Here is a 115,343-nt window from a genome sequence, read left to right as displayed (position 1 = left end):
TTACTGAAGGTCGTGTTTAACAAGACATATTCATCCAGCAGGGAAATGTTCAGCTTGTCCGGCCCCCAAGTCGTATTCGAGCCATCCCAGGTACCCACGACGAAAAGCTCCACCTCTAGCGTGAGCACCTCGTGCTCCGGCAGATCCTTCACATGCAGGGAGGTCACCGCCTCATCCGTGATACCGCCCAGGAAAGTACGCGCACCATTGGGCGACTTCATCACCTTCCCCTTGGTAACCCACTCTGAGCCTGGCGTATCCCCTTCCTTCCAATCCACCTGATAGACCTGAGGTTTCACTTCCTCCGCCAAGACAGAGCCCGCAAAGCTAAAAGCTACCAACAAACATCCGAAATAGTTCTTACACATCAAGGAGAGGATGTAGCAGACACCACCTAACAGGACAAACGAAAATACGAGCAATTCCCTGCGGATAGTACCATGCTGGTCTTAGCGCGTGACACGCTCACTCCTTCTCGCTCTTCTTGTAAGTCTTCACCCAGTCAACAAACAGCTCGAAAGGTCCAGCTTTCTTGTCCGCCAGTAGCAAGCCCATGCGCTCGATCTTGGCAGGGTCAAACTTCTCCTGATCCAGGCGCATTCCACGGAAGCTCCCCCGGAACTTTTCAAAAGACACACGAACTTCCGTCCACTCTCCCTTGACCGTAGCAAACTCAGCACTGAAGGAGACCGCAGCACTCCCGCGAAAACGGGCATCCGTATTAAAGCGGAGCTGATAGGTCCTTTCATCCCCCTTCACACGTAGCACCACCCCATCAGCCGCACTTAGATCGAGCGGTATGTTCCCCGTCCTCAGCGAGGAGAATCCTCCGTTATTCTCCAGTGACAAGGTACCGCTGAAACGCAGCACCCCATCCTTGGACACCTCCATCTTCCCCTGAGAAAGACCACCCATCACACCATCATCCACCACACGCCAGCCCTGCGCGTCGACTTCCTTTTCGCTAAACTCTGCAATGTTCTCAGCCATACTCGTCACAGTCCCAAGCACCAGCGCAGCCAGCACTCCGGTGGTTTTTCTCCATACCTTTTCCATCCACTAACAACGCATCGATTCCCCTTCAGTCAAAAGGAATCGTCATCGTGCTAGAAAGGATGGTATTCCCCCTGGCTACCAGCACCACTGCTGGTGGTTAACTAAAATGCTTCCTGAGCATGGCGAGAGACTCGGGGATGGCTTTGAGCGGATCTTCCTTGCCTTCAAATTCGAGGGAAACGTAACCCCGGAAATCGGCCTGATGCATGATGGAAGCGATGCGGGCGTAGTCGAGATCTAGCGTGTACCAGCGGCCGCCTCCATAGTAGGTCTTGGCCTGGAGCAGGACCGTTTGAGGGGCGAGCATGCTCAGACGATCATAAGGGTCTTCCAGGAAATTGCCCGTGTCCAAGGTGACTTGGAGCCAAGGGGATTTCACGGCGTCCACCACGCGCTTTACCCCTTCCGGGGTGCAGCCGAGGCCCCAGTGGTTCTCCAGCCCCATGACGACACCTAGCTTCCCCGCCTCCTCAGCGAGTTTGCCGTAGGCATCGATGACCCATTGATAGGCTTCTTCCTCGGTGTGACCGGGAAGAGGTTTTTCTACCCCCCTGTTTTTCATCAGCTCATCAAAAGATTTGGAAGTCCCCCAGGTGCCGGAATTTACCCGCATGGTAGGGATGCCCAGCGCGTGAGCCTGACGCAGGCAGTCCAGCGTGTGCTGATAATTCTTTTCGCGCTTCTCCGCGTCTGGCGAGAGAAAGCCCTGATGCGTGGAGTAGCCCATCAGGTCCAACCCAAGCACAAAGGCCTGGCGTTTGATCTTTTGCAGAGTCGCGTTGTCGGTCTTCTCTAACTGGCGTTGCAAGATCTCCACCCCGTCAAACCCCATACGCGCAGCGTGCTCTAAGCACACATCCATCGGACGCAGATCTTCTCTCTGAAATCCCCAGAAAGAATAGGAAGACACCCCGATCCGGTTGCGGATCTTTGCCTGAGTCTTCGTTGTTTCTCCAGATTCCTCGGCTGTTTCCCCGAGAAGCGTTGTAGGTATGGCTGACACCCCGCCAGCAAGCAGCGCGGAGCTTTTCAAAAACGTTCTACGTGAAGTATGCATCCTTAACTAGCTACTCAATAATGGGGAAAGGGAGAAGCGTGAAATTGGGTAAGCAGGTGCATCTTTTTTGAGTGAAGTGAATGAAATAAACTCTATCTCGCGAACTCAGTTCCCCAGAAAACAAAAAAACCTGCCTGAGCACTCTCAAGCAGGGCTTTGATTTTAGATGGTTAGTGAACCTTACTGGCAAGCTTCAGACTCGCCGCCTTCATTAGCTTCCCTTAGGTCACCCACTCCGCCCCCGGATTATCCACTTCCTGCCGATCCTCCTGATAGACCTCCAGCTTTATTTCTTCTCCGCGAACGCGAAAAGATCATCTGTGCCATTATCCACTGTATCTACTACTGGTTGAATATTCCCGACACATTCATTGTATATCAACTCACACTTACTTTGATTTTTAAACAAGCTACCCAAGAATGCATTTTTATAATCTCTAGAAATAATCAACTCTAACTTATTTATCTGCTCATCGACTAAATTAGGTATCTCACCCAACATATCATCTAACCCAGTATGACAATTAGCAACTCTACTACGGCCTAACGCATTAAAAACTAGAGTCTGTATCATCCTATTCCCGTGGGCTATAATACCACAATGTTCACCTTTACGTTGAAATTCTTTATACACCAGCACCTCGCTAATTGTCCTTAATACGATAACTGCATTCACGACCATTAGAGCTGTAGTTGTCGGATTAAAAATACTTTTATATGGAGCTTTGTTCAAATCAGCCCAAAATCTACCGATCTCACGTTTAACCTGAACTGCTAAACCCACATCTTGATGTAAACACGCGAGAGCAATACAAGCTTCTATCAAATCAAAGGACTTATCGTTGGCTTTAAATAGAATAGAGCGCTTAACATTGTACGTGTAGCCCTCAACCTTTAACTCAGTCACTAAACGTATTTGCTCTTTATCGTGCACTACAAAATCACGACCCTCAATCCTGTTTTGAGTATTATTCGCTCTTGTTACTGAATTACCGAAATCCTCCTCCGAATGTTCCAATGATATAATTCTTACTGGTACAGAGACCGAGTCTAGTGAACTAAGTCCAAATTCTTCCGCATACTTACCTATCGTCGAAACTGTCTGCGCCCCATTCACAATGCTTGCTGCATTTACTTCAAAAAGACCAATATCTCTCTTAGTCCCGCCAGCTCCAGACTTTTTAACAGTATCCGCAGTAATTGTAATACCGTTATTAAAGTAATAAAAATATTCAGGAGATTTCTTCAGAGTTTGTGCAATCTCCTCATTCACCACAGTTGAGCCAAGTAAGCTTCTTATATTCCTTGCAAACAACCTAGGACCATAATCTTTAAAAAAGTTAGCAAGTTCACCACCGCTAATTAACCCATAGTATGCCATATGAGGTGCTTCATTTTTACCCCAATTGGTAAGAGTCATTTGTAGTTTAATTGGCAAATCGTGCACATCTTTGGCCAAGGCGTTATATACTTCACCTAAATTTAAAACCACAGAATGAAAGAGAGGCTCAGGGTCATTAAGCATCTCCAGTGTTTCATTTATACAACCTACGGAATGCACACCTAATGACGGGGCACCTGTATATATCGTAACCAATTCGTACTCAACCCCAAAGCTATCTAAAGCTTTATTAATCGAATCCCACTTTTCATCAAATTTATCACTAAAGTTACTTTTCTCCAAATTGACCAAGTCACGTACACCCTTCATGAACTTACCAACGTCACCACTACTCGGCTCACTCTTTCCGTCTTGTACCCACTTGGCTTGGCACACTACCAACTTTTTAGTATCTTCTGAGTAGTATACAGCGTCAATACCATTGTCGTCTGCACCATCAGTCACTGATAGAGCAGCAGCTTTATTTGAACATCCTGTTGCCAACTTGATACCAAATGCAGCCAAGCATTTGGACAGAATTTGTGACTCTTTATCCTTGGCGCTATCTTTCAAAAATGGCGCAATTTCTTCCTGCAGCTTTTTTGAAATTTGTCTAATGTGAATTTTGCTCATATTATTGCCTCCAATAAATAAAGCCCACAACCTCATAGGTATGTGGGCTTAAACTAAGCTATTATTGCTTCTTACTGGCAAGCTTCGCACTCGCCGCCGTTGAGCATGGCGTCCAGGGAGCAGGCCATTTTTTCTGCGGCGGTGAATTGCTTCTGGCTGCCTACGGCACCGCGGGTTTCCTTCTTCATGCTAACAGTTGATTTCTCGATGTTAGATGCGCCGAGGGTACGGAGGTAGTAGGTGGTCTTGAGGCCAGTGTGCCAGGCGCGGCGGTACATGTGGGAGAGCACCTTGAGGTCTGGCTCTGCGAGGAAGAGGTTGACCGACTGTGACTGGTCGATCCACTTCTGCCTGCGGGCAGCAGCATCAATGACGGCCTCAAATGGCACGCCGAAGACGGTGCGGTGCTTCTCCTTGATCGCGTCCGGGATCTCGGCGATCTGGTCTAGCTCGCCGTCGAAGTACTTGAGCTGATCAAGCATTTCGCGGGTCCAGAGACCGCTCTTCTTGAGGTCATTCACCAGCTCGCGGTTGAGGACGATGAAGTCACCGGAGAGGTTGCTCTTCACGAAGAGGTTCTTGTAGTTCGGCTCGATACATGGGGTGGTGCCCATGATGTTAGAGATGGTAGCGGTCGGCGCGATGGCGAGTACGTTTGAGTTGCGCATGCCGTGCTTGGCGATTTTCTCACGGACGTAGGTCCAGTCCATCTTGCCACCACGTGGTACATCGATCTTCACGCCACGCTCGTCTTCCAGCAGGTCGATGGTGTCCTGTGGCAGGAGACCGCGATCCCACTTGGAGCCTTTGTAAGTGCTGTAGGTGCCACGCTCTGCGGCAATGTCACTGGAGGCGCTGTAGGCGTAGTAAGCGATGGCTTCCATGAACTCGTCATTGAACTCGATGGCTGCGTCTGAGCTGAAGGCGAGGTTCTTCTTGTAGAGTGCATTTTGCAGCCCCATGACACCCATACCGATCGGGCGGTGACGGCTGTTCGCAGTCTTGGCGGCATCGGTCGGGTAGAAGTTGATGTCGATCACGTTGTCCAGCGCGCGGATGGCCACGGTGATGGTCTCCTTGAGCATGTCGTGGTCGAGGGAACCGTCCTCACGGACGTGGTTGTCGAGCACCACGGAGCCGAGGTTACACACAGCGGTTTCTTCGTCGGAAGTATTGAGTGTGATCTCTGTGCAGAGGTTGGAGCTGTGGATGACGCCAGTGTGGTCCTGCGGGGAGCGCAGGTTACATGGGTCCTTGAAGGTGATCCATGGGTGGCCGGTCTCGAAGATCATCTTGAGCATCTTCTTCCACATGTCGATGGCTGGCATCTTGCGGCTCCAGATCTTGCCTTCCTCAGCGAGTGCCTCGTACTCGAGGTAGCGCTGCTCGAAGGCCTTGCCGTAGAGATCGTGCAGGTCTGGAGTTTCGTTTGAGCGGAAGAGTGACCAGTCCTGACGGGCTTCCATGCGCTTCATGAAGAGGTCCGGAATCCAGTTCGCGGTGTTCATGTCATGGCAGCGGCGGCGCTCGTCACCAGTATTCTTACGCAGCTCGAGGAAGTCCTCCATGTCGTTGTGCCAGGTCTCAAGGTAGGCGCAGCCGGAACCGCGGCGCTTGCCGCCCTGGTTCACAGCGACCAGCTGGTCATTGTGCAGCTTGAGGAATGGGATGACCCCCTGGGACTCACCGTTGGTGCCCTGGATGTATCCACCAGTACCGCGTACCGCTGTCCAGGAACCACCGAGACCACCCGCCCACTTGGAAAGGTAGGCGTTGTCCGCGATACCGCGCTGCATGATGCTCTCGATAGAGTCGTCCACCTTGTAGAGGTAGCAGGAGGAGAGCTGGCTGTGCAGGGTACCGGAGTTGAAGAGAGTCGGGGTGGATGAGCAGAAGCGGCGGCTCTTGTAGAGGTTGTAGAGGCGCACGCACCATTCTTCCTTCTTCTCGCCGTCTTCCTTGAAGAGACCCATGGCGACACGCATCCAGAAGAACTGTGGTACTTCCAGGCGGCGTGCTTTCTTGCCAGTCTTGTCCACCACGAGGTAGCGGTCATAGAGAGTCTGGATGCCGAGGAAATCGAAGTCCAGGTCAGCGGTCGGGTCGAGCGCGTCTGCTAGCTTCTTGAGGTCGTAGCGACCGTCGATGATGTCCGGGCTGAGGCGCTTGATCTTCACACCGTGCTTGAGGTACTTGGTGAAGGCGCGTGCGTGTGCCTTCTTCAGACCTTCAATACCATCGGTCAGGATGGACCAGTCGAGCACTTCCTCATAGATGTAGGAAAGAAGGATGCGGCCTGCGAACTTGGCGAAATCCGCGTCCTGCTCGATGAGGGACTTGGCGTTGAGAATGATGGTCTTTTGCAGGCCGGCCTCGGTGATTTCAGAACCGATGGAGCGGCGTAGCTCGCGCTCGATCTCTGTCTCGGTGAGGCAGAGGTCCAGGCCGATAGCGGCGAACTGGATACGCTTCTTCAGTTCGGAACCATCCCAGAAATCAGTATCGCCAGATTCCTTGGAGACAACGACCATGGACTCCTGCTGCGGATCCTCTGTAGGAGCTTCTTCCTCCAGCTTACGGTTGGCAGCGCGCTGAGCGCGGTAAAGGATATAGTGCTCAGCTGTCTTGAAGTGGCCAGCACGCATGAGCTCTTCCTGCACCATGTCCTGAACGTCCTCAATGTGGACGAAAGCTTTCTCTTCCTGACGCACGCGCTCAGTCACGGCGTGGGCCACCTTGGCAGCCGGAGCGGCATCGCGCTTCATGCTGAGGAAGGCCTGGCGGACGGCGTTTTCGATCTTGGTCTCGCTCCAAGGCACTACCTTGCCGCTGCGGCGGATGAGACGGACAGTGAACGGCTCGGAAGACACATTGCTCATTTCGATAGAGCCGTGGTCCGCGAGGGAGCGATTGAAGACGAGAGATTTGGCGACGTCGTGTGCGTCGTTCTCGATGAGTGCCTTTTCAATGAGCAGGTAAAGGTCTGTCTGAGTGAGGGTCAGCTTGCCCGCCTCACCGACCTGATCCATGAGGGACTCAGCGACGTTGTGCGCCACGCTGGAAACAAAGTGGCGGTTATCCTCGTTGAAGATGCTTTCCTCCTCTGCCTGGCGTGCCAGCAAGAGATCGGTCAGAGCACTACCGATGGTATCTGCCACATCAGCGAGGGAGAGTTCGTTCTCCTGCTCGCCGTTGGATACGAAAATCTGAGGAACTTTGAGGGAGCTAGTTCCGAGTTGATCGCGCCAGGCGAAATCAGGTTTCTCGGAGCGTGGACGGGTGACGACGTTTTTCAGAGCGACGTCTTCTTCGAGTGACAGGTTACGGTACATGTTAGTGGGCTACGAATTTGGGGTTTTTGGTTGTTACGGTGAGTGGCTAGGAAAAAGGAGAAAGGATAAAGTGCTCTACTGCTTGGCTTGGAGGGATTTGATCAGCCCCTGGAGCATGGCGGATATTTCTCGCGTCTCTTGAATGAGAGGCTTGTTATCGGGTAGTGCCGGTTGCCCTGTGGCTTTCTTTGCTTTCTGATAGATGTAGAGTTGGGTTCTGAGTTCAGCGCATGAAGACTTTGAGATGCGGAGGAAGCGGATGTATTCCTGAGTGCTGGCTCGTTCAGATCCTTCTGCGATATTGGAAGCTATGGAAACTGCCGCACGCTGCATTTGATCTTTCAGGCCAAAGTCTTTTGAGGTGTGGAGTGCTGTGTAGATATCGACCGCCAGTTGGCAACCTCGCTTCCATACTTCCAGCTCCTCAAAGTTTCTTAGGCCCATCGCTTCATACTTTATCCTTTTTCCTTCATACTTAATTAAAGATCGTCGTCGTCGACTTCAGCGAGGGAAGATGCCTTCTGGTACTCGGTGACACGACCTTCGAAGAAGTTCTGCTCCTTCTTGATGTCCATCATCTCGGCCAGCCATGGGAATGGGTTGGCTGTGGCTTCGCCATTGAGTGGAGGCAGACCACAAGAAGTGAGACGGCGGTCGGCGATGTAGTCGATGTACTGCTCGAACTCCTCAGCATTGAGACCGACGGAGGATACTGGCAGGCAGTCACGGATGAATTTCTTCTCAAGACGGATACCTTCAGCCATGGTTTCACGAAGGTCTGTCTTGAACTCCTCAGTCCAGATGTCTGGGTTCTCATCGATGAGGTCCATGAGGAGGTTACGGAACACCTCGATGTGGTTGGACTCATCACGCAGGGTGTAGCGGAACATCTGACCGATACCCGGGAACTTGTTCTGGCGGTAGAGGGAGAGGATCATGCCGAAGAGACCGTAGAACTGGGTACCTTCCATCACCTGACCGAAGAGGAAGATGTTCTTGGCGAGGTCCTGCTTGTTCTTGAGAACAGTCAGGTCGATGTCACGGCGCATGGAGCGGCTGTTGTTCACCACGAAGGCATTCTTCTCGGAAATGGTCGGGATGTCCTCGAACATAGCCTCACACTCGTGTGGGTTCAGGCCGAGGGAAGAAATCATGTACACCAGGCTGTCTGCGTGGATGTTTTCCTCGTGAGCGTGGCGGCCGAGTACGAGCTTCAGCTCTGGAGCAGTCACGACTTCACGTACCACGTGCTGGATGTTGTCACCTACGATGCCTTCTGCTGCGGAGAAGTAACCAATACCCATCTTGATGATCCAACGCTCAACGTCGGAGATCTCATCGGAGCGCCACTGCTCTACATCCTTCTGCATGGTGATGTCCTCTGGCTCCCAGTGGTTTGCCTTCATGGTCTTGTAGAGCTCATAGGCCCACTGGTATTTGATCGGGAGGATATTGAAGAACATGCTGTCCTTACCATTGATCACACGCTTGTCTGCGAGTGCGGCTTCGGCTTTGTCTGCATCGAGTACAAACTGACGGTCTCCGAGGGTGATGGTGGTAGTAGCCATTGGTGGTAAATGCTTAAGTTTCTGTGGGTGAAAAAAGAGTGATTCGGGGAGGTTTCTGGGGCTGCTCGCTCAATCGCGGCACGGTAGCGACTATGCAGGGAGGACGAGTTTCGGTCAACGTCATTTTCTCTTATATAGTATCCACAAATTATTCACAATACAACATATGGTGTATGTTTAAATTGTACAGATTTCCAAGCTGTCCCACTAATCAGCGTAAATCGCCCAAAAATGAAGCATTCATGGGCATTTAGTTCGTATGTCCAAAACGACACTTATCGGCAGTCTTGGGCCTTAAAAAAAATCTCAGCTTTGTTAGAGCAAATCCACCTCCTTAAAATTTTAAAAAATTCCATCCTCTGCTCAAAATTCGCCTCGCTACCCACCTTCCGCAACCCATAGATTGGGCTTAAAAATTTTATACCCTTTTGAGACCAAATCACGAAAATGAAGGACCCGGAATCTGCCAAGGGCAAAGTCCGGGTCCTTTAAGACTACTTAATAAAATACGCGCATTTAGCGATAGCTGACACCGAGCTTCTTCTGCAGGGTATCGAGCAGCTTCTGGTGCGCCTCATCGACCTCCTTGGCCTTGAGCGTGCGGTCAGGCGAGCGATAGAGAAAGCTGTAGGCGATGGATTTCTTGTCCGCGGCGAGCTTCTCCCCTGTCGGGTCGGTGAAGACGTCGAAGCAGTGGTAGTCCACCAGCAGCATTTCGTTGTGCTTCTTGATGGCCTGCTCGATGGCGGCGTTCTCGAGAGTCGCTGGAGCCTCCATTGCGGCATCACGGCTGGAGCCTGGGAAGTGAGGAAGGTCTTCCACCTTATCCAGACCGCTGGCAAGCTGCTGAAGCTTGGCGAGCTCAAGCTCGGCCACATAGATCGGCTTGGTGGAATCGAGCTCACGGCAGCGTGCCGGGCTGAGCTGGGCGAATGCACCGATCGGCTTGTCGTCTGCCAGAACATTGGCGCAAAGGATGTAGCCTTCACGATCCTGCTTCTTAAGCTGGATCTTAGCCTGAGGGAGAAGCGCTGAAATCACCGCCTTGAGATCGTAGAGATCGGTCACATCCGGCTGCTTCTTGCTCCAGTGGATCGGAGCCTTGTCACCGGAAATCAGGATGGCTACGGAATCGCTCTCCAGGTCCTTGGCCTTGCCGCCACCTGCATTGCGGAACTGGCGACCCATTTCGAAGAAGCGCAGAGCCTTTTTACCCTGACGGATATTACGGGCAGCCACAGCCACGAGACCCGGCACCAGGCTCGGACGCATGACGGCGTGGTCTTCGGAAAGCGGAAGCGCCACCTTGATCAGATCACCATCCATGAGAGGACGTAATGGAAGTGCGTCCTTCATCTGGGCGACGGTGTTGTCGTTGGAAGACTCAGCGATCAGCTTGATGGTCTGTGCCTCGTAGAAACCGAGCGCAGCCAGCTGCTGCTTCACCTTCATCTGGAAATCGTAGGCTTTGTCCACGTCGCTCTCCTCCACATAGGAACCGAGGAAACGGGACTCCACTTTATCGAGGCCGTGCACACGGGCAATCTCTTCCACCAAGTCGATGTGACGCACGAGATCGAGACGGAAGGAAGGGATCTCCCATTCGTCGTTCGCACCTTCGGTGAGGCCGAGCTTGGTGAGGATGGACTTGGCTTCATCGAGCGTGATGCTGCCACCCATGAGCTGCTCAAGCTTGGCGATGTCAAGCTTCACTGGGGCGGTAAGAACTGGAGCCTCGCCAGCAATGAGAGTGTCTCCTTCGATCGTACCACCAGCGACTTCCACGATCAGCTTGGCGGCGAGTGCGGAAGCGGCGAGCACACTCTGTGGATCAGAGCCACGCTCGAAACGGTAGGAAGAATCAGAGCTGAGTGCGGTGCGGCGTGAGCTGCGGCGGATGAAGGAAGGCGTGAAGTAAGCAGACTCCAGAACGATGTCGGTGGTCGCCTCGTTCACGCCAGAGTCTTCACCTCCCATGATACCGCCCAGAGCAAGGGCATTGCCTGCGTCATCGGAAATAAGGAGGTCGTCTTCGGTAAGCTTGAGCTTGCCGCCGTCGAGAGCGTTGAACTCTTCACCGTCCTTGGCGAGACGGATGTCGAGATTGCCGGAAATCTTGGCCGCGTCGAAAGCGTGCAGCGGGTGACCAAGCTCGTGCAGGACGTAGTTGGTGATGTCCACCACGTTGTTGATCGGCTTCAGGCCGATGGCTTCCAGCTTGGTCTTCAGCCACTCCGGGCTGTCGCCGACTTTTACGCCGGAGATCTTCACTCCGGTGTAGTAAGGGCAGCGGTCCGCTGCGGAAATCTTGATGAAATCACCAGCGGCAGCCGTACCGGCGCTTGGGATTTCGAAGGGCTTGCGCTCTTTACCAGTCAGAGCGGAGAGCTCGCGGGCCATGCCTGTGTGGCTGAGAAGGTCCGGACGGTTCGGGGTGACCTCCACTTCAATGATCGTGTCACTGGAGAAGATCTCTACGAGCGGCTTACCAATCTCGTAGTCCTCTGGAAGGATCATCAGGCCGTCTTCCATGTCGATCAGACCGATCTCACCAGCAGCGCAGAGCATACCGAGGGACTCCACGCCGCGCAGCTTGCCTTCTTTGATCACAAAGCCACCACCAAGGTCGGCACCAGGAAGCGCGCATGGCACCTTGTCCCCTACCTTGTAGTTCTTGGCACCACAAACGATCTGGCGCAGCTCGCCTTCACCCGCATCCACCTTGCAAACCTTGAGTTTGTCGGCGTCCGGATGCTGAACAGCCTCCTTCACCTGGGCGACGACGATCTTGTCGGATGGTACTCCTGAAGCGGAAATCCCCTCCACCTCCACACCAGCAAAGGTAAGCAGGTCATCGAGCTGCTGGATGCTGTAGTCGCTGAGGTCGAGATGATCGTTGAGCCAGTTGAATGAAACGTTCATGGTAAATAGCTTGGTATATCTGAAAACTTGAGCTCCGAAACACAGCCGCGTCCCGGATTTTGCCTCAAGTTCCCTGTAACAGAACCCCCAAAATGTCAATCCTTCAGCGGTACACATTCACCGCTCGCAAAGCGAGCTACCCACCCCGGCACCGGCCAATGCATCCGGTGCTATGCCGCACTCACGGGCTGGATATGCTCGATCTCGCTTTTCTTTTCCTCGCCTACCGTGCGCAGGTCGTAATTATTCTGAAGGTTAAGCCAGAATTGCGCGGTAGTACCAAAGTAGCGTGCAAAACGCAGTGCCGTATCTACAGTGACAGCCACCTCGCCTTTCACCAGACGCGTGATGCGGCTGTGAGGCACTCCGACAGCTTTCGCCAGCTTGTACTGGCTAATCTCCATCGGCTCCAAGAACTCAAGTTGCAAGACTTCGCCGGGCTTTGGTTCAGATAATTTTGTGCTCATTGCTTTGTTCGGTTCGTTATTTTGAGGTAACCAAGGCTAGTGGTAGTCGCAGATTTCAACCTCCATGGCTTAGCTTCCTTGCACTTGATGCCACCGATCACCGACACACTATGTGCTCACCTCGCAAATAGACCAACAACTATTTGCGCTTATCGCAAACACCAACCAACACACCAATTTGAAGCAATCAGGAAAATCGAGTTAGACACCGAAACTGCGGCTCTCTAGTCTAATCACCATGCCATATATTGACACTGACAGACGTCCGGCCATTGATGCCGGGGATGCACCGCAGAACGCCGGGGAATTGAACTACGCTATTTCCAAACTCGTGGATGCCTACCTCATTCAGAAAGGCGGCCTGCGCTACACACACATCAATGAGGTCGTGGGCGTCCTGGAATGCGCCAAGCTGGAAGTGTACCGCCGTCTGGCTGCTCCCTATGAAGACTCAAAGATCGCGGAGTCCGGTGATGTGTATGAGGTGCTGAAGTAGGATCACAGCATCGCATCAATCCTGTCCTGTTCTTGTTTAATCAGTTTAGAATACCTCCTAACTGTAATAAACGAAGCGGAGCGTTTTGCAGCGGTATAGCCTTTCTTCAGAGCATTCAGGTGTAGACCACCTACTTGCTTGGTCCACTTGTGTGCAATCTTAAAGGATTGAGCTGCCCTCTCCTCATTATCCACTCCGACTGAGAATTCAAACAGCACCTCAATGGTCATTCTGCCAAGGCCAATACCCTGCCACTCATCAAACAGACCAAGCTCTTCATCAACTTTTAACACGTACTCATAGGCTGAATCATAATCGCCTGAGCTAAGACAGGTGGAGATGAGGTTCCCATAAACGCTGGTTCTATCCCAATGGCTTTCACTGCCGTCTAACTTCTTTAACTGATAACCTGCAACCTTCTCATACTCCCCCAAAGCTTTATATGCATGCATTAGGAAGTTGTTTTTAGCAGCCGATTCAGGCTCAGCTTTTTCCCACTGTTCTAGATATTTACGAGCTAGAGGGAGGTTACCAAAGTACAAATACCTTTCGTAGAGCGTGATAGCCTCTTCCTCATTTTCCGATCGAGGATACTGGCTCTTCATACGGTCCCACCACTCATCAAGCCCATCGGCATACTCTTCATATTTATAGTCATCTATCGCTTCCAATAGATCAGGAAACTCTTTTGCCACATAATCATTGGTTTTCTCCCTTAGCGTATGGAAAGCAAACTCGATATCAAATCCGCAATGAGTATCAAAATTTGCGATCTTAGCTTTTATAAACCGCCCAACATCAGCAGGATCACCAAACTCAAGTGCCATTGTAGCCACTAACCACAAAGCTTCGCCGATCCCCTGAAAGCTATCCTTGCGACGCGCTAAAATCTCTTCATCAAACAAGAATCTTATAAACTCAGAATCCTCTACTCGCCTATCGTACTGAAGCTGCAATAGAACCTTATATCTATTCTTTTCATTGCCATCATGCCTAGCTCTATCATCAGACTTAGCTTCAACATATGCCAATTCACCCCACAGGCCACGATTATTACGATACTCAGTTAGATCTCTAAACATCTTGAAGCGGTATTAATACACATTTCAAAAGACTATCCAGATCGAAAAATCCGCAGTCGAAACCTAACTCGTCCTCAACCTCTCCTTCACCAAGGCGTAGTTCTTGAGCACGCCTTCTAGCAGCTCTGGGTGTGGGCAGCCGTTATGGATGAACTTTTCCAGGTCAGCGGAGGTGATGATCCCTTCGTTGATCATGCCGGCGACGAAGAGGATGTCTTTCTCACGGCCGGCCTCGGTCTTGTTGTAGGCAAGGTCGAGCGGGTGCAGGCAGTGGCCTTCGATCTCTCCAATGGCGTACTTCACACAGCGCTCCAGCCAGCCCTCCGGCTGACTCAGCATGGTCCAGTCGCCCACGCGCTCCACATAGAAGTCGTGCTCGACTTCGAACTGGGAGTACTGCCCCACCTTTTCATCGCCCGGCTTGAAGGTTTCTGTCTTCAGGCGGCGGATGGGAAACATGTCGATATCCGCGGAGAGGCGGAGGTATCCGGGGGCATCAGGATGAGAAGCGAGGATCGAGGCGGAGCCGACCACCACGAAGCGCTTGCGGTCATAAGCCTTGGAAGCGGCTTGCAGGGCGATCTTCAGGTCGCTTTCGAATAGTTCACGAGCGTTTTGCATCGGCGCCGTCATAGTCAGCGGGAAAAACAAAGGGAGAACAAGCGCGTAACTGATCTGTCACAGGATCTTGATCCCGGAAAATCGCGATAATCCTCTCCAGCCCCCAGGTCTGCAGGATCAATTCCCATTCCCGGGTCACGGCATTGCAGCGATCCGGGCCAGCAAGACGCTGCTTGACCACGCTCATCGCCTCTTTGATGCAATTGGGATGCTGCTCAATATAGTCCGCAATCCTTCCATGCACACGGCTTTGGCGCGCCTGCATGCGTCTCAACCCGGCTTTCTTCTTCGCCAGAATTTCTTGGAGGGAACCTTTCTCGGTCATTACAGAAAAATCTTACAACTTCTCCGTCACATGTAAAGTCAGGCCTTCGGGGCGCGCAAATCGTCACCCCGGCTGGCAAAATCAGGCAAACTGCTGGAGGAAGCGCGCATCATTCTCGATCAGCAGACGGATGTCCTTGATGCCGTACTGGATCATCGCAAGGCGATCAATCCCCATACCGAAGGCAAAGCCTGTCACGTTCTCAGGATCAAAGGCATCATCCTTGCGCTGCTCACTCACGGAGGAGAACACAGCCGGATCCACCATGCCGCAGCCAGCGACCTCGATCCATTTTGGCTCCTGCCCCTTCACGTGAAGCTTCACGTCGATCTCGAAGCTAGGCTCGGTGAATGGGAAGAAGTGAGGGCGGAAGCGCACCTCGGTGTCCGTGCCGAACATGGCGCGGAGGAAATATTCCAGCGTTCCTTTCAGATCGCCCAGCTTCACATCTTTGTCCACGTAGAGACCTTCGAGCTGGTTGAAGACGGAAAGGTGGGTGGCATCGATCTCATCGCGGCGGTAGGCGGAGCCCGGGGCGATGATGCGGACTGGCGCGCTAGCCTTCTCCATGGTGCGGATCTGCACGCTAGAGGTGTGGGTGCGCAGCAGCTTGCCGCTATCGAAATAGAAAGTATCCTTCTCGTTACGTGCCGGGTGATCGTCCGGAGTATTCAGCGCATCAAAGCAGTGGTACTCGGTCTCGATCTCAGGACCGTCTGCGAGCGCGAAGCCCATGCGGCGGAGAATGGAAACGGCGCGGTCTTTCACCAGCGTCAGCGGGTGCAAGCCACCCTGAAGAAGCTCACGGCCGGGAAGAGTCAGGTCAATACCCTCGACAGACTTCTTGTCAGCCTCAGACTCAAGAGCGGCTTTTTTCTCGTCGATCGCCTGGGTGATCGCGGTGCGCGCCACATTGAGCGCCTGGCCCATGATAGGCTTCTGGTCATTTGGCAGGTCTTTCATACCTGCGGACGCCAGGGTGAGGCTTCCCTTTTTCCCAAGGAAAGCCACGCGGGCATCATCAAGAGATCTCTCATCTGTAGCCGCTGCTACCGCAGCCAGCGCATCAGCCTGAATGGTTTCAATCTGCTCTTTCATGGACGCCTTGTGCCTTGCCACAAATCCCCGCCAAAGTCCACTGATTTAAACCCTCTACTCCCATGCATTCACCTCACACGCGGCCTCCCCCCGACTTTGACTCATGATTTAGAGCCAGCGCATCCATGCAAAATATTTTGCACAACCTCGAAAGAATCCCACCCCCCTGAGGGTAAAGAAGGAACACAACAAGCACGACATCTTATGCTTAAAGCGATTTCGACATATTCCTTGGCCGGTGTTCTCTGCACCCTACCACTGAACGCAGAAAGTATGCAAACCAGCCCCGAACGCATCCAGGACACACTCAGAGAAGACTCCATGAGCCTTCCTGCCCCCATTCAGCGCTGGGACAACGCGCTACCACTCGGTAACGGCCTGACCGGCGGTCTACTCTGGGGCGAAGGACGCGAGCTCCGCCTCTCACTCGATCGAGGCGATCTATGGGACGAGCGCGGCAACGCAGCCAGCAAAGACCCCAAGCGCAACCTGCAGACCTTGCTGGAATCGATCGAGAACAAAGACGGTAAGACTTTTAGCCGTCTGTTCGACCAGACCTACAACGGCAGCCCCTGGACCAAGATCCCTGGAGCACGCCTTGTCATGACCCTCCCCGAGGGAAACGCAGCGGAGAATTTCCATCTGGAATTCGAGAAGGCGCTGGCGACTGTAGATCTGGGCAAAAAACAACAGGCGCAGGCCTTCTTCTCTGCCACGAAGCCAGTCATCCTGCTGAAACTGCCACTGGGCACGGAGTTCAACCTCATCCGCCCGCAGTCCATCGACAAGCTCGGCTACCCAGCACCAAACACCAAGACCAGTACCAACGAAGCCTTCTTCACGCAGCAGACTGCCGAAGGACTGGAATACACCTTCTATGTACGCTGGCTGGAACAAGAGGATCATTTGCTGACCGCCATCGCAATCACGACCAACCAGGAGTCCAGCCATAGCCTTGCGCTGGCCAGAAAATACGCGATGGCCGGCCTCACCACAGGCTGGGACGAATTGCTCGATGAGCACAGGCAGTGGTGGGACAAGTTCTACAACCAATCAGAGGTCTCCATCCCTAAGCCACGCCTGCAAAACCACTACAATCTGGTCAAATACTACTACGGCTCCGCCAGTCGCGCCGATGCCCCACCAATGCCCCTACAAGGCGTATGGACAGCTGACGAAGGTAGCCTGCCACCTTGGAAGGGCGACTACCACAACGACCTCAATACGCAAATGAACTACGTGGCTTGGCAAGCTGCCGGCCTGGAGGAGTCAGGCATGTCCTACATCAATTACTACGTGGACCGCATGGAGCAGTTCCGCAAGTACGGCAAAGAGTTCTTCGGTCTGGATACCGCCATGGTCCCCGGTGTGATGACACTCAAGGGTCAGGCCATGGGCGGCTGGCCACAATACGCCATGTCCATGACTGCCGGACTCTGGAACGGCCACGCCCTCTACCAGCACTGGAAGATAAGCCAGGATAGAGCCTTTCTAGAAAAAACCGCCTACCCATGGCTGGCCGAGATCATGAGCTCCGTTATCGCGCTGACCGATGAAAAAGACGGCAAGCTCTACCTGAAACTCTCCACCAGCCCGGAGTGGAACAACGGTAGCTTCAATGCCTACCTCAAGGGCAATTCCAATTTCGACCAAGCTCTACTGAGCTGGGGACTTGGCGCCCTACAGGAAATGGCCGAGGAATTGGACAAGAAGCAAGACGCCCAGAAATGGGCTGGCTACCTGGCCAAGATGCCCTCACTCCAGGTCGACTCAGAGACACAGACTCTCGAGGTCGCCAAGGGCATTCCTTTCGACCACAGCCACCGCCATTTCTCCCACACACTGGCCATCCACCCGCTGGGCATCCTCAACATCGAGCAAGGGCCTGAGCAAAAAGCACTGGTGCGCAACTCAGTCCGCCAGCTTATCGATAACGGAAGCTCCGCCTGGACCGGGTATTCATTCACCTGGGCTGCCTCTCTGGCAGCCAGGGCTGGATTCCCCGAGGATGCAGCACGCCTGCTCACCGACTTCGAAAGAGCCTTCGTGACCCGCAATGGATTCCACGTCAATGGGGACCAGACTAAAAGCGGTCTCTCCGGATTCACCTACCGCCCCTTTACCCTGGAAGGGAACTTCCTCTTTATGGACGCCGTTCAGGAAATGTACCTGCAGAGCTGGGGCGAAACACTCCGCATCTTCCCAAGTGTTCCTGCCGACTGGAAGGACTGCTCTTTCCGCGACTTGCGCGCGGAGGGAGGACTCAAAGTCTCAGCCACCCGCAAGGACGGCATGACCCAGAGTGTGACAATCAGCTCCAAACACGGCGGCCAAGTCAACTTACGAAACCCGTTTGGCAAAGAGCCCTATCAGAGCTCACGCCCGATAAAAACAAAGGACGGCCTGCTCGTGGCGACACTCAAAGCCGGAGAAAGCATCACCCTCACCAGCAAACTTTAACCATCCCCCGAAATCAAAAAGCCGCCCAGAGAAATCTGGGCGGCTTTTTTCTAATGATCTCTGGCCGACTAGTTAGCCTTAGCCCCCCTTTTGAGAACAATGCGCTTAGGAATGATGATCTGCTGACTTCCAAAGTCGACAAAGGCACCTCCGCTAGCAAGCACCTTGCCCCCCAAGATACCACCAAGATTCTTACCCTTTGGCGCCTTGAGTGTCCCATCCATGGTGTGGGTGTGGAAATAAATCTTTGGAAACCTCGCCTTACCACCGAGTACGGCATCCTTTGCCATCACCACCTTGGCATTGTTCACGCGCTTATCTCCAGCGCCGCCAAAGGAGGAATTCTCTTTGATAACTTCCAAGCCAAGCTTTTCCGCAACACCCGGTTCGATAGTTCCAGTCCCTGCACCAGTATCGATCAGAAATGAATAAGACTCACCATCAATGATCAGATCCACGAAGGGCATGCCATGCATACCTCTCTCGAAAGGAATCTTTACAGCCTTATCGTCCTCGAACCGATCAGCAAAGGCACCTTCTGAAAGCCCCTCATCAGGCACAAGCAGAGCTGTTTTGGCGGTATCCACCACCACATTCCATTGGTTCAGCAAGCGAGCACCAATCAGCCCGTCTGGAATCACTTTCTCTCCATCCAACTCCAGCGCCGCATGGTGTAGGGCAATCACATAAGTCTGCACCCCCTTAGCCACTCTCGGTGCATCACCTATGGAGAAACGACCAACGCGAGTCTTCTGCATGGCAACCGATCCACCCGCTGCACCCGCTTTACCTCCGTCATTCAGCTGCTTGCCGAGCTTTTTCGCAGTACCTTGCGCAAGCACTAGCTCCATGCCTGCTCCAGAATCCACTAGAAAACGAAAATCACGATTCCCTACCTTCACGGGAGCCAAATAGTGGCCAGATCTATCCGTACGGATCAGTGGCACGCTGTGGTATTTCCCAGCCTTCGCTTCTTCCTTCTGCTGGGCTTCCACGGGAAGGGCTGCCAGCATGGCGAGTGCCGCATATGTCAAAGTCTTCGATATCATTGTCTCAGTTTAGATTATTGTTCCCGCCTTCAATAATCCCGCCTCCTGGGCACCACAAATCACAATCCCCCGCGATCACCGGCCCCATTTCCACCCCACATGCAGCAGGGCACAAAAAGAAACAGCCGCCGGGAGAACCCAGGCGGCTGTGTAAAAAGTTTATTGGAGTGCTGTGTGTTACTTAGCAGCTTTCTTCGCGAGTGCCTCTTTGGACTGCTCAACGATCACGTTGAAGGAAGCGATGTCGTTCACAGCAAGGTCAGCGAGGATCTTGCGGTCTACTTCGATTCCAGCAGCCTTGAGACCTTCCATGAAGCGGCTGTAGGTAAGGTCCTGTGCACGGGAAGCAGCGGAAATACGCTGAATCCAGAGTCGGCGGAATTGACCCTTGCGCTTCTTACGGTCGCGGTACTCATATTGACGTGCCTTGATGACAGCGTCCTTGGCGTAACGATATAGCTTTGAACGGAAACCGCGGAAACCCTTCGCGCGTAAAAGGATACGCTTGCGACGAGAACGGCTTGCCGGACTATTTGTTGCTCTTGGCATGTTTTCTTATTCTCTTGATCAAACTGTTTTCTGATAGCTCCCGCAGTCTCGCTTGATCGTATTCCAGCTTGGCTGGACAGGCTACGTGGAGTTCCACCCGATTCGCGGGTGGGGCGCGTCAGTTGACGCACCTCAATGATTCACCGGATTAGGCGAAAGGAAGGTTTTCCTTAACGCGTGGTACATCCGCCTCGGAAACGAGGGTAGCTTTCCCGAGGGAACGCTTGCGCTTGCTGCTCTTCTTCTGAAGAATGTGGCGCTTACCTTGTTTACGGCGAAGGATCTTACCTGTACCGGTGACCTTGAAGCGCTTAGCTACTGACTTACGTGTCTTGGCTTTTCCTGCTTTTCTGGCCATGGGACGCGCAAACTAGTCTTAACACGGCAATATACAAGCCAAATTTTTGAGAATTTCCTGACATTTTGCCCATTTCGCTCCCATCAAACCACCTCGGCAGGCCGCAAGCGCGGTGATTATCTGCCAGTAAAACCTCACTAGCCATCTATCTCCAACTGTGCCCAATAAGAACACAGCGAGAGATTAGTTTGCATTTGTTTGCTAATATATCCCTGATAAAAGCGATCTATTAGCACGTACACCTGAGTACTCCGTGATCATGAAATTAATTAGTACCTTACTCACCGCCCTCCTGACCTGCTCCACCTTTGCCGCAGAGAAGCCTAATATCGTCCTCTTCTTCATCGACGATCTCGGCTGGGCTGACATCGGCGCCAATGGCTCCAAGTTCTACGAGACTCCCAACATCGACAAGCTCGCCAAGGAGGGGGTAAACTTCACCAACGGCTACTCCGCCCACCCGGTATGCTCCCCCACCCGTGCCGCCCTGATGTCAGGCAAGGCACCTCAACGCGTCGGCATCACCCAATGGATTCCTCAACCTTCAGACATTCACCTCCCGCTCAAGGAGGTCACCATGGCCGAGGCACTCAAGGAAGGCGGCTACACCACTGGCTACATCGGTAAATGGCACCTGGGGGAAAAAGAAAACCAGCTCCCGGATCACCAGGGTTTTGACTGGATGCGCTGCGTCAACCGCGCTGGCCAGCCAGCCTCTTACTTCTTTCCATACAACAACAAGAGAAATGGAGCCTTCTGGGATGTGCCGGACCTTGAAGACGGCAAGAAAGGAGACTACCTCACAGACGCCCTCACCAATCACGCTCTTGGGTTCATCTCTGAAAACAAAGGCAAGGAGAAGCCCTTCTTCCTGACTTTCGCACACTATGCTGTCCATACCCCACTGCAAGCCCCCAAGGATCTCGTGGACAAGTATAAGGCCAAGTCCAAAGATGTCTATGGCAAGACCAAGACTCCTTTTACGGAAGACCGCTACGGCACCTGGTCACGCGGCAGACAGGACAACGCTGCTTATGCTGGCATGATGGAAAGTCTTGACGAAAATGTGGGACGTGTCGTGGAACTCCTGGAGAAAGAGAAGCTACTGGAGAACACTCTCATCATCTTCACTTCAGACAACGGTGGCCACTGCCATCTCCGTGGCAAGCATGGCGCCACATCCAACCTTCCACTGCGCTCCGGCAAGGGTTGGAACTACGAGGGCGGCATCCGTGTACCGACTATCTTCTACTGGAAAGGCAAGCTCCAAGCCCATGTCGTGGACACGCCCGCCATCACCATGGACATCTACCCGACTTTGCTGGATATCGCCGGATTGGAACTCAAGCCCGAGCAACACCTCGACGGTCAGTCCCTGCTTAGCGTTCTGGAAGGCAAAGAACCAAGCGCACCCCTGCAAGACCGCTTCATCGGATGGAGCTACCCGCACAATCATGGATCCGGCCACAAGCCTTCCAATGCCATCCGCAAGGGCAAGTGGAAGCTCATTCGCTTCGATGCAGGAGAGAAATACGAACTCTATGATCTCAGTGATGACCTTGGAGAGCACCAGAACCTCGCCAAGGAGAAACCTGAAGTCGTCGCAGAACTCGATCAGCTCCTCACCAAATGGCTCAAGGAGACCAATAAGAAGTAACGATCGAGCCTGAATCCTTTTGAAACATGAAGCCCCCTGTCGCTTAGTAGTGACAGGGGGCTTCTCTGTTATGGCAATGGAAATTCTTAGAACCGGTATCTCATCCCCAGCTTCGCGAAGAAGCCAGTTTCCGCATCATCATCAAAAACTTCATGCTCATCATTATCTAGCAGCTCCACGGCATTCAGCATGGTAGCACCAGTCTCCATCACAAGCCAGAGATCCTCCTTCATCTGATAGTCCACCCGGACTCCTGTTCTCATGGAATTTACCTCGAAGGATTCGGATCCCGTATCCCCCTCAATATTCCAACTCCGGCTGTGCGCCGAGGCAAACAAACCCAGTCTCCAATCCTCTTGAGGCCGATAGCTCACATCAATCCTGGGCCCCAGCAAAGTGACATCCATTTTCTCAGTCGGTTGCCAGCTTACCCCGAAAGCAGGGAGAAGCAGTTCATCATTCAAATTATCTGTATAATACAAACCAAAGAGCCACTTCAGATTGGGCCGCTGACGGTAAAACGAACCAACAAAGGCAGTCATCCGAAAATCATCATTGGTCACTGATTCGAAGTCACTCGCCAGCGATGGACTCAAGCGGATCACAGGAGACCACTTTGACCCATTCACCTTGTGCCAGATGAAATTCAGGTCTAGCCCCGTGCGATAAAGATCCTGATCTTCTAGCAAAGGCTGATCCATCACATCAAAGTTGATGTACTCGAAAAAGGCATCCACACCCCAAGAAAACCGCTCTCCCCCACCTCCTGCCACAGGAGTCTGGAGTCGTGCTGCATGCATCTGGTAGCTCCCACTCTCATCATCAAAATCCACCTCCGAAAAATAGTCATAGTAGAAACTCAACATCCTCGGGCCGTCCTTAGATACGATAGGCTTCATGGCGTCAGCCTCCGGACTAGGGATCTCCATGAGTTCACCTGCCTGAATCGCTGCTAGAGGGAGAGCCATTATAGAAACTGCTAGAAAGCTCTTTGTGAGGAAATGAAAACACATAGGGCATACTATGTCCTCATTTCTCCAGAATGCAAATCAGGAAGTTAGACGACTCAGCCACCAAACTACGGCACAAAAAACCTCCGAGTGGAAAACCACCCGGAGGGAACACTGGTAACACAATGTACACAAAAAATGTTAGCGTCGACGGCGAAGCACGAAAGCGAAAGCACCCAGGCCGACCAGCGCCGTTGAGGTCGGCTCAGGAATAGCCGTCTGACCAAAGCTCAGGTTATCGATAGCAATATCCACGCGACTCCCAGTGTCTGAGCTATCATCATTCAAGCGGACTAGATCCAAGCGATACTCCTCACCCAGTGCTCCAGTGTAATCAATCGTTACAGAGGGAGCATTCTCCTGAGGCTGACTGGTGTCCGTCGTCCACTCGGCTGTCGTGGTCGTAAATACAGTATTATTGTCAAAGGTTCTTACCAGATCTACACGGTACTGATAAGTATCGTTGTTCGTGTCTCCGACAAAATCGAAACCGTTGAGCACCACACCAAACCCGGCTTCCGGAGTAAAGGTGATAGAAAAGATACTATTCGTGGATGAACCGTCCATCTGGAGCGCTCCCCCAGCGGCATAGTCCGATCCTCCCCAGCCATGAAATTGCCAGGAGTTCGCATTGGTGCCTCCGCTGGCATCCCAGGTCAAACCAATATTGGGAGTACCTCCGTCTGTTACTTCAAAGCGCCCAGGATCAGATGCCGATACATTATCTCCGAAGGTATCTGGGATATTTGTATTCGTTCCGCTCCCCGCGTTTCCAAGGATGATCGTAGTCGCCATCAAATTTCCGGTGGAAACCAACCCGAGGATTGCGGCGGCATATAGTGTGTGTGTTTTCATGAATGTGTATCTTAGAGTTCTTCAATGCGCCATAAGCTTTCCGACAGGAATTGCACCTGCCAGAAACACTCAATGATCAGTGATCATCCAATCATCATCACCACTTGCCGCCTAGTGGCGAGCCATGGCAAAACATCCAGTCCACTATCAATTTAGAACCCACGACCAGCCCCGCACCGGGAGCATCCCAAGAACGATGGGTTTCGCATCGCTCCCCTAGATAACACTACGGCGCCACTGTTGAAGTAGCGGTCAATACTTCCGCGTAGTTGAAATTCAGGCCGTAAGCCATACTCTTGACTGACTAAGAACGAGACTAGGCTCTTCTGAGCTAGATCACCCCATGCTCTTGCTTAGGAAACCTCACCCCCCAAGAAAAACACCTCTGGGAAGCCATTTCACAAAATTGTCGCAGATGCACTCCACTCAGGACAAACACCTTACCTCGGTACTTATTACTCAGGATGAACCAAAGCAAAGAATCTAGCAGCCAATGTAACAGGCTCGCCAGACAGAGCCCCTGAACCCATTGCACCCCACTAGAAACGATATCGCAAACCCACGGAAGCAAAGACTCCCGCATCCGCATCTTCGCTGAAGAGTTCCCTATCATGACGGTCATAGACATCGACACTATTATTAATGGTCATCCCGGCCTCACCGATGATCCAGCAGTCTTCCACCACTTGGTAATCCAGCCTAACTCCCACGATGTAGGCACTGACCTGAAATGAATTATCTCCTTCAGTATTCCAATTACGACTACGAGCCGCAAAAAAGGCCCCTATTTTCCAGTCGTCATTGGGTAGATAGCTAAAATCGATCCTCGGCCCGAGAGCCGTAATGTCATAGCAGTCGGCAGGCTGCCAACTGAACCCCACTACCGGCAACATAAAGAAGCTGTTCCACTTATCACTGTAGTAGTTGTTCGTGTAAAAGATCCCAAACAACCACTTCAGGTTAGATCTCTGCTGATAGAATGCTCCCGCTGTGGCAGTCATCCTGAAGTCATCCGTGGACACACTCTCAAAGTCACTCGATAGCGACGGAGACAGCCTGAGCACTGGCGACCACTTTGAGCCCTTCACATTCAGCCAGATAAAATTCAAATCCATCCCTATCCGATAAAGGTCCAAATCTTCCAATGCGGGCTGATCCTTCACATTAAAGTCAGTGTACTCCAGGAATACATCTACTCCCCATCCAAACCCATCATCATACGCTCCCGCTATGGGGGACTGGAGCCGGAAAGCATTCAAATTATAAGATCCCGACTCATCCTCAAAATCCATCTCTCCTACATAGTCGTAGTAGAAGCTAGCCATTTCAGGGCCATCCACAGCCAACAAAGGTATGGAGGCATCAGGCTCAGCATTCACCTCATTCGTCACTTCTGTTAGCTCGCCAGCATGTACCACAGCACAGGCCGAACTAACTGATATGGCAAAGACAAACTTCTCAAGCAATTTAGAACACATACTTCACCATAAGATGATTACATCACTGACTGCAATCAAATACTCAGGGCATAAGCTCATCCAGCCCCCCGTAAATGACTCTGAACACACTTTAAATGTTTTCCCCTGACCAGAGCTAGCACCCCTCGCGATAGGCACTTGGAGTCAACCCGGCATGCCGCTTGAAGAAACGATCAAACTCCTCCGGAGACTTGAACCCAAGACTGTAGGCCACCGTCTTGATCGGTGCATGGTTGGCTCGAAGCACTCGACAGGACTCTTCGAAGCGAGAACGGTCAATAAACTGCTTCGGTGAACAATGCAGCACAGCCTGGAAGCGTTTCAACAAAGTCGTCGCAGACACATTTAGTTCATGGCAGACATCTTTCACTGATGCCGGCCTTTCCGGATCAGCCAGCCTGATGAAATGGCACGCCCTGGCGACCAGCTCGTCCGAGGTATGGATGACTCGAGTCGAGTCACGCTTAATCACATCGTGAACAGGGACATTGACTACCTCCTCGTTCATACGCCCAGCCTCCATTCGCTGGTGCAGAACACGCGCAGCATGCCAGCCTATCTCCTTGGCGGGAATAGCGACACTACTCATCGCTGGCATCGTAATCCAGCTTAGCACAGGATCATTGCCAACCCCCAGAACTGTGAGTTCATTAGGTACTTGGATCCCTAGCTCCAGCGCCATCTTGATCAACCCAGCCGCGGCAATATCATCCCGGGCAAGCAAGGCTGTGGGCCTCGCAAGCTGCTGGAGTTGCTGCCTCATCTCTTCACGAATGATCGACCATTTCCTATCTGCCGGGTAGACGGAAGCAATACATTCAAGCACCTGCACATCACGGTGGTATTTCTTGGCTACCTCCATGAAACCTTTCAAACGCTCATGGCAATACGCCCGCTCCGGATCAATCCAGCACGCAAGATTGGGAGCACCAGTGGAGATCAGATGCTCTGCGGCCAACCTGCCTATCTGCACGTTATCAGCATGCACCTTTGACACCCAGGGGTGCTCAGAGACTCGGCTGGTCGATACCACCGGACAATTCTTCGCCTTCAGGACCTCAATCTCCTCATCCGTATAGCGGAAAAAGATCGCCCCATCCCCATGCCAGGAATCGTCTAGCAAGTGCGGCATCAGCTCGCCATCGGAATCCACCTCGGTCTGGATCTGCCAACGCAAGTTATTCTCGGTAACGTAGGAGGCTATCCCTTGGTACATCTCCCGCCCATAGCCCAGCCAACTGGGAATGCGGACGGCGATTGTCAGGAATTGAGTGTCTGTAGGCTTAGTTTCAGTCATGAGCAGAGAAGTGGACAACATGTGTTTTATGCCATCCACCTAGCCTCAACCATACTACACTATTAGCCAAAAAGAAAGTTAACTAGCATAATCCGCTCACCAGATTACTTATCTACCTTCAACTGATAAAAGTAAGAGTCTTCTGAAGAAGGCGTGAGCAACTTCGCGCTGGCCTTGTGCCAACCGGGCTGAAGGTATCTCGGGCCACCATGTGGGTGAATGACTGAAGCTCCAGACTGCCAGCCACCAAGTGACGCCGATGCCTCCAATTGATAAGCTATGCCAGATACCTGGTAATCCACTCCGATTATGCCAGTGCCGCCACTTCTCTGTGGCCAACTCACGATCCATTCACCATCAACCTGCTCCAGTTGTAACACTGTGGCCGCATCCACAACCAGTGGATTGCGCCCCAATGCAAACTCTAGCGCATTATTCATTCCATCGAGATCTGGATCCGCATCATTTCCGCTGACCTGAGGATCCACGAGTTGAGCCTCGCTGAACTGATCTTCTTGCCAGACAAAGTATTCGCTGCGGCCAGCCACTTCCGCTTTCACATCGATTTCACTGAGAGCACGCCTCCAGATCTTCACCTCATCAATGTAGAGCTCCTGATTAAAGCCATAGTCCAGCTCACCATCTCTACCGATAACCAGTGGAAATCCAGTATCTACGCTGCCATCATTGGCGATATTGACCGAGCCGATCAATTCACCATCCTGATAGAAGGACGCGCTTCCATCCCGATCATGGCTGACAAGGATGTGGTGCCACTTGCCGTCCTGTACCAGCCCACCATTGTCAAAATCCCTTCGTGATGCAGCGTCTCCTTTTAAATTCCACTGCCAGGCCGGGCCATTAGCCTGACCAGCCACTATCCAGCCTTGGTTGGCACCAGAATCCCAATCCTTGTTCGAGACAAACGAAGGATCTCCAGACCACTGGCCGCTGCTCTTCATCCAGAAGGAAACCGTAAAATCCATAGTCGACCCAAAGAGCAAACCTCCCGTCTGAGGAACTGTAAAATACCGACCACTATCTAACACAGCCGCTTTACCACTCACACCATCCACATAGGAGGGTGCACCCACTGCTGTAGCGTGATGCCCCTTGCCTGATGCATCCTCAGTCACCTCGTCAAAGGTCAGGTACATCTCAAGATCAGATACATTATCCCCCGTTCCCAATGTAAGCTGTTCGCTCTGATCAGGCTCACTGCTCCCTGAGAAACGAAGGCTATAAGAGTACTGCACACCTCCACTCGCTGGCACAACTGGACTATCCGTGTAACTCCTCACCTCAAGCCCCAAAGTCGCGATACTCACACCATCCCTAAGCAGCTCAAAGCCGGTTAGACCACTCAATCCTCCTTCTGGGAGATCCCAATGAAGCAACGCATAGTCTCCAGCTACCTCCGCATCAAAACGCGGAGCGGGCAAACCAAACGCATCCTCTTCCCATCCCCAAGATGGATCAAGAGTGATACCAAGATGCTTCATTGCCGTAGCTGGAGCCGCTGGCTGCCCTGGCGACTCTGTCGAAACCACGCCATTCTCCGTAGCCCCACCACTCACCAGCATAAAGATCGTACGCTCACCACTCGTCTGCCCTCCGTGCCCCGTGCCTGTACCACCATGATCAGTACTGACAATCACCAGCCAGTCCTCCTGCGCATACTGAGGTCTGTTTTGCAGTGCCGTCAGCACCGTACCGATATAACCATCCACACCTTCAATGGCAGAGAGATACTCTGGCACGCTCGTGCTGTAGCCGTAGCCATGGCCCGCGTAGTCCACTTCATCAAAATGCAAGAACATCACATCAGGATCACTCGAGCCTAACTGAGCCGCCGCCACATTGGCGACCCCGGTATCGGTCGACTGATTACTACGAAAATCCGCAAACTCTACTCCACCATCCTTCGAACCTTCCACGATGACCGTATCGATCGGGCTCCAGTGAATGATGCTGCTCACATGAGCCGTAGGCACCTTCTCCTTGATCCTTCTAAAGAAGTGCGGATAGTTCTGGAAATCATGCCCTGTGAACGAGTTGTTCGTCACCTTATGCTTGTCCGTCCAGACACCTGTTAGCAAACTCGACCACCCGGGACCACTGTAAGTCGACTGTTGACTGGATGTCCCGAGAACTCCCCCCGAAAAGGCATTGTAGGTAATCACCCCCTCCGCTGCTAAGGCATCCATATTTGGCGTATTCGCCGCCTGCAAAGCATCTGGCCTGACTCCATCGATACCAATGTACAATACCCGCCGACCACCGAAGTCATTGGTCGTACCTGGGCCGGATGCCATCAAAGCCGCGGGAAGCGCGAGTGATGCCGTCAAAGTGAGAGAGTGAAGAGCTAGAGTGAGTTTCATAATGTTGCCATGTCTGGTTCGTCACTTATACCCACACAAGTCATTGACACCATGGATAGCTGCTGGCGATATCGCATGCTTGCTGGCATTTTTACGTCACCAAGTTCCACTCTCTTAAAGAAAAAAGGGCCCCCGAAGGGACCCTTTTGCCAGTTAGTTTTAGTGAGTGAAACTTGAATTAGTGCTTACCCTGCACACCATCCACCATACGGAAGATATCGAGGGTGTTGTCATCACGCAGCTCAGCAGGAAGTGCCGCCTGCGGGAAGCTCTGGTAGGAAACAGCACGGGCAAAACGGAAGATCGCCATGGAACCTACGGATGTAGAGCGGCCATCGGACGTCGATGGGAATGGACCACCATGCACCATGGAGTGGCATACTTCTACGCCAGTCGGGAATCCATTGAAGATGAGACGACCAGCTTTCTGCTCAAGAATCTGGATCATTTCACCAGCACCTTCGAAGTCTTCTGCTGATCCGTGCACGGAAGCAGTCAACTGACCTTCGATCGATCTGCAAAGCTCAAGCAGCTCAGCCTCACTATGGTAAGTAACAAGCAAGGTAGCAGGACCGAAGACCTCATTGGTGAGCGCCTCGTTCTTGAGGAACTCAGCCGCAGTGGTACGGAATACTGCAGGACCGCCCTGGCCTGTAGCTTCGCTTGGAACCAGTGCCAGCTGGTCAACTGCAGATTGCCCCTGCAATGCAGCAATGCCGTCGCGGTATGCCTGGCAGATACCCTCGTTGAGCATGGTGCCAGTAGCGCCCGCTGCTGTAAGTTCGGCAAGCTTGTGAGCAAAGGCATCGGACTCAACCGCTGGAATGAAGAACAAACCTGGGTTGGTACAGAACTGACCAACACCCATGGTCAGTGAACCGTAAGCAGCCTCAGCCAGAGCTTCGCTGGATTCCCCAAGCGCGCTGTTGAGAACGACAACCGGATTGATCGCGCTCATTTCAGCATACACTGGGATTGGCTCTTCACGCTGCGCAGCGATATCCATCAGCGCGCGCCCACCAGCCAGAGAACCAGTGAAGCCAACCGCCTTGATCTGTGGCGCCTTTACCAGAGCCTGACCCACGGTACGGCCACCGCCGAAGACCATGGAGAACACCCCCTCAGGCATGCCTGTCTCCTGAGCCGCCTTGACGACAGCTTCAGCCACGATCTCAGAGAGTCCCGGATGAGAAGAGTGAGCCTTTACCACCACCGGGCAACCTGCAGCCAGCGCTGAAGCGGTGTCACCACCTGCCACAGAGAATGCCAATGGGAAGTTAGAAGCTGCGAAAACAGCGACTGGTCCGAGCGGGCGAAGCATCGAGCGAAGGTCTACCTTAGGAAGCGGCTGACGGTCTGGCTGTGCGTTTTCGATACGGGCATCAACCCAGGAACCTTCTTCCACGAGGGCAGCAAACATTCTCAGCTGCCCCATGGTACGGCCACTTTCACCACGCATACGTGCTTCAGGAAGGCCTGTCTCCTGTGGACCACGCTCCGCGATGGTATCGACTACAGCCTCGATATTGTCTGCGATGGCGCGCAGGAATGCCGCTTTCTCAGCACCGCTCTTTTCGCGGTAAACTTGGAATGCACTCGCTGCTAGCTCAAGCGCCTGCTGCACTTCAGCATCTGTCGCCCCGATGGTGTTAGGTGTCAGCGCCTCGCCTGTTGCAGGGTTGATGGCGGAACCGCAAGTCTCGCTACCTGCACCTCTTGAAAATCCGATGAATGATTGACCAGTTAATGACATGTCTCTTTTTGTTAGTTTCTAGGTTCTAGAAGTGAATGGTTACTATTGAATACTATCGTTAAAAATTCCGTGTGCAAAAGGATCTTCTGGATCCAGGATGACCGTGCACTCGCCATTGATCCAGGCACGTCCGGTGACGGTTGGTATCACAGCATTCCCTTCACCGGTCGCTTTGACCTTGCCGGTGAATACCGTGTTCAGCACGCTTGCCTGTCTCCAGGTCTCGCCTTCCTTGAGCTTGCCCTTGCCGTAAAGCGTCGCCAGTTTGGCAGAAGTTCCCGTACCACAGGGTGAGCGGTCATACTCGCCTCCCGGGCACATCACGAAGTTGCGGCTATCAGCCTCATCATTGACCGGCGGGCCGAAAACCTCCACGTGGTCGATCTCCATACCATTCTCGCCTGTGATTCCCTGCAGAGCCAGTGTTTCCCCCACACGCAACGTAAAATCGGTCAACTGGTCGATATTCTCGTACTTAACCTCAGGCCCCTGACCATCAATCAGGAAGAACCAATTGCCACCCCAGGCGATGTCGCCAGTCACCGTACCGTAGACAGGAACCTCGATCTCCACGTTCTCCTGCATCAGATAGCTGGGCACATTGTCCACAGACACACTGCCGTCCTCATTCAGATGGATCGTCACTACCCCCACCACCGTGTCAATACGGTGAGAGCCAGACTCAATTACACCGAGATGCTTGAGCGTCTTGGCCAGACCGATCGTGCCGTGAATGCACATGTTCAGGTAGCCGGCATTGTTGAAGAAAATCACTCCAGCCACACAATCCTCAGCATGAGGTTCCACAAGAACCGCACCCACCATCGCCTCGAAGCCCCTTGGCTCCAGCAATACGGATGTCCTCACCCAGTCATGCTCATTGCGCATCACATCACGACGAGCCGCCAGATCCCCTTTCCCGAGATCTGGACACCCCTCAACAACGACGCGAGTCGGTTCACCACCGGTGTGGGAATCAACGATTTTGAGCGTCTGGTATCCTGTTTTATTCATGCCCTATAAAGATAGCAGAACGATTCTTGTAGAAATACTCAGGGAATCCCGTAAAATCCGCATAGCTTCGCTATGACTCCGAGAGAATTCTTTGCCCAACTCGACCACCCTCTGACAGGGGTGACTCTGTTCGACCACGTACCGGACATCGTCTACTTCATCAAAGACACAGAAGGCCGCTACATCGCAGTGAACAAGACACTTCTTAAGCGTCTCGGACTCGAGAACAAAGAAGACATCATCGGCAAGAAAGCGGTCGATGTCTTCCCGGATCCGCTCGGTGAAGGCTTCTCCACACAGGACCAAAATATCATCCACACGGGTGCCGGCATCCATGGCCGGCTGGAACTCCACCTCTACCCGAATGGCAAGCACGGCTGGTGCCTCACCTACAAGGAACCGATTTTTAACTCGGATCGCAAAATCATTGGAGTATCAGGTATTTCCCGGGACATCCACTCCCCCTCAGAGCAGCGTGATGACCTCGCCACCCTGCAGAAAGTCATCGTCTACATCCGTAACAACGTGGACCAACCACTACGCCTGCCGGAGCTCGCTGAAATGGTGGACCTCTCCGTATACCAGCTCGACCAGCGCATCCGCAATCTCTACCAGATATCCGCTGGTCAGTTCATCACCCAGACCCGGATTGAAAAGGCCTGCAACCTCTTGCGCTGCACCGGTAAATCCATCGCAGACATCGCACTCGACTGCGGCTACTCGGACCAGTCCGCCTTCTCCCGCCAGTTCAAGCAAACCACCTCCATGACCCCCAAAGCCTTCCGCAACGAAGTGGGCTAGGCTGCCCTTAAATCTCCACCTTAGCGATCGACTGGCCCGGTATCATTTCTAAATCAAAGAAGCGCGAACCTATTGGGGATAGCCCCTTATCTATCCACCTCTCAAAATGCCTGACTGCCTTATTGTTAGGGTAGCGGAACATTACTGGCTGAGGGCGCAGCCACTCCATATGCTCATCGTAGCTAAAAAGCACTACTGAGAGCTGCCTTGGAATAGCTATTTGGTATTGAAAGCAGTAGCTATAGAGAGAGAGTAAATGCCTTGTCGACCACAACACTACGGATGTGGCTTGTGTACGATTAAGTTCCCTCTTCCAATACTCGAACCAAGACCCCGAATCCATCACCAGACATGCTGGACACAGATCCTCGTAAGTACCCTGCACAGGTGGGCCAGGCAGCTCTTCCTTCAAAGCCTGTACTGCCACTTTTGCAAAGTCCCCTTTAATATCTAGTGTCGGCACCAATATCCTTCTGTGCCCCAAACCTACCAACCGACGTAGTACCAACTTCAACTGCTCGTGCGCATGATACGCAGAAAGTGATATGGACTTCTCATCCGGTGAACTTCCTCCACAGCAGTACGTCGGTAACAATTCGGCTGCAGCACGACTCCAGGTGACCGGTGGAACATGAAGTAGTATAGCATTAACCGAATGCTTTTTTACCAAGGCTGCCAATCGCTTCTCCGGAGTCTGGCCAGCTAGATAGTCCACCTGCTCCCAAACCACTTCACCATAGCGGGATCTCCACAGCCCATCCATCCGTTGTAAAATGAGTAGATCCTCGCGATCAGCAACAAATAGCCCTCTATGTATCAATAGCAGACGCTTTTTACCTTCCTTCTTTTCTCTCTCCCCTGATCCAGCACCCCATAGAATCCTTCTTGCCCGACGAGGCTCAGCCGCCTCCACCACACCACTCGCCTCCAATATCGCAATAGCAGCATCCACCGTATCCCGGTGCACATGGTAATGACCAGCCAGCACACGTGTGCCAGGTAATCTACCAATCCACATCCTATCCTTAATCGACTTTTCAAGCTGATCTGCCAACTGACGCGCCAAGGTAATCCGTTGAAGAGGGGTATCCACACCACCAGACTAAGATCTTATTTTAAGTAGGTCGAGAGAAATCTGGAACGGTAGACATACCAGAAAAAAGTGATGTCAGAAATTTGAAAACCATACTCCTGAAGCGATACGACTTGTTGAAGCGTGCCACCCATTATTTGCACGCCATAAACACAACCACCTGCAAGGAATAAAAACATGAAATTCGTACTTACTCTCACAGCTCTTGCTGCGAGCACGCTCGCCAGCCAAGCTGCAGTGCTACTCGAATACAACCCGACCAACACGAGCACTTGGGACACCCCAGTGGTGGATGCGGTCATTGTCAGCCACTCCATTGATCCGGACGGCGGTTTCGCTGACGGCGGCAACAACAACACTTGGACTTGGGGCTTCAGCGGTCTCAATCCTGCTACTAACACCTACCAGCCACAGATCGATTTCGCCTCCGACGGCACCTCAACATTCGACATCACCACCATCACTCTTGGGTCCTACCAATTCGCCAACGGCGCTGCGGGCAATGGCTTCCTGGAGATCGAACTTTTTGTGGACGGCGTCAGCCAAGGCACCCAATCCAGCACCCCGGGTAGCGGAAACAACACCTACACTTGGAACAGCATCACAGACCTGACATCCAGCTCCAAGTCCATCCAGTTTGCCTACACCGAAGGTAACGCTGAAATGCAGTGGTTGCTCGTATCCGAGGGCAATGGAGGCATCGTCATCGAAGGTGATGTAATAGCCGTACCAGAGCCCAGCTCCACAGCCCTTATCGGCCTGGCAGGACTCGGCCTACTCATGCGTCGCCGTCGCTAAACTCCGATACAGCGTTTATACAGGAAATACACCTCAACAAAGTCCGTGCTCTATTCTGGGCATGGGCTTTTTTCTTTCTCCATACCCTCTCAATAAATCTCCCCACCGCGCTCGCGGTAGTCCCAAAGCACCTCAGTCGCCTCCTCGCGCAGTACATCCCGGATCACCTCGATCCCGCGTTCCGCAAAATCTTCCACCCACTCCAACGGCTTCGCTCCTTCATCAAAGCCGACTGAGCGCACATCCTCATCTCGGGCACCGCAGATCACTTGCTTCACCCCGGACCACGGGATCGCTCCCATGCACATCGCACAGGGTTCAGCACTGCTGACCAGCACCATTCTGGGCAAACCTGCTGCCCCCAAATCATGGGAATCTACTGCCTTCTGGGCCAGCGAGAGAGCCACCACCTCCGCATGTGCTGAGGAGCACCTGCTCTCCACCACCACATTCACCCCAGCTGAAACCAGCTCGCCGGATTCCAGCGAGAACACCGCAGCCGCAAAGGGACCGCCGGTCTCCTGCGCCACATTCTTGCGTGCCAACTCGAGCACAAAGCGCATCTTCTCCTTCTGAGTCAGGAACACAGTCGACCCAGATTGGACTTGCTCCACCAGCCACTCTGGCAAGGTTACCGTGAAATTAATTTCAGCCACCGGACCTTTCCCTTCTATTTTTAGTAAAATGTTTTGCTGAGAAGCCTCCACTCACTTTGAACCGGATCATCATGATTACGGTAAAGACCCAGCTTACCCTTCGCAAGCACCCCATCTTCTCCCTCAATCAATGAACCCATCAAATGATAGGTCTCCACTCCCTCATCTGACTCAGTCGTGTAATAGATGATCAACTTCTCTCCCACCAAACGCCCTTTGAAACTCATCCCCTTGATGCCCCCTTGCCCGGTCTGGAAGCGAATCTCTCCTTTTTCTATACTCAAGCGACCAGGCACAATGAATATCTCAGTCGGCTCAACCCCTGGAACAGTCATCTCCAACATATACTCACCAGGCTTCAGCTCAGCGCCAAACAGGCCTGACAAACTCACAAAGAAAAACAACAGCACATATCTCATACGCTGAGAATGCGTACTCCTCTCCAACAGGTCAAGAAGACTAGCGTGTACCTTCTCCTCACACTGCACACTGAAAACTTCCCACTTCATACTCCCCGGTATCCTGTGGATGACGGGGCTAAAACTTCAAGGGGAGACCCGCTCTCGCGAATCTCCCCCCATAATCGAACAAACAACATTGTAAATAGCTATGGCCTCTTAGGCGGCCTGACCTTCTGGAGCGGTCAGATGCGGAAAGCCTGCCTTCTTGGCACCTTCCTCGATGGCTGATGCCAGAACGCTCGCTCCGCGGAGCCCTTCGGCGTTCAATACTGCCTTGTAAGCTTCCTTGTACTCTTCGATGGCGACCTCACCGCGCTTGTTGCGCTTGGTGTCGGTCAACAAGAGTACGACATCTACCAGCAGTTCTGGATCGTCGCTGACGATCTCTACGAGATTGCGAAGTAGCATGCGGGTGCCGATTTTCTCGGCGCGTGTCAGATGAACGAGGAGGCTCAGTTCATCTCCTGCACTGGCTCTCATGCGCTGTGTCAGGCGCTCGTTTCTGTATGTCTTTTTCATAATTAAAGTGGGATTGGAAAAGTTTTCTTGTTTGGTGTTGATGGGGATTCGCTAACGCGAGTTCATTTGAACATTTTAGCATGTCTTATACATATATTCCTATAACTATAGAGATATAACTACACGCACACCCCTGCTAGCATCTAGTCGATGCCTCGATGGTTTGTTTTTGTCATATACTCGAATCGAGGGATCCGCTCAATCGAGGTGGCTGAGTTCTGGCAAGATGCCTGGCTAGGATGGTCTAAATATTCGTTCTATTCTGAATACGTTTCCGTTGAGTCGACCTTATCAAAACTAAAAAAGCTCGCTTCCGTTTTCGGAATGCGAGCTGCGATAAGTTTCATATGGTCTTTATTTACTTACGTATGCAGCTCGCGGCTTCCTTTCTGTTTGGAGTTGAAACCATGGCCCATCCAAAAATACTTGGAATAGGAGCGCTTGGAAATAATGGAGGAACCACCAAACATCATAGCGCCGAAGGACTCAACGGAGGAGCCTTTGGAGCGTTTGATAATCATATTTGGTGTGAATGCTTTCATTGCTGAATTTCTATCCTGATCAACGAATACGCCGATTGTCTACCGATAGCAAGCACAAAGTTATCATTTCTAGTGTCAGATATGACACAAGCCGGAGAGGCCGTGGAAAAACCCAGTTATTATAAACTCTCCACTCCCGCCACCTCCCTATAAATACAGCCATTTCCCCCTCTCGTCAGCATCCTGAAGCTAGCGATTATTCCGATTCCCCAATCCCTCTAAGGTCCTGAGAATCCACGCCCTTTCCCATAAACGCCAGCATTATCAGTCAAGAAACGCACCACGTTCTATACCGATCCATTACTGGGCTTGTGCATGAAACCCACCCTCCTTGCCAAAAAAACCAGCTCCCGCCTCCGAATCCGTCAAGACCCGCTTTGCTATGATGCTTGGCATGAGTAACATTTTCTCAGGAACTATTCCCGCACTGATGACCCCTTGCGACGCCGAGGGCAATCCCGACTTCGACGCACTGGTAAACACCGCCAAGAGCCTTATCGACGCAGGCATGGACTCCGTAGTTTACTGCGGCTCCATGGGCGACTGGCCACTCCTTACTGAAGAACAGCGCATGACTGGTGTGAAGGCACTCGTCGATGCTGGTATCAAGGTAATCGTAGGTACAGGTGCCCAAAACACCCGCTACGCCGCAGCCCACGCAGCTCACGCCCGTGAAGTCGGCGCACACGGTCTCATGGTCATTCCTCGCGTACTTTCTCGCGGTGCCACACCGATTGCCCAGTACAACCACTTCGTAGCCATCCTGGAGGCAGGCGGACCGGATCTTCCAGCCGTCATCTACAACAGCCCTTACTACGGTTTCGAAACCAAGGCTGACCTCTTCTTCAAACTCAACGAGAAGTACCCACAACTTATCGGCTTCAAGGAATTCGGTGGCGCAGCCCCAATGAGCTACGCTGCTGAGAACATCACCACAGGCCGCGACGACCTCACCCTCATGGTGGGTGTCGATACCGGCGCTTACCACGGCTTCGTCAACTGCGGCGCCGGTGGCGCCATCACCGGTGTCGGCTGTGCCCTTCCTAAGGAAGTTCTTAAAATGGTCGAGCTCTGCAAGCGCGCCGCTGCTGGCGATGCTACCGCACGCCGCTACGCTCTCGAGCTCAGCGAAGCCATGAACGTTCTCTCCACCTTCGATGAGAAGCCAGACCTCGTGCTCTACTACAAGCACCTCATGGTTCTCGAAGGTCACGAAGAGTACAAATACCACATCAACCCGACTGATAAACTCAGCCCGGCCCAGGAAGCCTACCTCAACCAGCAGCACGCTCTCTTCCGCAACTGGTGGAGCTCCTGGGAAGGCAAAGACGCTTAACCTCCCCCCTCTCCGCTAACAGCTGTACACTCACACTCTACAAGCTGGATCAGCCTCCGTCTCACACGGGGGCTGATTTTTTTACACGGATAGCCTAGGTCACTCAACCCTACGCCTTATTGCATCGGCAACGAATGGATCTATCAGAGATTCAAGCTCAATTCCTGAGATAAGCTCTCTACTTTCAGTAAATAGATAGCACTGACAAACTCTCCCAATTCAAAGCCCGCTCGCCACTGACCCGCACCATCAATTTAATACTACTCACGCAACAGCCCACCTAACGCACCTCAATGAGCTTCTCGCCATTTTCAATTAGCAACACAATGTTTGGCAACAGCGGCCCGAACCACTCTAACAAAGCCCTTCGACTTGCATTACCCACTCTGAGCCAGACAACAACTGGAGCTTTGAGAGGCGCTTGACTGAGGCGATGCGGGAAATCCTCATCTTTGGTCAAGACAATAGCTCCGCATGCCACCGCGTAATCCCAGATGGGCGAATCGTCCGCATCCAGCATACCAACATCCGAGACGTGCTCGGCCTGATGTCCAAGACTTGCCAAATATCGCGCCAAGGCAGAAGGCAGCTGGGCATCGACAAGGAAGCGCATACCTATTGAGCAAGAAGAACAGGGTGATCAGCTTCGGCGGCAGCATAAACCAAGCAAGCATCGATATCCTCACTCTCAAGATACGGGTAATCTTCGAGTATTTCGGACCGCGATACATTAGCTGCCAGCAAGTCCAGGACATCCTTGACCCGGATCCTCATCCCCCGGATGCATGGCCTGCCACCGCACTGCTTCGGGTTAAAGGTAATTCTCTCGTTCATGCATAAAGCCTAATACAATCCAATGTCCCGGTAAAGCTACTTTCTTCCCAAGCAAACCAGCTTATCCTTCTTTCCCAATCGCCCATGACACCCTGATTTTGCTATCAATATCGGGTAAAACTTGCATCTCCCCCCCACCTGCCCCACAAGTCCTGCAAGCAAAGCCATGTTCGAACTCATCCAGACAGACAAGGAAACCAAGGCGCGCCGCGGCAGGCTCACGACTGCGCACGGTGTGATTGAGACGCCTATCTTCATGCCCGTCGGCACCCAGGGCACCGTCAAGACCCTGCATCCGGATGACTTGCTCGACCTCGGCTCCCAGATTATCCTGGGCAATACCTACCACCTGAACCTTCGCCCGGGACTCGATGTCATCCGCGCGGCCAAGGGTCTGCACCAGTTCTCCACCTGGGACAAACCGATCCTGACGGACTCCGGCGGCTTCCAGGTTTGGTCGCTGGCCAAGCTCAGAAAGATTTCCGAGGAAGGCGTGCAGTTCGCCAACCACCTCGACGGCTCCAAGATGATGCTCTCCCCGGAGACCAGCATGGAGATCCAGGCCACTCTAGGCTCAGACATCGCCATGCTCTTCGACGAGTGCCCACCTTATCCATGCGAGGAAAAATACGCCGCAGACTCGCTGGCTCTCACCACACGCTGGGCCAAGCGCTGCAAGGAATGGCACGAGGAAAATGCTTCCAAGATCGTCCCCTGGATGACCGAGCCTTCCCTTTTGGGCGAGAGCCCCATGCCACAGCCTCGCCAGCTCGCCTTCGGCATCGTCCAGGGCTCCAGCTACGCTGAACTACGTGAACAATCCGCCAAGGAACTCATCGAGATCGGATTCGACGGCTATGCGGTCGGCGGCATCTCCGTCGGTGAGCCGGAGCACGAGATGATCCGCGCGATCGACAACGCTGTACCGCACCTCCCGGCAGACAAGCCCCGTTACGCCATGGGCCTCGGCACCCCGCCGCAGATGCTGGAAATGATTGCCCGCGGCGTCGACATGTTCGACTGCGTGATGCCGACTCGCGTGGCCCGCCACGGTCTCGCCTTCACGGAGGACGGCCCAATCCACATCAAGAACAAGGAGTTCGAGTTCGACCAGCGTCCCCTTACCGAGTACACCCACCCCAGCGTGGCCCGCTTCTCACGCAGCTACATCCGCCACCTCTGGCGTGCCAAGGAAATGCTGGCTTTAAGATTGCTTTCTTTCCACAATCTGCATTTCTACCTCAGGCTCATGCAGCAAAGCCGGGAGGCGATCGAGGCCGGCACCTTCGCCGAATTCAAGGATGCATTCATCACCCGCTACAATTCTCACAAAGAACAATAAACTATGATCAACACATTCAACATTCTCGCTCAAGGCGACGGCAACCCATACGGTAGCCTCATCATGATGGCCCTTCTCTTCGTGGTCATGTGGGTCGTCCTCATCCGTCCACAGCAGAAGCGCCAGAAAGAGCTCCGCGCCAAGCAGGACTCCCTCAAGAAAGGTGACGACGTCATCACCATCGGCGGCCTCCACGGCACCGTCAATGCAGTCAGCGAGAAGACAGTCTCCATCCGCGTAGCAGACAACCAGTTCCTCAAGTTCGACAAGTCCGCCATCGCTACCATCCTCGGTAAAGACTCCGGCAAGGTGCTCAAAGAGGAGAAGAAGTAATCCCTTCTTCAGACACGTATTTCACAGGCCGCCTAACACTGGGTGGCCTTTTTTCTATCCCTGCCCCATCGCCCCTCGCCCCAAAAATCACCTCCCATGGCATTTAGATCTTAGCTTTTTCTTATTTTCATTTATACAAGCGAAGTCCGATGGCGAAAACTATCTATCTACTCTCTGGCGAAGTAAGCGGCGACACTCATGGCGCCGAGCTCATTCACGCCCTCGTCGAGAAGCTTCCCGAGCTCCAGTGCCTCGGATACGGCGGCCCGCAGATGCGCGAGGCCAGCGGAGGAAAAATCCAGGACTGGGTGGAGGACGCCGCCGTCATGGGCATCTGGGAGGTGCTCAAGCGCTACGGCTGGTTTAAGAAGAAATTCCAGATCATCCTGGCAGACATCATCGCCAGCAAGCCGGACGCCCTCATCCTGATCGACTACCCGGGTTTCAATCTGCGCATGGCCAAGGCTGTGCACGAGGCCCTGCCATCCACCAAGATCATTTATTACATCTCTCCGCAGGTCTGGGCCTGGAACAAAGGCCGCATTCCCAAGATGGCTCACATTCTCGATCAGATGCTCTGCATCTTCCCCTTCGAGAAAGAGATTTTTGAGCCCGCCGGTCTCCCCACCGAATTCGTCGGACACCCGATCGTCGACGAGCTGGAGGAAAAGAAAATCGAGACCGAGCGCGACCCGGAACTCATCGGCCTCTTCCCCGGCAGCCGCGAGCGCGAAGTCGCCCGCCTTTTCCCCGTCATGGTGGAAGCCGCCCGCCGCATGCACACGGAGCACCCCGAGTGGCGCTTCCAGGCCCCGGCAGCCTCTCCCAAGCTGGCACATCAGATGCAGGAGATCCTGGAGAAGGCCAAGCTGAAGGAAGACTACATTACTATCTCCACTGGTGACAGCCATGCCCTCATGCAGCAGGCAGCCTGTGGCGTCATCGCCAGCGGCACCGCCACTCTCGAGGCCGCTTGGTTCGGCCTGCCCTACTGCCTGATCTACCGCATTGCCTGGCCCACCTACTTCATCGGCAAGATGCTGGTGAAGGTGGACTACATCGGCCTCGTGAATATCCTCGCGGGCAAGGGCGTGGTGGAAGAATTCATCCAGGGAGATGCAGATCCGTGTCATATCCAGCAAGCACTTGAAAAATTCATGACCGATGCCAAGTTCGCCGCCGAAATACAGGCAGAACTCGCAGCCACCGCCGCCAAGCTCGGCGAGCCTGGCTGCCACCAGCGCGCCGCGAACGCCATCGTCAAGACTATCAATGGATAACCACTCACCAGATCACACCGAGGAGCAAATCAACCAACGTAGTGCCCGCAAATACTGGTGGCTGCTCATGCTCCTCCCTATCGGGCTTGCCGTCGGCACCATCACCAGCCTTGTCCAGCACCTGCGCAAAGACCAGATCGAGCAGGAACAAGCTGCCTTCAAAGTCGCCGTAGAACTCAATGTGCAGGACATCGGCACTGCCATGGATGGCGCCCTCGTCATCGGCGAGCGCAACATGGAGAGTGAACTCGGCCGCAAGAATATCCGCTCCACACGCCGATTTATCGAAGGCGTCGTCAGCCCCGGCGGCACCGGCCTCCAGTTCCAGAAAGTCAAAAGCACGAACATCGACGAAAAGACCGTCTACCAGTCCTACGTCGACATCACCAAATACCAGAAGGACAAACTCGAAAACAAAGTCCTCCCCCTGAAGCAAGAGCGCCAGGTCATCGCTGTTCTCATCGAGCTGGAAGGCGAGAAAACGCGCGGCAATGCCGCTAAGCTCGCCATCATCCCCTCCGTCATCCGCTCCCTTGCCGAATTCAAACCGGAAACCACCCTCCGTTTCATCCTAGCCCCGGCTCGCAAGGATCTTTCAGGCCACCTCGCAGACACCAGACAGCAGCTGCTCGGTGAGAAAGAAACACTCCTCGCCCTGATCGTGCTCAAAGAAAAGCCAGACGCCACCGCCGCAGAGGCAAACGACTGGACCACCCTCTCCGGCGACCCTCAGCTGCTAGAAACTCTCAAAAGCAATACCCAGTTCACCCAATCTCCAGGGTCCCCGCTCAGCGCAGAACTCACCCACCCAGCCCTCCTCAATGAGAAGGCCCAGGAGATCACCGAGCCTCAGGTCAACGTCGCCCTCACAGCAGCCTCCCAGCTCCGGGACATGCTGATGAATGCCTCTAGGTAGCACTGCTATCGCTCAGGCTTGGCTTTGGGTTGAAGCATTTCCGCGGCAAGCCTCTTTTTAACCCCATCGAGTCTAGGGTCCGTCGCCAGATTGTTCCATTCATTCAGGTCTTTGCTATGATCGTAGAGTTCTTCCTCACCACTATCGTAGCGGATGTAACGGTACTGTTCGTCCTGCACAGCGATATTGTTGCCCTGCCAGCTGGTAAGCACGGGATGCTCCCATTTCAGATCGGGATCCTGGATCAAAGGCAGCAGACTGTTCCCCTCGTTCTTGGCATTGGCAGGTAGTCCGCAGAGATCTAGCAGAGTCGGGTAAAGGTCGATCAACCCCACTGGCGCCTTGCTACTTTGGCCGGGCTTTACTCCAGGACCAGCAATCACCATCGGCACATGAGAAGAACGCTCCCACAAGGAGTGCTTTTGAAAGGTATTCTTCTCCCCCATGTGGTAACCATGGTCTGAGATGAGCACGATGATCGTATTTTCCTTGTACGGACTGTCCTCCAGAGCTTTTAGCACCTCACCAATGTAGTGGTCCGTAAAGCTGGCACAGGCCAGATAGGACTGGAGTAGATCTCCCCACTGCCCCCTCAGCTTCAACTCCTCCGTGGTGGGCATACGGGGATCGATATTCAACTTTTTGGAAATCTCGGGCACGTCATTCAGGTCATCTTTCCTATAAGGAGGCTTTGTCAGCGTGTTCACATCCGGATAGAGGTCATACCACTTCTGCGGCACATACCAGGGCACGTGAGGACGCAAAAAACCGACCATCAGCATGAAGGGCTTCTCGTGCTTCTCCTGTAGGCGCTCGATAGCCCACTGGGCTGCTTCATAGTCAGGCATCTGCACGTCCTTCTCAGGTGCTGCAGCCCAGTCAGTTGAAGTCCCCTTCACGTTCCAATGCTTGCCCAGCCGTCCCAGTCCTGCCGAAAAATCACCCCTTCCGCCAGAGAGGTCGACACTCCCCTTGGGCACGTGCTTATGACAAATTTTACCCACAGCCATCGTCTTGTAGCCATGCTTGGAAAAATACGAATGCAGCAGGCTCGTGCCCATCTGCCCCGCCTTCTTCTGCAGCGCCTCATCTGTCATGTGGGTAGTGTAGCCCAATGTGAGCGGGTGCATTCCCGTCATGAAGCTGGCACGTGAAGGGCCACACAGAGGATACTGGCAGTGCGCATTCTGAAACGCCATCCCTCTGGCTGCGAGCGTATCAAGGTTCGGAGTCTTGGCATCCGGATAGCGCCCCATGTAGGTTGGAAAATCGTTCAAGTCATCCGCTATGATAAAGAGAACATTCGGCTTCTCCGCCGCCAAAAGATGAAGCGACAGAACCAAAGTCGTGATCAGAGTGAGAGCTTTCATAGATACTAATGCGTCATCTTTATATGGATCGAGAAGCCCTATAGATTACGCCAATACGCACTACATTTCCCCCATAAAAAATCTGAGTGAGGATTACGAACTCCTTGAGATCGACCCAACTACCACGCAGTCTTCCAGTCACCAGCCGGGAACCAACGTTTCTCGTCAGCAAGCTTGCCGAGCTCTGTTTTCCAAAATCGGCGCACCAAAGCCTGATAGTACTTATCAGCAGCCTCGGGATCTCCATCTTTGAGTAGACAACCAGCTTTCCACATGAGCACGGCGGCATTGTCATCATTCTTGGGCAAGAGCTTCGCGCCCTGATAGAGGTATTCCGCCGCATCGTATCTGGCCACATGATGGGGGCTGATGCGCCTGAAATGCTTTCTGAACCTGCTCTTTTCCTCAGGAGTCATCTTCAGCACCTCATGGTACATAGGCGCATCATCCTTATAGCGAGGATCTACCGGCAAACCTGCCGCGATCACCCTGGACTCCGGCCTGCAGCCGTTCTCCAGCCGGAATAGCCAGTAAGAGTAATCCAGGTGCAGAACCGCCAATTTCTCAAATTGCTGAGCTCTCTCCTCGCGGCTCTGAGTTTTATCATGAGCCTGTTGATACACCTTTGCGTAAATGTCCAAGCGCTGATGACTCGACTCGGGTAAATACTTTTTAGCCTCTTTAAAGCGGTACTCTCTCGCGAGGCGTCTCCCTAACAATCTACGCACCCAGCTGGTCTCCCTCCCCGCTTCTGGGTAATGCTGGCTCACCACGGACATCAGCTCATTCGCTGTGAGCAGAGACTCCGCCACATAAGCAGCATCGGCGGTATCTCCGCCCCGGTCGAAGTTAAGCAACGCCTCCTTGAATTGCTTACGGGCGAGAAGGATACAGGCATACTCAGAGTATGCGGCAAAAACTCTGGACCCCTCTTCGCTGATCCCCCTGTAGCTGGGAACATACCATCTCTCAGCACCGCCTTTTCCCTTGGGATCAACAAGCACTACCAGCTTCTGGTAAAACTTCTGAGCCTCAGCATAGTTACCCGCCCTAACAGCCAGCTTAGCCCTTACGAAGAGACTGTCATCCGTATCGGTCTTGACCAGCTTCAGCCAAGCCTTGGCCTGATCAAACCACATGTTCCGGTAGCAACAAGCGGCCATCACCGCGGCCTCAGCCGAGAAGTCCCCGCCTTCCTCTTTGAGAAGTTTTCCCCATTTCTCCATCGTCACCCGGGTCGCTTCATCCACCTTGGCCTCCCGCCCCTGATCGTTGTAATGGTAACGACCACAGTTAATCTCCAGATAGCGGCACAGGACCATGCGTAGCTCTGCGGATTCCAGCATCTCCTTGAGCACTTTTTCTTCATTATGGGCCAATCCTGCATCCAAAACTGTCCGCAGGCTATTTGCCGCCTCAAAGGAGGAAATTTTCTTCTCCTTACCTTGAGCGATATAATACTTCAGAGCAGGAACACACTCACCACTACGGTAACCAAAATAGATGCGCCAAGCCTCCCGGTCCTGGGTCACCCCGAGACTATCGGCGAAACCTGCATCCACTAGCTTCTCCACCTCATCATACCACTGAACCGAGTTCTCCTTGTCACAACGTGCTAACATCCATGCCGCCCAGACCGAACGGTATTTCCGCTTCTCCGCCGGCAGCTTCAGGAGTTCCTGCCATAGCTTGGTGGCTTTCTCTATATCCTTACGCCGATACGCAATCGCTCCCTCGACGTAGAGAGAAAACTCTTCAGGAATCGCCTTCAACACGGCTGGATCATCCCAACTACTCAACAACTCTTCTCTCTTCAGTCCATCCCAGAAAAACTGTCCTTGAGAAGCGATCATTGACTCCCGGATTTTTTTATAACGAAGAAGGAATTTAGGATCCAGGTCAGGAGCCGCCAGCTCGATCTCCTTGCAGTCGGCCTCAAGTGTCTTCTTCCTTCTCTCATCTAACAGAGACACCCTATCTGGAAATACATCTCCCCGATCGGGTTTCGGGAACATCCTATCCAAGCCAGAATCTGCGGGGGACAAGATTTCGTTTGAAGAAGAAATCGCCCTTCGAGTCCAATTCCCGCCGCAGGCCAGGATCACACTCAGGACACCAAGCCCGAACCACCAAATACCAAGACTACACTTCATAATTAGCGCTACGCTATAGCATCCTAGCTTATATCATTATTTAATCAGAGAGAACTACTTTAAGTCCCTCCGCCCCCTCCAGCCTCACCCACCCTAGCTTGAGGCGACTCTCGGGCAGCATGGGTCGAGGATCCTGAGCCAACCAGCGAAGCTCCGCACAACCGTCATGCGATTGAGTAAAAGCATAGCCATGTGCTCCCTCTCCTCCCATGATCCGACCACCATCTATGAAGACTTTAATTTTCTTGGGCCAATCTTCACGCATGAGCGAGCGATTCACCAAACTCACCTCATAAAGCCCATCACTCTCTTTTTCCGCAATGACCGATAGATCCCTTATCGGAGTTCCACCCTTCCTTACTGCGTCCAGAGTTCCCCAAGTCCAGTTCATCCGGTCACTCGTGACTGGCATGCGATACCAGATGATGCCGCGCATCAACTCAGGCCTCGACTCGGTCCATTCACTCACCAGAGCGGCCATTTCCTCAGGATCGGCACTAGCCAGGTGATATTCAGCTCCTGCACGCAAGCCTCCTCCCTCAGACACTACTTGGAGGATCTGGCCCTCATTGGAGAGCCGCACCGCATGTCGATATGTGGGCAAGGCGATGAGAAAAGGTTTCCCGTATTCCCCACACCTCTCCGCGGCCACTTTGGCCTTCTCAGGATCACACAAAGTTCCGGCACTACCATAACCTATCAGGCCATGCACCTGCATCACATAGCCATCGACGGACGTCACCAGAGCTTGAAACGCATCCTGGTCCAACCAATCCGGCAAGCAGGTCACCTCGTATTGCCTCTTTGGAAACATCTGCTTCAAAATACGTATCAGCTGCACATAATCATCAAGCTTTGAGGATGGGCAATCATAGTCGATCTGGATCACCTTTAAGTTATCCGGCAGACTCTCCACCACCTGAATCACCTGAGCGATTGCTTCCTTGTTCCACCGGGTAGCTGCTGCCCCTGAGCCCACCCGGATTGCCAGCCCTGTACCTTCATGCTCTCCAGCATAGCTGATCGGATCCTTGAAATACTGTACCGTCCACCCACTAGACTTGCCGTAATCCATCTCTACCCCGAGCACAACGATCCGCTCAAACTCCCCACCGTGAGTCTTTACGGCCTCGTACACATCCTTCCCCCACACGCGTTGCCATACATAGACCTCCTCTACCATGGGACCATGCGCACGCTCGCGCTGCGGCTTGAACCAAACCATCACGGCCGCCAGCAGAAACAAGCCCAGACCTGACCACCACCACTTCATCTCAGCTCCTTGAGTACCGCATCCGGGAAGTCTGCAAAGCATCCATCAGCTCCGCACGCCTGTGCGTGCTTCAGATGCTTCTGCTCCTTCACCGTGTAGGTGTAGACTAGCATATCCTGAGCATGGACCTTGTCGCAGAATGCCTCGCTGAGAATTTTCAAAGAGGGGTTTACTGAGACTGCGCGCAATTTCTTTGCCTGTAGGATGGCGGCGTCCAGCAGGTAAGCTTTACTAACGAGCACTGAGATATCCAGCACCTCATCCAGCTTACGCACCGTCTCTAGCCAATCCCACTCGAAGCTGGAAATGACCACATGGACTGGCCCCCAGCGCTCCAGCACCTCAACCACGGCCTCCGCAGAGCCCTTGCCCTTGAGTTCGATATTGAGCTGACACTTGCCAGCACACATCTCCAAGACCTCTTCCAAGTAAGGAATCTTCTCCCCTAGCCCTGCATCCAGCTTACGCAGCTCTTCCAGCTTAAACTTTTCTAACACACCTCTACCGTCAGTAGTCCTATCCACCTTGCCATCATGGATCACAATCAGCCTACCATCTAACACATGAACATCGATCTCCACCATCGGACATCCCATATCGATCGCCCGATGCACCCCCCTGAGTGTATTCTCAGGCTCCACACCAGCACAGCCACGGTGACCAATCACCGTAAATGGAAATTGCCCTCTAACGGTCATGTTAGTAGTATACGTGTTAAGCCTCCCGTTCACACATCATTTCGTAAAAAAACCACCCATGCCCCAAGACCCCAGATCCACTCTCATCTCACAGGCTATTTCCCCAGAATCATGGGACGTCATTGTCATCGGAGGTGGGGCGACCGGCCTATCCACGGCATGGGATGCCGCCTCCCGCGGTTACCGCACTGCGCTGATCGAGAGCCATGATTTCTCCTCCGCAACCTCCAGCCGCTCCACCAAACTGGTCCACGGCGGTGTGCGCTACCTTCAGCAAGGAGAGCTCTCACTGGTGCGAGAAGCTCTGCAGGAGCGAAGCCTCTTGCTGAGAAATGCTTCGGAGTTCTGCCGTCCCATGCGCTTCGCCATGCCCTGCCACGCTCCGCTCGCACGCTACTACTACCGTATTGGCATGTGGCTTTACGATGCCCTGGCCGGAGACCAAGGGATCGAGCCCTCCGAACTTCTCTCGCCTAAGGCCTTGATGGAGCACCTGCCCGCCTATCACCGTCCCGGCCTACAAGGTGGCATCGCCTACACCGACGGGCAATTCGATGACGCTGAGCTCGCCATTGCCTTCGCCCAGTGCATCAACCACACAGGCAACCTCGCGATCAACTATGTCAAAGCGGACAAGCTGATCATCAAAGGCGGCCAGGCCAGGGGCGTTATTGCCCGCGATATGGAATCTCTGGAGGCCTGGGAAATGAAAGCCAAGGTGGTCATCAACGCCACCGGCATCTTCGCCGACCAACTACGTAAGGAAAACAAGACCTGGATCCACTGGCGCATGCGCACCAGCCGCGGATCCCACATCGTCTGCCCAGGAAATGCCCTGGGTTCGGATAAGGCTCTCATCATTCCGAAGACCCAAGACGGCCGTGTGCTCTTTGCCATTCCCTGGAAAGACCACACCCTCATCGGCACCACGGACGTCCCCACAGAGGAGCCTGTGCAAGATCCTCATCCCTCCCAGCAAGAGATCGATTTCATTGTCGAGGAAGCCCAGCGCGCCTTTGAGTTTGATCCCTCCACCATCACCAGCAGCTGGGCAGGCCTACGCCCACTCGTCAGCCGGGCCGAGGTCAAGAAAACCAGCAAGCTCTCACGCAAGCACATCATCGATGTCGCCCCCAATGGACTGATCTCCATTCTCGGCGGGAAATGGACCACTTGCCGACGCATGGCTCAGGACACCATCGATGAAGCCATTCGCCTTCACCAATTATCCCCCAAAGCCTGCCGCACCCACCACCTCATCCTGACCGAGCACGGTGCGACCCCGCCTCTCAGCGCCCTGGATGAGATGCCTGATGAAAGCCAAATGACCAGTCTGGTGCAAACCGCAATCCAGCACAGCTACGCACGTACTCCAGAGGACATTTTAGCCCGCCGCTTACGCCTTTCCTTCCTGGATCAGAAAAAAGCTGAGTCTTGGATCCCTCTGGTTCAGACACTCATACGCAGGTCGTAATTTCATCGCCGATTGCGATTGCTCTGGACGCATTTCCACCTATATTGGCGGTAGCTGCTGTGCGCGTTCGCAAGGGAACGTGCCCAGACCGATGATTATGTTACGGGGGTTACCCCTGGAGGTGAAATGTCATGCCTTCCTAGGAAGACAAAGTAGCTGAGAGGACGCCCCCACCTGTTGAGCTTTCGGATTAGTGGCTCACAGTTCCCAGAACGGCACAGCGGCTTTTATTCCTCATCGTCTACGATTCCTCTCACTGAGGAATTACGACTCAAGCCTACCTTCCCAAGGGCAAATCCCGCTATCGGCTTCTCTTACGGAACTGCCCCACCGTCTCACCAGTCTCCCGCTTAAACACACGGTAAAACTGGGTGACATCCGGATAGCCTAGTTCCTCACTGATGTAGGTGGCCGTCTCATCACCCTGTCTGAGCATCCGCTTCGCCATCGCCATTTTCTGCGCCTTTATTTCTGCAGCCACACCATGTCCGAGAACCCTCTTGAACCTTCTCTGAAGGGCTGCACGTGACATCCCCACGGCTCCCACCAGCTCTTCCACGGTGAGTGGTTTACGCAGGTTTGAGCTGATGTATTCCTGTGCTCCGGCCACGAACCTGTCATCTTTCATCCTACTAGTGGTACTCGCCCTACAGACGATGCCTTTGATAGGCACTAAATTTTGTTCAACAGGCACTTCCTCTCCACAGATCATCCGGCCCAGAGCTTGAGCGGCTTGGTACCCGCGTCCCTCGATATCGATATCTACGGAAGATAGCGAGATCTCAGCCAAGGCGGAATCAATCTCATGATTATAAAAGCCCAGGATAGCTACATCCTCCGGCACTCTCCATCCCTCATCCAGACAAATATCCAGCACTCGGCCTGCATACTGGTCAACGGAGCAGAACACTCCCACAGGCTTGGGAGCAGACTTCATAAAGTTCAGCAAACTCTGATGAGGCTCCTTCTTACAATGCCTCATATGGAGACATTCCACTGGTAAATTGCCCTCCTCTGCTGACTCAAGAAATCCCCGCATACGTAGCTCGTCCGCTATGGTCTCACCCCACTGCACGCACCGAAGACTACTCACTCCCAGCATAGCCAAATGCTCTGCTGCCTGTCTTCCGCCATCTTCCAAGTCCGGGAGAAATCGGGGAACCTCTACTTCTGGACGGTTGTAACTCAAATCAACATGGGGAACACCCAAGGAGAGCACATAATCGGTCATCCCTGTCGTATCGTCATCAGGCTCCATCAGGCTGATGAGTCCATCTGGCTTCATCCCCCTGACGAGGCTCCAAGCATGAGGCTGCAACAACTGCACCCTCCAGCCGCGGGATCTCCCATAGTGCAGGATCCCTCGATGCATGCGTTCATCATACACGTATGTCGCATAATATATAGTCAGACGCTTCGCCATATAGAGTCATATTACCATATAAAAGAGATATACACACATAGACAATTTCTGATCCTAATGCAATGCTGATGATGCACTTGTAACACACATATCACATGAACATGAAAACGCATTTACCCTCAATTGCCTGCGCTATCCTACTCACTGGTGGCGCAAACGCCGCCGTAACCTATGCCTATGACATCGATGATGTCGGTGCCGCCGGCACCCTCTTGTCGACCGACGGCTGGGCCGGCACAGACATCAACAACTGGATCACCAACAACTTTAACGGCAATCTCTACGCCAGAAACGCGAATGACGGTGATAACACCATTACCCGCATGAATGACGGAGGATTCTCCTATTCCATTCCCGCCAGCTCGACCTCAGTCATTCTAGAGATCGATGTACGTTCGGGAGCCAACTTCTGGACGGCAGGTATCTCCAATGGCACCTCCACCGTTCTTGCGATCGGCTCAGACTTCAACCAGAACAATAAGTTTTTCATCCAGGATGGAGGCACCAGGCGATACGAAGCCGGTACAGGCGCCACAGCAGATTCTTACAACACCCTGCGTCTGGAATTCGACTTGGTGAATGGCACGGCTGACCTCATCCTCAACCCAGAGAGCGACAATACTCTCCTCATCGATGACGTCGCCCTCTCCACCACTGGGGGTGATCTTGCGGGAGCTGACAGCCTCTATATCCGTACAGCCAGCCGCTACGCTGGCCCTGGTGAAATCAGAATCACCGCGGTTCCTGAGCCTACATCCTCCGCTTTGGCCGCACTTGGCCTCTTTGGCTTCTGCCTTAGAAGACGCCGGGCATAACTTTTAAACAGCTATTCTGTGAGTGTACGAACCCGCTGGTCTCAGGACTGGCGGGTTTTTGTTTTGCCAAGAACCTCCCAAATGCTAGATTTACTGCTTTTCATATATCCACTTTCCAAGTAGAGCTTCATTTCCATAAAGGGACAACAAGTCAGTAAACATGGCCAAATCAGTAGAGAAACCGACAAAAGGCTCAGAAGAGCAAGAGCCAAACAAGGTCCCCAAGAAACGCCGGTTTCTGGCTGGCTTGATCTACTCTGTAGCGGTGTTGATTTTTATGGCAACCATAGCCTCTTATGTCTTTCGTTACGAACTAGGCCTCAACCAACTAGTCAGCAGCGAAGCGATTCCTAAGCCTGACCCTGAGCGCTATGTCATGCTCACAGAAGATCTGGAAATTCGGAGAAAATCACTCTCCCGACGATATCGCGACGCTGGTACAGAAGAGGCTCGTCAAGCTGTTCTCCAGGAATCCTCTCAGTTACTCCAAGCCGTTCTGCCAGACATGATGCGTTGCTGGCTGGGTACTCCGTGGGATTTCCACGGCACGTGCGACGGCCCCGGCAAGGGCAAGATCGCCTGTGGCTATTTTGTCTCCACCACCCTCAAGGATGCCGGCTTCAAGGTTGATCGCTATAAACTCGCCCAGCAACCCTCACAAAATATCATTCGTACCTTTGTGGACAAATCACGTATCCAAATTCGCGCAGGCATGGGCTACTACGACTTCCTCACGATGATGAAAGAGCTCCCCAAGGGGATCTACCTGGTTGGCTTGGACAAACACGTGGGCTTCATCGTCCACGAGGGCAAAGACAAGTCGATCCGCTTCATCCACTCCTCAGGGCGCACACCCTATCGCGTAGTAGATGAGACCGAACCGGAAGCTATTTCACTCAAATACTCCAACTACCGTGTGATCGGTAATCTCACAGCAGAGGATGACACCATCAAAAAGTGGCTACTCAATCAATCATTTCCAGTCACCCAGTAACCGTAATTATAGATCGTTAGACTGCTATTTTGAGTTTGGAGAGCTTCTTGTTCGCACGCTTCCTCGCATGCTCAGCTTCTTTGAAGTAGCCGTAGGCATTGAGGTACTCCACGTAGTTATCCACTACCGCGGCGTACTCTTCGGGCTCCTGCCTGAGATGATGCTCATAGATGTGAATGGCCGTATCAAAGCACTCAAGTGACTGCTTGATCTGGGACATTCTAGCCAGTGCGAGCGCTAAATTGGCATAGGACTGGGCGGTTTCCGTATGGTCCTTACCGAAGAGCTCTAACCGAATTTCGAGTGCCATGCGGTGCATCTCATACGCCTGCTCATCGTAACCCGTCTTCAGGTACAAGGCTCCAAGGTTATTAAAGATGGTCGCCGTCTTTTCATGCTTGTCCCCTACTTCATTGTGGCAGATTTCAAGCGCCTTCAAAAAGAGGGTTTCGGCCTTATCATAGTCTCCAAGGCTGCGGTAGATATAGCCTAAGTTATTAGTAATATCAGCAATTTCTAACAAGTTTGGAAATTCCTGCCGCTCATGCAGAGCCACCGCTCTCTCATAGAAGCGGATCGCCTCCTCATCATTCTCAGCAAGGTCATAGATGACCCCCACGCTAGCATTGAGCCGGGCCATCATTTCAGAAGAACTTTCCAAAGCACTGAGTTCCTCCATCGCTTCCAAGTAAACTAACCGTGCATCCTCCAGATGCCCCATTTGCCGCAATAGGTCGCCCTTGATTTCAAGGCTTGATATCAACGACAACACACTGCTCTCATCATGACCATTCAGAGAGCGTCTCGCTTTTTCCACGGCTGCATCCGCTGCCCGGTAGGCCTCTTCCCACTGTCCGTCGTCCACGAGTGTCTGTACTCTTTCGGTGAGTATATCCAGTAGATTTAAAGTTCCTGAGTCCATACTCTAGCATCCCAGATAAGTCACTCATTGTCAATACAGAGCAAACACACAAACCACTCGTAATAAATGAGTCACAGAACTTAACCTTTTAGCGAGAGAGCAAGTCTACACACTGCTGACGGCTAGCCGGGAGTTTCTGGAAAGCCATTTGCAGAGCCACTTCCGGCCTACCTTTCCCGCTCCACACACCGAGTAGCTTGGCCAATTCACGCTCGAAATGCAGTAATGCGCGCATCTCAGCTTCCTGTTGATCCAGATAGTTGAGCCCGCGCTCCAGTAGATCATAAATCCCGTCTTCTCCATGTCCCGGCTCCATCACATGCTCCACAAGAGCTGTAAAATAGGCTGCACAAACGACATTCGCATAGTACTTTCGAAGACCCTCCCGGTAAGTGACCGCACTCACCTCACCGAGCGTGCCCAACTCGCTACGCTGGCTGTTGGTCCACTGAAGTTCCGCGCTATGAAACAGGTCCAGCTTCCCAGTAAAGGCACTCTTGGGTCTGCGGGCTCCTTTCGCGACCGCCTTGACCAAACCATAGCCCTCTACGCACCAAGTCACGATCAGACTGGTCTCCGTGAGCTTGGTTAATCTCAGAATGATTCCTCGTGCCTGCTCCATTTGTGCTGATCAGACACCTAATTCCGTCACGCGCCAACTTCAAACTTGAAAGTCGCCAGAGCTGCTCCAACATCCGCGCATCATGGCAAGTATCAACGACAATTTCCTGAAACTCAAAGCAGGTTACCTCTTCCCAGAAATCGGCCGTCGTGTGGCCGCTTACGCAGAGGCCAACCCGGACAAGGCATCCCAACTCATCCGCTGCGGCATCGGTGACGTTACTGAACCACTGCCACTCGCAGTCCGCGAAGCCATGCACAAGGCTGTGGACGAGCTAGGATGCCGTGACACCTTCCGCGGTTACGGTCCAGAGCAAGGCTACGACTTCCTGCGCAAGGCCGTGGCTGACAATGCTTACGCTGGTCTAGACATTTCCGCTGACGACATCTTCGTCTCCGACGGCTCCAAGTGTGACACAGGCAACATCCTCGATATCTTCGGCAAGGGCAACACCATCGCCATCACTGATCCAGTTTACCCGGTCTACGTAGACACCAATGTCATGATCGGCAACACTGGTGAAGCTGACGAATCTGGCCGCTACGAAGGCCTCGTCTACCTCGAGTGCAATGCTGAAAACAACTTCGTTCCAGCGATCCCTGAAGAGAAAGTAGACATCGTCTACCTCTGCTACCCGAACAACCCGACAGGTGCTTCAGCCACTCGCGAGCAGCTTCAGGCCTGGGTAGACTACGCACTGAAAAACGACACCATCATCCTCTACGATGCCGCCTACGAGGCATTCATTCAGGATCCTGACGTTCCTAAGTCTATCTACGAAATTGAAGGCGCCAAAAACTGTGCTCTTGAATTCCGCTCATTTTCCAAGAACGGTGGCTTCACAGGCGTACGCTGCGGCTACATCGTGATTCCTGAGACAGTGACTGGTACTTCCTCTACAGGTGAAAAAGTAGCCATCAAGAAGCTCTGGTCCCGCCGCACTTCCACCAAGTTCAACGGCGCTTCTTATCCAGTTCAGCGTGGTGCTGAAGCCGTCTACTCTGAAGAAGGCAAGAAGCAGGTACAGGAACTCATCACCCACTACATGGGCAACGCCAAACTTCTCCGCGAAGCTTGCACCGAAATCGGCCTCAAGGTCTTCGGTGGTGAGAACGCTCCATACGTCTGGGTAGCTTGCCCAGAGGGTGTAACATCCTGGGACATGTTCGACAAGATGCTCGAGGAAGCCAACGTGGTCATCACTCCAGGCTCCGGCTTCGGTGCTGCCGGCGAAGGCTACTTCCGTATCTCTGCGTTCAACTCACGCGCAAACGTTGAAGAGGTCTGCCGCAGACTCAAAACTCACCTTGCCTAATCTGGCATCAGCCAATTCCATTTCAAAAGGCGGAGCCGATCGCTCCGTCTTTTTTTGTGCCCATCTCTAAGAGAATGATTTTCTCATTCGTTATCAGGGTATGTCGTTACATGCCCAATTAACTCCCGGGGCGGTACAGGAACTGCAGTCTAGCCGCAGGAATTCCTCCATAGCCGCCATTCTCATTGCCCTCCTGAGCTGTGTTCTTCTCTCTCTCGTCTTGGGTTTCATCCTGCTCAAAAGCTCGTCCAAGGACGTGTCTGCGCTCATCGCCTTTGGGAATCCAAATGATGAAACCATTATCAAGGACCCTCCGGTAATCAGGAATGAGGTCGTCAGAAAACCTTCTCCTCCCAGCAGCACTGCCAACAGGTTCCTAAACAGCCTGAACTCCAGTAACTTTTCCGTACCTTCTCCAAAGATCAACAGTCCGGAACTAAGCCTGGATATGGGCATCAGCCTGGATGACGATTTCGGCAGAGGCTATGACAATGGCCCAGGTACACAACCAGGATCGGGACCTCGCCTATATGGGTCACCCACACCAAGCTACGGCAGCTTGACCGGCCACCTCTATGATTTCAAACAAACCCGCACAGGTCGCGAAGTGAGAGATTACGACACTGCGAACCGATCCCACTTCACTGAGCGAGTGAATGATATTCATCGGGCACGCTTCCGGGAATCCTCTTTCCGTAAATACTACCAAGCTCCTCAGGCCCTGCACGTACACTATATCGCCATCCCATTCTCCAATGCTGCTGACGCACCAAAATTCTTTCAGGCTGAGGATAAAATGAAGCCTAGCGGCTGGGTGGTCCACTACTCGGGAAAGGTCAAGGTACCTGAGAGTGGCGAGTATCGTCTGGTCGGTTCTGGAGACGACTACATGAGCGTCTCCATTGATAGAAAGATGCGTCTCGTCGCCGCTTGGCCAGACATTGCCCCAAGCGTGGAGGTCAGAGGGGCTAATGCCTCTGAACAACCCAACCACAGAGGCCCTTTTAATATCCCTCTCACTTACGGGGAATGGTTTAACCTGCGAGAGGGCGATGTGATCGATGTGGACATCGCTATCGGTGAACGCCCAGGTGGCAAAGTCGGCTTCGTTCTCATGCTTGAGAAAAAAGGAGAAGAGTACCAGCAAGCCCCTGATGGTAGGAAGATACTACCACCCTTTGTCTTTGGACAACTACAGCCCTCCGATCTCGATTATCTTGAGAATTTCCCAGGATGGCGCTGGGACACTCATAAAATTCTGCCCTTCCATGCCGCAGACTAAACTGACAAACAAACTGTACAGAAGAATGACAGAAGCACGGATGGTCAGAATAGAGGGTCAAACCTTATCCATAGGGCATCGGCCCTAAGGAAGTACTCCACTTTGCCGTTTTGCTAATAAGAATCACCTTACTCTTAACACATCATGTCATTACACGCTCAATTAAGTCCGGAAGCTGCTCAAAAGTTGCGCGAAAGTCAGCGTAACTCCACCATCATGTCCATCATGATTGCCCTGCTAGCCTGTGTCCTTTTGGGACTCATTATGGCCTTTATTTTGCTGAGTCCTGAGTTCAAAACGACTCCTGAGATTATTACCTTCAATGCAGGCTCAGAAACCAATGAAGCTATAGAAAGACCTGAGATCAGTAACGCTGTTGAGCGTAAACCATCTGCACCCAGCTCCTCTAGTAGCCGCGTCATTGCCGCTGCCAACATGAGCAGCGTATCTATTCCCAACCCACAGTTTGAAGCCACCACGCCCAGTCTTGATTTTGGTGACGGAGACGACTTCGGCACAGGTTGGGGCAATGGAAGTGGTAGCGGTGCTGGTGGAGCCGTCGGAGGCTTTGGCTCACCTAACAAGGTCGGCGGAACTCTCACAGGCTACCTCTATGACTTCAAACAAACAAGCAGAGGCACTCCTGTAAGAGGATATGATACAGGCAACCGTTCTCACTTCACGGATCCTGTAGAATCTATCCAGCGAGCACGCTTCAGCGAGTCCTCATTCAGAAAGTATTTCAAAGCTCCACAAGCTTTGTACGTACGCTACATCGCCATCCCATTCTCTAACGCAAACGATGGCCCCAAGTTCTTTAACGCCGAAAAACAAGTCAAGCCAAGTGGCTGGCTGGTACACTACTCAGGCTCCATCAAAGTCCCTGAAGACGGAGAATATCGCTTGGTCGGCTGCGGTGATGATTACCTTGGGGTATCCATTGATCGCAAGATGCGCCTCGTAGCACCATGGACTGACCTCCGTGAAATCCTTGATGTCCCTGGCGCCAATGCACGCAAGCAACCTAACCACAAGAGCCCATTTGGAATCCCACTTGTGTATGGTGAATGGTTCTCACTGAGACAAGGCCAGACCATTGATGTGGATGTAGCCATTGGTGAGCGTCCTGGTGGTAAGGTCGGCTTCGTTCTGATGATCGAGCAGAAAGGTGAGGATTACAAAAAGGCTGCCGACGGACGCCCAATTCTTCCTCCTTTCGTCTTTGGCCAGCTCACTCCAGGAGACCTCGACTATCTCGAAAACTTCAAAGGCTGGAAGTTCGATACCCACAAGATCCCCATGTTCCAGACCGTGGACTAGACATCTTCAGAAACGATCTCTCTCATAGAAACAAAAAGCCCCGGATCTCTCCGGGGCTTTTTCATGATCACATCCAAAGACTAGCGCTTTCGCCTAGCTAGAAATCCAAGGAATGAAACTGCAAACAGTCCCGAAGTCGAAGGTTCAGGCACAGGGACTGCATTCAAGACAATCTCTCCCTGAGTCAGAGCCGTGTCGTAAACTTTCACTTCATCCATTCGGCCAAACATATTCTCTGCCCCTGTCGACTTGCCACCCAGCTTTACTTCAAAGCCGGTCGCCTCCTCGATATAATTGACGGTGGCCGTCGTATTACCGATCTCATTGCCGTTTAAATAGAAAGTTATATCGTCATTATTGACCGTTACAGCCACGTGATACCACGTACCTGCGGTAAGGGATGCGGACTGGTTGAAATCCTGCGCGCCCAATGTCGTAAACCGAAGACCACTGCCATTGGTACCGAAGCGCCAACCATCACTGCCCCCACCCTGCACACTAGAAAAAATAGATTGCACCCCCGTGATGTTATCGAGGTTAATCCAAGCCATTACCGTCATGGTCCCGTCAATCCGGTTACCTCCGGTTCCTGGCTCCAAGAGGGCATCAATGGCAGCTTGTCCAGCCCCACCAATATTGTAGTTTCCGAAATTGCTGCCATCGGTTCCGAAATCAATCGAAGTACCCATCGCAGCTGCCTGGCCGGCGGAGACATTGATTGCCCCATAGGTGCCAGCCCCAACAGTCGGCTGGCTATAGATACGGCCAGTACCAGCATTAGCCGGAGTGCCGTCATAGCCATTACCGGAAGAGTCGAAGGCGCCTCCGGATGACTCATTGAGTTCATAGCGGGCGATGAGAGCAGCCTGTGAACAGGTCAGGGAGGCGGTAAGTGTACAAAATACTAGAGTGGAGGTTAGATAATTCATGAGAGGTATAATACGAATCAACTCGTAGACTACGGCTCTCTAACTTTGACGTCAAGATGCATTCAAGGCAGATTTAGCTATCCTCTTTCATGTGCACGGCATAACGAATAGCCAATAGACGAATCACAGCAGTGATCAGCGCAGAGAGCACCACACTCACCTCCGGCTGCACTCCTAGGTTATCTAACCACAACATCAAACCTGCTCCTAACAGGGCCGCAGTGGCGTAAATTTCTTTCCTAAAAATCAGCGGGACCTCATTGCGGATAATGTCTCGAATAACACCACCAAAGGTCGCCGTCACCATACCCATCATCATACAGCCCCACCAGGCCAGGCCTGCATCACCAGCAGCACGAGCCCCAACACAGGCAAACAACCCCAAGCCCAAGGCATCCACCACACTGACCTCGCGCTGATAGCGTTCCCAAAGACGCTCATAGAGGATCGCCGCAAGCACTGCCACGATTGATACTACAATGTAGTCTGGTGCCCGGAAGATAGGCGGAGGCGTATCTCCCAGCATCATTGATCTTAAGGTTCCTCCACCTGTACCAGTGATCAAGGCCAGCAAAAACATCCCTAGGTAATCCATCTTCACCTGCCGCGCTGCCAAAGCCCCCGACACGCAGAAAAAGAAGGTCCCGATAATGTCCCACCAATAAAACATCTGCCTCCTTCATAACTCCCCCCCTTTACTCTTCAACCTTATTCCCTCAAAAGCAGCACACCGCTTTCAACAAGAACAAGGGAAAGACTCCTGAGACAGCACACAGAATGACCAAATCAAATTCAGCAAAGATGAATAAACTGTTCTTTTCTAAGACTTGAAAGACAGACATTCACAAAGCAAAGTCACCTTCGTGAACTCAGACCAGGCATTCATGCAAAAGTGGCTCAAACGCCTCCGCAAAGACCTTTCCCAGAGCGGGCGCCTTACAGAGCTCACCATGCACTTGGCCGACAATGATCCCGAGAGAGCTGAACTATGGCGCACCAAAGTCCGTGCCATCTTGGATGAGGAAGAAAAAGCCGGCACAGAATTCGTCCTCGCCGTCGACCGCTGGATTACTCTCAAGCCTAAGGCCACCAAAGGCCCCGCTAGTAACGATCAACTCGATTTACTCTAGAGTCCTCACCTCTGGCCCCAGAATCTCTTCCACTTCGGCTTGCGCGTAGTTGATCTCCAATGCTGGAGCGCAGATGCGAACACCAAGCTTCCATTTGTCAGGCCCGACTTTGAGCATGGCAAAGAGTAGATGCACATCTCCCTTCTTCAAATCCCAGGGCGAGGTATCCTCAGCATGTTGCCACCCCGCCTCCTGAAACCGAAGCAGAAGCTCCACACGATCATCCTGCTTGAGGGCATGATAGAACAACTCTCTGATTCTCTCTCCATTCTCTGAAATGAGTGAAGAGAGGCGAATACTGGGCACCAGACTCTTCAGAAGGCGTCCATAACTCCGCGTGTAGAAACAGCGAGCCCAATGCCTCAAACGCGGCTGTAACCACTCGGCCACACGCAACTTAAGTTCAGCACGTGGCGATTTAAACTTCGTATACAAAGCACGCCGCGGCATCATGCCAACCTCCACTTGCTGATAGCCAGACAACCCAGCGGCTCCAAAATAAATCACACTCCCATCACTTACCCCCATCGGCTCCCCTGTGTATACCCGTCCACGCCAATGAGCGCTGACCCCACCTCGAAATCGCTCTGGATGATCACGCTTAAGGATGGCCTCAGCTTTACCATATCCCCACTGCTGTTTCAGATAGCGGTAGAAAGTCGTTCTCCTACGGTGCCACACAAAAGCAGCCCCCTCGAAACCTATCTTGTAGCCACCCTCCTCCAGTCGCCAACAGAAGTCCACATCATCACCTGCCACCAAGTAGGCCGCACGAAACCCCCCAAGAGCCTCAAACACCGCCTTGCGCACCGTCAGATTACACCCTGGAATATGCTCGGCCAATTCATCGCTGAGCATCACATGGCTTGGCGCTCCAGGGGCACTGGCCACCACGGCCTCATCCTCAAAAGCTGGCTCTGGCGGGATATTGGGTCCCCCGAGTGCATCCCAACCATGCTCCGCGTAACCACGTGCCAGCCAATGTAGCCAACCACGGTCAACCTCGCAGTCATCATCAGTATAGGCTAGGATTTCCCCTGTGGCCGCAGCGGCCCCGGCATTACGAGCCACACTCAGGCCTCCGTGATTCGCTTGCACCAATTTCACGAAATCAAAGCTCCGCACGACCTCCAAAGTCCCGTCCGTGGAACCATCGTCCACCACAATCACTTCATAGTCTGGATAATCCACCTGCCTGAGAGACTCTAACGCCGCACCGATACGTTCCTCACCATTATAAACACAAATGATGACCGAAATTCTCGGCTTCTCGAAATCAGTTCCTTCCGGCTTGCCAGCTACTTCTAAAGCGGGCTTTTCACTCCCGTCCCTGCGAACGAGGCCAAAATCCCACTCCCTTTCCTCCCGTTCACCAATCCTCCAACGGTCACTCCAGGCAAACACCGTACACCCGGCCATACCGGCATCCACCGCCTCTAGGTAAAACCACTTCAACGCTTCTCGCTGTTTCTCCTCTGCATTTCTCCGGGTATCGAGCCCGAACTCGGTCAAGAGCACTGGTCGGTCACCGGCCAGATGATGCAATCTCGGCAAGTAGCCTGCCAGCTTATCCCTCTCCTCCAGGTATATATTAAATGCGGTAAAATCCGCGTTACCCGGCTCCAGATACTCGGAACTTGGGTAGTTTGCATACCCAACCAACAACCAAGGTGCAATCCTCCGGGCTTCCTCGATCAAATCCTCCAAGGCCGTCTTGACCTGAGCTGGCCCCATCCACCGTGCCAGATCCGAGGGCACCTCATTTGCCACAAAAAACGCAACCACCGCCTCATGCTCCCCCCACTCTTGCAGAGCCATACGGATATTCAACCGCCCTTCCTCCAGCCACGTACGGTTCGGTCCACCAAGAAACAAGCGGTACCATTCCCAGCTCACCCCTGCCATGACCATCAAGCCATTCTCCTGAGCCGCATCCAGCAGCTGCCGATTGGGAGCCTCATAGAGGCGGATCGTATTGAAGCCGGCATCCGCCACACGCCTCAGTTCGGCGAAGTGGTCAGGCTGCGGATCAGGAAAGGGACCATAGGTCACCGCATTCACGAACAGGCGCTCTCCGCCCCTGCGGAAAAACTTCCCGTCCACTTCCAGCCGTGTCCCTCTCTGCGTCATCATTAGGACTCTACGTCAACTAACAGGCAATTTTGAATTTTAAATTTACAATTTACGGCATAAACCTCCCTCATGCTTCGCACGGATGACTTCGACTACCACCTCCCCGAAGAGCTGATCGCCAGCCAACCGCTGGAAAACCGAATCGGCTCGCGCATGCTCGTACTGCACCGGGACACCCAGACCATCGAGCACCGCCAGTTCTCCGACCTTCATGAATACTTCACCCCTGAAGACCTCCTTGTGCTCAACAACACCAAGGTCATCCCTGCCCGCGTCTTCTCCAATGACGGCAAGATCGAACTCGTTGTCGTTGACCGCCAGTCCGCTACCCAGTGGACCTGCATGGTTCGCCCTGGTAAAAAGATGAAACCAGGCCGCACTGTGGAAGTCGGTGAGTCCACCGGTACCGTTCTCGAAACCCTGCCAGACGGCAACCGCATCATCGAGTGGGACAAACCGGTCGATCTGGATACCTATGGCAAGCTTGCCCTCCCTCATTACATGGGCCGCGATGCCGAACCTGAGGACCGTGACCGCTACCAGACCACTTTCGCTAAGGAAGAAGGCGCCATTGCCGCCCCCACAGCTGGACTCCACTTCACCCCTGACTACTTAGAGAAGTTTCCGCACACTTTCCTCACCCTTCACGTCGGCATCGGAACCTTCAGACCCGTTATGGCTGAATTCATTACCGACCACAAGATGCACGCTGAGCGCTACTACCTTTCCAAAGAATCGGCCAAAACCATCAACAAGGCAAAAAGTGTCACCGCCGTGGGTACTACGGTCACCCGCGTCCTGGAATCCCTTGGCAGAAAGCAGAACTTACTCACTGAGGCAGAAGGAGAAACAGACATCTTCATCAACCCTGGCTTTGAATTCAAACAAGTCGACAGACTGCTCACGAACTTCCACCTGCCCAAGTCCACGCTGATCATGTTAGTCTCTGCTTTTGCCGGGCGTGATTTTACACTCCGCGCCTATAAGGAAGCTGTCGAAAACCGTTACAGATTCTTTAGTTATGGAGACTGCATGCTGATCCTGTAAACAATTCTGCGTTCCCAAAAATCTTATTGACGCGAGCAGGCCAGACACCTTAACTCCTCGCGTTATCAGCCCTCGTTTGGGTTTATACCTACTTCATCCCATGAAACCTTTAAAACTCATTAAATCATTCTGTAAGCTGTGTGCCGCTTCTGCAGTAATTGCTTCCTCCCTGACGATTACAAACTGTGGCGGTGGCGTTGGTGGCAGTGGTAGCGAAATCACTATTCGTCCTAAATCTCTATCCGGCCTCAGACTCGAACTCGACGACAGAGCCGCATCTCTAGAGTTCTACCGTTCAGCCTTATCTGAATCTGCGGTGAATAATGGCGATTTCGAAGAAGGTGCACTTATTTACAGCCAAACTGAGCCTATTGTCACCAGACAGATGCTCAGTGGTACATTCTTCAGCGTGAACTACCCTGAATCTACAGCGGAGATCACCTACAGATACACCGCGATCAACAGGAACACAGGACTCCTTCAGGTTATCTGTTCTGATGCCGGCTATATCCACCCATCAGATTCATCCCCACAGGTCCGTATTCGTTATTACTCACAAACAACAGCGTACAAGAGTACCACAAACTACTTCGTTACCTTCTCTTCTGATGGGAACTTCCTCACGAACATTCAAATGCGGGTAGCACCTAACGAGCTCCTTGATAACCAAGAGTTTAGCACCTATCAATACAGCCCCCTCTTTGGATGGCAGCCTGCACCAGGATTAATCACCACAATTCAAGGTGCCACCTACTTCATGGACGGCAACATCGTTAAATTTGACGGTTCACCAGTTGAGACCAACTATGACATCCTAGATGTTGACAGACAAAACAGCCAGATTGCTCTCGACTCCTTGGATGAAAGAACCATCTTCTTTACTCCTGACAACCCAGCTATTGAGCCATTCAGTGTCACTTGTGCAAACGATCCGTTCGAGATCGACCCATCATTCACCGAAACAGGTATTGCCACCATCTTTGACGATGACAACGTCACAGAAATCGGAGCTGGCACATACACCTATGAGAAAATCCCAGGTACTGATGATGGTGAATTCATCATCCGTGACAGTCTTATTTACAACAATAAATATCGCCTCAACTTCCGCACCAAAGAATCAGGCGATATTGATGAACTGATTCAACGCGCAACTGGTTTCTACGAAATCAAAGGTGGAGACATGGCTGGTGAAACCGGCTTCTTCACAGTCCGCGACACCAGAAACGTCCGATAACCAGTCAGATTGACTTCACCGAATTATTAGATGGTGAGTTCTCTCTCCAAAAGTCTCAGATGCACGACAGCCCTGTCGTGCATCTTTCTTTTTTCTCTCCCAGCTTGTGTTGATTCTCGCCTGAGTGAGCGTTTGAATGCTCACCAATTGGACCAACAAGCTGCTCACGCTGACCTAAAGAGCAAAGTATTCTCACAAGACTATACTTCGCTCCGATGGAACGAAGCCGTCAAGATGGCGCAGGAGCGTAATCTGAATTATAAAAGCCAGCAGTTTTCATACTACCAGACTACACAGAGACGCAGTAAACTCTGGAAAGGCCTCGTACCTAGAGTATTCACTTACGTGAATATCAGCAGCTCGATAGATGAAATCGCAGATATCACCAGCGATGACCTATCCCTAAACATTGCGTCTAGCCTGAACATTCCCAATCCTGTTCAGTTTTACTCACAGCTATACTCGATCGCTCTGCTTGAGATCCAGTCGAAACATCAACTGGAAATACAGCGCCGCCAGCTCGTGATTCAACTTTATTCCCTTTTCATCCAGCATCAAGAACTTGAGAGGCGCACTCAAGAACTTATTGAACTGGGAAAGTCCTTGGAATCTCTGAGTCCAAACAAGCTCATCACAGCTATTGAGACACTTGAAGCAGGCAAAACACAAGTCATTAACGCCAGAGAAAGACTACGCGTCTCAACCAACTCGATGCTGAACACTCCAGGCAAAAACTGGAAACTCACTGGCGCGATCCCAAAAATCTCCTACGAAAAGAAAATCGATAAACTCTCCTTCAAGAACGGCTATGGCCTTATCGGCCTCAAACTCCAAGCCATTCAAATAGAAGGCATACTCATCAGCAAGCTGGATGCTCAGATATCTCGCCTTCCTTCCATCTCAGTCGGCATGACCTCCCCGCAACTCTACAGCAATAACAGCGAGCAGAACTTCCAATTCAATGCCGCTGATTACGAGCTATTCACAGGACTTTCTAAATCCATTGATCTCACCGATATCTTCAGCACAGAAAATATCAGGAACGCTAACTTCCGGGCAAAAACCAGCCGTGACCAGCTACTCCTGAGTATGGAATCTGAAATCTCTCGACTGGAATCCACCAAAGCTCTCTACAAAAGACTCATCCAGAGACGGGAGACAATAAGAAAGCAGGTGAATACTGGCCTATCAGCAGACACCGTCGCCCTACCAGCCTTGGTAAGTCAACAAATCAGAACTTATCAAAGCGCCCAGAAAGAACTTGAGAGCCTTGAAAAACAAATCACACAACTCGACATCCAACTTTGGGTCTGGGATGACACTAAATGGTAAACACACTATGCTAAGATCACTCTTAACTAGTTTAGCTCTGATTTCCACTTTCGGCACACAACCAATGCTGCGGGCCGAGGATGTGACCTCCAAATCAATTCAAGAGTATCCTACATCCAGAAAGATATGGCTATCCCTAGAAGACGGGCTTATCCAACCAGCTAACCTGAAACAGTATCGCTCCCTCTCGGAAGGATATATCACATTCCTCAAACCCAATGGAGCTGAACTGCAAGAAGGTGAGACCTGGGCAATCATTGACAAAGATCAACTAGATCTCGAATCTCGTGCCCTAGAACTGGAAAAAAAGAAAGTCAGCAAAGCTCTCGATGATCTGCAAGAGGAACAACAAGCCTTCATCGACAAACAGCTCCTTAATCTTGAGGCCTTAAAGTTACAACGCATCGAGTTGAAAGCGTCACTGGAGAATTCTTCTCTGCCAGATAAACTCAAAGACAAAATTCGTGAAGCCTTGACCAAGCTAGACGAGCAGGAAGCTCGCCTGCAAAAGTCAATCAAGCCAGAAAACCTAGAAAGCGAGCTTCAACTAAAATCCGAAGAACTCACCTTGTCCTTGGATAGAAAAATCAGAGCTCACGAAAAACTGGAGAAACGCTCCCACCTCAAGGCCGACTTCCAAGGCACCCTCACCATCTCACTGGATGAGACCCAAGACCCCAATTTCGTCAACAAACCTCAGTGGGTAGAGATTAACAAACTCTACGCGTCCATCACAAACGACTCCCACTACGAAATCGAAGTCACCAATCGGAATCCGGCTTTTAACTCACATGATCGCAGCAAGCTGATCGCGATGGTGGACGATGGCGTGAGCAGGCAACTCATCAGAGCTAAATACAAAGAGCTACGTACCAAGGACACTGGTGGAGCCATTCGAGATTTTCATATCTTCACCATTCCTGAGAAGCATTCCGAATTTGCGGCAAAAAACTCCGGTGAAACACGAACCATTTTTCTCTACCTTACCCTGGAAGAAGATTGCTACGTGATCAAAAAGAACCAAATCGCGCTCACAGCCCCAAAAGTCCTCCAGACTGAGGGCTGGCCAGGCCTGATTAAGCACTTATACCCTGGCTACAAACTACTCCATATTGGCCCAAAAACTCTTGCTGTAATCAAGGACGATGGAAATAAGCATTAATAACCTTACATACCGTTATCCAGGCAGCCAGACTCCCGTCTTTGAGAATTTTGATTTTGAAGCCAAGCCTGGCATCACACTTCTGTGCGGCTTTTCAGGTTGTGGCAAAAGCACCTTGCTACGTCTCATCGCGTCACTCATCAAACCACAAAAAGGCACTATATCCACGACTACTCAGCACCGTTGGAGCTCTTCAGCTTATCTACGCAATGAGGTGGGCTTCGTGTTCCAGCAATTGAACCTACTCCCTCTGGCAAGTGTTGAACGAAACATACGCCTCACGGCGCAGTTAGCATCTAAGCCCCAATCTATTGCCGATGATTGGATTCACATCCTAGGTTTGGACCCTCTGCGAAAAAAGAAACCCACTCAACTTTCAGGTGGCCAGCAACAGCGGGCAGCCATAGCCAGAGCTTTATCGAAAGCACCTTCTATCATCTTACTAGACGAGCCGACCTCTGGCCTTGATGACCTTAACACAACGGTCATCTCTAATGCTCTGAAGGCCAAGATCCCTAGTGACGCCATATGCCTGATCGCTACTCACGACCATCGCCTAGAAACCATCGCCCATGAAATCCTTGATTTTAATACCTTCCTACCTATGGAAGAACACCTTAAAGAGATGGTTTGAAAATCCGATTTCGCCGTTGAGCAAAATCCTTGTCCCATTTCTCCTAGGTCTATTAGCCACTCTGGTACTTATTTTCTTTGCTGAATCTGAAGCTCAAATGCGTCAGAAGCTCAAAGAAGGTAACAGCTTCGACGTATACATTACCGAGCAATCCATCTCCCTAGATAATCGCTTACGCGCTCAAACGAGCATCGAAGACGAAGAGATGTGGGCCAACTACTATACACCGGATAACGTGCTCTACATCCGCCAAATTTTTACCACTGTCCAGTGGAGGCGCCACCAAAAACAAATCCCTGTTATCGTCTACGGCAGCAGCCTTCCTGAACTTGATACATACAGAGAAGATCTAGAAGCTCCGACAATCTGGCTATTATCTAAATACGCTGAAAATCTGGAGAGCAAGGAAGCGATACAGCTCGGCGGTAAACAAATAACCGCGATACCCAAATCCATACCTCCACGCCTACAGGCAATATTGAATGAAGATACAATAGTCGCGATCCCCATCGAGATAGCTCTACCCATCTTGAGAGAAGGTTTCACCGCTCATGTTCATGCGCGTTTCGACAATATTGAAGACGTTGAAAAATTCGTAGAGCGAGCAGAAGCATTCTATAGGATCGAAAAGCGCAACTACCAGCTATTTTCTGCACTCCAAGTCCTTCAAGGACTTAAGAAGATTCAACAAATTCAGCAAGCATTTCGGATAGGGATTGTCCTGAGCTGCGGTTTAATTCTAGCATTGATTTTAGGCACCATTGCTTGGCTTGAATATCGCCAAGAAGTCTATCTGCTAGCTCTACTCAGAAGCTTTGGAACACCACGCTTACTACTACTCGTACACGGATTTCTGGAAAATCTTACCCTAGTCTCTCTAGGCATATACCTTTCCTTCATCACCTGGAAACCAATCTATCGATTAGTCCAGGAACGCTCGGCAGGCTTCGACCTCAATCCCGCCGACTCTATCACCCTGCCAGGTACTGATGCTCAAATCATATTATTGGCCGGCATTGCAGGGGTCGGCATGGCCATGCTCCCCGTTGCTTTTGGACTCAGAAAACCAACAGGCCTTATCCTGCAGTAAGCAGCCATCACCTCTAATGGTGAACGCTAGACTGATGATTCTGTAATTTTTTTGCGTGCAAAGGTGCACCTGTATCCTCTAATGTTCTTGCCAATGTCGCTTTTGCCTCAATAGCTTCCAATCAGAAACTATGAGATCACGTGAAAATCGTGACACGGCAGACACACCTTCAAAGCCTACATAACATGAAAAAACGCTTCATTGTAACTCTCGCATCCGGAGCCTTCCTGAGTCTTGTACTCTGGAAGTTAAGCTCCGATCCGTCACCTCAATCCCCGGTCGGCACACCCCAGGCCACCAGTGGTCATGAGAGCTCATCACCTCAACAAGTCAGCACCCCAGAACTGGCTGAGGGTGACAATCCAGAGATGTTACAGCAGGTCACAGGCAAGGAACTTGCCGAATTTCAACAACGCAATTTAACAAGTGTGCAAAAAGAAAGGCTTGACCTCTCCAAGCGATTCGATGTCCAGGAAGTTCAGAAAGTGGTCTGGCTAGATCCTGCTTCCGAGCGCAGCAGAAGACGTATCCGTTTCGTTAAGGCAAACTTCAAGTACCCAAATCTCCTCTTCGAAGAGGTGGTTACCACAGATCCTGATACCGGAGAAACTATCGTTCGCACGACAAGAAGTGCCGTTGCAGATCACCTTACGGTCGGCCTCAATGACAATGTTGACCCAAGCGTTGTTGCCGAAGCATTACAGGGCCTCGGCTACACAATCCGTAAACAACGTCCATACTACCTCATTGCTGAGCTACAAAACTATACAGCTCCGAATGCACACGAGATCAACATCGCCAAGATCGAGAAGAATCTCCCCAATCTCGTCAAATTTGCAGACTACGACAACCTTCGATACAGCGCAGCCACTTTCCCCAACGATCCTCGTTTCAGTGAAGTATACGGACTAGACAATACGGGTCAGACAGGTGGCACGAGCGATGCTGACATCGATGCACCTGAAGCATGGGACACTCGCAGTAGTGCAGCTGACATCGTGGTAGCCGTAGTCGATACTGGTATCAGACGCACCCACCAAGACCTCAGCGCAAACATTTGGACAAACCCTACCAACCCAAGTGAATGGGGTATTGATGCTGTTGATGGCGATCCCAACCCTGATGATGAACAAGGCCACGGTACGCACGTCGCAGGGACTATCGGGGCTGTTGGTAACAACGGCCTTGGGGTAACTGGTGTCGCTTGGGACGTTCAACTCATGACTTGCCGAGTACTGGGTGCTGATGGCACGGGAACAAACTCAGACATCGTTGACGGCTATGAATATGCCCGTACTAAAGGCGCCCACCTCATCAACGCAAGTTTGGGAGGCCCTCAGGCGGATCAGCTTGCGTTTGAAGCCATCCAGAGATGCTTGAATGACAACATGGTTTTCGTAGCTGCTGCAGGCAATGATGCAGCGAACAACGATACTACCGGCAGCTTTCCAGCGAACTACGATCTTGGCAACATTGTGTCAGTTGCCGCAATCAATCATGACGACGCTCTCGCGACATTCTCCAACTACGGTGCAACCAAGGTTGATATTGCTGGTCACGGTGTGGACATTCTCTCAACCTCATTTACTGGTGACGACAAGTATGAACTAAACAGCGGCACATCCATGGCAACCCCACAGGTGGCTGGTGCAGTAGCACTTGCTTACGCTCAGTTCCCAGGAGCTGGTTACAGCGAGATTATTGCACGCCTGTATGGCTTCTCCACACCGATTCCATCCTTGAACGGCAAAATCGCTACCGGTAGTAAACTGAACCTCAATTTATTGCTTAATGGCACACTTGACGTAGATAACGACAACTTTGCCGACGCCATAACCATCCCTGACTTGGGCGGCTCATACACGATCATCGATATGAACATCGCTACACGCGAACAATTCGAGGATGAGCTAAATCTCAAATCAGATAAAACAGGATCCCACAGTGCTTGGTATCAGTGGACTGCCCCTCACACAGGTAAGGGCATGATCACAACTACAGCCACTACCGGTCCTGCACTTGCTACCTTATTCCTTGGCGACTCCATCGAAACTCTTGAAAAGGTCTACAGCACAACAGACATCGTAACATCCTCTCCCAAGAAGAGTTACACCTTCCCTATCAGTTTCGAAGCTGGTCAAGTATTCACCATCATGATGGATGCCAAGGATACGACCACCACCAACCAAGGAAGTATCTCGCTTGTGGTGTATCCTGATAACGACCATATCTCTAATGCCATAGTAGTTACTGACCCCGCATTTTCAACCAATGGCAACAACTCCAACGCAACCATTCAGCACTTCGAAATCGATGGCAGCAGAGATGCTGGTGCAATTGATCACGGCTTCGGTAGCGGGATCAGCGTATGGTGGAAATGGAGAGCTCCATTCACAGGTAATACCACCATCTCAGCATCAGGCCCTCAAGGTGTAGGTGTCGCAGTCTATAAAGGCTGGCCGCTCACAGCAGGAGGTACCAAGTCTGAAGGGCCATGGATTGCTGTCACGGAAGAATCCACTGCGGGCGACACCAAGAGCTTTGAGGCAAAGAAAGGAACAATCTATTACATCGTGGTAGACTCAACTAATCCTGGAGACATCACTCTTACCAATACGCCATCCGTCTCCCTACTTTCTATCAATACAGTAGGTAACGGATCACTAAGCCAGTCTCTCAGCGCACCGCAATACTACACTGGCGACATTGTGGAATTCACACCATCTGCCGCTCCTGGCTGGAGCTTTGCCGGATGGCAGGGAATTGACTCCGTAGACACCACAACAGGCGTTGCATCAGTCACCATGGCTACCGACCGCACGGTGACAGCAGTCTTTGAACAGACTCTTGACGCATGGAAAGAACTCCACTTCGGCTCTGAGCTTGCTGCTTCTATCAACAACTACGATGACCCAGACAAGGACGGACTGACTAACCTTCAGGAATACCTACATGGTTCTGATCCACTGAATGCATCAGACAACGGCAAAGTGGAGTCCCATCTCACTGACGACTGCCTCTGCATCATCTACTGGAAGAACATCGGCGCAGTTAGCCCACTCAACATCGTGCCCGAGCATAGCTCAAACATGAGTGACTGGCTTTCCGAAGGAATCACCGAGGAGGTTCTCGAGTCTACCTCTCAAAGGGTGAAAATCAAAGCGATGCTTCCTATGGAAGAGGGAGAAAATGGCTTCATACGACTTAATTACGTTGAATAGCACGATTCTCGTAATTCACCATTAAACAATCTAAGCTCCAAAGTTTACTTTGGAGCTTTTTGCTTACTGGACTCATGCTAGAATTAAGTATATCCGAGAGTCACAAGCCATGAGCCTCCAGAAATCTTTTTTAGACCCTGCCACCACTTCACTTAAAGTTTGCGGTGTGACGACCCCAGCAGACGCGCATAAACTTGTCGAACTGAGAGTACCTGCCCTTGGGATCAATTTCTGGCCAAACTCCAAACGCTACATCTCGCCTGATCTCGCTACCCCCTTTCTCAAGGAACTAGCTGGTGACATTGTCCGCGTCGGAGTATTTGTAAACGCCGATCCCGAGCTTCCACTCCGCTTGCTGGAAAGTGGCGTCATTGACATCGCGCAGTTTCATGGCGACGAGGAGCCTGACTACACCGTGCCATTCAGGGACGCGCAACTCCCCTTCATCAAAGCCGTGGGTGTCAAAAGTTCTGACTCCCTCACCCACATCGCTGACTACGGCGCCACCGCCATCCTACTGGACGCACACGCTCCTGGCGTCTACGGAGGAACAGGTGATGCCTTTGACTGGAACCTAGCTAAAAAGGTCATCGCAGATTATCCGCAGCTTCCTGTGCTACTCGCAGGTGGCATCACCACAATCAATGCAGAGTCCGCCGTCCATGATGTCCGACCAGCTGCGCTGGATGTCGCATCTGGATCTGAATCGGAACCTGGCGTGAAAGACTTCGATAAAGTCCAAGCTCTACAGAGCGCCATCCTGCGCGCACGCTAAACGCAATTTTCTTGCAATAAGAACACCTCCTACGCTATCTCTAGCAGCAGCCAAGCACAGGCTGCCCCTCTCCTTCCCTTTGGTTTCACCTTATCATTCACTTATCCAAAACAACCCATGAAAGGCTCACCAATCATCGCCACCCTGATCGTTATCGTTGTTCTTCTCGGACTCTACACCGTCACCCGCACCATCGTCTTAGGCGATGCTGACAAAGCCCAAGCTGCACACGCAGGCCATGACCACTCCGGTCACGATCACGCGGCACACGGCAGCACGGGCCATGACGACAGCTCAGTGGAAACACAATTTGAGATCATTTTCTCCTCCAAGCCGAAGTCCCTTAAAATCACCAATCCAGTTACCAAGCAGGAAATCTTCAACACCTCCGAGATTGATTCCGTAGAGTGGCTTGGTGAAGCTGCCATCAGCCTGGAAGGACATGTGGTTGAACTCCTGGTTGACGTGGAGTGGGAGAACCCTGGCGCAATGAATATGGCAGTGATTACCCTCAGCCCTGCACAGCATGCCTCCCGTGAAGTCACGCTACGCAGCGAGGACAACATCTCTGACATCGCCAAATTCAATTGGTAAAACTCTAACTACCTCCCAACCATTCAACACGCCGATCATCAATGCTGCGCCCATCATCACGACCACCACGACCTGGTAGTCGATGATCTCTGCGTTCAGTACCGGCGAGTGCGTGCGCTGGAGAACATTTCGTTTCGCACATCTTGCGGTAACCGTGTAGCCCTCGTTGGTCCCAACGGTGCGGGTAAATCTACACTCATCAAATCCATCGCCGGCCTGCTCAGGAAGTCCTCAGGCAGAATCAGCTGGCGCGGCACCCCGGTTCGCAAGTGGTCATCGGAGTTTGCCTATCTTCCACAACGCGAGGATGTCGACTGGGATTTCCCAATTACTGTGAGAGGCCTCGTGGAAATGGGCCGCTATCCCCAGCTAGGATTCTGGCGCAAGTATTCAGATCGAGATGCGGAAGCAGTACATGAGGCCCTGGATCTACTGGATCTACTCGACCTGCAGCACCGTCAGATCAAAGAACTCTCCGGCGGCCAGCAGCAACGTGCATTTATCGCACGCTCCATCGCTCAGGAAGCCCATGTCCTTCTCCTCGATGAACCTTTCACTGGTCTGGACCGCACCTCGTCAAACTCACTGGCTGACCTACTGGAAAAGCTAGCTCATGAGGGGCGCCTCATCATTTCTTCCCATCACGACATGGGCACAGTGAAGACCATCTTCAACCAAGTGCTCCTCCTCAACCGCAAACAGGTTGGATTCGGCCCCGTGGATGAACTCATCACCCCGGATACCCTGAACTCACTTTTCACCCACTAATGGATCTGCTCAACGAAATCTTGGAGAATCACTTCTTGCAGAATGCCATTCTCGGGGCGGCACTCATTGGCTTTGCCAATGGCTTCTTTTCTGGATTCGTCAACCTGCGCAAGGACGCACTCGCCGTCTCCGCCCTAGCACACACCATGCTCCCGGGTATTGCTGTAGCAGTACTCATCACAGGCTCACTCAGCCAGACCAGTGCCTTCATAGGCGCACTCATCGCCTGCCTCGTAGTTGGTCTTGGCTCTGTCGTGGTGAGCCGAAACTCCCGTATCCCCCACGACACAGCCCTCTCCGTCATCTACACCACAACCTTTGCTGGTGGTCTCGCACTTCTGCCTCACCTCCCGGTGGCAAACAGTCTACACGATTGGCTATTCGGCAACATCATCCACATCTCGCAGGAAGATCTGAAAATGGTCTTCATCATCAGCTCCATCACTCTGGTTCTCTGCACACTCTTCATGCGCCCTATTCTGCTCACCCTGTTTGAGCCTAACGTAGCCGCTGCCCAGGGCGTCCCTACCCGCACGATCCAGTACCTCACCTTCACTTTGTTGATTCTGATGCTGGTAGCTTCACTCCAAGCGGTAGGCACCATCCTCTCTGCAGCACTTCTGGTTGCCCCCGCCACCATCATGCTTCTCTTTACGAACCGCACCTCTCTCATTTTCTGGGGAGGCGCCTTCATTGGCTGCATCTCTGGCGTTGGTGGCATTCTACTAGCACTGGCCTTGGACATTCAGGCAGGCCCCGCCATCATCCTACTTCTCGGCATCCTATTCCTGCTGGCCTTCCTCTTCTCTCCCCGCTACGGTATTCTTTTCAGAAAAACAGCCCACAGTCGCTGACCCTAGAGGGATCAGCCTGTAGGAAATTGACACAGCGCACAGCCACCCAAGATGACCAGCAGAATCCAACAACTCCGCTCCGCCCTCATCTGGCTCGCTCTCATCATCCCCTCAGCCATGCTGATTGGCTCCATCTGTGCAGGCTTCCTCATGAGCTTGCATTACGTCACCGACGCACGCTTTGCCTCCCCATGGTTCATTTACCTCCTTCCACTAGGCGGTCTCCTTGTCGGTTTACTCTATCATCACTTTGGAGGTAAATCTGATGAGGGAAACAACCTCATCATGGATCAGATCCATGCCCCTGGAGGAGGCGTCCCGACCCGTATGGCTCCGCTGGTTTTCCTGGGCACGATCATTACCCACCTCTTTGGCGGTTCTGCTGGACGAGAGGGTACAGCGGTGCAAATAGGAGGAAGCATCGCGAGCACGCTCTGTCGCAGACTCAGACTAGATCCAGACTCTGTCAAAGTCCTGCTTATGTGTGGAATTGCGGCAGGCTTTGGAGCCGTTTTCGGCACCCCCATAGCCGGAGCGATCTTCGCACTGGAAGTCCTTATGATCGGCCGCATCCGTTACGAGTCACTGCTTCCCTGTCTCATTGCAGCCATCACCGCAGACTGGACCTGCCGTCTCTGGGGCGCGCATCACACACATTACGCCATCTCCTACCTCACCAGCATTGATCCTCCATCCGCCTTCTTTCACCTGGAGCTGGGGATATTCCTCAAGGTCATGCTCGCCGCCGTTCTCTTCGGCCTGGCTGGCACGCTCTTCGCCAAACTCACGCACGGCATTGGCCACGTCTTCAAATCGACGATCAAATACCCACCACTACGCCCCTTCATTGGCGGCTTCATCGTGATAGGTCTCTTCCTTCTTGTGGGTACACCGGATTACCTCGGGCTTGGTGTGTGGTCAAACAATCCGGACGCCGTCACCATCTCCTCGCTGCTCAGCTCACCGGAGATCCATCACTGGAGTTGGTTCTGGAAACTGCTCTTCACAGCCATCACCCTTGGAGCCGGCTTTAAAGGCGGTGAAGTTACTCCACTTTTCTTTATCGGCGCCGCTCTGGGAAATGTGCTGGCCTGGGTACTCAATGCTCCTCCGAGTCTCTTCGCAGCCATCGGCTTTGTCGCCATCTTTGCTGGCGCCACCAATACCCCCATCGCCTGCACCATCATGGGAATCGAACTCTTCGGTGCCACCCACGGCATCTACCTTGCCATTGCTTGCCTGATAGCCTATTACGCCAGTGGCCACTCTGGCATCTACATGTCTCAGCGTATCGCGATACCTAAATTCAACGATCAAGACCTGGCCCCCGAAATCACTCTCAAGGAGCTCCACTCCAAGAAAAACAAGCGGAACAAATAACCATAGAAATATTACCATGAGAAACCTCAAAGACGGCATCCGCTCACTCGTGAAGATCGACTTCTACGGCAATGTTCACAAGTACTTCCGTGGCACAGACAAAGACAAGCGCTGCGAAAACGAGGTGAGAATCCTCAAGGCTCTGGAGGAGCGAGGTTGTGATTTCGTCCCCAAGCTCCTCGATTTCGACCTAGCGGAAGACTACATCTGCACCACGAACTGCGGCTCTCCGGCCCCGAACATCTCCCGTAAAAAATCAGACTCTCTCTTTGCCAAGCTCGAGAAGGAATTCGGCGTCCAGCATGACGACCCAGAACCACGCAACATCACCTACAACGAGAAGGAGGGTAAATTCTGTGTGATCGACTTTGAGCTCTCCACCTTGCTCCCCATGCCAGCCATAGAGGAGTCCAGCGAGGAAGAGTAAAAGCCTGAGCATTTTTGTGACAGTGTGTCACAAATTGGCTTTGCAGATTATGAGCGCGATTTCTATTCTGGCGCGTCACTCGATCAACACAACCACACCAGCTCCCATCTAGCAGTGAATCCTAATTTCCTCTGGTCCGCCCGTACAACCTCCGGCAGGCGCAAACCGAAAAACGACGACTCCTGGCTCGCCTTCGCAGCCGGAGCCAAAGGCAGCTGCATGCTACTAGAGGATGGCGAGCACGAGTTGAATACTCACGACCTTATTTTCGCGGTCTCAGACGGCATGGGCGGCGGCAATGCTGGCTACTTGGCATCATCGCTCATTTTAGAGCACATCACCAAGGTCATCCCTCAGACTTTCAAGGCTGCCGCTCAAGGCTTTCACCCTGACTACCTGGAAATTCTGGACCAGAAGGTAAGAGAAATTCACTCTGCTATCAATGAGCGAGCAGATGGAGACCCTAACCTAAAAGGCATGGGTGCCACTCTAACCCTCGGATGGTTCACCCCTGAAAACCTCTACATCGCACATGCCGGCGACTCGCGCATGTATCTTCAACGCGCTGATGACACTTCCCAGCTAACAGAGGACCACACCTTTGCCTGGAGCAAATTTAACCGAGGCGAACTAAATGAACGTGAGTTCCGCCACCATCCACGACGCTCGGCTCTCTTCGAAGTTGTCGGGGGTGGCCATCAGAAAATTCGCCCCTCAGTCGCTGCTGTCCCCTATGCGAAAGGCGATCGCTTCATGATCTGTAGTGATGGTGTTATTGACGGATTATGGGAAAAGCACATCCATTCCGGCTTAAGCCGCAAGGAATCCTCGACAAGCGAGGTCGCAGACGCTCTCATGGCACGCGCAGTCGATAATGCAGGCTCGGATGACACCACCCTGATCGTTATTGATGTCTGCTAATTCCCCATAGGATTTTGACAGACTTGGCACACCTTTTGCTTAATTGCAATTCAACCTCTTGCGGGTCTATTAAGGATGGCTCGTAAACAAAGACAAACAACATATCACAATGGCTAAATACAGACTCGATTATATCTGGCTCGACGGTTACACACCTGTAGCCAACCTTCGTACTAAGTGCTGCATCAAGGAATTCGACGAGTTCCCAACTCTCGAGCAACTTCCTGAGTGGGGCTTTGACGGTTCCTCCACACAGCAGGCTGAAGGCGGTGACTCTGACTGCATTCTCAAGCCAGTAGCAGTCTACCCAGATCCAACTCGCATCAACGGCGTACTCGTTATGTGTGAAGTTATGCTTCCAGACGGTACTCCACACCCATCCAACGCTCGCGCAACCATCGAAGACGATCCAGACACATGGTTCGGTTTCGAGCAGGAGTACTTCCTCTTCCAAGACGGTCGCCCACTCGGTTTCCCAGAGGGCGGTTACCCAGACCCACAGGGTGAATACTACTGTGGTGTTGGCTACAAGAACGTTGGCGACATCGGCCGCCAGATCACTGACGAGCACCTTGAGCTTTGCCTCGAAGCTGGTATCAACCATGAGGGTATCAACGCCGAGGTAGCTATGGGTCAGTGGGAATTCCAGGTTTTCGGAAAGGGCTCCTACAAGGCAGCTGACGACATCTGGATGGCTCGCTTCCTCCTTCTCCGCCTCTGCGAACAGTACGGCGTAGACATCGAGTGGCATTGTAAGCCTATCCCAGGTGACTGGAACGGCTCCGGCATGCACTGTAACTTCTCCACCGCTTACATGCGTGAAACTGGCGGCAAGGAGTACTTCCTCAAGCTCATGGACGCATTCGAAGAGTTCTGTGAAGAGCACATCGCTGTTTACGGTCCTGAAAACGAGAAGCGCCTCACCGGCCTTCACGAGACTCAGTCCATCGACAAGTTCTCTTGGGGTGTTGCTGACCGCGGTGCTTCCATCCGTGTTCCGCACAGCTTCGTTAAGAACGACTACAAGGGCTATCTTGAAGACCGTCGTCCTAACTCACAGGGTGACCCATACAAGATCGCTTCCCGCGTTATCCAGACTATCAACACAGTTGCTAAGTAATTAGGTAGCGCTCGCTATTTATTTCACATTCAAAACCGGCAGGCTCGTCCTGCCGGTTTTTTGTGTTTTAGCTACCGGGTGGATCCATTGGTCTTGAGATTGGAGCATTGATTGGCTTGGGCAGCGGCCCCAGCCCGGCATCACCAACCAGGGCCTGCCGCCTGATCGCACGTGCCATAGCTTCGGCCATCTTGTCTCGGTAACTTGAACTGCGGCTCAAACGCGCATCCGAGTAATTGGACAAATAGCCAATCTCCACCAACACGCTGGGAATTTTGGTGTTCCGCGTCAGTCGGAGCCTCCGGCGCACCTGCCCCCGGCTTCCTCTCTCACTGGGACTCACCCTGGCCATTTCACGCTGCAAGCGCTTTGCCAGGCCGTAGCTATCAACCCGCCAGTAGTAAGTCTCTGGTCCGCGCGAGCTCCTGCCTGAGTGATTGTAATGGATACTTACCAACACTGCCGACTTGTAACGGTTCGCAATAGAGACCCGTTTGTTCAAGTCAATGAAACGATCACTGTCCCGGACCATCACCACTTTAAAATCACCCTGAAGCTTACGCTGTAGCCTGCGAGCGGTATCCAGCGCCACATCCTTTTCTCTTACCCTACGGCCTACGGCTCCAGAGTCATGCCCGCCATGACCAGCATCTATGATAACCGTCTTGAATCCCCTCGGGCCCGGACGGTGCCCCCAGTAGGACTGAGACAGGCTCACCCCTCCAGTCGGAGATGTCACCGTTGTCTCCATAGTACCAGCTTCCCAGTTCCCAGTGGGTGTACACGACACCATAGCCGCCACAAAACCCGTGAGTAATAATCGACACAAACTCATCACCCCACAGAGTCTCACACCTCTCCCCTCCCCTCCAGTGATTTTCCAACAAATCTGTCAGTAAAATCACATTTTTAAATTTTCGTTTGATTTATAGTGAGGCGAGCTTAAGTCCGATCCAAACAACTCAAAACACATGCCCTCAGAACCCAAAATCAAACTCATCAACAGCGCCATCGAAGTCTTTGCCAATAACGGCTACCGTGGAGCCCGTGTCTCTGACATCGTCGCTGGAGCTGATGCCAACATTGCTGCCGTGAATTACCACTTCGGCTCCAAGGAGAATCTCTACATGCAGGCCATCCGCAAGGCGCATGAAATCTCAGAAATGACCTACCCAACACGGGGCAACCTTCCTCAAGATGCCCCCGCGCGCGAGAAGCTCTCAAGCTATGTACGCAGCTGTCTCAAACGCTCCCTGGACAAAGGACCAGCCGGCCAGTTCGGCAGGATTTTTGCCAAAACCATGTATTCGCCTGACTCACCAGTAAAGAGAGTCCTGGATGAAGCCCATGATCTGGAGCTTGACTATATCCAAGAAATGCTGATCGAGTTCTACGGCACAGATGCTCCGGCGGTCATTCAGCTCGCCAAGATCAATGTCGTCTGCCTCTCATCAGTCCTTTCCAACTACCCGATTACCTCCTCCAAAATATTCTCATCTGACCCCTCACCAAAGGAGATCGACTCAATGATAGAGAATCAGGTCAACGTGACCCTGGCAGCACTGGATTCGCTGACACCAGAAAACGCATTTACCCGCTAAGAAAGTACGGCAAAAAGCGCATCAAGCACCTCCCAACTCCACTGGCTGGCGTTCATAATTCCAGCCAGAAACACGCCACCCAAGACAATCAAGGTAAGCCCCTTCATGGCTTTTCTACGGTGCCCACATGCATAATAGACATCTCCAATCACTGGAATAAGCAGTCCAGCGACCAACCACTTTTTCCCCTCCTTTCCTTCACAACACTTGAGCGAAAGAAAACCTCCTAACACAAGTAGAATGGAGAACGCACTCATCACCGTCATCCATGCATGGGGATAGATATAGACGGCGACGAATGACATCAGGCTCAGACCTACCAAGGCACACATCTCCCATCCGAATTCTTCGACGAACTTAGTGTGCCATTTCTCATGTTTCACCTCTACAGGCTGTGTTATCTGCCTGTGGGTTCTCTGGTATTCGCAGAGGTAGACTCCTGTGAGCGGGCACTCATCCGCCCGCCTCCAGTCATTCCAACCTTCATGCCACACCAGATCCTCACTACCGATATAGCCTCCTAGTATGAGCCTGCCGATGGCTTCCATGTCTAACGGCCCAGTCCGCCGCCCATGCAACATGGCATACCAGTATTCTTTCCTCAGCTTCAGCACCTCCTGCTCCTCAATCTGCTTGGGCGGTTTCACCTCTGAGGCACAGAGGCGGTAGACGGGCAACCGCTCAGCTTCTCTCTCCGCATAAGCTCTCACTCCTGCAGAGATCTTTCTCGTGTGGAGCATTTCAGAATGCTTCATCTGACAAACCCCTTGAGGCCTGGTTCTCTCTTCTAAACAGGCAGGCTTGAGCGAGGCGGGCGTGACAGGGCGTACGATCTGGACAATGCCCTCGGTTAATTCGATATCACGCTCGCTCTCACTCAAGGGGAACTCAAGATCTTTGAGTTCCTCCAGAGCTTCATGACAGTCATGGAACCTCTTCTCCGGTTCAGACGATATGAATAACTCCACCCAACTACACAGATCCTCTGCAAGATCTTCTCTCAAGTGAGACAGAGGATGAAAATCACCACCACAATGGGCTGCCATGACTTCGATCGTATCTCTCCCGTCGAAGGGGACTACACCTGCCAGCATGTAGTAAAATAGACAACCGAGAGAATACAGGTCTGTCTGCACGCTATGGCCTTTACCTTCATAGATTTCAGGCGCCATAAACAGCGCGGACCCCACCAACTGCTGCTTGCTACTGTCTGAACTCGGAGACATTCCGAAATCTAATAACTTCACCACCATCCGACTCTCAGAGAGTGAGGCTATCATGACATTACTCGGCTTGATATCGCAGTGTAGTATCTCATGCTCATGCGCCGCAGCCAGCCCGCATAACATCTGTTTGGCTAACACCTTAAAGTCATAGGCAGTCAATAGATGCCGATTCACAAGCTGACGCACCGTCACTCCTGCCACATACTCCATCACTATTTCCGTGGAACTCTCGACTCGTGCCACATCATAGATGGTTACGATGTTAGGATGCTGCACCGCAGCCAAGACTTTCGCCTCATGCAGCAGCTGCTCACGCGGAAAATAGCTGGATGTCCTCTGGTCATGCCGGACACGCTTGATCGCTACTTCTCTGCCCAGAAATTCATCACGGGCTAGAAACACACGACCAAAGCCTCCGGACGCCAGTTCTCCTAGAAAAACATGTCTTGCTGTTGTCATTAGAACCTAAGGGGGGTGTCAGTTCTCGACGCCAGCCACTCCTTACCCCTTGAGATTCTGACGACACACAAAAACAGATTTCTCAGGGGTAGGAAGAGGGGGCAAGTTCAAGAGTAAACGACAAACGCACGTTTAGGTAAAACCATTTAGCATGAACTCTTTGTAACACTTCATTCACATTCCCCCTAGCCCCCAGCGCAGAGGCATTTCCACCAAGCCTAACAGAACACTATAGCCCTGTGAGCAGGCTACGCTTATACTTAAGAAAATCTAAATGATTCGTATTTCCCTGACATTGCTGAAATAGTAATCACTCTCATCTCGTTACCTGTCCTACACACCCTATTGACTCATGAAGATATCACTCTGCATTCTGTCCTGCCTGACCACTCTCGTCGTGGCAGACCCCATACGCGTAGCCTGTGTCGGAGACTCCATCACCTTCGGAGCCGGCATCAAAGAACGCAAAGAAAACAGTTATCCAGCTCAACTCCAGAAACTACTTGGAGACACTTATGAAGTGAAAAATTTCGGCGTCAATGGAGCCACGATGCTTAATGCCGGTGACAAGCCATACACCAAGCAAGGTGCCTACAAAGCCTCACTCGATTTCACCCCGAACGTCGTGGTCATCAAACTCGGCAGCAATGATTCCAAACCTCACAACTGGAAGCACGGAGACAGCTACACCACAGACGCTGCAGCTCTCGTCCAATCCTACCAGAACCTCTCCAGCAAACCGCGCATCATTCTGTGCACTCCGGTTCCCGCTTACAAAAATGACAAAGGCAAGAACGTCTATGGAATTACAGATGAAGTCATCGCCAAACAGCAGCTTCCCAGCCTCATCAATCTAGCTAAAGAAAAGAACCTGGAACTCATCAACCTCCACCAAGAATACGCACTCGAAGGTGCTAAAAAAGCGATCGCAATGACCCCTGACCGCATCCACCCGGGAGCTGATGGAGCCAAGGTGATTGCCGGGCGTGTCGCCTACCAGCTCACTCACAACTACGAGCCTGCCTTTGACATCACCAGCAAGCTGAAGGAACAAGGAATCGAGCCCAAAGTGTCCAACTTCCACGGCTACCGTCAGTACCGCTTCACGACTCCTGACACCAAGCTGAAATGTATCATCGTAGCCCCACACTCTGCGGATACCTCCAAGCCTTGGATCTGGCGTGCTCGCTTCTTTGGCCATCAGCCAGCACTCGATAAAGCTCTGCTCGACCGCGGCTACCACGTCTGCTTTGTCGATGTAGCAGACCTCTTCGGTTCACCAAATGCCACCAAACGCTGGGATCAATTCTACGCGCTGAGCCAGCAACTTGGACTGGGTGCCAAGCCTGTGCTCGAAGGCATGTCCCGCGGCGGCCTCATCATCTTTAACTGGGCTAAGCAGAATCCTGATAAAGTCACTGCAATCTATGGTGACAACCCAGTGTGTGACATCCGTTCTTGGCCTGCCAAAAAGTCCGCACCTCTCTGGAATACCTGCATGAAGCAATATGGCATCACAGCAGAGCAGGCCAAGGACTTCAAAGGTAACCCCATTGATGGACTCGACGCCCTCGCCAAGGCCAACGTCCCCGTCATGCTGGTACTCGGAGCCAAGGATGAGGTGGTCCCCATCAAAGATAACGCACTCATCCTGCAGGAGCGCTACAAGAAGCTCGGTGCTACGAAGATCCACACCTGGATCAACCCCAACACCAAGCACCACCCACACCAGGCTTGCCCGATCCGCGAGCTCCTCAGTGCAGTCTTGTCTGCCGGCGCACAAAAAGCGGGCTCAACCGTGAAATAAGCAGCGCTTACTCCCCCATTTCACGCAGCTTATTAAGGTACTCGTTTTTAGGTTCAGGCTTCAGCGGCCTGGCCTCCTCCTCCATCATCCCGCGCACACGCTGATCGCTCTCCGCGATCAGCTGCTGGATGATCTCCGCCTCGGGAAGATTCTTCCAATACTTCTTCGGCATCTCGGACTGCATCATCTTGATTTTGACCCGGGCAGGATTGAAGGTACTCCGATAATAAGTCCGCCAAAGATCCTCCAGATTGTCTTCACTGGGCGCCACGCTCCGGTCCACACCCGGAGTATAGCTCAGCTGCTTCCCGTCCCAGCTCACACACTCATCGGGGGTCAAGATAGACCAGTCCATCCCGGCAAAACGCCGCTGAAAGAAAGGCGCGTTCGCCCGCACAATCAAGTGCTCTGGCTCAAACCAGCTCACATACACTTCACGACCACTCTCCAAGGTATCTACGTGACGGAAACGCACAAATGCACGCATCTTGTGGATATCTCTCCGTACTGCGGCAGCGATCATCTTTAGCTCACGGACTGCATCGTCCGCCTCATTGCCTAACAACCCCTTATTACCTTCTCGAGTTATCCTCCAAAGCACATCATAGAGAAGAGGCCACTGCCTCCCCATACGGTGACAGCCCACCGTCTCTCCCAGAGCGATAAACTGCTTTGGCACATTGATGGCAAAGGTTTCAGTTTCACTGCTTCCGCCGCCCATCTCCAGCGTGTCGACAAACATCGTTTCCAAGGAGGCATCCTTCACCCACATCACCTCATGGGGCCGCACACCATCCACTAACAGCTGCCGCGCTTTCGCCCGCCACTCCCTGAAACCCTTTTTTACAGAAATCACTCTCATCCCAAGAATCCTTCAAGTTGACTAGAACTCTCCACTGAGAGCCTCCGCGCCTGCCTCATGCTGAGCCTGCTTCACTTTCACCTCCGGCACCTTAGGAGCCTTCGTCTGGATCACGCCTTCAAAACTTAGCTCCATCTGCTCCGGAGGTGGCGCAAAATGGGCGCGCAGTCTTTCGCTGCTCCACTCCAGGCGTGCCGGCTGATGGTCAGCACAGATCATGAAAGGCATGCATTTCTTCACATTCACACGCATCTTGATCAAATCTTGCAAGCGCAGGGCATGATGTCTACGCACCCTAACAATACGCTGAGCATTTCTCACCCCCAGCCCTGGAATGCGGTACAGCATTTCCAAACTGGCACGATTCACATCTACAGGAAAGGTCGCCCGGTTACGCAAAGCCCAGGACAACTTGGGGTCTAAGTCCAGATCCAGGTTAGGCTCTTTCGCCGTCGTCAGCTCCCCCACTTCAAAACCGTAGAAACGCAGGAGCCAGTCCGCTTGATACAAGCGGTGCTCCCTAACAAGTGGGGGCGACTTCAGAGGCAGCACCACCGAAGGTTCCGGAATGGGGCTGAAGGCCGAATAGTACACCCGCCGCAATTTGAAATTCCCATAAAGGTCACCCGCTCGGTGCAAGAAATGAGCATCCGTAGAACCATCCATGCCCACGATCATCTGCGTACTCTGCCCGGTGGCAAAGACCCCGTACTTCTTGCGGCTGCGGCTTTTCTCCCGGCGAATGCTCTTCGCCTCATCGATCCTTCCACGGATCGTCCCCATGGCATTCCTCGTGCGCGCTACATTCTTCTCCGGAGCCAGCTCTTTGAGCGTTTCCTGCCTCGGCAGCTCTACGTTGATACTCAACCGGTCGGCATACCTCCCCGCCTCCGCGATCAACTCCGGGGAAGCCTCAGGAATCGTCTTCAGGTGTATATAGCCACGGAAATCATGCTCCTCACGCAGAAGCCTCGCCACTCTAAGCACCTGCTCCATGGTGTAATCAGCACTGCGGACAATTCCGGAACTCAAGAACAGGCCTTCGATGTAGTTGCGCTTGTAGAAGGACAGCGTCAGTTCCACAACTTCTTCCGGAGTAAAGCGCGCACGCCTGACATTGCTGGATCGACGGTTGATGCAGTAGTGGCAGTCATAGAGACACACATTCGTCAGCAGCACTTTCAACAGGGAGATACAGCGTCCGTCCGGAGCATAGGAGTGACAGATCCCCACTCCGCCTGCCGAACCCACGCCCTTTCCGCCCCGGGAATCCCTCTTCCGGGCACCAGAGCTCGCACAAGACGCATCGTACTTCGCTGCATCAGCTAGGATTTCCAGCTTTTCGAGAGTGTTCATATAAACATGCTTACATGAACACCTAAAAGATTCAACTGAGTTTCGCTAACAAGTCACCAAAAAAAGAACGGGCGCAGGAAACCCCGCACCCGTGGTGATGACTTGTACTTTGCGAATAATCCAGAGCCTTACTGCTCGTCTTCGACAGGAGGCATGATCACGGTATCGATCACATGGATCACGCCATTTTTTCCAACGATGTCAGTTTTGATGACTTTGGCGTCGTTGACTCTGATTTCTCCATCGTTGTTGGTTATTTCAAACTCATGACCTTCAAGAGTCACGATTTTCATAGGATTCACGTTTTCAGCCATGACTTTGGTTGGCACCACGTGATACTTCAGGATGGCTGCGAGCTTATCCTTGTTTTCAGGTTTCAGCAGATCAGCCAGAGTACCTTCGGGCAGTTTTTCGAATGCCGCATTGTTTGGGGCAAACACGGTATAAGGGCCGTCACCATTCAGTGCTTCGAGCAGGCCAGCTGCACGAATAGCAGTCACTAGGGTCGTAAAGTCCTTGTTACCATCTGCAATAGCCACCACGGTCATTTCTTCCTGTTTCTTCATCTTTTCTTCAGATGCAGGCTCCTCCGAACTTGGTTCCTCAGCGCTCGGCTCATCGGAAGTAGGTTCATCCAATGTGGGCTCAGCTGCTGGAGTATCTGGTTCGGCTACAGGAGAATCAGGATCTTCTGCCATGAGGCCGGTAGTCAGGAGTCCCATACTAGCGATGGTCATCCCGGTCAGTTTCGTCAGTTTTTTCATGTTAACTGTAGGGTTTTGGTTAGCAATTTGATGTGACTCACACACAATTGTAGTCACTCGCTAAGCTCACCCATAATCATTCATTGTCAAACGATTGTAAGCATGAAAACCACCAGAAAAATGTCCTCCTTCTCCGCCATCGTGCTAGCTAGACAGCTTGGCAGGTTTTTTCGTGTTCAAATCCTAAAATACCTTTAAAAAACCGTCCGTGAGCGAAATTTTCAAAGCATTCATTCTAGGCGCAGGGCTGGGTTCCCGTTTGCGCCCACTCACAGATACCCTGCCAAAGCCCTTGGTCCCTCTTTTCCACGAGCCCCTGGCCAGCCACACCATGCGCCACTGCCTCAAAGCCGGGATCGAATGCTTCGCTATCAATACCCACCACATTCCGGCCGCCTGGCAGCAGACCTACCCGGAAAGCAGCTTCGAGGGCGCCCCCATCACTTTCTTTCACGAGCCCATTTTGCTGGAGACCGGCGGAGGCATCAAGAATATCGCCCCATTCATCGGCGAGGACCCCGTCCTCGTCTACAATGGAGACATCCTCACGGACCTCGATCTGACCCAGCTCATGGCTGCCCACCGCGGCTCAGGCAATGTCGCCACCCTGGCTCTGTTCTCAGAGGGACCCAACTGCAATGTCGCGGTCGAGGGTCATCAAGTCGTGGACCTGCGTCACGCACACGGCATCCACCCGGGCACCCACCAGTTCACCGGCATCTATATCATTGAGCCGGAAATCCTACCTCTCATCCCGGCCAATGAGAAAATCTCCATTGTCCCGGCCTTCCTGGAGCTGGCGGCACAGGGCAAACTCGGCGCCTACATTGCGGACGGCGCCAGCTGGCATGACCTCGGCACCCGCGAGGAATACTTCGCCGCGCACCAGCACCTGCAAGACTCCGGCAAGGCCACACTTCCAGCCATTCACCCCCAGGCCAAAATCGACCCCAGCGCGGAACTAGACGAATACACTATCATTGGACCGAATTGTGTGATTGAAAAAAATGTAAAACTTCGCAAGACAATCGCATGGCCACACGCCACTATCTCTGAAAACTCAAACCTTTACGGCTGCATCGTGCGTGAGCAGGCAGCCGGAGAACACCAAGACCAAGATCTCTAAGCCATACCAGCTTTCCCACCAAATACTCTACGTCATGCCTACAGACACCCTCCTCACAGCTACACGAACTCATCTCGACCTGGACCCGATGCATTCCGTCATCATCGAGCCCATCAAGAAAGGTGGCTCAGGTCGTACGATCGTCCGGATCAAGCCGGAAGGCTATGCCACGTACATCGGCATCTACTACACCATGGAGCGCGCGGACAATGCCAACTACCTGCCCGTTTCCAAGTTTTTGAAGAAGGCGCGCATCAACGTGCCTGAGGTACTCTATGACAACATTGGCCGCCGCTGCGCTCTGATCGAAGACCTAGGGGATACTGATCTCCTGTCACTCAAAGACGAGCCCTGGGAAGTGCGCGAGCCCATCTACCGCTCGGCATTCGAGCAACTCGACAAGCTTTTCTACTCCCGCCCACCTAAAGATCTGGAATTCCAGCCACCATTTGACCCGGAGCTCTACAAGTGGGAACAAGACTACTTCTTCGACAACCTCGCTGAGATCTATCTGCGCATGTCCGCTGGCGAGACCACTCCACTGCGTGACCACCCGGCTCTTGCGGAAATGGCCCAGCAGCTTGGAGCCTCAGCTCGCCATCTCGTGCACCGCGACTTCCAGTCCCAGAATATCATCATCAAGGACGGAGAAGCCTACTTGATCGACTTCCAGGGCATGCGCCGTGGACGCCAAGAGTACGACCTGGCCTCTCTCCTTTATGATCCTTACATGAACCACTCCGCCGAAGAGCGCGAGAAGCTGCTAGACATCTGGGAAGACGTCACCGAAGAGCGCCCGCTTCCAGACATTCTGGAGAAATGCGCCATCCAGCGGCTCATGCAAGCTCTGGGCGCCTATGGCAATCTCGTTTCCAACAAAGGAGATGAATGGTTCGAGCAATACATCCCGGTAGCCGCCAAGCTCTTGGGTGAACTCATCGAGGGCAAACCTGTCGAGGCAGCCATCAAGCCTGTGCTCGACCTCGTCAAATAACAGAAAATAGCCCTCAAGCAGATTCGTGTCCATCATTCGTAAAGCACAGCTCCTCATCCTAGCCCTTACCGCTGGCACTGGGCTGGCTGTGCTGTTTACCCTGGATAAAGTCCCAGCCCTCTCGCTGGTGGACACGATGCTATCGCCGCAGGAATCGGGCAATATCGCTCCCGGGTCGATTGTCGAAGACCCTCACCCGGAAAGCCACCGCAAGCGCGTTTTCCGCAAGGTCTTTGCCCCGAACAACAAGGTTCCAGAGTACCTGCTCTGCTCCATTGATGACGATCCTGACCGCATCAATGCCTATGGGCTCTATCACCCTGCGGACCTTTCCATCGCCTTGGAAAATCTGCGCCAGCTGAAGATGCGCTCCATCTTCATCACCACCCACCTCCAGTGGCCTGAGTTAGATCAAGTCGAGCTTAATGCCCTCTCCTCAGCCATTGGCAAGTTTGAGCATGCTACCATCGCCACACCAGTCAAACGCAGCGTCAAAGGTGATCCCATTCCTGACTACTTCATTCGGGCCAGCCTTCCCGCAAGTGAAGTATCCGGGGACTCTAGCAGCCTGCCTCGAGTCAACCAGCTCAGTCTCGCTCCAAACATCACCATACCTCAGAACACTCTTGCCGGCTTCAGCCAGATTGAGTCAGAGGAAGCTTTGGAAAACAGCATCCCACTGGTCGCGCGCTGGGATGACCGCATCATCTTTTACGCCCCTCTCCTAGAGCTTCTTCAGCACCTTGGCCTCACTATTGACGACCTTTACATCGAAGCCGGTCAATATATCCGGCTTGGAAACAAGGGGAACATCATCCCCATTGATGAGTTCGGTCACTATAAGACGGACTACCAGGCCACCGAGGAGCCATACACGGTCACTGCCGCCTACTCTGGAGAAGTATCCATGATCGGCATTACCCAGACCTCAGCCATCCTCAGTGCTGACGGCGAGAAATCATCTGTCTACAGCGCCATTTCCAACCCCTACAACGCCATTGCCCAGATCGCTCACACCCCTACCGTAGGCGAGGAAAGCACGCTGACCCGCTTCCCTCTCTGGCTGGAAATCCTTCTCGTACTGGACCTCGCTGCACTCGGCGCCTGGCTGTTCGCCTATCGCTCAAGCCGAAGACACACGGTCTTCACCATCGCCCTCTTCACCACGGGAGCCATCATCTTTGTGCTCAACCGCTTTACCGCGTACTGGTCACCATCCGCTCCCTACTTCCTCACGCTGATTTCCGCTTGGATCTTCACCTCCCTGCTGAGTCGCCCGGTGCGTAAGAAACTTCGCCAGAGCAAATCCTCCGCAGCTTCCAGCACGAAGGATCAGAAGAAGGAGCCTGCCACTCGCGCATCCGAGGAAGAGATCTCCGCAGCAAAAGCCCCGTCTCAGAAAAAAGAGTCTCGTGATCCAAAGCCTGCCACAAAAAAAACATCTGAGCCGGCAGGAAAACCTTTCAAGGCCTCTCTTGAGAAAAACTCTCAGGATAAGAAGAGCAAGCAGGAGATCAAACTCTCCAAACCAGAGAAGGAGAACACCCACACAGGAAAACCTTCTGCACAGGCATTTGAAGAAGAGCTGATACCTGATGAGGCCACGATGTTCTCAGCAGCCTCAGAAAAACAAGCAGAGAAAAAAACAAATCAAGCCGACGCCGACGATACTTCTGCGAAGACGGAGAAAAGCTCCGAAAGTAACAAGCAAGCCACGGCGCCAGGACAAATCACCAGCAAGGTAAAGATCGACATCAAAACCGAGTACCCCTTCTACCCTGCTGACTCTGAGGACAAATAAGCACTTTCATATTTTTCATCATGACATCCGAATCCAAGGCATCCGTACTTATTGAGGCACTTCCCTATCTCCAGGCATTTCGCGGCTCCACCTTCCTCATCAAGATGGGAGGATCCGCCATGGACGATCCTGAACTTGTCCGCAAAGTCATGCGCGACATCGTCTTCCTGGAAGTCGCTGGGATCAACCCCGTCGTGGTACACGGAGGAGGCAAGGCCATCTCCAAAGCCATGGCTGAGGCTGGACTAGAAGCCAAATTCATCGGCGGCCTGCGTGTCACCACCCCTGAAGCCATCTCCATCGTAGAGAAGACACTATCCTCCACCATCAATCCTGGTCTTGTAGACATGATCCGTGACTTCGGCGGCAAAGCCGTCGGCGTGCCAGGGACTGATGTCTTCATCGGCGAACGCATCAAGGGCAAGGACGAGAACGGCGAAATGCAGGACATCGGCCGCGTAGGCCAAGTCGTCGGCTGCCAGCGTGAAAAAATGAAGGAGGCTCTCGATGCAAACATCGTTCCCGTCGTCTCCCCACTGGCTACCGAACTCGGCACCGGCAAACCACTCAACGTGAATGCCGATCTCGCCGCTGCCGCTCTGGCCAAAGACCTCAGAGCCTCCAAGCTCATCTACCTTTCAGACGTCCCCGGTCTCATGCAGGACCCTTCCAAGCCAGAAACCCTCATCCCGTCCATCAACCCGGCCAAGGCCGATGAGCTGATGAAAGACGGCACCATTTCCGGCGGCATGATACCCAAGATCAACTCAGCCCTCGATGCCCTTAACAACGGGGTCGACAAGGTACACTTTATCGACGGCCGTCGAGCTCACTCACTCCTCCTAGAAATCTTCACCCAGTCCGGCATAGGGACTGAGATAACCAAATAAACACACAACATAGCCTCAGGCCATGAAATTACTTACCGCTCTCTACGTTTCATTCGGCCTGCTCAGCTCACTCACCACCGCAAAGGAAACAACCGCAGTTTCCTCTCCGGCAGAGCTTTGCAGCGAACTCAAGCACGCACTTCCCACCGCAGCTCGTGGCTGCGTCTCCTTCAAAGGCCTCGGCGGCAATGCCGCTGCCGTCGTCATCTCTCCAGACGGCTACGTTCTCACTGCGGGCCACGTCGGCCAGATGATGAAGGACAAAGAGGATGTTAAAATCATCTACCTGGACGGCACCGAAGCCACCGTGGAAGCCCTCGGCTGGAACGTGGAAACAGACTTGGCCTTGCTCAAGATCGTGTCTCCTGAGCGCAGGGAATGGCCGCACGCCAAACTCGCCAAAACCACAACCAAAACCGGAGGCTTCTGCTTCACCAACTCCAGCAAGTTTGGCTACCAGGATGGGAAAAGACCTGTAGTCCGTTTGGGTCGCATCACTAGCCTGAGCACGCTGAGAGACAAACCCGGCATGCTCATCTCAGACATGAACATCCAGCCCGGTGACTCCGGCGGCGGTCTCTTCAATCTCAAAGGAGAACTCATCGGCATCAACTCCTCAGCGGCTGGCATCATCGGGATGAACATCTACCCGAGCATTGACCAGTACTATCTAGACGCAGAGCGCTTCAAGAAAGGCGAACGCTTCGGTAACCCGGACATCGCTCCCACCAAGGCAGAGAATTACACCATTTCCGCCACTGAAGATGTCCTCGCCCTCGTACAGAAGGAGCTTCAGCGCCGCCTCCAGCTCAACTATCCCCCGACACTGGACTTCATCAGGCAGCACATTAAGAAAGACAATACCGTCAACATCACCCCGCAGCAGCTCATCCAGCACATGCAGCGGGATGCCATCATGCTCAGCCGCAAGCAGCCGATCAGCCTCGGCATGGACGACCCGGCACTCACCAAACAGCTTCCAGCTCTCCCCGATGAGCACAACAAGCCCGTCCGCATTTTCAACAGTGAAGACAACTCCGCAGCACTGGCTCTCGCGCTGGACGACAGGCACCTTCTAGCCAAACTCAGTCTGGTTGAGAACAAAGAAGGTCTTAGCCTAGGCAAAGGGGAGAAATCCACCGCAGTCAGCATCGTCTCCAGAGACGAAAAGCGTGACCTGGCTCTCCTCCAGCTCGCCGAGGCAAAGAAACTCCCGACGATCCAGTGGCCTCAGGATGACAGCAAAACTGAGACCGGAGACTTCATCTATGCCATCAACGCCAAAGGCTGGAAGCTCTGGGGCAATCTCTCTAACACCACTCGCAAAAATAAAAACCAGGCCTCCATTGGACCACTTGATGCCAAGGACACTCTAATCAGCAAGCACCGCTCACCCTACCCGGTCAGCTACATCTGCTCCATCCCACTCTTCGCAGAAGACGCCGGCACCCCGGTCTTCAATCAGGACGGCCAACTCATCGGCATCTACATCGCCCGCTACACCCGCACCATGGGCCTCCTCCTTCCCGCCAGCGAGGTGAAGAAGTCGGTGGAGGAGATGATGGAAGGTTTGAAGTAAGCACCCAATCTTTAACGCCCCATTTCGGCCACAAACCGCCGAATTTCTTCACGCGACCTCAGCCTAACAAACTGAATATGTGAGTAGCGCTCATCAGACATACATTCCTGATAGCGCTTTCTCACACTCTTGTAGGTCTTGATCGTCCACAGGATAATGGAGTCTTTGCTCAAGAAGCTTTTGCGGAACGACTCCCGGTTTCCTGTGCCCGGCCAAAGTTCTTCCTTGGTCCAAGATCTCTTGACGGCCCGGCCTGTCGCCTGGATCAAGGTAGTCCAGAATGGCATATCTACCCAAACGACCAGCTGCACCCGCTCCCACTTCAGCGGGGCAGTACGGCTGTAATTGCCGTCCAGCACCCACTGCTCACCTGCGATCTCTTGTTTCAGCTGTTGAAAAAACTCTTCATCCTTAGGCCAGTACCAATCAGGTCCCCAAAAGATGCGGTCCATCTCTACATAAGTCAGAGACAGCTTCTCCGCCAGCATCCTAGCGACTGTGGATTTCCCACTCCCGCTGACTCCTATCACATTGATCCGCTCTATCTTCATCTTGGCCCCGTCTCGAAAGGACAAGCATCAGACCGCAGTCGGCAAAGTTCGCAACAAGAAAATGATCTATCTGCACCTCACACCCAACATCTTCCACACATGTGTAGGGCCTAATAGTGCACCTATAGCTAATCACACTTCACTGTCTTCCTTATCTTCATACACCCCCTGCCTCTCGTGATGTGTATCAAAGAAGGTATCTAAATAGACACTAGCTTCCAGGTCGCTTTCCCGCAGTAGCGAAAAAACCTCCATCCCCTGCTCAACAGTCAGAGGTTCATTGAACATCCAATAAGCCTGAAAAAGATCGAGTAATTCAAAGCCTTCACTTTCCGCATACTCTTTGGCTTCCTCTTCGGCCAACTCAATGGCTTCATCCATCGACTCGGCTTGCCATATAGTGATCCTCTCCTCATAGAGGTATTTTAACTTCTGATCCTCCCGGGATGGCCACAACACGACCATTCTGACAGTGTAACTTGCCATACCTTATTTGATACTGAGCTATTCTCCGAAATTGATAATTTCCTCCACCATGCGCATGGCTTCGTAGTTGCGCTTCACTGCGTGAACACGGTGGATGACGGCACCTTTTTCACGGCCTAAGGAAGTGATCGCCAGCGTGCCATCGTCGCGGGAGTCGGCGGCTTCCAGATTCAGAGCCTTGCCGATCATTCGCTTGCGGGAGACCCCCAAAAGCATCGGGCGCTCCTGAACATGGAGTTCCTTCATACGCCTCAGGAGCTCGAGGTTATGCTCCATGGCCTTGCCAAATCCGATTCCCGGGTCAAAGCAGAGACAGAGCGGATTGATCCCCAGACGGGTCAGCGTACGGTAGCGCTCCTCGAAAAACTGTTTCACCTCTTTCACCACATTCTCGTAGCTCGGGTTCTGCTGCATGGTCTTCGGCTCTCCCTGCATGTGCATGACCACCACGCCCACATCGTGCTGCGCACAAACCTTGGCCATGTTCACATCCCCCTTCAGACCCGTCACATCATTCACGATGTCCGCACCGGCTTTGATCGCGGCCTCGGCCACCGCCGCCTTGCTGGTATCGATGGAGATCAGGCACTTACTCATCTTGCGGATCGCCTCCACCACAGGCACCACGCGCTGGATTTCCTCGATGGCATTGACCGGCTCCGCACCGGGTCGGGTGGATTCGCCGCCGATATCGATGATTTCCGCACCTTCCTGCATCATCCGAACCGCATGATCCACGGCATCGGTCACAGACACATATTTGCCTCCATCGGAGAAGGAATCAGGCGTCACATTCAGGATACCCATGATCATTCCCCGGTAGGTGAAGTCAACTACACGGCTCTTTGTCTTCCAGCGCATTTTGACTAACTACCTTATTTGACCCACTCTCGAAAACTGAAAACTTGAATGTTGCCAAATTTGTCGCAGACTAGCCCGCATGACCACGATCCTACGCACTATGCTCTGCATGGCTGCAGCGCTAGCCTGCACCCTGCCGGCAGCATCTTTCGCCCAGCAAAAAACTGTCAACAAAGGCAAGCTCGTCCGCATCATCCGCAACCCGGACGGCTCGTTTACCCGATTCTCTAGGGACCCCAGTAACACCGTCCTTGAGAAGGTGACCTACCTGCAAAAGCGCAATGGAGAGCAAGTCATTAGGAATCGCACGATGTACCGCCGCAATAAGTTCGGCAAACTCTACAGTGGTCACATCTTTGACGGTCAGCGCACCATGCTTTTCCGCATCGTCTACGGTTACGACAAGGAAACCGGACGCCTTGTCGCCGAGAACATGTTCGATGCCCGCGTCAAGCGCACCTACCCAGACAACCCCAGCAAGGAAATGCCTGTCCGCGCACTCCGCTACACCTACAACAGCCACGGCGAACAGTCCCCGCCGATCATTTTTTCCTCCATGGAGGGTAAGGACGCTCAGGAGCTCCAGCAATGGCTGCGCGAGCAGAGAATGCAGGACGGCACTCTGCCAAGTGCAGACCCATTCCGCAACGACCCGGTGAACCCCAATGCCAGACGCCTGGGTGAGTAAGTTACCTCGATGAGCCGGAACGGATACATCAAGGCAGCTTGCGCAGCTTCACTGGGCTGCGCCATCTTCGCGGGCATCTATGTTTCCATTTCACGTTCCGCTGAAGAAGCCCCTGCTCAAGCCGCTGTGGCAACCGAGCCCCGTGCTCTCCCTCCATCACCAGTGACTCCTGTCACGCCAGTATCCACTCCAGAAGCCGGCCAACTCCACTCAGAGTACCAAGCCAACCCCGAAAACACTGTTCTCGTGAGGCATATCTTCCGCCTCCAACCAGACGGCACCAAGACAGGCCTCGCACGTATTCACTACCGCAGAAACAGGAGCGGCAGAATCTCCAGCGCCCAAATTTATGACGCTGAGCAAACGCTGGTAGCCCGCTGCGTCTATGGCTACGAGAAAACCTCCGGTCGCTTCGTCGCGGAGAACATGTTCGAGGCCCAACTCAAGCGCACTTCCCCGAACGATTCTGAAAGAGAAAAGCCAATTCGAGCCATTCGCTACACATACGACCATAAAGACCAGCGCTCCAAACCTCTGGTCTTTGCCAATGACGAATCAGCCCTACCAGAATTTCTTCAGTCAGTAGGGCTGGAGAATGGAACTATGCCAGATGAGGACCCTTTTGCGGACAAGAAAGTCGGCATGCGTTAGGATTCTCTGGCACCTCTACTTTTTGGGGCTATACTCCGGCTGATGTCACCCAACGCCGTTCTCACTCTGCTCACCTTTTCAGCCACCATCGTAGGAGCACGCCTTTACGTGAACCACGAACTGGCCAGCACCCAGCCCAAGGAGGAGTTGACCACGGAGATGCGTAACTACATCTCAACCATCGAGAACCAGGTGGCTGAACTGCAGAAGGAAAATAAAACTCTTCGCGCCATCGCCCAATCAGCCGAAGGCATCACCCTGCCCGATGAGCTGATCACCTTTGTCGAGAAAGACATCGGCCTCACCTTCAAGTCACCGCCGCAGGTCTTCCCCGCCAATGAGGACTTCATCCGCGAGGCGGCTGGCCAGCGCTACCTCTCGGCATTCAATGAAGCCGGCATGCAGATGCGAGCCTATGCCTTCGAAAAACTCGGTATCATCCCGCCCAGCCAGCAATTCATTGGTCAGCTCATCATAGCCGAGACGGTCGGCTCCCGCGGCTACTACGATGTGACCGCCGGAGAAATCCTGCTCGCTGAGGACTTCGATACTGGCAGCGTCCACGATCAGGCCAGCGCCGTTCGCTTACTGGCCATTGCTCTGTTAGACCAGCATGCGCCGCTGCCAAAAATCCTGACCGACGATATGTTTCATGCCCGAGAGGCCATCCACCGTGGCCGCGCCAGCATGCTTCAGCAGCGCTTTTACAGCATCAACGCCCGCAGCATCGGCTTCGTCAGCCAGCGAGACAACACGGAAGCAGTCGAAACCTTCAAAGCACTCTGTGGCTATGTACAGGCACTGACTACTTTCCCGAACACCGAGGGGAAAAGCTTTGCCGAAATCCTTTACCAGAAAGACCAAGCAGCACTAGCCGAAGCTCTCATCCACCCACCACAGAGCACGAAGGACATCTACCTGAATACCCCACCTGCTGAGTGGAGCAAAGCCCAGGAGCCTCCGGCACCCACAGCGGAAACTCCGCTGACCACCAGCCTGGGAGCCCTCACCGTACATGCCTTTCTCAAGCAGGTGATGCCTGAGAAACAAATCTCAGCCATCATCAAAACCTACAGCTCGGACACCCTCACCATCGAAACCAGCGGCGACCAAGGTGAAACCACCACCATCAAATGGTCGATCAACTGGCCAGATCAAAATTCAGCCGAGGCCTTCCTCGTAGCCGCTAAGGAAATTCTCTCCGCCCAAGATAACGGCGCAAAGGCCAGCCTGACAGAGACGGGTGTCACGCTGACCTTTGTGGAAAAGCCGAACTAAGAGCGCTTTCTTCTCATCAAGCCAATGGCTCCGGTGAGTCCGAATAGCACACTTGATGAAGGCTCTGGAACGGAACTAACACCCTCAGCACGAATCATGGCATTGCCGCCTAAGATATCGTCATAGTTGTTCTTATTCAGAGCGGTCGACATGGAACCCGGAGCAGAATTGGCAACATCACCATTCCATCGATACATCCAGCTTCTCCCCTCGTTACTGCTGGTATCTCTGGCGGGACCTAAAACATTTTGATTAAAATACATAGACATCCCCACAAAGAAGCTATTTCCACTCGCAATGTAGGCAGCGCTATCCAGCGTAAACTCTACAAATCCAGTCGAAGCTCCATTGGAAGTATTACTAAAGTCTGATATCACTCCTGATCCACTCTCCAGAAGCACTGCATCATCAGGGTTACCATCATTGTTTGGGTCAGACCAGACATGCACCCCAAAGGCCATACCATTGTAGGTTGTAGGGTTAGCTCCAGAGCCACCAAAAGAGATACTCACTTTTTGAATATATTCAGCTCCTGCCTGAGAAGTGAACGAGTTTAGCCAGACTGTGGTTGTCCCGTAGCCGCCAAGGCCACTTTCACCAGTACCGTCATCCAAAAAATAGGAAGTGCTTGCAGCCTGCATCATACTGGGAACCAAGAGTCCCAGCCCAACTAGAAGGGTGGTAGTTTTCATTTAGGGTAGTAATAAGTTACGCGGCTTATAAACCTCACCTAACAGTCACTGTCAACTTCTATCATTAGACCAGACGATCACCCATGACATCACCAAAGAGTCGCCATCAACTGCACAAAGTCTACGCATGCTGGTAGCAAATTAACCCACACACATGTACGCTTCGATTTCACTATAATCCATCGAAGAAGCTATCTCCTTCGCCGTATCCGTATTCAAGAACTCAGGATCAGGTAGCACACCAATCCTAGTCAGGGTAGCACACCAATCCTAGTCAGATCTAATCGGTCGGCATCCCAACTACATTTGATCGTTGGATTTTCGTGAAATAACTCCTCAGTATGTCCACAGCAGGCTTCATGCAAAAAATCGAATTGCTCTTTTGAAATAGGCAAATAACTAGCCTCAAAAAACTCCTTGGCCAAAGCAGCACCTCTCTCTCCATGGTTAGGATCATCAAAATCGTTGATGCGTTGTGAGTCATGAAACAAGGCAAATAAGCTGACTACCACCTTGTCTCCAGATTCACGCTCCGCCAGATAGAGTCCATTTCTCTCAACACGCTGCCAATGAGACAAACCATGCACGCTAAATTCCACATAGTGCTTTCGCTCAAGGACGGCTTTGACTAGGTCATCGTGGATTTCTGGATGCATGAAGCTGGTCATGCTTCTACATTGAGCACAACACGCTAATGTGTCGATAGATTGGCAGTAAAATCATCACTGCCTCCGAAAACGCAAATCATCATCGATTCGTGACAGCTCACAGAGCTTACATTTAACGATGACCGAATTCCGCAAATTAACGCTTAACAGCAGCAAAAATTCACTCCACAGTCCCCGCACAATGAGCACGAAAAACATAGGCATCGGCATGGCAGGATTCGGCACCGTAGGTACCGGAGTATGGGAAACCATCCAGCGCAACGGCTCTCTGATTAGCAACAGAGCCAAGGGAGCCTTCTCCCTCTCCATTATCAAGGCCGCCGTTCGTGACATTACCAAGAAGCGCATCGATGATGCGCCGGCAGATCTTTTCACCACGGATTGGCAGGAAGTCGTCCGCCATCCGGAGGTCGACATCGTGGTCGAACTCATCGGTGGTACCACCACGGCCTTCGACATCGTGGCTGAAGCCATCAAGCTGAAGAAACCTGTCGTGACAGGCAACAAGGCCCTGCTCGCAGAGCGCGGCAAGGAACTCTTTGCCCTGTCCAAGCAGTACGATACTCCGATTCACTTTGAAGCCGCTGTCGCCGGAGGTATTCCGGTGATCAAAGCGGTGCAGGATTCTTATGTGGGCAACCGCATCGAGACCATGTCCGGCATTATCAACGGCACTTCCAACTACATCCTCGAGCGCATGACCAATGCAGGTCTCGACTACCTGGAAGCCCTCAAGGAAGCCCAGGACCTGGGCTATGCTGAGGCTGACCCGGCCCTCGACGTGAACGGCTGGGATGCAGCACACAAGGCCATCCTACTGGCCACTCTGGCCTACGGCTTCTCCGTGGACCCGGAACAGGTTTACGTTCGCGGCATCGAGCGCGTACGCACCATCGATATCGATTTCGCCACCAAGCTGGGCTACGCAGTGAAGCTCCTCTCCGTAGTACGCCAGCACAGCGACGGCTCCGTGGAGCTCCGCACCCAGCCATCCTTCATCGCCAAGAGCCACATTCTCTCCAGCGTGAATGGCGTCTTCAACGCCGTCGCTGTCCGTGGTGATGCCTCCGGAGAAGCCCTCTTCTACGGACGTGGTGCCGGCAAGGAACCTACCGCCTCCTCAGTGGTGGCCGACCTCGTCGAGGCAGCCTACACCTTCGTCCACACCGCGGGTCACCGTGGATTCCTTCCTTATAGCGAGAGCGGCCAGCTGCGCCCGATCGAGGAAACCGAAACTTCCTACTACGTGCGCTTCGCAGTCACCGACCGCCCGGGCGTGATCGCCGAGATCGCAAACATCCTCGCCAATGATGGCATCGGCATTTCCGGTACCCATTCACCAGTAGACCCAGAGGATCCAGACAAGGACTTCGTCGATATGGTCTTCCTGCTGCACAAATGCCCGTTCGGAAAACTGCAGGAAACCCTCAAGAAATGCGAGGCTCTCGACTGCGTGACCGAGGAGCCCGTCGTCTTCCGCATTGAGAAGCTGGCCACCAGCTAACATCCTTTCCTAACCGCCATAACAGCGCTTAGAAAGCTCCGGCCGCCCTGCGGCTGGAGCTTTATTTCTTTTGGACGGGAATGGTATAAGTACCCTTTGCTTTTTGGAGCACCAGCTTGCATTGCCCAGCCTTGGCAGCATCCACCAGCAAAGACCCCATAGCCTGATCAGACTGATGAAGGACCCCTCCGTTCGGCCCCAGCACCTTGACCGTTTTCACCACGCCTCCACACTCCCAGCGTACCCAGGCCTTTCCCTCAGGAGTACCCTCCTCATGATAAGTATAAAACTGGGCATGGTTATCAGTCACAAGCTGCAGGCCATTGATCGCTGAACGAAGCCCTTCAGGATTCTTGTTACCTTTGATGACTACCTTGCCGCCCTTGAGGCCGTGAAAGACGATTATATTCTTCCCCTCGACCAGCTCTCCAGAATAATTGCCCTCTTCCTTCACCGAACCTGACTGATCATTCAGGGAATACTCCATCAACCTGTCGGCATTATCCGAGTTCGTGTAGAGAATGATTTTATACCCTACCTGTTTAAAGCGGGCTGGCACATTAGATATTTCTAGAAATTCCCCCCCCCTAAAACCGTACCAGCCCTTGTACAGAACGTGGTCGTCCGTCAACGTCTCGCCAACTATAGGGCTCGTACCGACATAGCCAGCCTGCACGCTGAGCTTCACCTCCTTGGGTTTACCGTCACCATTACGTAAGCCATGGTTTTTAAACCTCAGCCCAGCGCCTCCATCATAGAAAATATTATTCCAGTATCTCAAACCACCCGAGCCATTGGTGACCACGCCACCGCTGGGCCTCTCACTGAATTCATAGACGGTATCCCCATTATAATGGAAAGCGAGGTTGATGATTTCAGCCCGAGCTGCTGCCAGGCTGATGGCTGTAGATAGTAGAATGCGTGCGAACATAAAGCAGATGATTGAGTACATAGAGGCATCTCCATTACCCCCCAAACGTTACACACTTTTTTGTACTGACTCCAAAAACACCTGCATTTTATACCTTGGTAGCCCTTGCGCACCACCGAGATCGCCCTAGAATACACCTACCAATCACCACGCATCGCAGTGAAAGACAGCTTCGGAAACACCTTCAATAAAACAGTCGCCACCGGAATCATCTCGGTGGTCACCTTGTTGCTGTTCGTCACGACAGCCGTTGCCAATTCTCAACTCGGATTTGCGGTCTACCTCCCCTGTATCATCCTGCTCACCTCCTCGCTGTCCGTCGCCTCCATCTGGATCTTTGGACGCCCCCGTAAGCCAGACTCCCCCACCATCAAACAGCTCGAGGCGATGCAGAAGAAAATCGCGGAACTCGAGAAACGCCTCTCCAACGCCGAGCTCGTCAACAACTTCGAAGACCGCCTCGCGGAAAAAGAAGCCAATTTCCGCCATTCTAACAACAGCGCAGAACACTCCCCCACCATGGGCCCCACACAGAGTTCCCCCAGCTCAGACGCCATGCCCACTGCGGAATAGCCCACTCCCGGGATTCGCACACCTTTAGCTGTAACTAATTTACAGACTCCACCTAGTACATGAGTTAACAAGAAAGCTCATGAGCCTAGGCCTAACGACAGATCTCCACCCGAAGAATCACGCCGCACGATCCAAGGTGCTCGCGCTTCTCGCTATTACCTTACTGATTCTTCTCCCCTCTTGCCGGGACGCCACTAACTCTAACAAATCTGCTTCTCCCGACACCCCAGCCAGTAGCTTATTGCAAGCCCCCAGTTTGGATCCGGCCAAGGTCACGCTTCAGCCCTACGCGGAGAACGAGCGTATCCTTACTAGTCTACCAGCAGGTCCGGGGATCATCCATTACTTCGGCGAGAACGAGGCTCCCACAGAAATCCCCAGCTTCATTACCGAAAAGTTCCAGGAAGCTGACAAGATCACTCAGTTAGGCGCACGACATAACCTCTACTTCGATAGAGAAGATATGCAGGCCACCGATACTCGCGGTCTTGTCGTTTACCACCACTCCAGCTCTACCCTCTATATCTATGGTAATGTCCCATTCACCGAAACCATAGGACAAGTCTATCATAACTACCTCTATAACTCACCCAGCTACGCACATATCAGAGCCACAATATACAAGGTACCCCGACGCCAAGAAATTCCGCTCATCTGGGCCACTCCTGAACCAGCATTATCCGAGATTATCCAATCCATCGACCTCACCTCGTACAACGGTAGTAAAGCAGACATCACTTGGGGACCAGAGAGCGACATCTCCTACATCAGCACCGAGCCATCCTACCACAGAGAATACCCGTGGGTCATCGACACGCAACTCGACTTCCGCTTGGCTGAGTATGATTGTTCACTGAGCACCGGGGTGAACCTCACCTTGAATCAGGACACCACGTTGGAAATCAAGCGCTCTACCGGCTACCACCTGCTGCTCACACTCAGCCCCGCCATCAGGCTCACCGATGGTTTCACACTAGAGAATAAGTATCGGCCTGACTCATCGGAAAACTATCTCGCAATCAAACCCGAGTCTAACACGAAGCTCACTCTAAAAAGCTATTGGGTAGATCCTGAATTTCTTCAAGTACTGGCCCCTAGTGAGCCCTTCGAGGGAGACTCAGATGATCCGTTTGCTGATCCTCCAGAGCCGAAAAATCCACTCTCATCCATGACAGGTGTTGCTGGCTTTGCCAAATCATCCAGGCGCATCAAGCCCCCCCAACTCGGCAATTACTTTTCCGCTGATGATGTAGTCTATGACGCTGCTGAATTTTTCTCTACCTATGGAATCACCTGCAAAGAAGGCTGCTACTTCATTTACAACCACAGCAAGCAGCATCTCCACATCTACGGGGATCAAATCCTCCACGATCTATTTGAGAGTATCATAGTTAACATACGCCATGACCCTCCTTCACAGTACATCAGTAACATTCTGATCACTCGCCAAGATACCGCCCATAATACTCATGCTGAGACCTTGTTAGGTGGCACGATTCCACACCTCTCGGGCACTATACTCACTCTCACAGATGGGGCCGTTGACTTGAGTATAGAGTCCACTTTTCACTATGCCGGCCAATCCATGGAAGTCAGAGAACTGAAGCTTCAATTGAAAGGCCTAGATCTTCAACATACCAGCAGTTTCATCTACCCCCTGGGATTAGATCACAAGCAGCTGATCCATCAGCGAGGAAACATCCAATATCATCTTCATATCAAAACCCAGAGAATCTATGCAGACATGAGCAGCACCTTCCAGTACATCGTGGAAGAACTCACCCCAACTAGAGAGGTAACCCAAGCAGACATGATTCCGGTGGAGGATCCTCATGCTCACGAGAGAATAGATGATCACTCATCCCTATCCTCCCACTCTCCATTTCCAGATACAGCTCCCTACCCTGATGAAGATAGCACGTTGTTTACTCACTCCCTAAAAGCCCCTGAGGATTTACTAAACCTCCTCTACGGCGCCTATTCCTCAGCTGCCGAGGACCCGTTTGCAATTACGGAAGAAGAACCAAATGCTATCCTTTTGCCTCGCCAATTCAGGCTCGTTGAGTCTCCGGATATCGCTGGCATCACCTCCTCCTCAGACCTCTGTTACGACGTTAAAGAAGCTATAGCCACGACAGGTGTCGTTCTCAGTGACGAATCATGGTGTATTTTCAATGCGACACGTAGCACCTTGGTCACTCACAGCACCGCCATTAACCACGATCTATTGGAGGCTCTCTTGCGTTGGTCTTGCCGCCACACCTACCCGATGATCAAGTTCACTGTGATCCACATCTCAACCCCCAATAATGTGGAGTCCGACCCTTATCAGACCAGCCCCCAGGACTTGTCTAAACTTCCCGATGCAGTGATCCACGGATCTGTCACCAGCATTTCCCGAAGCGGAGAAAAGTCCACAATAAGCCACCCAACTATAGATCCAGATGCCTTGCCCAAGTTCAGTCTGGAGGCTGAACCCAGTCTTAGTGAGGATGGACGCCATATCGATCTTCGATACGCCATCATCGCCCCCTCTGCGCTGGCCGATAGCGGCATTATCCTCGCTGACGGTATGCCTCTCATCACCCAAATACCATCCAAGCCCGGCTCACAACGAAAGCATTACTTCATCCTCCGAGCTGATATCATCAAACTCTAATTAACCATGCTACGCTTTTACACACTCCTCTTTCTTCTGATTACCCCCCTCCTTGCTCAAGACAGGCCGAAACCAGTAGCAGACCCATACTTACGCTACTGGAAGCATTACTACGGCTCAGACATCATCGAGGACATCAGTCGCAGCAAGGCCGTCAAACTAACACCTGAGAACACTCCCAAACCTTGGGCTCATCTCATTCCCGAGGGACACCTGGTCTACAACCTGATCCCACACATCCAAAGCAACCTAACAAAACACACCTTCAAAGAGAGTGAGTATATTCTCTACGACATCAGCTCGGGCCACATCCTTGTCAAATCGACACCTCAGGTAATCAAATTCGTCAAAGAGCTCGCAGCCAAGCAACTCGTCAAGGCCCCGGTATCTATATCTGTTCAAGGAACCCTCATTTCCGTCAAACGACCTGATGACCCATTCCTCGAGTGGGACAAAGAACAAGTTCAAGCCCATGAACCCAAGGTTCTGGCAACTTTCGCTGCGTTAACTCAATCATGTGAGCGACACATCTCCACGTACGGAAATCCGGATAATCCTACTCACGAATTTGAAGTCGAACCTATCATTAGTGAAGACCACCGTATCATTGACCTCAGTCTGGCTCTTTTCATCAAAGCCCAGAAAGATCAAGAGGGCTTTCAATTCAATACCGGCCTCACCCTTCGAAACGGTCAAACCTTTATCCACCCCTATGGCTTTTCCATCACCCCCGGACGAGTCACCCTACTTTCCATTAAAGCTAGCAGCGTCAGTCCAGAAGGCGCCAAAATGCCAGACCTGCCCGACCCACACCCAATCCATTAAAGAATTGGCGGAATCATTCCGCCAATCCTGATGAAATGTCTGCGAGCGCCTATCGTCTGCGGCGCAGTAGAAGGCCAAGGCCAGCCATGCCAATAAGGGCAGTCGAGGATGGTTCAGGGATGGCCTGTACATCGAGGGATACTGAGTCTAATCCCTTGAATGTGGAACCGGTGGTACCGACAAACTGTACTCCGATAGTGGCACCAATACCTGCAGCAATGACATCCGCACCAGAGAGCACATAGGATGTGGCTGAGCCATTGGCCTGCTCCCAGTCGCCAGAGACATTGTTCATGTTCAAGGTGATGCTGGACCCTGAAAACACATTACGTGTAGTTCCACCGTCGGTGGTCCAGAAAATCTCACCGACCCATCCACGGCCTGCAGCTCCGGAATTCCCATAGAAGTCCAAGGTCAGCTCTTGTCCTGCGCCCTCTACGGTAGCAGATGTCAGCTGATAGATGTAAGTACTATCATCACCTGTAAATGTTCTATTAGACCCGTCATTGGAACCCAGTGCTCCTCCAGTGGCTATGGAACTATTCACCCAGTTATCTGCATAGCCGTCAGAGCCCAGTGCCACTCCTGAGTTGTCAATTCCATTGGAAATGTCATCGATTTCAAAACTCCCGTTCAGAATGACATTCGCGGCATTAACCGAGAGGCTGGTGACAGAGAGTATAGCCAGACAGCTCGTTAGCTTCATCATATGTTTCATTTGTGTGTTTGTATACTTATGTGTTTTTTCTAGTCGCTTGGGGCGCGCACTCACGCATCCAAGCTAAAGCTTACTTCATGGAATTCTTCTCCATGAGCTGGATCACCTGATCCTGACCAATAGCCCCCTCGATGATGAACAACTCATCAATCGCGCCGTGGAAAGTACTTCGATTGTTGTTCTTCAGTGTCATCGTCGCACCAATCACAATAGGTAGAGCCTCTTGACCCACCTTCGTATTTGGCCAGACATCTTTCTGATAGACGCCAAGCTTTTGCTCCTGGCCATTGATATACACTCTCATCACACCAGTCTCGGGGGGCTTGGCACCGGGATCCCATACGGCAGCCACGTGATACCACTCCCCGTTTTCCAGTTTCGAGTTCGTGCGATGCGCCCCCGCACCAACCACAGTTAGATTTGAAGCCCCCTCACCATCCCCCATCACGGCCAGCTGCCAACGTTGGCGATTATACAGCATCACATCACGATCACCCCACCCCACGATATTCGTACGCATCGTTCTCCCACGGGGAGCCTTCTTCACCTTGATCCAGCAGGCCACAGTACGGGGTCTATCACCACCAATACCGGGATGCTTTGTCGTCAGTTCATTCTCAAACTTACGGAAGGTCACTCCCGCCCCGTACTTACCGGGTACTTTATTATCTTCTACCCTGGCGATGCGCGGGCTCGCAGCGGCCAATTCCACTCCAGGCATAGATCCCTCTGCCGGATAGGCGTTGCCCTCAGCATGATCGAAGGACCAGTGCAAGTAAGGTAAGCTATCAGGTAGCGTTTCTATAAACTTTTCAGGCTCTACGTCCACTGCGAGCAGGGTATTCATCGCTTTCAGCTTACGAGCTTCTCCAGCCTTGATGATTTCCGCCTCCGCTCCCTCCTTCAAGGTTTCCACTTGCACCTTCCCCTTGAACACATGCACCTCATCGTATTTCACGTGATCTGCCAGCACACCAAATTGCGTCCCCAGATCCACCACTTTCAGTTCTTTGGTAAGAACTGTAAATCCTTCTGCACCCTGGGACACCTCGAACCAGGCCCTGCCCTTGTTCAACTGCAAGTGATTCCCTTTGAGTAGGATCATGTCAGCTGGCGCCATAACGACCGACTTCACCCCATTCCCGAAGAGCAGCTCCACGGTCCCTTGTTGCAACTGAAGACGTGATCCAACCTCTAGCTGCATCCCTCCCTCCAATGCTTGCTTCGTATGACTGACACTATATTGTGTCCCTGGCGCTACTCTGAAGACTGCTTGTTCACTCGGCTTCACCCTCACAGTCAGCAATGCCAGAGTCACGAGACCTACCAGCAGAACTGCAGCCGAAGCCAGGGCTGTTAGCCTGAGTGCTTTGACTCGCTGACGACGCACCACCCGGTCAATGGGTATCAAAGCCTTACCAACTGCCGCAGGAACCGTGGCATTCATCTGCATGGCATTCTGCAAATGAATGAAGTCACGGTAGATTTCACGAGCCTCAGAGTTGGTCCTGAGTTCATACTGCAAAGCGTCCAGCTGACTCTCGTCTAGGTTACCGTCCAGCAAATCCTGGATCTGATGTTCGAGCTCACGCCGTTTCATCGGCTTCCAAGACTGGGGTTCAATTGATACGCCACACATTGACGCAGGCCGCTACGGATACGATGCAAGGTCACCCGCAGTGAACCAAAGGGTCTCCCGACCTTATCCGCATAATCCTTCAGAGAGAGGTCCGAGCCATAGCGCTGCTGGATCAACTGGAGCTCCTCTTTCTTCAATTTGGAGAGACAACGCTCAAGAGCCAGCATGCGCTTCTCCGTCTCCTCTGGCACCAAACTACAGAATTCCGCCAATTCTTCGGCAAGGTCATCATCCAGAGTACAGACTTTGGATTTCTGTTTAGAATACTGGCGCTTGTGACGCTTCACTTCAAAGCGGGCAATCGCATAAGCCCAGGCCACGAAGTTAGTGCCTATCTCAAAGGATTTTCTCTTCTCCCAAATAATCAAATTAGTCTCCTGCAGCACATCGGCCGCCCCATCCATGCCCGGCATCAGTGAAATGATATATGCACGCAAAGAAGGCTGATACTGTGTGACCAGACTGATGAATTCGCGCTGCTCTTCCGGGCTATGTTCGTAATTCGAAGACATGTAGAGAGTAATCTATACTATCTCACGCACATCGCCCTCCTCGTGTTAACAAATTAGTCTTACTTTCTATTCCCAGCCTTCCTGGAAGGGATGACCAACAGTCCAGAGACGGACGGCAATCATCATTCAAATCGATACTAACGTAAGAATATTCGATAACACAGAGGTAAGCACATCGCTTAAAGTCCCGAGATGGACCCCACTCCTCAGGACATCGCCATCTCGGACATTCAGTTCCGTCAGCGCAGATTGCAGCACAAGATCGACCAGCTGCGTGAGGAATGTGCGCAGCTCGACCACTCGATCGAGCAAATCAAAAAAGATCCCAAGCCAGCACAAACACCACCACCTCTTCCTACGCCACCCAAGCAAACCGTCACCCAGACTACGCACGCTCCTATCCAAGAGAAGAAGTCTATCCCTCTTGCATCCGAGACAAAACCTGATCCTACTCCCCTCAAGGAGCCACAGTCCGTCAAACCAGCGGCAGAAAAAGCAACGGCCTCCAACGCCTCTCCCTCTTCCAGTGATTGGGAACTCAAGCTTGGTAAAATCTGGTTTGTCCGCTTCGGGATCGTTTCCCTGCTCACTGGTCTGATTTTCCTGGGAAATTACGCGTATCATAACTGGTTATTCGCCGCCACGGCTCCCGTGAAATTGAGCTGCTTCATGCTCATCTCGCTGATGCTATCCCTGGGTGGAATGCTCTTTGAGAAAAAGAAACAGGACCTTCGCCGCTATGGCAGGGTCATCACGGCGGGAGGTCTAGCCGCAGGCTACTACACGATCTATGCCTCGCACTTCGTCAGTTCACTCAAAGTCGTGCACAGCCCCCCACTGGCAGCCACTTTACTCACGCTCTGGGCCGGACTCATACTGGTCTATGCCAGCTGGAAACGCTCGCGCATCATCAGCGTTATGGCCATCGGCCTGGCCTTCTACGGCTCGGTCGTCAACCCCACTGGCTGGCTTTCCCTATTCTCTGCCCTCCTTCTATCCGCTTCCGGCATCTATCTTCTTGTTAGACACAGCTGGACCTCGGTGGGCTTAGTCACCGTGGCGGCTGCCTATATTTCTCATGCCTTCTGGTTAGGGCTCTATCCACATACCTCCACAGACACGGTACGTCTGACTTATCTGGCCAGCTACTGGCTGCTCTTTATCACGGCTCTGGCCTTGCCATCCTGCAGGTCCATTAAGACCAGCACCTCAAAACTCCTGGCTAGCATGAACAACGCAGGGGCTTGGCTCCTCACCGTCTACAGTATTCCCCAACTCCTTCCCCAAGACTTCTATGGTGAATTCTCTCTAGGCTTTGGCACTCTCCTTATGCTCTGTGGTACCATCTCCAGTACGGGCAAACTGTGGCCGAAACACCTCACCAGCACCTTTGCCTACCAAGGGCTCTTCCTTTTCACCCTAGGCATCATGGAATGCTACGCAGGTCACACACGTTTCCTCATACTCGCTGCGGAGACCTGTATTCTTCTCGCTGCAGGTATTCGTCATGATCATTCCACCCTCAAAGGCATCTCCGCGATCGTGTACTTGCTCTCGCTTGGGTTATGCTTCTTCGGCGGATTTCCCGCCGCAAGTATTCCTGTCTATGTCTCCCTCACGCTGCTCAATGCGGCCTACACCATTCTCGTGCGTCAAGCGGTGCATGATACCCCTGAGACAAACAATGCAGCCGTCGCCATCATCCCAGCCCTGTTCACCTGGATCATTCTTTGCTTCGGCGTATTTGGTCAGCTAGATACCAGCTACCGTACTCTCGCACTGATGGCGACAGTCCTCACGTTCCTGTGCCTGCACCTCAAAGTACCAAAACTTAAAGCCTTGGTTGACCTCACCCTCGTGACGCCGCTGCCCCTGATGATTGGGGGATTCTGGCAACTCACCCAACCAACGAACTCCTATCCTCTCACCTATCTGACCCTTGGAGCTTTTCTCGCGTTCTGGTTCCTCAGCCCAGTCATCCACCGTCTCGCCAAAGAGACCTTAGGCTATTATTCCATGCTTCCTCCCGCCAAGGATTCACCCATTGGCTGGGTGTCGGGCATCCTCACTTGCGTGGTCTGCTACGGGACTCTGTACACGCTGCATGGCGCCCTAATCAGCAGAGCCATCTTCCCCTGCATCATGGCTTTTACCGCCCACCTCATTTCTGAGAGATCAGGCCGCCGTTCACTCAGTATTCCTGCGCTCTTTGGTATCGTCGCCTCCTTGCTCACCCTGATCTACCAGAGCGATCTGATCGGCAGAGTAGGTTTGCTCGTCCCTGCCATAATCGGTCTTCATCTGATGGTTGCAGACAGGTGGTTGAAGTCACTCGATCTCAAGTGGCTGCGCACCACGCTGGCGACAAGCATGACCCTGACACTCGTCCCGCTCCACGGCCACCTGACACACCCGTACTATGCCTTCATCATCCTCGCGGTCGTCTTCTATCTCTGGGCCAACAAGCGCCAAGACCTTCCCTTCCTTACCCTTGGCACCTACCTACCACTGGCGGTGGCCCAGATCCTGAACGCCCCCTATTATGGAGACAGCGCCCTGAGCACTTATCTTTGCTTGGGATTCGCCCTGCTCATACACCCCCTAACAAGAGGATTACCCAAACCTTGGAAATCCCTACACACCCTCTCAACGGTCTTCACACTACTACTGCTATTCCTAGCTGCTTCATGTGATGTCGCCAACGCTTACAACGGCCACGGGCTTTCTATCACCTGGACACTCCTAGCCTTCATCATATTCAGCCTAGGCCTCGTCTCTAAGTTTAGGATCTACCGCTACACGGGCCTGCTCTGGCTGAGCTTAGCTGCTCTCTATGTCATCTGCATCGATGTGATGCGATTCGACACCCTCGGCCGTATCTTGAGCTTCATTGTATTGGGACTCACCCTCATCGCTCTCGGTTATCTGTACAACCGCTTCCAGGAACACATCAAAAAGCTCCTCTAGCGATCCATCACTTTCGTGTCGTGTTATCAAGGATCAGGCGGGGCGTCACTGCGCCCCGCCTAAAAGCCCTCATATCCTCATACGCTTTAAACACTTATAACCCAATTGGTCTCATAATGAACCAAAGCTTGCTCAGAGCCACCAAGACCATCTGTGCTAGCGTTTTTGAATGCAACCACTCACACGACTCACATCCGTAGCCCTGCTCTCGCTATGCGTCACCTCCCTCTGCCAGGCTGCCCCCGAATACAGTGTCACCACTGTCTTCACATCGGGAGAGGGTTACCCTGTTTACCGTATTCCCGCCATCATCAAAGCAGCCAATGGAGATCTGCTTGCCTTCTGCGAGGGAAGATCTAGCTATTCCGATGGTGGAGACATTGACCTCGTCATGAAACGCTCTACTGACAACGGAGCCACCTGGGGAAATCTTCAACTCGTCCATGAAGAAGGAGGCACAGCACCAATCACCATTGGTAACCCTGCCCCAGTGCTCGATGCGACCACTGGCCATGTGCACCTTCTCTTCACGCGTGAGAACGACACCGTTTTCCACATGAAGTCCACTGACCACGGCGCCACATGGTCAACGCCCACCGAAATCACCAGCAATGTCAAACTCCCCGACTGGGGCTGGTATGCCACAGGCCCGTGTCATGGTATTCAGCTTACTCGAGGTTCTCAGGCCGGCAGACTCGTCATTCCGGCGAATCATCGCGTAGGAACAAACGGTTCGGATTCCGGCGCATTCGGGGCTCAAATCATTTATTCCGATGACCACGGCGCCACCTGGCAGATGAGTGCCTACGCAGATGCAGCTAATGGAGCAGCACCGAATGAGACGACTCTAGTAGAGCTGAACACGCCGGGAATCGCTGATGATACAGGTACAGGTTCCCACATTTACATCAATTCCCGCGATTATAGTAGTGATGCAGGTAACCGCTCCGAAGCCTACTCTGGAGACGGCGGCAACACTTACACCACCGCCTACGATGGAAACTCACACTTCGTAACGCCCATCTGCCAAGGATCTCTTGTTAGATTCAGTGCAATTGACCAAGGAGCAGCCACCAACCGCATCATCTTCTCAAGTCCGAACGGTTCATCACGTTCAAACGGTTCGCTCTGGATGACAACCGACGAGTCATTAACGTGGTCACAACCCAAACAGCTATTCGACGGCCTCTTCGCCTACTCTGATATGGTCAAAACAGCAGACGACAACTTGGGTGTCCTCTTTGAAACTGGCGATTCCACAGGAGGGTATAAGTTCATCAAATTTATCCGTGTGAATGAAGAATGGTTAGATGTACCAGCGCCACCAGCGGAATCTCCAGCCTCGGCATTTTGGGGATTTGAAGAAAAAACGGCTGGTGCCCAGGTAGACACAACAAACGCCAGCATCCTCGACACAGCTGTTGACGGCAATGCTCGCCACCTCACCGCCGTCTCCGCCATACCTTATACAGCATCATCCACAGGCTACCCGAATTGCACCGCACTCAGCTTCTCTGGTGACACCTCAATCTACATTGCTGATTCTCAAACAGGGAACAACTTCGATTTCGCGGCAGACGACACTTTCAGCATTGAAACCGTCTTTCGGGTTCCTAATGGTCATAACTCCTCCTCAGCGATCATCGCCAAAGATCTGGGATCAAACCAGCCATCCTGGTGGCTTCGTATGGAAAGCTCAGGCATCATCCGTTTTCTCGTTTCAGATTCTACCCAAGAAGCCATCGCCACCTCTGAATCCATCACGGTCAATGACGGTAACTGGCACCACCTGGTAGCCATCAAGAATGGAGATACGAAACGGCTCAAACTCATTCTCGATGGCGTACTCATCACCGATATCGAGGACACCACCACAGGATCACATGCAAACAGCCAGTCTCTGCGCATCGGCAGATTCAATAGTGGCAGCCATGCCTTCACAGGAGAAATCGATTACGTGCGAATCGCTCTGAAAGAACTCTCTGCTGCCGACTTCCTCCAGACACATGATCAAAAAGACATCGATAAAGATGCCATACCTGACATCTATGAAAAAAGCATCACCGGCAACACGCGAACTCTAGGCAACGGAGATACTGATGGAGATAATATACCAGACCTAATCGAATACCTTACCGGCAGTGACGAAATGTCCCCCAGTGACCAGCCCTTGATCCAGCTCAATCAAGCAAGTACCGACGACACCTACACCTTCATACACCATCTTCGCGACCTACCAGAATGGCTCTCACTTACAGCAGAGTATTCTAACGACCTTGTAGAATGGAGCAATGTTCCCGTAGGAGGTACAAGCTCCACGAATAGAGTCGATTCAGGTAATGGTCTTTCACAAGTCACTCATACCATTACAGCTCCCAATCATTCGAAAATTTTCGCCAGACTCAGGCTCACAGATAGTCGCACTCCATAATACTCCAGAGCATAAAAAAAGCCCCTGAACATTCAGGGGCTTCATCATTGTTAGTCAAAATCTATCGTGCTTCACCGTAACGCTTAGCGAGATCTACCAACCATTCCTTCTTCAGAGGCTTGGAGAGCAGCGTCACCTGTCCCTGTGGCAAGAGGCGGTTAAGGACCTCGACTTCAGCTCCGTCCAGTCCATCTACCAGAGCTACCACTGGCAGCACATAATGAGACTCTTTTTCCAAAAGCTGCTTGTAGAGTTCGTCTCCATCCATATCCCCCAGTTTAAGATCGAGGATCGCGAGAGGGAAATCATATCCAGAAGCCATTGTCAGAGCTTGCTCTCCGCTAGAAGCCGCCAAATGAAACACACCTTCCTCTTTCAAAACGGTGGTGATTTCATTCAAAAGAGCACTATCATCATTTACTACAAGTATCGGATTCATTGCCTAGTAACTAACAGCAATGAGACATATCCCGCCATTATAAAAAGCAGATGAATCTACACCTAAGAGAATCACTTCGTTTTCTTTTTACACTTCCGTTTGTAGGGAAAGACCAATTGCTTCCAGAATCCTTCTGGCGGCTTGCCGCTCATATTCCCGTACTCTTCCGGCCACTCTCCCTTGGGACAACGATAGGTACCAAAAATCATATCGATCACTGGCAGGTGAACAGCATAGTTCGCATCCATGTAGCGATGATCCTTGGCATGGTGCCAGTGATAGAACTTGGGAGTCGCGATGATATAACGTAGCCAACCAAAGTTGATTCCCAGGTTAGCATGAATCGCCACAGCCTGGACACCCACCAAGGTAATGTAGGCATTCAGAGCCGCTTGCTCGAAACCGAGCAAATACAGAGGCAACATCACCAGAGCTCGTGTCATCAGACTCTCTGCCTACACAGTGAAACCCGTCTCATCCCCACTCTTAAAACTGGACACAAAAAAAGCCCGCACTCAGCTTTCACTAAGTGCGGGCATATAACCTGGCGACGACCTACTCTCACAGGACCTATCGTCCA

The 115,343-nt window shown here is 52.6% G+C and carries 104 protein-coding genes and 1 other RNA gene (1 of these 105 running past the window's edge); 49 read left to right on the top strand and 56 right to left on the bottom strand.

Translation table 11 applies throughout. From position 1 onward, the window contains the following. From BUB27_RS10720 to BUB27_RS10680, 9 genes are all read right to left on the bottom strand, one after another. Positions 1–422, bottom strand: the start of a protein-coding gene (locus BUB27_RS10720; RefSeq protein WP_159434914.1) for a hypothetical protein. Its footprint begins 535 nt before the window's first position; 422 of the gene's 957 nt are visible here — the first part of the coding sequence; it begins with the start codon at positions 420–422; the stop codon falls past the left edge of the window. Between the two features lie 43 nt (positions 423–465). Beyond that, positions 466–1,056, bottom strand: a complete 591-nt coding sequence (locus BUB27_RS10715; RefSeq protein ID WP_143183845.1) for a CIA30 family protein — start codon at positions 1,054–1,056, stop codon at positions 466–468. 97 nt (positions 1,057–1,153) lie between these two features. After that, on the bottom strand, positions 1,154–2,113 hold the full coding sequence (locus BUB27_RS10710; RefSeq protein ID WP_143183844.1) for a sugar phosphate isomerase/epimerase family protein: 960 nt from the start codon (positions 2,111–2,113) through the stop codon (positions 1,154–1,156). Between the two features lie 286 nt (positions 2,114–2,399). Then, complete coding sequence (locus BUB27_RS10705; RefSeq protein WP_159434913.1) at positions 2,400–4,127, bottom strand: AIPR family protein; 1,728 nt, start codon at positions 4,125–4,127, stop codon at positions 2,400–2,402. A 71-nt stretch (positions 4,128–4,198) separates the two neighbouring features. Next, positions 4,199–7,459, bottom strand: coding sequence for a ribonucleoside-diphosphate reductase subunit alpha (locus tag BUB27_RS10700; RefSeq protein WP_143183842.1), 3,261 nt, complete (start codon positions 7,457–7,459; stop codon positions 4,199–4,201). A 75-nt stretch (positions 7,460–7,534) separates the two neighbouring features. After that, positions 7,535–7,903: a four helix bundle protein gene (locus BUB27_RS10695; RefSeq protein WP_143183841.1), complete on the bottom strand. Its 369-nt coding sequence runs from the start codon at positions 7,901–7,903 to the stop codon at positions 7,535–7,537. Positions 7,904–7,938: 35 nt separating this feature from the next. Then, positions 7,939–9,027 (bottom strand): ribonucleotide-diphosphate reductase subunit beta, encoded by a 1,089-nt coding sequence (locus BUB27_RS10690; protein ID WP_143183840.1) that lies wholly within the window; start codon positions 9,025–9,027, stop codon positions 7,939–7,941. Positions 9,028–9,543: 516 nt separating this feature from the next. Continuing rightward, positions 9,544–11,949 (bottom strand): phenylalanine--tRNA ligase subunit beta, encoded by a 2,406-nt coding sequence (pheT, locus tag BUB27_RS10685; protein ID WP_143183839.1) that lies wholly within the window; start codon positions 11,947–11,949, stop codon positions 9,544–9,546. A 170-nt stretch (positions 11,950–12,119) separates the two neighbouring features. After that, positions 12,120–12,416 (bottom strand): HigA family addiction module antitoxin, encoded by a 297-nt coding sequence (locus BUB27_RS10680; protein ID WP_143183838.1) that lies wholly within the window; start codon positions 12,414–12,416, stop codon positions 12,120–12,122. A 238-nt stretch (positions 12,417–12,654) separates the two neighbouring features. Here BUB27_RS10680 and BUB27_RS10675 point away from each other — a divergent pair, with 238 nt between their 5' ends. Then, entirely contained in the window at positions 12,655–12,912 is a 258-nt protein-coding gene (locus tag BUB27_RS10675) for a DUF6899 family protein (protein ID WP_143183837.1), read from the top strand. A 2-nt stretch (positions 12,913–12,914) separates the two neighbouring features. On the opposite strand, the gene BUB27_RS10670 is transcribed toward BUB27_RS10675, so the two are convergent. The 4 genes from BUB27_RS10670 to pheS form a co-directional block, all read right to left on the bottom strand. Then, complete coding sequence (locus tag BUB27_RS10670) at positions 12,915–13,994, bottom strand: hypothetical protein (protein WP_143183836.1); 1,080 nt, start codon at positions 13,992–13,994, stop codon at positions 12,915–12,917. 63 nt (positions 13,995–14,057) lie between these two features. After that, positions 14,058–14,615 (bottom strand): DUF6036 family nucleotidyltransferase, encoded by a 558-nt coding sequence (locus BUB27_RS10665; RefSeq protein WP_143183835.1) that lies wholly within the window; start codon positions 14,613–14,615, stop codon positions 14,058–14,060. Next, positions 14,599–14,940 carry a hypothetical protein gene (locus BUB27_RS10660; protein WP_143183834.1) on the bottom strand — a complete coding sequence of 114 codons (342 nt, stop codon included), beginning with the start codon at positions 14,938–14,940 and terminating at the stop codon, positions 14,599–14,601. Before BUB27_RS10660 ends, BUB27_RS10665 begins: the two co-directional genes overlap by 17 nt. A gap of 81 nt (positions 14,941–15,021) precedes the next feature. Continuing rightward, positions 15,022–16,038: a phenylalanine--tRNA ligase subunit alpha gene (gene pheS / locus BUB27_RS10655; protein ID WP_143183833.1), complete on the bottom strand. Its 1,017-nt coding sequence runs from the start codon at positions 16,036–16,038 to the stop codon at positions 15,022–15,024. Between the two features lie 204 nt (positions 16,039–16,242). On the opposite strand from pheS, the gene BUB27_RS10650 reads away from it, so the two are divergent. Next, on the top strand, positions 16,243–18,498 hold the full coding sequence (locus BUB27_RS10650; protein WP_143183832.1) for a glycosyl hydrolase family 95 catalytic domain-containing protein: 2,256 nt from the start codon (positions 16,243–16,245) through the stop codon (positions 18,496–18,498). Positions 18,499–18,566: 68 nt separating this feature from the next. Here the strand turns inward: BUB27_RS10650 and BUB27_RS10645 are convergent, their stop codons facing one another. The 3 genes from BUB27_RS10645 to rpmI all read right to left on the bottom strand — a co-directional run bounded on the left by BUB27_RS10645 (position 18,567) and on the right by rpmI (position 20,454). After that, a complete protein-coding gene (locus BUB27_RS10645) occupies positions 18,567–19,547 on the bottom strand; it encodes an aspartyl protease family protein (protein ID WP_143183831.1) in 981 nt (326 codons plus the stop codon). 177 nt (positions 19,548–19,724) lie between these two features. Continuing rightward, entirely contained in the window at positions 19,725–20,096 is a 372-nt protein-coding gene (gene rplT, locus BUB27_RS10640) for a 50S ribosomal protein L20 (RefSeq protein ID WP_143183830.1), read from the bottom strand. A 148-nt stretch (positions 20,097–20,244) separates the two neighbouring features. Continuing rightward, a complete protein-coding gene (gene rpmI / locus BUB27_RS10635) occupies positions 20,245–20,454 on the bottom strand; it encodes a 50S ribosomal protein L35 (protein ID WP_143183829.1) in 210 nt (69 codons plus the stop codon). A 259-nt stretch (positions 20,455–20,713) separates the two neighbouring features. Here rpmI and BUB27_RS10630 point away from each other — a divergent pair, with 259 nt between their 5' ends. Beyond that, a complete protein-coding gene (locus tag BUB27_RS10630) occupies positions 20,714–22,111 on the top strand; it encodes a sulfatase (protein ID WP_143183828.1) in 1,398 nt (465 codons plus the stop codon). A gap of 86 nt (positions 22,112–22,197) precedes the next feature. Here the strand turns inward: BUB27_RS10630 and BUB27_RS10625 are convergent, their stop codons facing one another. The 7 genes from BUB27_RS10625 to BUB27_RS10595 form a co-directional block, all read right to left on the bottom strand. Further along, positions 22,198–23,079, bottom strand: coding sequence for a DUF6268 family outer membrane beta-barrel protein (locus BUB27_RS10625; RefSeq protein WP_143183827.1), 882 nt, complete (start codon positions 23,077–23,079; stop codon positions 22,198–22,200). A gap of 183 nt (positions 23,080–23,262) precedes the next feature. Continuing rightward, entirely contained in the window at positions 23,263–23,976 is a 714-nt protein-coding gene (locus BUB27_RS10620) for a PEP-CTERM sorting domain-containing protein (RefSeq protein WP_143183826.1), read from the bottom strand. A gap of 539 nt (positions 23,977–24,515) precedes the next feature. Next, positions 24,516–25,454: a DUF6268 family outer membrane beta-barrel protein gene (locus tag BUB27_RS10615; protein ID WP_143183825.1), complete on the bottom strand. Its 939-nt coding sequence runs from the start codon at positions 25,452–25,454 to the stop codon at positions 24,516–24,518. Between the two features lie 115 nt (positions 25,455–25,569). Beyond that, positions 25,570–26,751 carry an AraC family transcriptional regulator gene (locus BUB27_RS10610; protein WP_159434912.1) on the bottom strand — a complete coding sequence of 394 codons (1,182 nt, stop codon included), beginning with the start codon at positions 26,749–26,751 and terminating at the stop codon, positions 25,570–25,572. Between the two features lie 104 nt (positions 26,752–26,855). Then, on the bottom strand, positions 26,856–29,132 hold the full coding sequence (locus tag BUB27_RS10605; RefSeq protein WP_143183823.1) for a LamG-like jellyroll fold domain-containing protein: 2,277 nt from the start codon (positions 29,130–29,132) through the stop codon (positions 26,856–26,858). A gap of 178 nt (positions 29,133–29,310) precedes the next feature. After that, positions 29,311–30,885 (bottom strand): aldehyde dehydrogenase (NADP(+)), encoded by a 1,575-nt coding sequence (locus BUB27_RS10600; RefSeq protein ID WP_143183822.1) that lies wholly within the window; start codon positions 30,883–30,885, stop codon positions 29,311–29,313. A 42-nt stretch (positions 30,886–30,927) separates the two neighbouring features. Further along, positions 30,928–31,899 (bottom strand): proline racemase family protein, encoded by a 972-nt coding sequence (locus tag BUB27_RS10595; protein ID WP_143183821.1) that lies wholly within the window; start codon positions 31,897–31,899, stop codon positions 30,928–30,930. 72 nt (positions 31,900–31,971) lie between these two features. Between BUB27_RS10595 and BUB27_RS10590 the strand changes: the two genes are divergently transcribed. Next, on the top strand, positions 31,972–32,700 hold the full coding sequence (locus tag BUB27_RS10590; protein ID WP_143183820.1) for an AraC family transcriptional regulator: 729 nt from the start codon (positions 31,972–31,974) through the stop codon (positions 32,698–32,700). A gap of 7 nt (positions 32,701–32,707) precedes the next feature. Here the strand turns inward: BUB27_RS10590 and BUB27_RS10585 are convergent, their stop codons facing one another. Further along, positions 32,708–33,793, bottom strand: a complete 1,086-nt coding sequence (locus BUB27_RS10585; protein WP_143183819.1) for a GntR family transcriptional regulator — start codon at positions 33,791–33,793, stop codon at positions 32,708–32,710. A gap of 177 nt (positions 33,794–33,970) precedes the next feature. Here BUB27_RS10585 and BUB27_RS10580 point away from each other — a divergent pair, with 177 nt between their 5' ends. After that, positions 33,971–34,591, top strand: coding sequence for a PEP-CTERM sorting domain-containing protein (locus tag BUB27_RS10580; RefSeq protein WP_143183818.1), 621 nt, complete (start codon positions 33,971–33,973; stop codon positions 34,589–34,591). 89 nt (positions 34,592–34,680) lie between these two features. On the opposite strand, the gene BUB27_RS10575 is transcribed toward BUB27_RS10580, so the two are convergent. The 4 genes from BUB27_RS10575 to BUB27_RS10560 form a co-directional block, all read right to left on the bottom strand. After that, a complete protein-coding gene (locus BUB27_RS10575) occupies positions 34,681–35,247 on the bottom strand; it encodes a nucleoside deaminase (RefSeq protein ID WP_200797113.1) in 567 nt (188 codons plus the stop codon). Between the two features lie 20 nt (positions 35,248–35,267). Continuing rightward, positions 35,268–35,756, bottom strand: a complete 489-nt coding sequence (locus tag BUB27_RS10570; RefSeq protein ID WP_143183817.1) for a hypothetical protein — start codon at positions 35,754–35,756, stop codon at positions 35,268–35,270. A gap of 108 nt (positions 35,757–35,864) precedes the next feature. Then, positions 35,865–36,227, bottom strand: coding sequence for a hypothetical protein (locus BUB27_RS10565; RefSeq protein WP_143183816.1), 363 nt, complete (start codon positions 36,225–36,227; stop codon positions 35,865–35,867). Positions 36,228–36,589: 362 nt separating this feature from the next. Continuing rightward, positions 36,590–36,769: a hypothetical protein gene (locus BUB27_RS10560; RefSeq protein ID WP_143183815.1), complete on the bottom strand. Its 180-nt coding sequence runs from the start codon at positions 36,767–36,769 to the stop codon at positions 36,590–36,592. A 394-nt stretch (positions 36,770–37,163) separates the two neighbouring features. Between BUB27_RS10560 and BUB27_RS10555 the strand changes: the two genes are divergently transcribed. Next, entirely contained in the window at positions 37,164–38,105 is a 942-nt protein-coding gene (locus tag BUB27_RS10555; RefSeq protein WP_143183814.1) for a dihydrodipicolinate synthase family protein, read from the top strand. A gap of 280 nt (positions 38,106–38,385) precedes the next feature. On the opposite strand, the gene BUB27_RS10550 is transcribed toward BUB27_RS10555, so the two are convergent. After that, positions 38,386–38,718, bottom strand: coding sequence for a DUF5615 family PIN-like protein (locus BUB27_RS10550; protein ID WP_143183813.1), 333 nt, complete (start codon positions 38,716–38,718; stop codon positions 38,386–38,388). Between the two features lie 2 nt (positions 38,719–38,720). Next, a complete protein-coding gene (locus tag BUB27_RS10545) occupies positions 38,721–38,939 on the bottom strand; it encodes a DUF433 domain-containing protein (protein WP_143183812.1) in 219 nt (72 codons plus the stop codon). Between the two features lie 166 nt (positions 38,940–39,105). Between BUB27_RS10545 and tgt the strand changes: the two genes are divergently transcribed. From tgt to BUB27_RS10525, 4 genes are all read left to right on the top strand, one after another. Beyond that, complete coding sequence (tgt, locus tag BUB27_RS10540) at positions 39,106–40,281, top strand: tRNA guanosine(34) transglycosylase Tgt (protein WP_143183811.1); 1,176 nt, start codon at positions 39,106–39,108, stop codon at positions 40,279–40,281. Positions 40,282–40,284: 3 nt separating this feature from the next. Then, complete coding sequence (gene yajC, locus BUB27_RS10535) at positions 40,285–40,614, top strand: preprotein translocase subunit YajC (protein WP_143183810.1); 330 nt, start codon at positions 40,285–40,287, stop codon at positions 40,612–40,614. 149 nt (positions 40,615–40,763) lie between these two features. After that, the gene (lpxB, locus tag BUB27_RS10530; protein WP_143183809.1) at positions 40,764–41,894 is read left to right on the top strand and encodes a lipid-A-disaccharide synthase; all 1,131 of its coding nucleotides are present in this window, start codon (positions 40,764–40,766) and stop codon (positions 41,892–41,894) included. Further along, entirely contained in the window at positions 41,887–42,810 is a 924-nt protein-coding gene (locus BUB27_RS10525) for a hypothetical protein (protein ID WP_143183808.1), read from the top strand. Before lpxB ends, BUB27_RS10525 begins: the two co-directional genes overlap by 8 nt. A gap of 5 nt (positions 42,811–42,815) precedes the next feature. Here BUB27_RS10525 and BUB27_RS10520 read toward each other — a convergent pair whose 3' ends face one another. From BUB27_RS10520 to BUB27_RS10505, 4 genes are all read right to left on the bottom strand, one after another. Next, positions 42,816–44,180 carry a sulfatase gene (locus BUB27_RS10520; RefSeq protein WP_143183807.1) on the bottom strand — a complete coding sequence of 455 codons (1,365 nt, stop codon included), beginning with the start codon at positions 44,178–44,180 and terminating at the stop codon, positions 42,816–42,818. Positions 44,181–44,299: 119 nt separating this feature from the next. Next, positions 44,300–46,333, bottom strand: coding sequence for a tetratricopeptide repeat protein (locus BUB27_RS10515; protein ID WP_143183806.1), 2,034 nt, complete (start codon positions 46,331–46,333; stop codon positions 44,300–44,302). Positions 46,334–46,373: 40 nt separating this feature from the next. Continuing rightward, the gene (locus BUB27_RS10510; RefSeq protein ID WP_159434911.1) at positions 46,374–47,606 is read right to left on the bottom strand and encodes a DUF3142 domain-containing protein; all 1,233 of its coding nucleotides are present in this window, start codon (positions 47,604–47,606) and stop codon (positions 46,374–46,376) included. After that, the gene (locus tag BUB27_RS10505) at positions 47,603–48,304 is read right to left on the bottom strand and encodes a glycerophosphodiester phosphodiesterase (RefSeq protein WP_143183804.1); all 702 of its coding nucleotides are present in this window, start codon (positions 48,302–48,304) and stop codon (positions 47,603–47,605) included. Before BUB27_RS10505 ends, BUB27_RS10510 begins: the two co-directional genes overlap by 4 nt. 58 nt (positions 48,305–48,362) lie before the next feature. On the opposite strand from BUB27_RS10505, the gene BUB27_RS10500 reads away from it, so the two are divergent. After that, entirely contained in the window at positions 48,363–49,778 is a 1,416-nt protein-coding gene (locus tag BUB27_RS10500; protein WP_159434910.1) for a glycerol-3-phosphate dehydrogenase/oxidase, read from the top strand. Between the two features lie 48 nt (positions 49,779–49,826). After that, positions 49,827–50,009, top strand: a non-coding RNA gene (gene ssrS / locus BUB27_RS10495) — 6S RNA. 70 nt (positions 50,010–50,079) lie between these two features. Here the strand turns inward: ssrS and BUB27_RS10490 are convergent. Further along, entirely contained in the window at positions 50,080–51,150 is a 1,071-nt protein-coding gene (locus BUB27_RS10490) for an AraC family transcriptional regulator (RefSeq protein ID WP_159434909.1), read from the bottom strand. A gap of 152 nt (positions 51,151–51,302) precedes the next feature. Here BUB27_RS10490 and BUB27_RS10485 point away from each other — a divergent pair, with 152 nt between their 5' ends. Together BUB27_RS10485 and BUB27_RS10480 are read left to right on the top strand one after the other, a co-directional pair. Further along, entirely contained in the window at positions 51,303–52,016 is a 714-nt protein-coding gene (locus tag BUB27_RS10485) for a PEP-CTERM sorting domain-containing protein (protein ID WP_159434908.1), read from the top strand. A 160-nt stretch (positions 52,017–52,176) separates the two neighbouring features. Then, the gene (locus BUB27_RS10480; RefSeq protein ID WP_143183800.1) at positions 52,177–53,010 is read left to right on the top strand and encodes a hypothetical protein; all 834 of its coding nucleotides are present in this window, start codon (positions 52,177–52,179) and stop codon (positions 53,008–53,010) included. Between the two features lie 16 nt (positions 53,011–53,026). On the opposite strand, the gene BUB27_RS10475 is transcribed toward BUB27_RS10480, so the two are convergent. Further along, positions 53,027–53,932 (bottom strand): tetratricopeptide repeat protein, encoded by a 906-nt coding sequence (locus BUB27_RS10475; protein WP_143183799.1) that lies wholly within the window; start codon positions 53,930–53,932, stop codon positions 53,027–53,029. Between the two features lie 88 nt (positions 53,933–54,020). Next, entirely contained in the window at positions 54,021–54,554 is a 534-nt protein-coding gene (gene recO, locus BUB27_RS10470; protein WP_143183798.1) for a DNA repair protein RecO, read from the bottom strand. An 82-nt stretch (positions 54,555–54,636) separates the two neighbouring features. Between recO and BUB27_RS10465 the strand changes: the two genes are divergently transcribed. From BUB27_RS10465 to BUB27_RS10455, 3 genes are all read left to right on the top strand, one after another. After that, positions 54,637–55,869, top strand: coding sequence for an LL-diaminopimelate aminotransferase (locus tag BUB27_RS10465; protein ID WP_143183797.1), 1,233 nt, complete (start codon positions 54,637–54,639; stop codon positions 55,867–55,869). A 100-nt stretch (positions 55,870–55,969) separates the two neighbouring features. Continuing rightward, on the top strand, positions 55,970–57,151 hold the full coding sequence (locus BUB27_RS10460) for a PA14 domain-containing protein (protein ID WP_143183796.1): 1,182 nt from the start codon (positions 55,970–55,972) through the stop codon (positions 57,149–57,151). Between the two features lie 144 nt (positions 57,152–57,295). After that, positions 57,296–58,471 (top strand): hypothetical protein, encoded by a 1,176-nt coding sequence (locus tag BUB27_RS10455; protein WP_143183795.1) that lies wholly within the window; start codon positions 57,296–57,298, stop codon positions 58,469–58,471. An 80-nt stretch (positions 58,472–58,551) separates the two neighbouring features. On the opposite strand, the gene BUB27_RS10450 is transcribed toward BUB27_RS10455, so the two are convergent. Further along, positions 58,552–59,400 (bottom strand): LamG-like jellyroll fold domain-containing protein, encoded by an 849-nt coding sequence (locus BUB27_RS10450; protein ID WP_143183794.1) that lies wholly within the window; start codon positions 59,398–59,400, stop codon positions 58,552–58,554. Between the two features lie 73 nt (positions 59,401–59,473). Then, a complete protein-coding gene (locus BUB27_RS10445) occupies positions 59,474–60,070 on the bottom strand; it encodes a trimeric intracellular cation channel family protein (RefSeq protein WP_143183793.1) in 597 nt (198 codons plus the stop codon). A gap of 157 nt (positions 60,071–60,227) precedes the next feature. Between BUB27_RS10445 and BUB27_RS10440 the strand changes: the two genes are divergently transcribed. After that, complete coding sequence (locus BUB27_RS10440; RefSeq protein ID WP_143183792.1) at positions 60,228–60,530, top strand: hypothetical protein; 303 nt, start codon at positions 60,228–60,230, stop codon at positions 60,528–60,530. Here the strand turns inward: BUB27_RS10440 and BUB27_RS10435 are convergent. After that, the gene (locus BUB27_RS10435) at positions 60,522–62,663 is read right to left on the bottom strand and encodes a glycosyltransferase (protein WP_143183791.1); all 2,142 of its coding nucleotides are present in this window, start codon (positions 62,661–62,663) and stop codon (positions 60,522–60,524) included. The two genes, BUB27_RS10440 and BUB27_RS10435, sit on opposite strands and share 9 nt — an antisense overlap. 69 nt (positions 62,664–62,732) lie before the next feature. On the opposite strand from BUB27_RS10435, the gene queA reads away from it, so the two are divergent. From queA to BUB27_RS10360, 15 genes are all read left to right on the top strand, one after another. Next, positions 62,733–63,710, top strand: coding sequence for a tRNA preQ1(34) S-adenosylmethionine ribosyltransferase-isomerase QueA (gene queA, locus BUB27_RS10430; RefSeq protein ID WP_143183790.1), 978 nt, complete (start codon positions 62,733–62,735; stop codon positions 63,708–63,710). Positions 63,711–63,810: 100 nt separating this feature from the next. Then, entirely contained in the window at positions 63,811–64,947 is a 1,137-nt protein-coding gene (locus tag BUB27_RS10425) for a hypothetical protein (protein WP_143183789.1), read from the top strand. 234 nt (positions 64,948–65,181) lie between these two features. Continuing rightward, complete coding sequence (locus BUB27_RS10420; protein ID WP_143183788.1) at positions 65,182–66,279, top strand: hypothetical protein; 1,098 nt, start codon at positions 65,182–65,184, stop codon at positions 66,277–66,279. 7 nt (positions 66,280–66,286) lie between these two features. Beyond that, a complete protein-coding gene (locus BUB27_RS10415; RefSeq protein ID WP_143183787.1) occupies positions 66,287–67,441 on the top strand; it encodes a hypothetical protein in 1,155 nt (384 codons plus the stop codon). After that, a complete protein-coding gene (locus BUB27_RS10410; protein WP_143183786.1) occupies positions 67,425–68,075 on the top strand; it encodes an ATP-binding cassette domain-containing protein in 651 nt (216 codons plus the stop codon). The genes BUB27_RS10415 and BUB27_RS10410 overlap by 17 nt, the downstream gene beginning before the upstream one ends. Continuing rightward, a complete protein-coding gene (locus BUB27_RS10405) occupies positions 68,014–69,165 on the top strand; it encodes a hypothetical protein (RefSeq protein ID WP_143183785.1) in 1,152 nt (383 codons plus the stop codon). Before BUB27_RS10410 ends, BUB27_RS10405 begins: the two co-directional genes overlap by 62 nt. Before the next feature lie 185 nt (positions 69,166–69,350). Further along, positions 69,351–72,386 (top strand): S8 family serine peptidase, encoded by a 3,036-nt coding sequence (locus BUB27_RS10400; protein WP_143183784.1) that lies wholly within the window; start codon positions 69,351–69,353, stop codon positions 72,384–72,386. 109 nt (positions 72,387–72,495) lie between these two features. After that, positions 72,496–73,161: a phosphoribosylanthranilate isomerase gene (locus BUB27_RS10395; protein WP_143183783.1), complete on the top strand. Its 666-nt coding sequence runs from the start codon at positions 72,496–72,498 to the stop codon at positions 73,159–73,161. A 117-nt stretch (positions 73,162–73,278) separates the two neighbouring features. Then, a complete protein-coding gene (locus BUB27_RS10390) occupies positions 73,279–73,755 on the top strand; it encodes a hypothetical protein (protein ID WP_143183782.1) in 477 nt (158 codons plus the stop codon). 108 nt (positions 73,756–73,863) lie between these two features. After that, complete coding sequence (locus BUB27_RS10385) at positions 73,864–74,523, top strand: metal ABC transporter ATP-binding protein (RefSeq protein ID WP_234991735.1); 660 nt, start codon at positions 73,864–73,866, stop codon at positions 74,521–74,523. Then, positions 74,523–75,377, top strand: coding sequence for a metal ABC transporter permease (locus BUB27_RS10380; RefSeq protein WP_143183780.1), 855 nt, complete (start codon positions 74,523–74,525; stop codon positions 75,375–75,377). Before BUB27_RS10385 ends, BUB27_RS10380 begins: the two co-directional genes overlap by 1 nt. A gap of 51 nt (positions 75,378–75,428) precedes the next feature. Next, entirely contained in the window at positions 75,429–76,757 is a 1,329-nt protein-coding gene (locus tag BUB27_RS10375; RefSeq protein ID WP_143183779.1) for a voltage-gated chloride channel family protein, read from the top strand. Positions 76,758–76,773: 16 nt separating this feature from the next. Then, on the top strand, positions 76,774–77,184 hold the full coding sequence (locus BUB27_RS10370) for a BUD32 family EKC/KEOPS complex subunit (protein WP_143183778.1): 411 nt from the start codon (positions 76,774–76,776) through the stop codon (positions 77,182–77,184). A gap of 114 nt (positions 77,185–77,298) precedes the next feature. Continuing rightward, positions 77,299–78,105 (top strand): PP2C family protein-serine/threonine phosphatase, encoded by an 807-nt coding sequence (locus tag BUB27_RS10365; protein ID WP_159434907.1) that lies wholly within the window; start codon positions 77,299–77,301, stop codon positions 78,103–78,105. Between the two features lie 109 nt (positions 78,106–78,214). Continuing rightward, on the top strand, positions 78,215–79,225 hold the full coding sequence (locus tag BUB27_RS10360; RefSeq protein WP_143183776.1) for a glutamine synthetase beta-grasp domain-containing protein: 1,011 nt from the start codon (positions 78,215–78,217) through the stop codon (positions 79,223–79,225). A gap of 67 nt (positions 79,226–79,292) precedes the next feature. Here the strand turns inward: BUB27_RS10360 and BUB27_RS10355 are convergent, their stop codons facing one another. After that, positions 79,293–80,018 carry an N-acetylmuramoyl-L-alanine amidase family protein gene (locus BUB27_RS10355; RefSeq protein WP_159434906.1) on the bottom strand — a complete coding sequence of 242 codons (726 nt, stop codon included), beginning with the start codon at positions 80,016–80,018 and terminating at the stop codon, positions 79,293–79,295. Between the two features lie 178 nt (positions 80,019–80,196). Between BUB27_RS10355 and BUB27_RS10350 the strand changes: the two genes are divergently transcribed. Beyond that, the gene (locus BUB27_RS10350) at positions 80,197–80,826 is read left to right on the top strand and encodes a TetR/AcrR family transcriptional regulator (RefSeq protein WP_143183774.1); all 630 of its coding nucleotides are present in this window, start codon (positions 80,197–80,199) and stop codon (positions 80,824–80,826) included. Here BUB27_RS10350 and BUB27_RS10345 read toward each other — a convergent pair. Then, positions 80,823–82,511 carry a protein kinase domain-containing protein gene (locus tag BUB27_RS10345; RefSeq protein ID WP_143183773.1) on the bottom strand — a complete coding sequence of 563 codons (1,689 nt, stop codon included), beginning with the start codon at positions 82,509–82,511 and terminating at the stop codon, positions 80,823–80,825. The genes BUB27_RS10350 and BUB27_RS10345 overlap by 4 nt on opposite strands. A gap of 352 nt (positions 82,512–82,863) precedes the next feature. Between BUB27_RS10345 and BUB27_RS10340 the strand changes: the two genes are divergently transcribed. Then, positions 82,864–84,318: a GDSL-type esterase/lipase family protein gene (locus BUB27_RS10340; protein WP_143183772.1), complete on the top strand. Its 1,455-nt coding sequence runs from the start codon at positions 82,864–82,866 to the stop codon at positions 84,316–84,318. 7 nt (positions 84,319–84,325) lie between these two features. Here BUB27_RS10340 and BUB27_RS10335 read toward each other — a convergent pair whose 3' ends face one another. From BUB27_RS10335 to BUB27_RS10325, 3 genes are all read right to left on the bottom strand, one after another. Beyond that, entirely contained in the window at positions 84,326–85,180 is an 855-nt protein-coding gene (locus tag BUB27_RS10335; RefSeq protein ID WP_143183771.1) for a TIGR03915 family putative DNA repair protein, read from the bottom strand. A gap of 21 nt (positions 85,181–85,201) precedes the next feature. Continuing rightward, positions 85,202–86,536: a putative DNA modification/repair radical SAM protein gene (locus tag BUB27_RS10330; RefSeq protein ID WP_143183770.1), complete on the bottom strand. Its 1,335-nt coding sequence runs from the start codon at positions 86,534–86,536 to the stop codon at positions 85,202–85,204. 128 nt (positions 86,537–86,664) lie between these two features. After that, positions 86,665–87,300 (bottom strand): fasciclin domain-containing protein, encoded by a 636-nt coding sequence (locus BUB27_RS10325; protein ID WP_200797111.1) that lies wholly within the window; start codon positions 87,298–87,300, stop codon positions 86,665–86,667. Between the two features lie 208 nt (positions 87,301–87,508). Here BUB27_RS10325 and BUB27_RS10315 point away from each other — a divergent pair, with 208 nt between their 5' ends. The 5 genes from BUB27_RS10315 to BUB27_RS10295 are packed head-to-tail and all read left to right on the top strand — an operon-like array spanning position 87,509 to position 93,690. Then, positions 87,509–88,426, top strand: coding sequence for a nucleotidyltransferase family protein (locus BUB27_RS10315; protein ID WP_143183767.1), 918 nt, complete (start codon positions 87,509–87,511; stop codon positions 88,424–88,426). A gap of 34 nt (positions 88,427–88,460) precedes the next feature. Next, positions 88,461–89,420, top strand: coding sequence for an aminoglycoside phosphotransferase family protein (locus tag BUB27_RS10310; RefSeq protein WP_143183766.1), 960 nt, complete (start codon positions 88,461–88,463; stop codon positions 89,418–89,420). A gap of 25 nt (positions 89,421–89,445) precedes the next feature. Next, positions 89,446–91,221, top strand: coding sequence for a hypothetical protein (locus BUB27_RS10305; protein ID WP_143183765.1), 1,776 nt, complete (start codon positions 89,446–89,448; stop codon positions 91,219–91,221). Positions 91,222–91,241: 20 nt separating this feature from the next. Beyond that, on the top strand, positions 91,242–92,111 hold the full coding sequence (argB, locus tag BUB27_RS10300) for an acetylglutamate kinase (RefSeq protein WP_143183764.1): 870 nt from the start codon (positions 91,242–91,244) through the stop codon (positions 92,109–92,111). A 22-nt stretch (positions 92,112–92,133) separates the two neighbouring features. Continuing rightward, positions 92,134–93,690 (top strand): S1 family peptidase, encoded by a 1,557-nt coding sequence (locus tag BUB27_RS10295; protein ID WP_143183763.1) that lies wholly within the window; start codon positions 92,134–92,136, stop codon positions 93,688–93,690. Positions 93,691–93,701: 11 nt separating this feature from the next. Here BUB27_RS10295 and BUB27_RS10290 read toward each other — a convergent pair whose 3' ends face one another. The 3 genes from BUB27_RS10290 to folP form a co-directional block, all read right to left on the bottom strand. Further along, a complete protein-coding gene (locus BUB27_RS10290) occupies positions 93,702–94,241 on the bottom strand; it encodes a shikimate kinase (protein WP_143183762.1) in 540 nt (179 codons plus the stop codon). 132 nt (positions 94,242–94,373) lie between these two features. After that, complete coding sequence (locus BUB27_RS10285; RefSeq protein ID WP_143183761.1) at positions 94,374–94,727, bottom strand: hypothetical protein; 354 nt, start codon at positions 94,725–94,727, stop codon at positions 94,374–94,376. 18 nt (positions 94,728–94,745) lie between these two features. Beyond that, positions 94,746–95,588 carry a dihydropteroate synthase gene (gene folP, locus BUB27_RS10280; protein WP_143183760.1) on the bottom strand — a complete coding sequence of 281 codons (843 nt, stop codon included), beginning with the start codon at positions 95,586–95,588 and terminating at the stop codon, positions 94,746–94,748. Between the two features lie 79 nt (positions 95,589–95,667). Between folP and BUB27_RS10275 the strand changes: the two genes are divergently transcribed. Genes BUB27_RS10275 through BUB27_RS10265 form a run of 3 tightly spaced genes read left to right on the top strand, consistent with a single transcriptional unit; the run spans position 95,668 to position 98,205 of the window. Further along, entirely contained in the window at positions 95,668–96,276 is a 609-nt protein-coding gene (locus BUB27_RS10275; protein ID WP_143183759.1) for a hypothetical protein, read from the top strand. A 9-nt stretch (positions 96,277–96,285) separates the two neighbouring features. Next, positions 96,286–96,927: a hypothetical protein gene (locus tag BUB27_RS10270; protein ID WP_143183758.1), complete on the top strand. Its 642-nt coding sequence runs from the start codon at positions 96,286–96,288 to the stop codon at positions 96,925–96,927. A 42-nt stretch (positions 96,928–96,969) separates the two neighbouring features. Next, entirely contained in the window at positions 96,970–98,205 is a 1,236-nt protein-coding gene (locus BUB27_RS10265) for a hypothetical protein (protein WP_143183757.1), read from the top strand. Here BUB27_RS10265 and BUB27_RS10260 read toward each other — a convergent pair. Continuing rightward, positions 98,202–98,897: a PEP-CTERM sorting domain-containing protein gene (locus BUB27_RS10260; RefSeq protein WP_143183756.1), complete on the bottom strand. Its 696-nt coding sequence runs from the start codon at positions 98,895–98,897 to the stop codon at positions 98,202–98,204. The genes BUB27_RS10265 and BUB27_RS10260 overlap by 4 nt on opposite strands. Positions 98,898–99,148: 251 nt before the next feature. After that, a complete protein-coding gene (locus tag BUB27_RS10255; RefSeq protein WP_143183755.1) occupies positions 99,149–99,565 on the bottom strand; it encodes an HD domain-containing protein in 417 nt (138 codons plus the stop codon). A 181-nt stretch (positions 99,566–99,746) separates the two neighbouring features. Here BUB27_RS10255 and BUB27_RS10250 point away from each other — a divergent pair, with 181 nt between their 5' ends. Next, positions 99,747–101,069: a homoserine dehydrogenase gene (locus BUB27_RS10250; protein WP_143183754.1), complete on the top strand. Its 1,323-nt coding sequence runs from the start codon at positions 99,747–99,749 to the stop codon at positions 101,067–101,069. Between the two features lie 61 nt (positions 101,070–101,130). On the opposite strand, the gene BUB27_RS10245 is transcribed toward BUB27_RS10250, so the two are convergent. Further along, a complete protein-coding gene (locus BUB27_RS10245; RefSeq protein WP_143183753.1) occupies positions 101,131–102,000 on the bottom strand; it encodes a hypothetical protein in 870 nt (289 codons plus the stop codon). Between the two features lie 105 nt (positions 102,001–102,105). Between BUB27_RS10245 and BUB27_RS10240 the strand changes: the two genes are divergently transcribed. The 3 genes from BUB27_RS10240 (at position 102,106) to BUB27_RS10230 (ending at position 106,057) form a co-directional block, all read left to right on the top strand. Continuing rightward, positions 102,106–102,573 carry a hypothetical protein gene (locus BUB27_RS10240; RefSeq protein WP_143183752.1) on the top strand — a complete coding sequence of 156 codons (468 nt, stop codon included), beginning with the start codon at positions 102,106–102,108 and terminating at the stop codon, positions 102,571–102,573. 79 nt (positions 102,574–102,652) lie between these two features. Continuing rightward, a complete protein-coding gene (locus tag BUB27_RS10235) occupies positions 102,653–105,232 on the top strand; it encodes a hypothetical protein (protein WP_143183751.1) in 2,580 nt (859 codons plus the stop codon). A 6-nt stretch (positions 105,233–105,238) separates the two neighbouring features. Next, positions 105,239–106,057: a hypothetical protein gene (locus BUB27_RS10230; protein WP_143183750.1), complete on the top strand. Its 819-nt coding sequence runs from the start codon at positions 105,239–105,241 to the stop codon at positions 106,055–106,057. Positions 106,058–106,106: 49 nt separating this feature from the next. On the opposite strand, the gene BUB27_RS10225 is transcribed toward BUB27_RS10230, so the two are convergent. The 3 genes from BUB27_RS10225 to BUB27_RS10215 all read right to left on the bottom strand — a co-directional run bounded on the left by BUB27_RS10225 (position 106,107) and on the right by BUB27_RS10215 (position 108,926). Then, positions 106,107–106,766 (bottom strand): PEP-CTERM sorting domain-containing protein, encoded by a 660-nt coding sequence (locus BUB27_RS10225; RefSeq protein WP_159434905.1) that lies wholly within the window; start codon positions 106,764–106,766, stop codon positions 106,107–106,109. Positions 106,767–106,845: 79 nt separating this feature from the next. Continuing rightward, on the bottom strand, positions 106,846–108,375 hold the full coding sequence (locus tag BUB27_RS10220) for a LamG-like jellyroll fold domain-containing protein (RefSeq protein WP_159434904.1): 1,530 nt from the start codon (positions 108,373–108,375) through the stop codon (positions 106,846–106,848). Further along, positions 108,372–108,926 carry a sigma-70 family RNA polymerase sigma factor gene (locus tag BUB27_RS10215; protein ID WP_143183747.1) on the bottom strand — a complete coding sequence of 185 codons (555 nt, stop codon included), beginning with the start codon at positions 108,924–108,926 and terminating at the stop codon, positions 108,372–108,374. Before BUB27_RS10215 ends, BUB27_RS10220 begins: the two co-directional genes overlap by 4 nt. Positions 108,927–109,118: 192 nt before the next feature. Here BUB27_RS10215 and BUB27_RS10210 point away from each other — a divergent pair, with 192 nt between their 5' ends. Further along, positions 109,119–111,893, top strand: a complete 2,775-nt coding sequence (locus BUB27_RS10210; RefSeq protein WP_143183746.1) for a DUF2339 domain-containing protein — start codon at positions 109,119–109,121, stop codon at positions 111,891–111,893. A 169-nt stretch (positions 111,894–112,062) separates the two neighbouring features. Then, the gene (locus BUB27_RS10205; RefSeq protein ID WP_143183745.1) at positions 112,063–114,324 is read left to right on the top strand and encodes a sialidase family protein; all 2,262 of its coding nucleotides are present in this window, start codon (positions 112,063–112,065) and stop codon (positions 114,322–114,324) included. Between the two features lie 61 nt (positions 114,325–114,385). Here BUB27_RS10205 and BUB27_RS10200 read toward each other — a convergent pair whose 3' ends face one another. Together BUB27_RS10200 and BUB27_RS10195 are read right to left on the bottom strand one after the other, a co-directional pair. Beyond that, positions 114,386–114,763 carry a response regulator gene (locus BUB27_RS10200; protein WP_143183744.1) on the bottom strand — a complete coding sequence of 126 codons (378 nt, stop codon included), beginning with the start codon at positions 114,761–114,763 and terminating at the stop codon, positions 114,386–114,388. A gap of 71 nt (positions 114,764–114,834) precedes the next feature. After that, positions 114,835–115,206, bottom strand: a complete 372-nt coding sequence (locus BUB27_RS10195; protein ID WP_143183743.1) for a sterol desaturase family protein — start codon at positions 115,204–115,206, stop codon at positions 114,835–114,837. Positions 115,207–115,343: the final 137 nt, after the last annotated feature.

It is taken from the genome of Rubritalea squalenifaciens DSM 18772, assembly GCF_900141815.1.
Taxonomy (GTDB): domain Bacteria; phylum Verrucomicrobiota; class Verrucomicrobiia; order Verrucomicrobiales; family Akkermansiaceae; genus Rubritalea; species Rubritalea squalenifaciens.
Note: the sequence above shows the minus strand (reverse complement) of the source record. Positions and strands in the feature narration are given on the sequence as shown.

Excerpts from the sequence above, each read along its gene's own strand:
- BUB27_RS10715 (WP_143183845.1), bottom strand. The coding sequence starts at position 1,056 with ATGGAAAAGGTATGGAGAAAAACCACCGGAGTGCTGGCTGCGCTGGTG.
- BUB27_RS10710 (WP_143183844.1), bottom strand. The coding sequence starts at position 2,113 with ATGCATACTTCACGTAGAACGTTTTTGAAAAGCTCCGCGCTGCTTGCT.
- BUB27_RS10705 (WP_159434913.1), bottom strand. The coding sequence starts at position 4,127 with ATGAGCAAAATTCACATTAGACAAATTTCAAAAAAGCTGCAGGAAGAA.
- BUB27_RS10700 (WP_143183842.1), bottom strand. The coding sequence starts at position 7,459 with ATGTACCGTAACCTGTCACTCGAAGAAGACGTCGCTCTGAAAAACGTC.
- BUB27_RS10695 (WP_143183841.1), bottom strand. The coding sequence starts at position 7,903 with ATGGGCCTAAGAAACTTTGAGGAGCTGGAAGTATGGAAGCGAGGTTGC.
- BUB27_RS10690 (WP_143183840.1), bottom strand. The coding sequence starts at position 9,027 with ATGGCTACTACCACCATCACCCTCGGAGACCGTCAGTTTGTACTCGAT.
- pheT (WP_143183839.1), bottom strand. The coding sequence starts at position 11,949 with ATGAACGTTTCATTCAACTGGCTCAACGATCATCTCGACCTCAGCGAC.
- BUB27_RS10680 (WP_143183838.1), bottom strand. The coding sequence starts at position 12,416 with ATGAGCACAAAATTATCTGAACCAAAGCCCGGCGAAGTCTTGCAACTT.
- BUB27_RS10675 (WP_143183837.1), top strand. The coding sequence starts at position 12,655 with ATGCCATATATTGACACTGACAGACGTCCGGCCATTGATGCCGGGGAT.
- BUB27_RS10670 (WP_143183836.1), bottom strand. The coding sequence starts at position 13,994 with ATGTTTAGAGATCTAACTGAGTATCGTAATAATCGTGGCCTGTGGGGT.
- BUB27_RS10665 (WP_143183835.1), bottom strand. The coding sequence starts at position 14,615 with ATGCAAAACGCTCGTGAACTATTCGAAAGCGACCTGAAGATCGCCCTG.
- BUB27_RS10660 (WP_143183834.1), bottom strand. The coding sequence starts at position 14,940 with ATGACCGAGAAAGGTTCCCTCCAAGAAATTCTGGCGAAGAAGAAAGCC.
- pheS (WP_143183833.1), bottom strand. The coding sequence starts at position 16,038 with ATGAAAGAGCAGATTGAAACCATTCAGGCTGATGCGCTGGCTGCGGTA.
- BUB27_RS10650 (WP_143183832.1), top strand. The coding sequence starts at position 16,243 with ATGCTTAAAGCGATTTCGACATATTCCTTGGCCGGTGTTCTCTGCACC.
- BUB27_RS10645 (WP_143183831.1), bottom strand. The coding sequence starts at position 19,547 with ATGATATCGAAGACTTTGACATATGCGGCACTCGCCATGCTGGCAGCC.
- rplT (WP_143183830.1), bottom strand. The coding sequence starts at position 20,096 with ATGCCAAGAGCAACAAATAGTCCGGCAAGCCGTTCTCGTCGCAAGCGT.
- rpmI (WP_143183829.1), bottom strand. The coding sequence starts at position 20,454 with ATGGCCAGAAAAGCAGGAAAAGCCAAGACACGTAAGTCAGTAGCTAAG.
- BUB27_RS10630 (WP_143183828.1), top strand. The coding sequence starts at position 20,714 with ATGAAATTAATTAGTACCTTACTCACCGCCCTCCTGACCTGCTCCACC.
- BUB27_RS10625 (WP_143183827.1), bottom strand. The coding sequence starts at position 23,079 with ATGGCTCTCCCTCTAGCAGCGATTCAGGCAGGTGAACTCATGGAGATC.
- BUB27_RS10620 (WP_143183826.1), bottom strand. The coding sequence starts at position 23,976 with ATGAAAACACACACACTATATGCCGCCGCAATCCTCGGGTTGGTTTCC.
- BUB27_RS10615 (WP_143183825.1), bottom strand. The coding sequence starts at position 25,454 with ATGTGTTCTAAATTGCTTGAGAAGTTTGTCTTTGCCATATCAGTTAGT.
- BUB27_RS10610 (WP_159434912.1), bottom strand. The coding sequence starts at position 26,751 with ATGACTGAAACTAAGCCTACAGACACTCAATTCCTGACAATCGCCGTC.
- BUB27_RS10605 (WP_143183823.1), bottom strand. The coding sequence starts at position 29,132 with ATGAAACTCACTCTAGCTCTTCACTCTCTCACTTTGACGGCATCACTC.
- BUB27_RS10600 (WP_143183822.1), bottom strand. The coding sequence starts at position 30,885 with ATGTCATTAACTGGTCAATCATTCATCGGATTTTCAAGAGGTGCAGGT.
- BUB27_RS10595 (WP_143183821.1), bottom strand. The coding sequence starts at position 31,899 with ATGAATAAAACAGGATACCAGACGCTCAAAATCGTTGATTCCCACACC.
- BUB27_RS10590 (WP_143183820.1), top strand. The coding sequence starts at position 31,972 with ATGACTCCGAGAGAATTCTTTGCCCAACTCGACCACCCTCTGACAGGG.
- BUB27_RS10580 (WP_143183818.1), top strand. The coding sequence starts at position 33,971 with ATGAAATTCGTACTTACTCTCACAGCTCTTGCTGCGAGCACGCTCGCC.
- BUB27_RS10570 (WP_143183817.1), bottom strand. The coding sequence starts at position 35,756 with ATGAAGTGGGAAGTTTTCAGTGTGCAGTGTGAGGAGAAGGTACACGCT.
- BUB27_RS10565 (WP_143183816.1), bottom strand. The coding sequence starts at position 36,227 with ATGAAAAAGACATACAGAAACGAGCGCCTGACACAGCGCATGAGAGCC.
- BUB27_RS10560 (WP_143183815.1), bottom strand. The coding sequence starts at position 36,769 with ATGAAAGCATTCACACCAAATATGATTATCAAACGCTCCAAAGGCTCC.
- BUB27_RS10555 (WP_143183814.1), top strand. The coding sequence starts at position 37,164 with ATGAGTAACATTTTCTCAGGAACTATTCCCGCACTGATGACCCCTTGC.
- BUB27_RS10550 (WP_143183813.1), bottom strand. The coding sequence starts at position 38,718 with ATGCGCTTCCTTGTCGATGCCCAGCTGCCTTCTGCCTTGGCGCGATAT.
- BUB27_RS10545 (WP_143183812.1), bottom strand. The coding sequence starts at position 38,939 with ATGAACGAGAGAATTACCTTTAACCCGAAGCAGTGCGGTGGCAGGCCA.
- tgt (WP_143183811.1), top strand. The coding sequence starts at position 39,106 with ATGTTCGAACTCATCCAGACAGACAAGGAAACCAAGGCGCGCCGCGGC.
- yajC (WP_143183810.1), top strand. The coding sequence starts at position 40,285 with ATGATCAACACATTCAACATTCTCGCTCAAGGCGACGGCAACCCATAC.
- lpxB (WP_143183809.1), top strand. The coding sequence starts at position 40,764 with ATGGCGAAAACTATCTATCTACTCTCTGGCGAAGTAAGCGGCGACACT.
- BUB27_RS10525 (WP_143183808.1), top strand. The coding sequence starts at position 41,887 with ATGGATAACCACTCACCAGATCACACCGAGGAGCAAATCAACCAACGT.
- BUB27_RS10520 (WP_143183807.1), bottom strand. The coding sequence starts at position 44,180 with ATGAAAGCTCTCACTCTGATCACGACTTTGGTTCTGTCGCTTCATCTT.
- BUB27_RS10515 (WP_143183806.1), bottom strand. The coding sequence starts at position 46,333 with ATGAAGTGTAGTCTTGGTATTTGGTGGTTCGGGCTTGGTGTCCTGAGT.
- BUB27_RS10510 (WP_159434911.1), bottom strand. The coding sequence starts at position 47,606 with ATGAAGTGGTGGTGGTCAGGTCTGGGCTTGTTTCTGCTGGCGGCCGTG.
- BUB27_RS10505 (WP_143183804.1), bottom strand. The coding sequence starts at position 48,304 with ATGACCGTTAGAGGGCAATTTCCATTTACGGTGATTGGTCACCGTGGC.
- BUB27_RS10500 (WP_159434910.1), top strand. The coding sequence starts at position 48,363 with ATGCCCCAAGACCCCAGATCCACTCTCATCTCACAGGCTATTTCCCCA.
- BUB27_RS10490 (WP_159434909.1), bottom strand. The coding sequence starts at position 51,150 with ATGCATCGAGGGATCCTGCACTATGGGAGATCCCGCGGCTGGAGGGTG.
- BUB27_RS10485 (WP_159434908.1), top strand. The coding sequence starts at position 51,303 with ATGAAAACGCATTTACCCTCAATTGCCTGCGCTATCCTACTCACTGGT.
- BUB27_RS10480 (WP_143183800.1), top strand. The coding sequence starts at position 52,177 with ATGGCCAAATCAGTAGAGAAACCGACAAAAGGCTCAGAAGAGCAAGAG.
- BUB27_RS10475 (WP_143183799.1), bottom strand. The coding sequence starts at position 53,932 with ATGGACTCAGGAACTTTAAATCTACTGGATATACTCACCGAAAGAGTA.
- recO (WP_143183798.1), bottom strand. The coding sequence starts at position 54,554 with ATGGAGCAGGCACGAGGAATCATTCTGAGATTAACCAAGCTCACGGAG.
- BUB27_RS10465 (WP_143183797.1), top strand. The coding sequence starts at position 54,637 with ATGGCAAGTATCAACGACAATTTCCTGAAACTCAAAGCAGGTTACCTC.
- BUB27_RS10460 (WP_143183796.1), top strand. The coding sequence starts at position 55,970 with ATGTCGTTACATGCCCAATTAACTCCCGGGGCGGTACAGGAACTGCAG.
- BUB27_RS10455 (WP_143183795.1), top strand. The coding sequence starts at position 57,296 with ATGTCATTACACGCTCAATTAAGTCCGGAAGCTGCTCAAAAGTTGCGC.
- BUB27_RS10450 (WP_143183794.1), bottom strand. The coding sequence starts at position 59,400 with ATGAATTATCTAACCTCCACTCTAGTATTTTGTACACTTACCGCCTCC.
- BUB27_RS10445 (WP_143183793.1), bottom strand. The coding sequence starts at position 60,070 with ATGTTTTATTGGTGGGACATTATCGGGACCTTCTTTTTCTGCGTGTCG.
- BUB27_RS10435 (WP_143183791.1), bottom strand. The coding sequence starts at position 62,663 with ATGATGACGCAGAGAGGGACACGGCTGGAAGTGGACGGGAAGTTTTTC.
- queA (WP_143183790.1), top strand. The coding sequence starts at position 62,733 with ATGCTTCGCACGGATGACTTCGACTACCACCTCCCCGAAGAGCTGATC.
- BUB27_RS10425 (WP_143183789.1), top strand. The coding sequence starts at position 63,811 with ATGAAACCTTTAAAACTCATTAAATCATTCTGTAAGCTGTGTGCCGCT.
- BUB27_RS10420 (WP_143183788.1), top strand. The coding sequence starts at position 65,182 with ATGGCGCAGGAGCGTAATCTGAATTATAAAAGCCAGCAGTTTTCATAC.
- BUB27_RS10415 (WP_143183787.1), top strand. The coding sequence starts at position 66,287 with ATGCTAAGATCACTCTTAACTAGTTTAGCTCTGATTTCCACTTTCGGC.
- BUB27_RS10410 (WP_143183786.1), top strand. The coding sequence starts at position 67,425 with ATGGAAATAAGCATTAATAACCTTACATACCGTTATCCAGGCAGCCAG.
- BUB27_RS10405 (WP_143183785.1), top strand. The coding sequence starts at position 68,014 with ATGAAATCCTTGATTTTAATACCTTCCTACCTATGGAAGAACACCTTA.
- BUB27_RS10400 (WP_143183784.1), top strand. The coding sequence starts at position 69,351 with ATGAAAAAACGCTTCATTGTAACTCTCGCATCCGGAGCCTTCCTGAGT.
- BUB27_RS10395 (WP_143183783.1), top strand. The coding sequence starts at position 72,496 with ATGAGCCTCCAGAAATCTTTTTTAGACCCTGCCACCACTTCACTTAAA.
- BUB27_RS10390 (WP_143183782.1), top strand. The coding sequence starts at position 73,279 with ATGAAAGGCTCACCAATCATCGCCACCCTGATCGTTATCGTTGTTCTT.
- BUB27_RS10380 (WP_143183780.1), top strand. The coding sequence starts at position 74,523 with ATGGATCTGCTCAACGAAATCTTGGAGAATCACTTCTTGCAGAATGCC.
- BUB27_RS10375 (WP_143183779.1), top strand. The coding sequence starts at position 75,429 with ATGACCAGCAGAATCCAACAACTCCGCTCCGCCCTCATCTGGCTCGCT.
- BUB27_RS10370 (WP_143183778.1), top strand. The coding sequence starts at position 76,774 with ATGAGAAACCTCAAAGACGGCATCCGCTCACTCGTGAAGATCGACTTC.
- BUB27_RS10360 (WP_143183776.1), top strand. The coding sequence starts at position 78,215 with ATGGCTAAATACAGACTCGATTATATCTGGCTCGACGGTTACACACCT.
- BUB27_RS10355 (WP_159434906.1), bottom strand. The coding sequence starts at position 80,018 with ATGGTGTCGTGTACACCCACTGGGAACTGGGAAGCTGGTACTATGGAG.
- BUB27_RS10350 (WP_143183774.1), top strand. The coding sequence starts at position 80,197 with ATGCCCTCAGAACCCAAAATCAAACTCATCAACAGCGCCATCGAAGTC.
- BUB27_RS10345 (WP_143183773.1), bottom strand. The coding sequence starts at position 82,511 with ATGACAACAGCAAGACATGTTTTTCTAGGAGAACTGGCGTCCGGAGGC.
- BUB27_RS10340 (WP_143183772.1), top strand. The coding sequence starts at position 82,864 with ATGAAGATATCACTCTGCATTCTGTCCTGCCTGACCACTCTCGTCGTG.
- BUB27_RS10335 (WP_143183771.1), bottom strand. The coding sequence starts at position 85,180 with ATGAGAGTGATTTCTGTAAAAAAGGGTTTCAGGGAGTGGCGGGCGAAA.
- BUB27_RS10330 (WP_143183770.1), bottom strand. The coding sequence starts at position 86,536 with ATGAACACTCTCGAAAAGCTGGAAATCCTAGCTGATGCAGCGAAGTAC.
- BUB27_RS10325 (WP_200797111.1), bottom strand. The coding sequence starts at position 87,300 with ATGAAAAAACTGACGAAACTGACCGGGATGACCATCGCTAGTATGGGA.
- BUB27_RS10310 (WP_143183766.1), top strand. The coding sequence starts at position 88,461 with ATGCCTACAGACACCCTCCTCACAGCTACACGAACTCATCTCGACCTG.
- argB (WP_143183764.1), top strand. The coding sequence starts at position 91,242 with ATGACATCCGAATCCAAGGCATCCGTACTTATTGAGGCACTTCCCTAT.
- BUB27_RS10295 (WP_143183763.1), top strand. The coding sequence starts at position 92,134 with ATGAAATTACTTACCGCTCTCTACGTTTCATTCGGCCTGCTCAGCTCA.
- BUB27_RS10290 (WP_143183762.1), bottom strand. The coding sequence starts at position 94,241 with ATGAAGATAGAGCGGATCAATGTGATAGGAGTCAGCGGGAGTGGGAAA.
- BUB27_RS10285 (WP_143183761.1), bottom strand. The coding sequence starts at position 94,727 with ATGGCAAGTTACACTGTCAGAATGGTCGTGTTGTGGCCATCCCGGGAG.
- folP (WP_143183760.1), bottom strand. The coding sequence starts at position 95,588 with ATGCGCTGGAAGACAAAGAGCCGTGTAGTTGACTTCACCTACCGGGGA.
- BUB27_RS10275 (WP_143183759.1), top strand. The coding sequence starts at position 95,668 with ATGACCACGATCCTACGCACTATGCTCTGCATGGCTGCAGCGCTAGCC.
- BUB27_RS10270 (WP_143183758.1), top strand. The coding sequence starts at position 96,286 with ATGAGCCGGAACGGATACATCAAGGCAGCTTGCGCAGCTTCACTGGGC.
- BUB27_RS10265 (WP_143183757.1), top strand. The coding sequence starts at position 96,970 with ATGTCACCCAACGCCGTTCTCACTCTGCTCACCTTTTCAGCCACCATC.
- BUB27_RS10260 (WP_143183756.1), bottom strand. The coding sequence starts at position 98,897 with ATGAAAACTACCACCCTTCTAGTTGGGCTGGGACTCTTGGTTCCCAGT.
- BUB27_RS10255 (WP_143183755.1), bottom strand. The coding sequence starts at position 99,565 with ATGACCAGCTTCATGCATCCAGAAATCCACGATGACCTAGTCAAAGCC.
- BUB27_RS10250 (WP_143183754.1), top strand. The coding sequence starts at position 99,747 with ATGAGCACGAAAAACATAGGCATCGGCATGGCAGGATTCGGCACCGTA.
- BUB27_RS10245 (WP_143183753.1), bottom strand. The coding sequence starts at position 102,000 with ATGTTCGCACGCATTCTACTATCTACAGCCATCAGCCTGGCAGCAGCT.
- BUB27_RS10235 (WP_143183751.1), top strand. The coding sequence starts at position 102,653 with ATGAGCCTAGGCCTAACGACAGATCTCCACCCGAAGAATCACGCCGCA.
- BUB27_RS10230 (WP_143183750.1), top strand. The coding sequence starts at position 105,239 with ATGCTACGCTTTTACACACTCCTCTTTCTTCTGATTACCCCCCTCCTT.
- BUB27_RS10225 (WP_159434905.1), bottom strand. The coding sequence starts at position 106,766 with ATGATGAAGCTAACGAGCTGTCTGGCTATACTCTCTGTCACCAGCCTC.
- BUB27_RS10220 (WP_159434904.1), bottom strand. The coding sequence starts at position 108,375 with ATGAAACGGCGTGAGCTCGAACATCAGATCCAGGATTTGCTGGACGGT.
- BUB27_RS10215 (WP_143183747.1), bottom strand. The coding sequence starts at position 108,926 with ATGTCTTCGAATTACGAACATAGCCCGGAAGAGCAGCGCGAATTCATC.
- BUB27_RS10210 (WP_143183746.1), top strand. The coding sequence starts at position 109,119 with ATGGACCCCACTCCTCAGGACATCGCCATCTCGGACATTCAGTTCCGT.
- BUB27_RS10205 (WP_143183745.1), top strand. The coding sequence starts at position 112,063 with ATGCAACCACTCACACGACTCACATCCGTAGCCCTGCTCTCGCTATGC.
- BUB27_RS10200 (WP_143183744.1), bottom strand. The coding sequence starts at position 114,763 with ATGAATCCGATACTTGTAGTAAATGATGATAGTGCTCTTTTGAATGAA.
- BUB27_RS10195 (WP_143183743.1), bottom strand. The coding sequence starts at position 115,206 with ATGACACGAGCTCTGGTGATGTTGCCTCTGTATTTGCTCGGTTTCGAG.